General features: G+C 43.2%; 89 protein-coding genes (1 of these 89 only partly in view). 62 read left to right on the top strand and 27 right to left on the bottom strand.

Annotated elements, in window-relative coordinates; translation table 11 throughout:
• Nucleotides 1-307 carry the end of a Gfo/Idh/MocA family protein gene (locus I8J31_RS11630; RefSeq protein ID WP_199468734.1) on the top strand. It extends 737 nt beyond the left edge of the window, so the window shows 307 of its 1,044 coding nt (coding positions 738-1,044); its start codon lies beyond the left edge, outside the window; the stop codon is at nt 305-307.
• A 131-nt stretch (nt 308-438) separates the two neighbouring features.
• Here I8J31_RS11630 and I8J31_RS11635 read toward each other — a convergent pair whose 3' ends face one another.
• Nucleotides 439-1,233 carry an inositol monophosphatase family protein gene (locus tag I8J31_RS11635; RefSeq protein ID WP_199468735.1) on the bottom strand — a complete coding sequence of 265 codons (795 nt, stop codon included), beginning with the start codon at nt 1,231-1,233 and terminating at the stop codon, nt 439-441.
• A 308-nt stretch (nt 1,234-1,541) separates the two neighbouring features.
• Between I8J31_RS11635 and I8J31_RS11640 the strand changes: the two genes are divergently transcribed.
• The gene (locus tag I8J31_RS11640) at nt 1,542-2,264 is read left to right on the top strand and encodes an RNA methyltransferase (protein ID WP_199468736.1); all 723 of its coding nucleotides are present in this window, start codon (nt 1,542-1,544) and stop codon (nt 2,262-2,264) included.
• 94 nt (nt 2,265-2,358) lie between these two features.
• Here the strand turns inward: I8J31_RS11640 and gnd are convergent, their stop codons facing one another.
• Entirely contained in the window at nt 2,359-3,882 is a 1,524-nt protein-coding gene (gnd, locus tag I8J31_RS11645; protein WP_199468737.1) for an NADP-dependent phosphogluconate dehydrogenase, read from the bottom strand.
• 499 nt (nt 3,883-4,381) lie between these two features.
• On the opposite strand from gnd, the gene I8J31_RS11650 reads away from it, so the two are divergent.
• The 4 genes from I8J31_RS11650 (at nt 4,382) to I8J31_RS11665 (ending at nt 8,152) form a co-directional block, all read left to right on the top strand.
• Nucleotides 4,382-5,938 carry a phosphoenolpyruvate carboxykinase gene (locus tag I8J31_RS11650; RefSeq protein WP_199468738.1) on the top strand — a complete coding sequence of 519 codons (1,557 nt, stop codon included), beginning with the start codon at nt 4,382-4,384 and terminating at the stop codon, nt 5,936-5,938.
• A gap of 108 nt (nt 5,939-6,046) precedes the next feature.
• Nucleotides 6,047-6,826, top strand: coding sequence for a TatD family hydrolase (locus I8J31_RS11655; protein WP_199468739.1), 780 nt, complete (start codon nt 6,047-6,049; stop codon nt 6,824-6,826).
• Nucleotides 6,823-7,704, top strand: coding sequence for a sugar nucleotide-binding protein (locus I8J31_RS11660; RefSeq protein WP_199468740.1), 882 nt, complete (start codon nt 6,823-6,825; stop codon nt 7,702-7,704). The genes I8J31_RS11655 and I8J31_RS11660 overlap by 4 nt, the downstream gene beginning before the upstream one ends.
• A gap of 34 nt (nt 7,705-7,738) precedes the next feature.
• Complete coding sequence (locus I8J31_RS11665) at nt 7,739-8,152, top strand: hypothetical protein (RefSeq protein WP_199468741.1); 414 nt, start codon at nt 7,739-7,741, stop codon at nt 8,150-8,152.
• Here the strand turns inward: I8J31_RS11665 and I8J31_RS11670 are convergent.
• Entirely contained in the window at nt 8,146-9,024 is an 879-nt protein-coding gene (locus tag I8J31_RS11670) for a hypothetical protein (RefSeq protein ID WP_199468742.1), read from the bottom strand. The genes I8J31_RS11665 and I8J31_RS11670 overlap by 7 nt on opposite strands.
• A 19-nt stretch (nt 9,025-9,043) precedes the next feature.
• The gene (locus tag I8J31_RS11675) at nt 9,044-9,583 is read right to left on the bottom strand and encodes a YceI family protein (RefSeq protein ID WP_199468743.1); all 540 of its coding nucleotides are present in this window, start codon (nt 9,581-9,583) and stop codon (nt 9,044-9,046) included.
• A 128-nt stretch (nt 9,584-9,711) separates the two neighbouring features.
• On the opposite strand from I8J31_RS11675, the gene I8J31_RS11680 reads away from it, so the two are divergent.
• The 5 genes from I8J31_RS11680 (at nt 9,712) to I8J31_RS11700 (ending at nt 14,474) form a co-directional block, all read left to right on the top strand.
• Nucleotides 9,712-10,620 carry a LysR family transcriptional regulator gene (locus I8J31_RS11680; protein WP_325101202.1) on the top strand — a complete coding sequence of 303 codons (909 nt, stop codon included), beginning with the start codon at nt 9,712-9,714 and terminating at the stop codon, nt 10,618-10,620.
• A 253-nt stretch (nt 10,621-10,873) separates the two neighbouring features.
• Nucleotides 10,874-11,740: a siderophore ABC transporter substrate-binding protein gene (locus tag I8J31_RS11685; RefSeq protein ID WP_199468744.1), complete on the top strand. Its 867-nt coding sequence runs from the start codon at nt 10,874-10,876 to the stop codon at nt 11,738-11,740.
• A 40-nt stretch (nt 11,741-11,780) separates the two neighbouring features.
• A complete protein-coding gene (locus I8J31_RS11690; RefSeq protein ID WP_199468745.1) occupies nt 11,781-12,743 on the top strand; it encodes an ABC transporter permease in 963 nt (320 codons plus the stop codon).
• Complete coding sequence (locus I8J31_RS11695) at nt 12,736-13,719, top strand: iron chelate uptake ABC transporter family permease subunit (RefSeq protein ID WP_199468746.1); 984 nt, start codon at nt 12,736-12,738, stop codon at nt 13,717-13,719. Before I8J31_RS11690 ends, I8J31_RS11695 begins: the two co-directional genes overlap by 8 nt.
• A complete protein-coding gene (locus I8J31_RS11700) occupies nt 13,716-14,474 on the top strand; it encodes an iron ABC transporter ATP-binding protein (RefSeq protein ID WP_199468747.1) in 759 nt (252 codons plus the stop codon). Before I8J31_RS11695 ends, I8J31_RS11700 begins: the two co-directional genes overlap by 4 nt.
• Before the next feature lie 67 nt (nt 14,475-14,541).
• Here I8J31_RS11700 and I8J31_RS11705 read toward each other — a convergent pair whose 3' ends face one another.
• The 3 genes from I8J31_RS11705 to I8J31_RS11715 all read right to left on the bottom strand — a co-directional run bounded on the left by I8J31_RS11705 (nt 14,542) and on the right by I8J31_RS11715 (nt 18,642).
• Complete coding sequence (locus I8J31_RS11705; protein ID WP_199468748.1) at nt 14,542-16,458, bottom strand: beta-ketoacyl synthase; 1,917 nt, start codon at nt 16,456-16,458, stop codon at nt 14,542-14,544.
• Between the two features lie 174 nt (nt 16,459-16,632).
• On the bottom strand, nt 16,633-17,493 hold the full coding sequence (locus I8J31_RS11710; RefSeq protein ID WP_199468749.1) for a glucosaminidase domain-containing protein: 861 nt from the start codon (nt 17,491-17,493) through the stop codon (nt 16,633-16,635).
• A gap of 177 nt (nt 17,494-17,670) precedes the next feature.
• Nucleotides 17,671-18,642, bottom strand: a complete 972-nt coding sequence (locus I8J31_RS11715; RefSeq protein WP_199468750.1) for a glutathione S-transferase family protein — start codon at nt 18,640-18,642, stop codon at nt 17,671-17,673.
• Nucleotides 18,643-18,752: 110 nt separating this feature from the next.
• On the opposite strand from I8J31_RS11715, the gene I8J31_RS11720 reads away from it, so the two are divergent.
• From I8J31_RS11720 to I8J31_RS11730, 3 genes are all read left to right on the top strand, one after another.
• A complete protein-coding gene (locus I8J31_RS11720; protein WP_199468751.1) occupies nt 18,753-19,901 on the top strand; it encodes a GGDEF domain-containing protein in 1,149 nt (382 codons plus the stop codon).
• 416 nt (nt 19,902-20,317) lie between these two features.
• Nucleotides 20,318-20,962, top strand: a complete 645-nt coding sequence (locus I8J31_RS11725; protein ID WP_199468752.1) for a TetR/AcrR family transcriptional regulator — start codon at nt 20,318-20,320, stop codon at nt 20,960-20,962.
• 3 nt (nt 20,963-20,965) lie between these two features.
• On the top strand, nt 20,966-21,586 hold the full coding sequence (locus I8J31_RS11730) for a LysE family translocator (RefSeq protein ID WP_199468753.1): 621 nt from the start codon (nt 20,966-20,968) through the stop codon (nt 21,584-21,586).
• Between the two features lie 60 nt (nt 21,587-21,646).
• On the opposite strand, the gene upp is transcribed toward I8J31_RS11730, so the two are convergent.
• On the bottom strand, nt 21,647-22,303 hold the full coding sequence (gene upp, locus I8J31_RS11735; protein ID WP_199468754.1) for a uracil phosphoribosyltransferase: 657 nt from the start codon (nt 22,301-22,303) through the stop codon (nt 21,647-21,649).
• Between the two features lie 182 nt (nt 22,304-22,485).
• Here upp and lon point away from each other — a divergent pair, with 182 nt between their 5' ends.
• A complete protein-coding gene (lon, locus tag I8J31_RS11740; protein WP_199468755.1) occupies nt 22,486-24,927 on the top strand; it encodes an endopeptidase La in 2,442 nt (813 codons plus the stop codon).
• Between the two features lie 153 nt (nt 24,928-25,080).
• Entirely contained in the window at nt 25,081-26,460 is a 1,380-nt protein-coding gene (locus I8J31_RS11745) for an MATE family efflux transporter (RefSeq protein ID WP_199468756.1), read from the top strand.
• Here the strand turns inward: I8J31_RS11745 and I8J31_RS11750 are convergent.
• Nucleotides 26,453-27,217, bottom strand: a complete 765-nt coding sequence (locus I8J31_RS11750; protein WP_199468757.1) for a TlyA family RNA methyltransferase — start codon at nt 27,215-27,217, stop codon at nt 26,453-26,455. The two genes, I8J31_RS11745 and I8J31_RS11750, sit on opposite strands and share 8 nt — an antisense overlap.
• A gap of 126 nt (nt 27,218-27,343) precedes the next feature.
• On the opposite strand from I8J31_RS11750, the gene I8J31_RS21110 reads away from it, so the two are divergent.
• Nucleotides 27,344-28,183, top strand: a complete 840-nt coding sequence (locus I8J31_RS21110) for a sulfurtransferase (protein ID WP_199468758.1) — start codon at nt 27,344-27,346, stop codon at nt 28,181-28,183.
• Nucleotides 28,184-28,249: 66 nt separating this feature from the next.
• On the opposite strand, the gene I8J31_RS11760 is transcribed toward I8J31_RS21110, so the two are convergent.
• Nucleotides 28,250-28,567: a hypothetical protein gene (locus I8J31_RS11760; protein ID WP_199468759.1), complete on the bottom strand. Its 318-nt coding sequence runs from the start codon at nt 28,565-28,567 to the stop codon at nt 28,250-28,252.
• 171 nt (nt 28,568-28,738) lie between these two features.
• On the opposite strand from I8J31_RS11760, the gene I8J31_RS11765 reads away from it, so the two are divergent.
• Nucleotides 28,739-29,908 carry a nucleotide sugar dehydrogenase gene (locus tag I8J31_RS11765; RefSeq protein WP_199468760.1) on the top strand — a complete coding sequence of 390 codons (1,170 nt, stop codon included), beginning with the start codon at nt 28,739-28,741 and terminating at the stop codon, nt 29,906-29,908.
• A gap of 60 nt (nt 29,909-29,968) precedes the next feature.
• Entirely contained in the window at nt 29,969-31,804 is a 1,836-nt protein-coding gene (locus I8J31_RS11770) for a DUF3413 domain-containing protein (RefSeq protein WP_199468761.1), read from the top strand.
• Between the two features lie 146 nt (nt 31,805-31,950).
• Here I8J31_RS11770 and I8J31_RS11775 read toward each other — a convergent pair whose 3' ends face one another.
• A complete protein-coding gene (locus tag I8J31_RS11775) occupies nt 31,951-32,985 on the bottom strand; it encodes a GGDEF domain-containing protein (protein WP_199468762.1) in 1,035 nt (344 codons plus the stop codon).
• Nucleotides 32,986-33,312: 327 nt separating this feature from the next.
• Complete coding sequence (locus I8J31_RS11780; protein ID WP_199468763.1) at nt 33,313-34,191, bottom strand: carboxylate/amino acid/amine transporter; 879 nt, start codon at nt 34,189-34,191, stop codon at nt 33,313-33,315.
• A gap of 304 nt (nt 34,192-34,495) precedes the next feature.
• Between I8J31_RS11780 and I8J31_RS11785 the strand changes: the two genes are divergently transcribed.
• On the top strand, nt 34,496-35,110 hold the full coding sequence (locus I8J31_RS11785; RefSeq protein WP_199468764.1) for an OmpW family outer membrane protein: 615 nt from the start codon (nt 34,496-34,498) through the stop codon (nt 35,108-35,110).
• Nucleotides 35,111-35,244: 134 nt separating this feature from the next.
• Nucleotides 35,245-35,883, top strand: a complete 639-nt coding sequence (locus I8J31_RS11790; RefSeq protein ID WP_199468765.1) for an HD domain-containing protein — start codon at nt 35,245-35,247, stop codon at nt 35,881-35,883.
• A gap of 20 nt (nt 35,884-35,903) precedes the next feature.
• Here I8J31_RS11790 and modC read toward each other — a convergent pair whose 3' ends face one another.
• Genes modC through I8J31_RS11810 form a run of 4 tightly spaced genes read right to left on the bottom strand, consistent with a single transcriptional unit; the run spans nt 35,904 to nt 38,860 of the window.
• Nucleotides 35,904-37,007, bottom strand: coding sequence for a molybdenum ABC transporter ATP-binding protein (gene modC / locus I8J31_RS11795; RefSeq protein ID WP_199468766.1), 1,104 nt, complete (start codon nt 37,005-37,007; stop codon nt 35,904-35,906).
• The gene (gene modB, locus I8J31_RS11800) at nt 37,007-37,699 is read right to left on the bottom strand and encodes a molybdate ABC transporter permease subunit (RefSeq protein WP_199468767.1); all 693 of its coding nucleotides are present in this window, start codon (nt 37,697-37,699) and stop codon (nt 37,007-37,009) included. The genes modC and modB overlap by 1 nt, the downstream gene beginning before the upstream one ends.
• 8 nt (nt 37,700-37,707) lie before the next feature.
• Nucleotides 37,708-38,496 (bottom strand): molybdate ABC transporter substrate-binding protein, encoded by a 789-nt coding sequence (gene modA / locus I8J31_RS11805; protein WP_199468768.1) that lies wholly within the window; start codon nt 38,494-38,496, stop codon nt 37,708-37,710.
• A 34-nt stretch (nt 38,497-38,530) separates the two neighbouring features.
• Complete coding sequence (locus tag I8J31_RS11810) at nt 38,531-38,860, bottom strand: Rieske (2Fe-2S) protein (RefSeq protein ID WP_199468769.1); 330 nt, start codon at nt 38,858-38,860, stop codon at nt 38,531-38,533.
• Nucleotides 38,861-39,124: 264 nt separating this feature from the next.
• On the opposite strand from I8J31_RS11810, the gene I8J31_RS11815 reads away from it, so the two are divergent.
• Nucleotides 39,125-41,440 (top strand): transglycosylase domain-containing protein, encoded by a 2,316-nt coding sequence (locus tag I8J31_RS11815; RefSeq protein ID WP_199468770.1) that lies wholly within the window; start codon nt 39,125-39,127, stop codon nt 41,438-41,440.
• A 12-nt stretch (nt 41,441-41,452) separates the two neighbouring features.
• Here the strand turns inward: I8J31_RS11815 and glgA are convergent, their stop codons facing one another.
• Nucleotides 41,453-42,889, bottom strand: coding sequence for a glycogen synthase GlgA (gene glgA / locus I8J31_RS11820; RefSeq protein ID WP_233402734.1), 1,437 nt, complete (start codon nt 42,887-42,889; stop codon nt 41,453-41,455).
• A gap of 98 nt (nt 42,890-42,987) precedes the next feature.
• Here glgA and glgC point away from each other — a divergent pair, with 98 nt between their 5' ends.
• From glgC to acpS, 8 genes are all read left to right on the top strand, one after another.
• On the top strand, nt 42,988-44,238 hold the full coding sequence (gene glgC, locus I8J31_RS11825) for a glucose-1-phosphate adenylyltransferase (RefSeq protein WP_199468771.1): 1,251 nt from the start codon (nt 42,988-42,990) through the stop codon (nt 44,236-44,238).
• Nucleotides 44,239-44,556: 318 nt separating this feature from the next.
• Nucleotides 44,557-45,180, top strand: a complete 624-nt coding sequence (locus I8J31_RS11830; RefSeq protein ID WP_199468772.1) for a riboflavin synthase subunit alpha — start codon at nt 44,557-44,559, stop codon at nt 45,178-45,180.
• Between the two features lie 250 nt (nt 45,181-45,430).
• Nucleotides 45,431-47,236 (top strand): translation elongation factor 4, encoded by a 1,806-nt coding sequence (lepA, locus tag I8J31_RS11835; protein ID WP_199468773.1) that lies wholly within the window; start codon nt 45,431-45,433, stop codon nt 47,234-47,236.
• Between the two features lie 50 nt (nt 47,237-47,286).
• Nucleotides 47,287-48,111: a signal peptidase I gene (gene lepB, locus I8J31_RS11840; protein WP_199468774.1), complete on the top strand. Its 825-nt coding sequence runs from the start codon at nt 47,287-47,289 to the stop codon at nt 48,109-48,111.
• Between the two features lie 13 nt (nt 48,112-48,124).
• Nucleotides 48,125-48,808, top strand: coding sequence for a ribonuclease III (gene rnc, locus I8J31_RS11845; protein WP_199468775.1), 684 nt, complete (start codon nt 48,125-48,127; stop codon nt 48,806-48,808).
• Nucleotides 48,801-49,703, top strand: a complete 903-nt coding sequence (gene era, locus I8J31_RS11850; protein ID WP_199468817.1) for a GTPase Era — start codon at nt 48,801-48,803, stop codon at nt 49,701-49,703. Before rnc ends, era begins: the two co-directional genes overlap by 8 nt.
• Before the next feature lie 5 nt (nt 49,704-49,708).
• Nucleotides 49,709-50,446 (top strand): DNA repair protein RecO, encoded by a 738-nt coding sequence (recO, locus tag I8J31_RS11855; RefSeq protein WP_199468776.1) that lies wholly within the window; start codon nt 49,709-49,711, stop codon nt 50,444-50,446.
• A 21-nt stretch (nt 50,447-50,467) separates the two neighbouring features.
• Nucleotides 50,468-50,854: a holo-ACP synthase gene (gene acpS / locus I8J31_RS11860; RefSeq protein WP_199468777.1), complete on the top strand. Its 387-nt coding sequence runs from the start codon at nt 50,468-50,470 to the stop codon at nt 50,852-50,854.
• Here the strand turns inward: acpS and I8J31_RS11865 are convergent.
• Nucleotides 50,821-53,628, bottom strand: coding sequence for a response regulator (locus I8J31_RS11865; RefSeq protein ID WP_199468778.1), 2,808 nt, complete (start codon nt 53,626-53,628; stop codon nt 50,821-50,823). The genes acpS and I8J31_RS11865 overlap by 34 nt on opposite strands.
• Before the next feature lie 401 nt (nt 53,629-54,029).
• Between I8J31_RS11865 and cysM the strand changes: the two genes are divergently transcribed.
• From cysM to I8J31_RS11915, 10 genes are all read left to right on the top strand, one after another.
• Complete coding sequence (gene cysM / locus I8J31_RS11870) at nt 54,030-54,920, top strand: cysteine synthase CysM (protein WP_199468779.1); 891 nt, start codon at nt 54,030-54,032, stop codon at nt 54,918-54,920.
• Between the two features lie 128 nt (nt 54,921-55,048).
• Complete coding sequence (gene rlmD / locus I8J31_RS11875; RefSeq protein ID WP_233402736.1) at nt 55,049-56,368, top strand: 23S rRNA (uracil(1939)-C(5))-methyltransferase RlmD; 1,320 nt, start codon at nt 55,049-55,051, stop codon at nt 56,366-56,368.
• Between the two features lie 17 nt (nt 56,369-56,385).
• Nucleotides 56,386-58,635, top strand: coding sequence for a GTP diphosphokinase (relA, locus tag I8J31_RS11880; RefSeq protein ID WP_199468780.1), 2,250 nt, complete (start codon nt 56,386-56,388; stop codon nt 58,633-58,635).
• Entirely contained in the window at nt 58,632-59,450 is an 819-nt protein-coding gene (mazG, locus tag I8J31_RS11885; protein WP_199468781.1) for a nucleoside triphosphate pyrophosphohydrolase, read from the top strand. The genes relA and mazG overlap by 4 nt, the downstream gene beginning before the upstream one ends.
• A gap of 76 nt (nt 59,451-59,526) precedes the next feature.
• Entirely contained in the window at nt 59,527-62,157 is a 2,631-nt protein-coding gene (gene ppc, locus I8J31_RS11890) for a phosphoenolpyruvate carboxylase (protein ID WP_199468782.1), read from the top strand.
• Nucleotides 62,158-62,382: 225 nt separating this feature from the next.
• The gene (gene adk, locus I8J31_RS11895) at nt 62,383-63,039 is read left to right on the top strand and encodes an adenylate kinase (RefSeq protein WP_199468783.1); all 657 of its coding nucleotides are present in this window, start codon (nt 62,383-62,385) and stop codon (nt 63,037-63,039) included.
• Nucleotides 63,040-63,046: 7 nt separating this feature from the next.
• The gene (gene tsaB / locus I8J31_RS11900; RefSeq protein ID WP_199468784.1) at nt 63,047-63,754 is read left to right on the top strand and encodes a tRNA (adenosine(37)-N6)-threonylcarbamoyltransferase complex dimerization subunit type 1 TsaB; all 708 of its coding nucleotides are present in this window, start codon (nt 63,047-63,049) and stop codon (nt 63,752-63,754) included.
• Nucleotides 63,755-63,758: 4 nt separating this feature from the next.
• A complete protein-coding gene (locus tag I8J31_RS11905; RefSeq protein ID WP_199468785.1) occupies nt 63,759-64,559 on the top strand; it encodes an undecaprenyl-diphosphate phosphatase in 801 nt (266 codons plus the stop codon).
• Nucleotides 64,560-64,606: 47 nt separating this feature from the next.
• Nucleotides 64,607-64,888 (top strand): hypothetical protein, encoded by a 282-nt coding sequence (locus I8J31_RS11910; RefSeq protein ID WP_199468786.1) that lies wholly within the window; start codon nt 64,607-64,609, stop codon nt 64,886-64,888.
• Nucleotides 64,881-65,675 carry a class I SAM-dependent methyltransferase gene (locus I8J31_RS11915; RefSeq protein ID WP_199468787.1) on the top strand — a complete coding sequence of 265 codons (795 nt, stop codon included), beginning with the start codon at nt 64,881-64,883 and terminating at the stop codon, nt 65,673-65,675. Before I8J31_RS11910 ends, I8J31_RS11915 begins: the two co-directional genes overlap by 8 nt.
• A 4-nt stretch (nt 65,676-65,679) precedes the next feature.
• Here I8J31_RS11915 and I8J31_RS11920 read toward each other — a convergent pair whose 3' ends face one another.
• Nucleotides 65,680-65,892: a SlyX family protein gene (locus tag I8J31_RS11920; RefSeq protein ID WP_199468788.1), complete on the bottom strand. Its 213-nt coding sequence runs from the start codon at nt 65,890-65,892 to the stop codon at nt 65,680-65,682.
• 290 nt (nt 65,893-66,182) lie between these two features.
• On the opposite strand from I8J31_RS11920, the gene I8J31_RS21115 reads away from it, so the two are divergent.
• A complete protein-coding gene (locus tag I8J31_RS21115; protein ID WP_325101199.1) occupies nt 66,183-66,653 on the top strand; it encodes a cold-shock protein in 471 nt (156 codons plus the stop codon).
• 31 nt (nt 66,654-66,684) lie between these two features.
• Complete coding sequence (tpx, locus tag I8J31_RS11930; protein WP_199468789.1) at nt 66,685-67,182, top strand: thiol peroxidase; 498 nt, start codon at nt 66,685-66,687, stop codon at nt 67,180-67,182.
• A gap of 120 nt (nt 67,183-67,302) precedes the next feature.
• Here the strand turns inward: tpx and panD are convergent, their stop codons facing one another.
• From panD to dapE, 3 genes are all read right to left on the bottom strand, one after another.
• A complete protein-coding gene (gene panD, locus I8J31_RS11935; RefSeq protein WP_199468790.1) occupies nt 67,303-67,683 on the bottom strand; it encodes an aspartate 1-decarboxylase in 381 nt (126 codons plus the stop codon).
• Between the two features lie 58 nt (nt 67,684-67,741).
• Entirely contained in the window at nt 67,742-68,113 is a 372-nt protein-coding gene (locus I8J31_RS11940; protein ID WP_199468791.1) for a hypothetical protein, read from the bottom strand.
• Nucleotides 68,114-68,392: 279 nt separating this feature from the next.
• Nucleotides 68,393-69,538, bottom strand: a complete 1,146-nt coding sequence (dapE, locus tag I8J31_RS11945) for a succinyl-diaminopimelate desuccinylase (RefSeq protein WP_199468792.1) — start codon at nt 69,536-69,538, stop codon at nt 68,393-68,395.
• Nucleotides 69,539-69,617: 79 nt separating this feature from the next.
• Here dapE and I8J31_RS11950 point away from each other — a divergent pair, with 79 nt between their 5' ends.
• Nucleotides 69,618-69,824: a hypothetical protein gene (locus I8J31_RS11950; protein ID WP_199468793.1), complete on the top strand. Its 207-nt coding sequence runs from the start codon at nt 69,618-69,620 to the stop codon at nt 69,822-69,824.
• Nucleotides 69,825-69,833: 9 nt separating this feature from the next.
• Here I8J31_RS11950 and I8J31_RS11955 read toward each other — a convergent pair whose 3' ends face one another.
• The 5 genes from I8J31_RS11955 to map all read right to left on the bottom strand — a co-directional run bounded on the left by I8J31_RS11955 (nt 69,834) and on the right by map (nt 76,173).
• A complete protein-coding gene (locus I8J31_RS11955) occupies nt 69,834-70,178 on the bottom strand; it encodes an ArsC family reductase (RefSeq protein ID WP_199468794.1) in 345 nt (114 codons plus the stop codon).
• Nucleotides 70,179-70,244: 66 nt separating this feature from the next.
• On the bottom strand, nt 70,245-71,282 hold the full coding sequence (gene dapD, locus I8J31_RS11960; RefSeq protein WP_199468795.1) for a 2,3,4,5-tetrahydropyridine-2,6-dicarboxylate N-succinyltransferase: 1,038 nt from the start codon (nt 71,280-71,282) through the stop codon (nt 70,245-70,247).
• A gap of 41 nt (nt 71,283-71,323) precedes the next feature.
• Nucleotides 71,324-72,520, bottom strand: coding sequence for a succinyldiaminopimelate transaminase (dapC, locus tag I8J31_RS11965; RefSeq protein WP_199468796.1), 1,197 nt, complete (start codon nt 72,518-72,520; stop codon nt 71,324-71,326).
• Between the two features lie 7 nt (nt 72,521-72,527).
• Complete coding sequence (gene glnD, locus I8J31_RS11970; protein WP_233402737.1) at nt 72,528-75,365, bottom strand: [protein-PII] uridylyltransferase; 2,838 nt, start codon at nt 75,363-75,365, stop codon at nt 72,528-72,530.
• On the bottom strand, nt 75,316-76,173 hold the full coding sequence (map, locus tag I8J31_RS11975) for a type I methionyl aminopeptidase (RefSeq protein WP_199468797.1): 858 nt from the start codon (nt 76,171-76,173) through the stop codon (nt 75,316-75,318). The genes glnD and map overlap by 50 nt, the downstream gene beginning before the upstream one ends.
• Nucleotides 76,174-76,494: 321 nt before the next feature.
• On the opposite strand from map, the gene rpsB reads away from it, so the two are divergent.
• The 19 genes from rpsB to I8J31_RS12070 all read left to right on the top strand — a co-directional run.
• Nucleotides 76,495-77,244: a 30S ribosomal protein S2 gene (gene rpsB / locus I8J31_RS11980; RefSeq protein ID WP_199468798.1), complete on the top strand. Its 750-nt coding sequence runs from the start codon at nt 76,495-76,497 to the stop codon at nt 77,242-77,244.
• Nucleotides 77,245-77,327: 83 nt separating this feature from the next.
• Nucleotides 77,328-78,188, top strand: coding sequence for a translation elongation factor Ts (tsf, locus tag I8J31_RS11985; RefSeq protein WP_199468799.1), 861 nt, complete (start codon nt 77,328-77,330; stop codon nt 78,186-78,188).
• A 128-nt stretch (nt 78,189-78,316) separates the two neighbouring features.
• Entirely contained in the window at nt 78,317-79,039 is a 723-nt protein-coding gene (gene pyrH, locus I8J31_RS11990; RefSeq protein WP_199468800.1) for a UMP kinase, read from the top strand.
• A gap of 7 nt (nt 79,040-79,046) precedes the next feature.
• Nucleotides 79,047-79,604, top strand: a complete 558-nt coding sequence (gene frr, locus I8J31_RS11995; RefSeq protein ID WP_199468801.1) for a ribosome recycling factor — start codon at nt 79,047-79,049, stop codon at nt 79,602-79,604.
• Between the two features lie 51 nt (nt 79,605-79,655).
• Entirely contained in the window at nt 79,656-80,381 is a 726-nt protein-coding gene (gene uppS, locus I8J31_RS12000; protein ID WP_199468802.1) for an undecaprenyl pyrophosphate synthase, read from the top strand.
• A 3-nt stretch (nt 80,382-80,384) separates the two neighbouring features.
• Nucleotides 80,385-81,188 (top strand): phosphatidate cytidylyltransferase, encoded by an 804-nt coding sequence (locus I8J31_RS12005; RefSeq protein ID WP_199468803.1) that lies wholly within the window; start codon nt 80,385-80,387, stop codon nt 81,186-81,188.
• Nucleotides 81,188-82,363 carry a 1-deoxy-D-xylulose-5-phosphate reductoisomerase gene (gene ispC / locus I8J31_RS12010; protein ID WP_199468804.1) on the top strand — a complete coding sequence of 392 codons (1,176 nt, stop codon included), beginning with the start codon at nt 81,188-81,190 and terminating at the stop codon, nt 82,361-82,363. Before I8J31_RS12005 ends, ispC begins: the two co-directional genes overlap by 1 nt.
• The gene (rseP, locus tag I8J31_RS12015; protein WP_199468805.1) at nt 82,360-83,706 is read left to right on the top strand and encodes an RIP metalloprotease RseP; all 1,347 of its coding nucleotides are present in this window, start codon (nt 82,360-82,362) and stop codon (nt 83,704-83,706) included. Before ispC ends, rseP begins: the two co-directional genes overlap by 4 nt.
• A gap of 10 nt (nt 83,707-83,716) precedes the next feature.
• Nucleotides 83,717-86,032, top strand: coding sequence for an outer membrane protein assembly factor BamA (gene bamA / locus I8J31_RS12020; RefSeq protein WP_325101200.1), 2,316 nt, complete (start codon nt 83,717-83,719; stop codon nt 86,030-86,032).
• Nucleotides 86,033-86,073: 41 nt separating this feature from the next.
• Nucleotides 86,074-86,568: an OmpH/Skp family outer membrane protein gene (locus tag I8J31_RS12025; RefSeq protein ID WP_199468807.1), complete on the top strand. Its 495-nt coding sequence runs from the start codon at nt 86,074-86,076 to the stop codon at nt 86,566-86,568.
• A gap of 5 nt (nt 86,569-86,573) precedes the next feature.
• Nucleotides 86,574-87,605 (top strand): UDP-3-O-(3-hydroxymyristoyl)glucosamine N-acyltransferase, encoded by a 1,032-nt coding sequence (lpxD, locus tag I8J31_RS12030; protein WP_199468808.1) that lies wholly within the window; start codon nt 86,574-86,576, stop codon nt 87,603-87,605.
• Nucleotides 87,606-87,612: 7 nt separating this feature from the next.
• A complete protein-coding gene (gene fabZ / locus I8J31_RS12035; RefSeq protein ID WP_199468809.1) occupies nt 87,613-88,050 on the top strand; it encodes a 3-hydroxyacyl-ACP dehydratase FabZ in 438 nt (145 codons plus the stop codon).
• A gap of 5 nt (nt 88,051-88,055) precedes the next feature.
• Nucleotides 88,056-88,832 (top strand): acyl-ACP--UDP-N-acetylglucosamine O-acyltransferase, encoded by a 777-nt coding sequence (gene lpxA / locus I8J31_RS12040; protein WP_199468810.1) that lies wholly within the window; start codon nt 88,056-88,058, stop codon nt 88,830-88,832.
• 81 nt (nt 88,833-88,913) lie between these two features.
• Nucleotides 88,914-90,086 (top strand): lipid-A-disaccharide synthase, encoded by a 1,173-nt coding sequence (gene lpxB / locus I8J31_RS12045; protein WP_199468811.1) that lies wholly within the window; start codon nt 88,914-88,916, stop codon nt 90,084-90,086.
• A complete protein-coding gene (gene rnhB / locus I8J31_RS12050) occupies nt 90,086-90,685 on the top strand; it encodes a ribonuclease HII (RefSeq protein WP_199468821.1) in 600 nt (199 codons plus the stop codon). Before lpxB ends, rnhB begins: the two co-directional genes overlap by 1 nt.
• A 4-nt stretch (nt 90,686-90,689) precedes the next feature.
• Nucleotides 90,690-94,166, top strand: a complete 3,477-nt coding sequence (gene dnaE / locus I8J31_RS12055) for a DNA polymerase III subunit alpha (protein WP_199468812.1) — start codon at nt 90,690-90,692, stop codon at nt 94,164-94,166.
• Between the two features lie 126 nt (nt 94,167-94,292).
• The gene (gene accA, locus I8J31_RS12060; RefSeq protein ID WP_199468813.1) at nt 94,293-95,240 is read left to right on the top strand and encodes an acetyl-CoA carboxylase carboxyl transferase subunit alpha; all 948 of its coding nucleotides are present in this window, start codon (nt 94,293-94,295) and stop codon (nt 95,238-95,240) included.
• Between the two features lie 42 nt (nt 95,241-95,282).
• Nucleotides 95,283-96,596, top strand: coding sequence for a tRNA lysidine(34) synthetase TilS (gene tilS / locus I8J31_RS12065; RefSeq protein WP_233402738.1), 1,314 nt, complete (start codon nt 95,283-95,285; stop codon nt 96,594-96,596).
• Between the two features lie 609 nt (nt 96,597-97,205).
• Nucleotides 97,206-98,782: SpvB/TcaC N-terminal domain-containing protein (locus tag I8J31_RS12070; RefSeq protein WP_325101201.1), on the top strand; the 1,577-nt coding region annotated here is incomplete at its 3' end.

Genomic DNA, 98,782 nt, shown 5'->3' on the forward strand with positions numbered 1-98,782 from the left:
TGAAATTGACTCGGAATGGTTTCAAGCTAGGTCGTGCCGGATTGTTGGCGAGAATGAAACAGAACGTGCTGTTGAGTTTGATTTTCCTGGTGCGGGTTATCAGTTTGAAGTGGACGAGGTGAATCGTTGTATTGAAGAAGGGTTAGTGCAAAGCCCAAATTATAGCTGGCAGGACAGTCTTGAACTGATCGCGACCTTGGATGAAATTCGCCAAGATATCGGTTTGTCTTATCCGGGTGAGGCTGTTCAGCACCATGAAGAAGAACTTCATGAACACCATCATGAGCACCACCATCATAAGCACTAATTTCGGGTTCGATGAGCGAGAGTTTAAGCAAAAACGAAATAGCCCCTATTCAGATAGGTTTTAAAACTTATCTGAATAGGGGCTATTTTATTATCGATTATGTCATCAAAGCCCTAATAAAAAAGTGCTGATTAGCCTAGATCTAAGTGTTTCTTTAGAAGAGGTAAGAGAACTTTAAATAGGCGTGGATTCGCACAAAGTACGTTGCCGCTTTCAACATTGGTTGAACCATTGAATGCACCAAATAGGCAGCCTGCTTCTTGAGCGATGAAGAAAGGCGCTTGCATTTCCCATGCTTGTAATGTGATACCCCAAGCTGCATCAAGTCGGCCTGCCGCAACGTTAGCTAGCATAAGAGCTGGAGCGTCTTGCATTACGGCGCGAGCGCCGTGCTCAGCGATGCTCGCTAATACAGCCAGTTGACCTTCTAAATAGGGCTTAGTACGTTCAGTCGCAGGGAACTGGGCGGCTAGGGTTGCGTTCTCTAGGCCACGAGCAGTACCGGTACGAATTCTTGAATTGTTTAGATAAGCGCCACGCCCTTTGCTGGCGAAAAACTCATCTTTGGTATGAGGGTTGAGCACGATGGCATGCTCCACTTTACCGGCAACTAGGTAGCTCATCGTGATTACGTGGCCAGTTAGACCGCGAGAAAACAAATGCTGTCCTTGAATCGCATCAATAATCCATTCGCCTTCAGTACCGTTTTGTACAGAGCCTTGTAGGCGAGTCGTAATAGTGTCGCCAGGGTAGGCTTTTTCTAGGTGGTAAACGATGCTACGTTCTGCGCCAGAGCAAACGGTTTGATAAACCTGATCTGCTGATTGACCTTGCTCTTTATCAAAAAGTAATTTTTCTTGAGAATGAACAATGTATTCTGCCGCGGAGCGCGCTGCTTTTAGTGCGATATTAATTCTAGGTTGCATAATTTACCGTCAATAATGTCGTAATTAAGGTGCTTATATTGTCGATGAGACAATAAGTTGCCATATAAAGTGTTAAAGAGCGGACGCCAGTTCAATCTTTTAGAGCTATTAAAGCAATCTAAAAGTGAGCCTTTTTGGAAAGGCTAGGATTTCAACTGGTCGTCTAAAATATGAGCGCGGATTCTAGCCTAATGAGCTCTGTTTGGCTAGTGAAGTTTTGGTGAAAAATTGATCGGAATAAGGCTTTAGTATAAAAATCTGTTAAGATGCGCGGATTCGTCTGATGGCTATTATTGGTACCTCGTAAAATGCAAAATAAAGTAAGAATTGTCCTTGTTAATACTTCACACCCCGGCAACATAGGAGGTGCTGCCCGTGCGATGAAAAATATGGGGTTGGCGGACCTTTATTTAGTTGCTCCTAAGCTTTACCCCAGTGATGAAGCGGTAAGCCGTTCTTCTGGCGCCATTGATATACTGGACAATGCGGTTGTGGTTGAGACTTTGGAAGAAGCCATTGCGGACTGCCAGTTAGTAATAGGTACCAGTGCACGTGAGCGTAATATTCCTTGGCCTTTAGTTGACCCAAGGCAGGCTGCGGATTTGGTGTATGAAGAAGATTTAGAAACCGCATTTGTTTTTGGTCGTGAAGATCGGGGGCTGACCAATGAAGAGTTGCAGCGTTGTAATTATCATGTACATATTCCTTCCGTAGAAACTTTCAGCTCTTTAAATCTAGGTGCGGCAGTGCAAGTGATTGCTTACGAATTACGCATGAAATCTCTGCTGATGAAAGATGCACCAGTGGTTGCAAGTAAGTGGGATATGCCAGCCGCGACCGTAGAGCAAATGGATTATTTGTTGGAGCACCTTGAGAAAGTGTTAGTGCAAACCGAGTTTCTTGACCCTGAAATGCCAATGCAGGTCATGCCGCGTTTTCGTCGTTTGTTTCAGCGTTCACGATTAGATCAGCAGGAGCTAGGTATGCTGCGTGGTATGTTGACATCGATGGAAAAGAAGATGAAAGAGTAGTTTCCACTTTTTGTCATGTCGATATAAAAGCTTGAGCATAAAAAAACCGCTGGCCTATTAAATGGTACAGCGGTTTTTTGTTGTTTTTTTAACGCTAGGCTTTACGCTCAGGTCGACCTTCTTCTTGCCAATAGGTGTGAAATTTTTGGCCTGGTTCAGCATCAACGCGTTCATAAGTATGAGCGCCGAAGTAATCCCGTTGTGCTTGCAGAAGGTTAGCTGGTAATACTTCAGAGCGGTAACCATCAAAGTAAGCTAGGGCAGAAAAGAAAGACGGTGTAGGAATACCAGATTGGGCGGCTAAAACAACCGACTTACGTAACCCGCCTTGTTTGTTGGCCATGGCATCAGCAAAGTAGTCGCTTAGCAATAGGTTTTCCAGTTCTGGGTTAGTGGTGAAAGCATCGGCAATTTTTTGTAGGAAAGAGGCTCGGATGATGCAGCCTCCGCGCCAAATTTTGGCGATATCACTAAAATTGAGCGTCCAATCATATTCTTTTTGGGCCGCACGCATTAGCTGGAAGCCTTGCGCGTAGGCGCAAATTTTCGCACAGTAAAGCGCTTCCTCAATGGCTTTTTCTACTTCTTCTGCCACTATGTCACCGCTTTCTATGTCTGCGGTTAAAATCCCCGCCGCATGTTCACGCTCCGCGGTTAATGTGCTTAAGGCACGGGCATAAACCGATTCGCTGATGATGCCGGCTGGGACTCCCATCTGGGTTGCACTAATTGAAGTCCAGCGACCTGTGCCTTTCTGACCAGCACTGTCTAGAATCATATCGACAAGGGGCGCGCCTGTTTTTTCATCGTATTGTTGAAGAATGTCAGCGCTGATTTCCACTAGGTAACTGTTTAGTACACCTTGGTTCCATTTCTCAAATAATTTACCAATTTCTTCTGGTTCATAGCCAAGCAGAGAGCGAAGTAGGTGGTAGGCTTCACAAATCAGCTGCATATCGGCGTATTCAATACCATTGTGAACCATTTTGACATAATGGCCCGCGCCATTGGGCCCAAGATAGGCAGTACATGGCTCACCTTCGGTAACAGGTTTTCCCGGTGTGTTGCTAACGATAGGTTTGCCATTCTTGTCTACTTTGGCCGCAACAGCTTCCCACATAGGTTGTAGGTATTTCCAAGAATCGGCATCTCCTCCTGGCATCAGTGAAGGGCCGAAGCGAGCGCCGACTTCACCACCTGAAACGGCGGTGCCAAAGAATTTGAATTTTTCTTTGTATTCAGATTCGCGTCGTATGGTGTCTGTCCATTGGCTGTTGCCGCAGTCTACGACAATGTCGTCAGCTTCTAGACCAGCCTTGATCAAGTTATCACAAACCGTATCAACAGGTTTGCCAGCAGGTACTAAAACGACAATGACGCGAGGCTTTACCAAGCTATTAAGCATCTCTTCTAAGGTATTGCAGCCGATGATTCTGGCTTCCGTTGTCGATTCAAGGCGCTCACTTTGCTCTGTCTCTAGGATGTCTTGTATTTTGTTGGTATCAAGATCAAAACCAGCAACTCGGTAGCCATGGTCAGCTAAATTTAAGGCTAGGTTTTTGCCCATTACGCCTAAGCCTACAAATCCAATATTGCAGTTCTGATTCGTTTTTAACATAAATATCAATCAACCTTTTTAAAGAGGGAAAATTCAGGGGCCAATCTTATCATGAAGGTTTGTGATTCAGGATCTAGTAACGCGATAAAAACTCACATTTTTATGAAAATTTATCTATTTTTTTATAAAAACCTTACTTTTATCGTGGTTTATGCTCATAAAAGAGACTTTTCTGATCAATTTATCATGGCTTGGAATAGCGAAGGTATTGGTTGTTTTTTAATAAATACTACAAAAAAGAAAGAAAACTACAGGAATTTAGGGGTGTAGCATGTAAGGAAGCTTGTTAAGGGCAATTTGTCGAATTAATATTTTAATTTTTCTTTTAAAAACAAATGGTTATTTCATGTTGCAAGGTTTCATATTAGTAACAAAATAACATATGGGTATAACAATATTTTTTTTTAGATTGTTTTGTTACTATTGGCGAAATATTTAAAAAATCATCACATAATAATAAAAATGACCAGACAATTTTAGTTCAGAGGGTGTTATTAACATGAGTTCCGTATCAGACGTAACGACAATTCGTTTAAACCTAACTACACCACAGTTAGTTGAAAAAGCTTTGCAAAATGGTGAAGGTATTCTGGCCGATAATGGCGCACTTGTCGTAGAGACCGGGGCTCGTACAGGCCGCTCTCCTATGGATCGGTTTATCGTAGAAGAAGCATCGAGTAAAGACAGTATTCATTGGGGGCCTGTTAATCGCCCGTTCCCAGAAGGAAAGTTCGCACCATTATGGAATCGTGTAGAAGCTTATTTAGATGCTAAAGAATCTTTTGTTTCTAATATTCATGTTGGCGCTGGGGATGAGTATTATCTGCCAGTTATCATGCGAACGGAAACCGCTTGGCATCATTTGTTTGGCCGTAACTTGTTTATTCGTCCAGATGTTTACAATCCAAATGATAAGGGGGAATGGCAAGTTCTAAATGCTCCTGAGTTTGTTTGTCAGCCAGAGCGTGATGGTACTAACTCTGATGGTTGTGTGATCCTGAATTTTGCCGAGCGGAAGGTGCTGATTGCTGGTATGCGCTATGCAGGTGAAATGAAAAAGGCAATGTTTTCAGTCCAGAACTATCTACTTCCAGCCTATGATGTATTGCCAATGCATTGTGCTGCTAATGTGGGCTCAGACGAAGATGTGACTTTATTCTTTGGTTTGTCAGGCACAGGTAAAACAACCTTATCTGCGGATCCTGAGCGTTTCTTGATTGGTGATGATGAACATGGATGGGGTAAAGATACTGTTTTCAATATAGAAGGCGGTTGCTATGCCAAGACTATCGACTTGTCGCAAAAGAATGAGCCTATCATTTGGGATGCTATTAAGTTTGGTACCATTGTTGAGAACGTTGTTTTAGATGCGGAAACACGCGTTGCTGATTACGCAGATACCTCTTTAACTCAAAATGGCCGTGCGGGTTATCCTCGTGAGCATATTGAGAAACGCGCTGCTGGTAACCGTGCAGGCGAGCCTAATGCGATTATCTTTTTGACTTGTGATTTAACAGGGGTTTTACCTCCGGTATCTATCCTTAGTAAAGAAGCAGCGGCTTATCATTTCTTGAGCGGTTATACCGCTTTGGTTGGTTCGACAGAAATGGGAGCTGGCACTGGGATCAAGTCGACGTTTTCTACTTGTTTTGGTGCACCCTTCTTCCCTCGTTCTGCAGACGTTTATGCGGATCTTTTGATTAAGCGTATTGAAGAGTTTGGCAGCAAGGTTTACTTGGTTAACACTGGGTGGACGGGTGGTGCCCACGGTCAAGGTGGTAAGCGCTTTAGTATTCCAACGACCCGTGCGGTTATTTCTGCAATTCAGTCTGGTGTATTAGCTGATGCTGAAACAGAGCACTTAGCAGACGTTAATTTAGATGTGCCTAAGCAGGTTCCTGGTGTCGACAGTGCGTTGTTAAACCCACGTAATACTTGGTCTGATCAAGGGGCTTATGAGGCTCAGGCGAAGAACTTGATTTCTCAATTCGTTGAGAACTTTAAGAAATTTGAAACAGTATCAGATAGTATTATAAAGGCAGGTCCTGCTTTATAGTCATGTTCTGAGTCTGTATTTGATTGAAAAGCCGTACTCGTGAGTGCGGCTTTTTTGTTTTTTGCGATCTGTTAATTGTATTATTTTACATAATGTAAATTTTTGTATATGTTTATCGATAGCCATTGCCATTTTGATTTTGAATTGTTTGATGATCAACGAGATAGCTTGATGTCTCGTTGCCTTGCCGCTGGAGTGGCGGGCTTTTTAGTGCCTGCCACGACTAGAAATCGTTGGCAAAAACTACAGAACCTAACATCTGAATATTCACATTGGCGTGCCGCCTATGGTTTGCACCCGTATTTTTTGAGTGGGTCCTATTTAAGCGATATTGAATTGCTTGGTGATCAGTGTGAGAAAGCTCATGCCATTGGAGTGGGTGAGATTGGCTTGGATAATTGGCCTGGTGCGGTTGATATGGAGCTTCAAATGGCGTTTTTTACTCGTCAGTTATATGTGGCAAAAGCGTTGGAGTTGCCCGTTATCTTGCATGCGAGAAAAAGCTATGATTTGGTATTGAAGTGTTTACGTGAGACTGGTTTTTTTCATGGGGGAACTGTCCATGCCTTTAATGGTAGCTTGGAGCAAGCGCAGCGTTTTTTAGATTTTGGCTTTGTGTTGGGGATTGGTGGAACCATTACTTATCCTAGGGCTAAAAAAGCTCATCGAGTTTTAAAGGCGTTGGGTGATGCGGATTTTGTACTTGAAACGGATTCACCAGATATGCCATTGCATGCTTATCAGGGGCAAGTAAACACCCCGCTTTCTATTCTTATTATTGCTCAACATATAGCAACAATAAGAGAAGACAATATCGAGAAGATTCGTGCTTTGACCTATGCTAATCTACTTAGAATTTTTCCTAAGTGGTATGAGGACTCTCTTTGAATACGAAACAAAATATTAATGCTCCAATACGTATCCTTCTTCTTGGTTGTGAGAGTGAAATTGGCTCGTCTTTGTTGCATTTTTCGAAAGAAAAAGAGGGCTTTCAATGGTTATGTCCAGCAGAACATATTTTATTGGATGAAGCTGGTCGAACTGAATTAGAGGCAATGCAGTTTGATGTGGTTATTGATGCCTTGAGTTTACGTTATGCTTTGCAAGATGATTATTCTAGGTTTCAAGAAACCCTACGTTATTTAAGTGACAATGCGGCCGTCCCCTTAATTATGATTAGCAGCTCTAGGGTTTTTTCTGGCGATAACAATGTTCCTTATGGTGAAGATGATGTTCCAGATGGTGTGGATTCTTTTGCACAGGCGCTTATTGCTTCTGAATCTATTGTTTTAAATAACTCTAACAACATTGTGCTGAGAACCGGGTGGCTGTTTAGTGGTCAGGGTGATGACTTTGTTTGTCGAACTTTAGACCTAATTCAAGATGGCGTTAATCTTGCTTATAAAGACAATTTAGTAGGAAGCCCTACACCGGTTTCTGATCTTGTTCGGGTGATTTTATCTGTTGTCAGTCAGCGTCATTATGGGGCGAAAAATCAAGGCGTTTACCATTATTGTTGTGCGGAAGAGATTAGTTGGGTAGGTTTGGTTGAGGCGATTGTAGCAACAGCGGGTCAATTCGACCCCAAAGCTCAAGTGGAAGTTGAGGCGCTTAGTGAGTCTTTTCCTGAGGTTGCTACGGACGGTGTTTCTTATAAAAGACAGTCTTTATCTTGCCGGAAAATATTTAATCATTTTGGTGTGAAGCAGCGTCCATGGCGTTCAAAGTTGCGTAGCTTGGTGAAAGTGTTATATCAATCAGGGTAATTTTAGTTGGTTTAAATAGGGGGTAGGTACTGACGTGTATAAAATAAATCATAAAGCCATTATGTTTGTTTTTTTATTACAGCTGCTAGCTGGCGCGGTTTGGTACTATTTGGCCCCTACTTTTCTAGTGGGTGCTACCATCTTCACACTTGATAAGTCGCATATGATGATGGCACTTTTATTTGCTTTTTCAGCGCTGGTTTATTTGTACTTTATTGCTTGGTTGCTAGTGCGTATTAAATGGTTTTCTAGTTTTGGTATGATCATGCTGGTGATTGGTATCTGGCTATTTGCTGTTTTGCCTAATTATGCTTTTATTAGTCTTCATTTTAATCTTAGTGGGGCTGATTCTATATATCTTTTATCTTACAGCGCAGTTAATACTGCCATAGCGGCTTTAATTTTGCCCCTATGGCGTTCTTCAAGATCAATTTTTAAGACTCAATAAAGGCTGCTTTCAGGCCAAACAAGCCATAGACCTAGCCCACTTATCACGCTGCTGATAATGATTTGGCTTATGATGACGATTGCATTCCGTCTGCTTTCTTTTGCTTTGCTACTTAATATTGAGACGATAGGGGTGACAAAGCAGCTGGCAGTGAGCAGCAGCATAATACTTATAGGAGTGTCTGCTAATACGTGGCTTTGTGTAATGAGCCCACCAAGTAGCAAAAGTGCTGGGATGCTGTTGTAGCTTTGTACGTTTTTGGTTAGGAAGGCAATAATGACATAGCCGAACACAGCCGCACCAAAAGCACCGAGCAATTGTCCAATCAGTAAACTACCTCCAATTGAAATAACGGGCGCTGCACTGCCAGCAACAATCATTAGTCCAATGGGAAAGAGAAGTGCAGACAGCCCTTGTTTCTGTTTAATTTGAATTTGGGCTGAGGTTTGTGCTTTTTCTGACAGTAGGCTGTAACCTAACAAAATAAGGGCGCAAACAATTGACCAGCTTAGAGTTGTGATTAATCCTGAATGTTTTAGCACTGGATTTAGTAAGAGGTAAAACGACAGACCGAATAGAATAAAACTGATTCCACTTCGTATTGTTTGGTTTGCAATCAAAGATAAGGTTAGTAATGAAGCAATACCTATTAGTGCAGTCACAGTGTAATAATCTATTGCTTGTTTTGGTGGGAAACTTAAGCCTGAATGGATCAGGCTAAGTCCAACAAGAAAGCCACCAAGATAACCAAGGTAAGACGAAGTACGTAATAGTTTGCCAGCAATAAAGCTGATTATTAGAGCGACAAGTAAAGGGTAAATTGCCGTATGTAATAGCATAATGAGATTAGAATTGCTGGCGTCTTCGTACATTGTTGTTTTCCTTAATTAATTACTTGCGAATACCTTCAACGAATACTTCAATTTTTGTTGCATCTGTTACTCCTGGGATGAAGTAGGTGATGCCAAAATCGCTACGTTGGATCGTTGTGCTTGCTTCAAAACCGGCGCGGTAACCACCCCAAGGGTCTTTACCTTCTCCCACTTTTTTAACATCAAAGCTAACAGGTTTAGTTACGCCGTGTAGTGTTAAATCACCAGTCAGTGTTTTGCCATCAAATTTTGTACTGTTGAAGCTTAGAGTAGGGAACTGTTTTACATTTAAAAAGTCAGGGCTACGAAGATGCTTATCACGTGCTTCGTGATTGGTATCAATGCTACTGGTTTTAACCGTTAGGCTTGCCTTGCCGGATTTTGCATCGTCAGGGAACGAAAATTCACCTTCGAATTTATTAAAGCGGCCAACGGTTGTGCTGACACCTAGATGTCCAATTTTAAAAGTGACAGCTGAATGAGCTGGGTCGATGCTGTAATCAGCTGCCATGGTTAGGCTAGAGGCTAGAATAAGTGTGCTTATTGCAATAGCTTTCATTGGAGGCTCCTTATAAATTATTAGAAAACGCCATCAGTATAGCGGTTTTTTTAAAATACATAATACCAACTAAAACAATTCACTATTTACTAAAAAGAAATAATAATAGGGGAACTTTTTTGTTTTTAGTGAGTGGTATGGATAAGTTACAGGCAATGAAAGTGTTCTGTCGAGTATATGAGGCGGAGAGTTTTAAGCTAGCGAGTGACTCTTTAGATATTTCTCGCCCTATGGTTACTCGTCATATTAACAGCATTGAAGATGAGCTGGGAATTAAGCTTTTCCAACGCAATACTCGTAACATTAGTGTGACGCATGCAGGAATGCAATATTATCGCCACTGCATTGCTATCTTAGATGCGATAGAGGAAGCAGAAAGTGAGATTAGCGAGCTAACCTTAATGCCTAAGGGGCGATTGAAAATAAGTGTCCCGATGGACTTCGGTTTGTCTCATATTGTTCCCCTGTTAGATCGCTTTAACCGCTTGTATCCACAGATTGAGTTAGACATCGACTTTAGTGATAAGCGGGTCGATATGACGGAATCCGGTTTTGATCTGGCTATTCGCGGTGGAAATTTAGGGGGGGATCAGTTTATTGCTCGGCCGCTATGTACTCAAAGGAACTTTATTTGTGCATCACCAGAGTATCTTGCTCGATATGGTGAGCCTGAGGTTCCAGAGGACCTCACTGCTCATAAGTGTTTGATTTACAGTAACGCGTCGAGCTCTGATCGTTGGCCTTTGGTCGATGACCTAGGGGAAGTGCAGATGGTTTCTGTTTCTGGCATGTTTCGTATGAATAATGGTAGTGCCTTGACTCATATGGCATTGGCGGGCCTAGGGGTGATTTATCAACCGGGATTTCTTGTCTCCCAATATATTGATTCTGGAAAGTTGGTGAATTTACTGCCTAACTATAGGGGCTATGAGTTTACCTTTCATGTCATCTACCCACAGAGAAAATTGATGTCGAGGAAGACGCGCTTATTACTGGATTTTTTGCAGCAGAACCTAGTTGATAAAGTTTTGTCGTAGCTCGATGAAACCAGCAAAGTCTGATTTCTATGACGTATCAGGCCTTATTCAGTTTTGATAACTCAAAACGGCTGATAGTAATGTGAATTTTATCGTTTGTAAGTTGTTGTCATTATAGGGGTTATTGAGGTGGGTAAACTAGCATTGACAGCACTAGCTCAATCAATAGAATAGTTTCGATAATTATTTTCATTTAGATTGGTGGTTTCTCATGTTAGGTGTTTTTATATCTCGATTCACTCGGATGTGCTGGGTGTTTGCTTTGATTTCTATCGCTCATGCTGATGTTGTTATAAAGCATACACAGGGAGAGACCTTAGTTCCAAGTCTTTTGATGACGGTACTGACCTATGACTTGGCAACATTAGATACCTTGGACACACTGGGTATTGAGGTGGCAGGTTTACCAAAGGCAACCTTGCCCGAAAGGTTTAAAAAATATCGTTCGGATGAATATGTCAATGTTGGTTCTTTGTTTCAGCCTGATTACGAAATAGTCGCTTCCTTACAGCCCGATCTCATTGTCGTCGCCAATCGTTCTTCAACCTCATACAAAGATCTTAGCCAACTTGCCCCGACCATTGACTTAACTGTTTGGGGTGATGGGTTTATGGATCAATTTAAGTTTGCGACTCGCACTTTAGGTAAACTGTTTGATAAGTCGGAAGAGGTAGAGCAGCGCTTGACTCGTCTTGAGCAGAGTATTGAGGAGACTCAAACGCTGGCTAAAAAATCAGGTAAGAGTCTTATTATTATGACCAGTGGTGGCAAATTAACGGCTTATGGTGAAGGCTCTCGTTTTGGCTGGTTGCATACCGAGTTAGGTTTTGAACCAGCAGTTAAAGATCTGAATAAAGGCACCCATGGTGACCCTGTTTCATTTGAGTATTTGCTAGAGGTCGACCCAGATGTAATTTTTGTGCTTGATCGTGATGGCGCGATTGATATTTCTAATAGTGCCGCACGAGCGACGCTAGATAATGATTTAGTAAAACGTACACAAGCTTATAAAAACAACCGTATTATTTACCTAGATTCGGCTAATTGGTACGTGATTGTGTCAGGTCTCAGTACCGTGGAAAAAATGGTGACGGAAGTCGCTCAGGGCGTATCTAACTGAGTCTGATTATGGGCGAAGTTTTTAATCTGAAGAGAAATGAATGATATCAACTTGGTATTCATGGCCATTGGCGTTAGGCACATTGCTGTTGTTAATGGCGGGAAGTCTGCTAGTTGGAGTGGCTGACTTTACCTGGATGGCAGGCTCAGAACATGATCAACAAATCTTATTTATTAGTCGTTTACCACGAACTCTGGCGTTAGTGCTGACTGGCATGTCTTTGGCCGTTGCGGGCTTGCTGATGCAGATGTTGGTGCGTAATCGTTTCGTCGATCCGGGTACAACAGGTACATTAGAATCAGCCATGCTTGGGCTGTTATTGGTGGCTTTATTTGCACCTGGATTAAGTGTTTTTTCTAAAATGCTAGTGGCGGCAACTTTTGCTATGGTCGGTAGCTTTGCTTTCATGGGATTGTTGCGGACTATCCCTTTGCGCTCTCCTGTGATGGTACCGTTAGTTGGTATTATGTTTGGCGGCGTGATTGGCTCCATCACGTTGTTTTTAGCCTATCGTTATAATCTTATGCAAACACTATCTAATTGGACGAATGGCGATTTTTCTGCTGTATTGCGCGGTCGCTATGAGTTGTTGTGGCTAGGGGCTGGATTGACTGTGTTGGGCTATATGGCTGCAAATCGCTTTACTTTATTGGGCATGGGGCGATCGCAGGCGATCAATTTGGGGCTAAATTATCGGGCTATTTTGACATTGGGGTTGGTGATTGTGTCTTTAATGTCTGCGGTAACCATTGTTACGGCGGGGGTGATTCCTTTTCTTGGTTTGATTGTACCTAATGTCGTGAGTATGTTGCTTGGAGATAACTTGCGTCGTAGCTTGCCTTGGGTTGCTTGGCTTGGTGCCACCTTGGTGTTGGCTTGCGATATTCTAGGACGCTTAATTCGTTATCCTTATGAGATTCCTATTGGCACTGTCATGGGGGTGTTGGGAAGTATGTTATTCATTTATCTGCTGCTGAAACGCACGCAGGCCTCCCATGAATAGCGTCAGGGCTGTGGTTGCTAGGAGCCTTAGTAATCCAGTATATCGTTTAATGATGGCTGGTGTTTTTGCCGCGTTAGCCATTGTTGCCTTTTTGACGTTGAATGTGCGTGCGAGTTGGGCCTTTACTTTACCCTTTAGAGGGGAAAAAGTGATTGCCATTATGTTGGTTGGCGTGGCGATTGCTTTTTCTACTGTGCTTTTTCAGACCCTGACACACAATCGTATTTTAACACCGGGCATTATGGGTTTTGATTCGCTTTATGCGTTACTACAGTCCTTTATGTTACTGCTTTTGGGGCGTATAGCATTTGTGCAGCTTAACCCGCAGCTGAAGTGGTTGATTGAGGTCATGGTGATGGCGGGGGCATTATGTGGTCTATATTATTGGCTGTTTTTGCGGCAAAAGCGTGATTTACCTGTATTGATTCTTGTTGGTATCGTATTAGGGTTGCTTTTTCGAAGTCTCAATAGCCTGATTGGTCGTATGATGGACCCTGTTGAGTTTGATGTCTTACAAGACCTTATGTTTGCCAACTTTAATCGAATTGACGGTTCTTTATTAGCGGTTGCTGGTTTTTTGATGTTGTTGGTGTCTGCTTGGCTGTGGCGACAGCGCTATGTATTAGATGTACTGCAACTTGGTGATGCTATTGCGGTAAACCTTGGATTAAATCAAAGGGCTTTAACGTTAAAGTTGATTGTTGCGATTGCCTTTTTGGTGTCAATCTCAACGGCTCTGGTTGGTCCTGTGACATTTTTCGGAATTTTAGTAGCCAATATTGCTTATGCTGTTAGTGGCAGTTATCAACACCGATTTGTTATTCCTATGGCGTCGTTTTTAGCCATTATTGCCTTGGTTGGTGGGCAAGCCATTTTAGAGTATGTACTTAAGTTTGGCTCCAGTTTAAGCATTGTTGTTGAGTTTATTGGCGGGGTGTTTTTTCTTGGGTTAGTGATGCGACAAGGAAGAAGATGATTGAAGTTCAGTCCTTAAATAAAAAATACGGTACGACCCCGGTTCTTAAAGAGATTAATTTGACGCTACCGGACCAAGGGGTCACTGCGCTGATCGGTCCAAATGGTGCGGGGAAATCGACTTTGCTAGGCGTGATGAGCCGACTGCAGGCTGCGGATGCTGGTCGAGTGATGATAGATGGTTTGGATGTTCATCAGACAAGTAATGCCGTTTTATCCAAAAAAATGGCCATATTGCGCCAAGACAATACCATTAGCTTGCGCTTGAAAGTTTATGACTTTGTGGCATTCGGACGCTTTCCATATAGTCAGGGTAAGCTAACTCAGGAGGATATGGAGCATGTAGATAGGGCTCTCGACTACTTAAATTTAAATGATTTAAGGCATCGATATCTCGATGAGTTGTCTGGCGGGCAGCGTCAGCGTGCTTGCATTGCTATGGTGTTGTGTCAAAACACAAAATACTTGTTGCTGGATGAGCCGCTTAATAATTTAGATATGAAACATGCCGTGGATATTATGAAGCTTATTCGGCGTGCCGCAGATGACCTGCAAAAACAGGTTGTGGTGGTGTTGCATGATATTAACTTTGCTTCTTGTTATGCGGATAGAATCATAGCGATGAAATTAGGTGGAGTCGTTTATGATCACCCTCCAGAACTACTTATGACAACCGATATTATGCGTGATTTATATGGAATAGAAATGACAATACATAGTATTCAAGATCGACCTATCGGCTTCTACCATCTATAGAATCTCGCGTCATAAAAATATCCCCTACTTGGTAAAAGGTAGGGGATATTTTATCTAACAAGTTTCATTATTTTAGGTCAGAAAACTCATTCTCGATGTTTAAAGAAACAGGCATATCATAGCCAGGCAGACGAATCTCTTGGTCTGTAATGCTTAGCTCTTCTCCACCTAGCACATTAAAACCAAATTTATAAATAGGTTGGCTTTCGCCTCTAATAGTAGCTTGGTTATACGCTTCTGCGCTGGCCACGACTTGGGCATTTCTTTTTTTGTAGCTGGCCAGTTGTTCTTCGCTATAGCGTTTGCTGAGCATTTTCATTACTTGGTGCGGAGCAAGTAAAACGGTTGTGGCGTTATTGCCACCAAAGCCTTTCGAGTTTAGTAGGGCCGCATCAAAGTGCTCTTTTCCATACGCCTCGTGCTTCAGTTGGAATTTCAAACCCTCTTGATACACGTCATCCGCTAGTGCATAGGAGGTAGTGATGCCGGGTAAAATGCCATCTTTCCAAACGCCTAGGGACAAGTGAAGCTGATCTCCTCCCGCAGTGCCTTGTGAATGTCCTAAAAAGGCTTTCATGGCGACAACGGGAATGTCTGTTGCTCCGAAGCTAGTGGCTGCTTTACTTAGTACATGCGATTCAGTCACTCGGTTTTGAGGAGTGCTAGTGCCGTGAGCTTGAATAAAGGTGCGTTGCGTTAACCCTTCTTTACCTATGATATTTTGTAGGTAAGCCATGGCTTTGCTCATTGTTAGGTAGTTACCAATACCTGGAGCTGAAATGGATTTTTTATGGCCATCAGCGTGGGAAAATACCGCAGGGACAGCGCCAAAAATTTCGGCGCCTAACTCAATGGCCAGTTCATCGTCCATTAATAATGTCCATTGGCTGGATTCGCCGATGGTAAAGCCACAGTTTTGAGCGAATGGGCGACAGCTTCGAGTATGGTCGGGTTCGTTCTGGTTGTTGATTTGATCAAGGGCCAGTAGCGCCGTATCTTCTGCTAGGGCTCCCATGGTACGGAAGCCTTCTATGATTTCTGGTGTAATGGGAGCATCACTGCCACCGACCATGGCGACACGGAATTTACCGCACTTTATGCCATCAATGGCTTTTTCCAAATTGAAAAAATACGTTGCACAGGCACCAATCGAGGTGCCAACGCTACCAACGCTACCCAGAATGTAAGCGTTCACAAAGTCTGCAGGCATTTGTGCATAACCTAGTGGCAAATGTTTGGAAGTGGTGCGTTTCCCCATCAAGGCCGATTTCAGCATGCCGCCAAACCCCAAATCATCCATTTGTCCAATGGAGTTGGCTGCATAGACAGCCATTTGATCAGGCGCGACTTTACTGCGAATCGTTTCCCAATCAATACCACTGCTTTGAATGGCGTCGGAAGCCCCATAGACAGTCATCTGTAAGCCGCGTGGGTGGTTACGGCTTTGATAAAGCTTAGATGGGTCAAATCCTGTGGGCAGCTGTCCAGCGGCTTTTACGCTAAGAGGTTTAGTGTCCTTGATGAAGGTCTCTAGGTTGCCATCAACAACCACTTTGCAATGGGTATCGGAAAGTTCGGTGACTTGCCAGTTGGTCGGTCGGTCGTTAGGTAATGAGCGTGTTTTTATGGTGAAACTAAGCTTTTCCTCAGCATCACTGGCACTTAATACGGAGGACTTATGTAGAGCAACGTGGTCTACGTCAAAGAGGCTTGGATGGATACGACGAATTAGGGTGCGAGCGAGTAAAGATTCGCCAATGCTGTCAATGAGAGAGGCGGCATCAAGTGCTTCGCCACTGTCTGTGTGCCACAAACCATTTTTATGTTCGGCAGAATTAGTCAGTGTAGCAAGATCAAGAAGGACATCCTGCTGGGTTGAACTTGGAAGAAGATCTAAGACAATTCGACGATATGCTTGATGTGAAGATGTACGTCCAGCCGAATTGATTCCGCCAAAGCCAACAATAACAGGTAAACGGGCCAATTGAATATCCTCGCTTGGTAGGTGGAAAAAATATTAAGGTATTGTAATCAAGGGGGTGGTGCATAGCCACCCCAGGAAAAAATAATTTCCTATTAGAATAGGAGGTTGCATTATATTTACAGATTTAACGTTTATAGTCAGAAAGATTTTGCTCATTACATGGCTATTTATCCGTTATTTATTGAATCGCCACAAATTGTTGTATTCAATAAGTCCTTTTATTTCATCTACATAAGCTTGTCCGCGCTGCGAATAATGTATTAAGCCACTGGCGAGATCTAAACCAGTAATGTCTTTACCCTCTTTTCTAAGAGTGAGACGGGTGGCTCTTAGTTTTTTGTAGGCATTATTGGTATTTAAATTATCAACATAGGCGAACACAGATTCGCGGGCATCGTGGAATTTTCGTACTTCATGGTCTGCGTCGCTGTCTCTAGACTCTGGTACTAGACCACACCCCTTGCGGAAGCACCATTGACCGAAGAAGTTGTTGCCTTTGAGGGCAAAGCGAGAGGTGCCCCAAGCAGATTCATTTGCCGATTGAGCAAGCACTAGAGAGGCTGGAATAATATCCAATCGGTTAAGCAGTTCTTGAATGCTGTCTTTGCTGTGTTCTTTGACGGCTTTTAATCTGTAGTTTTTTCGTTGTGATGCAAGCCAGTTCTTATCTTTAGATGACATTGAGGCTTCGTTATCTAAGATAGATTGGATGCGTTTACGATCATTAAGAATTAAGTTGTTTTTTTCATGGACGAAGGGCACAAGGTAGTTAAAAAAGGTACTTTTGCGTTCTTTTACGTCGGTTATCGCAGCAAAGTCTGGAGCCTTTTCTTTTATCGGGTGAGATTTAAAGTAATTAACTTCATCGCGGGTTGCTTCCCCTAGCGCTTCCGTTGTACCTACTGAGTCGCCTGTCTCTGCTTCAGATAGTTGCGGTTGAGGCTTTTTTTCTTGAGGCTTCTTAATTGGTTCGATTTTTAGCCACATGACAAAAATCAGAGCAAAGGATATAAGCCAGAGTATTTTTCTTTCCATAAAAAACCACAAATCTCAAACAAGCGTAAGCGTATCAGGATTTAAAATGTAACAAGTGATCTATGCATCACTTTAAACCCAGCATACAAGTAAACAGAACGCCTATTATCCCTAAAAAAAGGTAACTTTAATAGGCTTTCGCATTTGCTTCTTGTGCTTGCCATAGTTTTGATCCTATTAGGCGAAAAATGAGTTGGGGCCGACAGGCACAATTCTGCTTGGATTTATGGTGTCGTGGCTGTAGTAATAATGTCGTTTGATATGCTGTAAGTTAACGGTATCAGGGATGTTGGGGGTGTTATATAGGCGTTTTAAATAGCCGATTAAATTTGGGTAATCGACAATGCGTTTAAGATTGCATTTGAAATGTCCAAAATAGACTGCATCAAAGCGAATGAGGGTGGTGAATAGCCGCCAATCTGCTTCAGTTTGCTCTTCTCCAAATAAATAAGGGCTGTTTTCAAGCCTGTTTTCTAGAAAGTCTAATGTATCGAAGAGGGGAATAAGTGCTTCTTCGTAGGCTTCTTGTGTTGAAGCAAAGCCACATTTATAAACGCCATTGTTGACTGTGTTATAAATTCGATTATTAAGAGTGTCAATGGCTTCCACTTTGTCATCTGGGTAAAAATCAAGGTGGTTTCCTGTGATGTCATTAAAGGCTCGATTAAAGATTCTAATAATATCGGCGGATTCGTTTGACACTATGGTGTGTGTTTCTTTGTCCCAAAGAATCGGAACAGTGACACGCCCTGTGTATCCTTCATCCGCTTTGCTATAAAGCTGGTGGGCAAAGCTAAATCCATATAAAGGGTCGCCTGCGGCGATGTTTGCATCAGCAAAGGTTTCGTCTGATTTAAATTCCCAACCGTTTGAAAGCATATCAGGGTGTACACAGCTGATACTAATAAGATTATCTAGTTGTTTAAGCTTAATGAAAATAAGAGCGCGATGTGCCCAAGGGCAGGCTAAGGAAATATACAGGTGATAGCGGCCTGCGACAGCAGGGAAGTGAGTCGGTTCGTTAGCTTGATATTGGCTTTGAGGATAGATCCAATTTCTAAATTGTGATTCGCTACGGACAAACTTACCGTTAGTTGCTTTTGTGTCATACCATTGGTCAACCCATTTACCTTCGATTAATAGCCCCATCTTTTTCTCCTACAATAATAATTCTGCTTATTATTAATGAAAATGAAGTGTTTTAGGGGCAATATATCGATTGTTTTTAATCGAATGGTTCGATGGGTTTAGTTTTCTTTATGTCTGAGCGTTTAAGTTCCCTGTTAATTCCCTGTTTAATTTTGCTTGCGAGTGTTTATGCAAGTTCGTATGTTGGCCTTCTATCACCCGTATGGATTGAGCTTCTCCCCCTGTTACCTTTAGTTTTAGCCTTTGTCGCTGTTTTACTTGCTTGGCACTTTAATAAAGGCCGAGTATTGATTCTTGTTTTGCTCTTGCTCATTCCTAAGTTGTATGGCGTTTCTGATCAGGATGCTTCAGTAACGGCGTATTTGGTTGTCTCCTGCTTTTGCATTGCTTTATTAGGGTTTGTACCTGAAAGGGGCTTTTTAAATCGCTTTGCGGTGAACCGTATTTTATTTGTACTCATGTTGCTGTGTTGGTGTTATTCGATTGAACGTGGTTGGGTGTCTTTTGCGTTTTTAAATCAAGCTTTTTTAAGCACAGCTATTAGTTGGTCCTCTGTTATGTTGTGGGCTGTGCTATTAGTGAGTGTGGCTGTAACTGCTTTTGCTTGGTGGCTGGGTGGGGATGCCTTTCGAGCAAGTGGCTTAATAAGTATTGTTAGCCTGATTGTGATGAGTCACTTTTCTATTTCGGCGATGCAATTTGATGCTCTGTTATCGTCTCAGTTTCTGCTATGGCTGTGGTTTTTGTTAATGGAAAGCCATCGCATGGCCTATTTAGATGATATGACCAAACTGCCTGGCCGACGGGCCCTGAATGAGACATTGGTTGGGCTGCCTAAGCAGTATGCGATTGCTATGGTCGATGTGGATCATTTTAAAAAATTTAATGACGCTTACGGTCATGATATGGGGGATAAGGTATTAAAAAATGTTGCGTTGCAACTAAAGCAGTATTCTGGTTTAGGGCGTGCGTTTCGTTATGGTGGAGAAGAGTTCACTATGGTGTTTCGTGGTAAGCATCTTGTCGATGTAGAAGATGTTTTGGAGCAAGTTCGGGAAAGCGTTGAGCAGGCTTTTGTTACAGTTTTTGACCCTAAAAAGAAGCAAGAAGTAGAAGTGAATGTTACCGTTAGCCTTGGCGTGGCTTTTTCTACTTTGGGAGAGTCTCCTGATGAGGTGTTGAAAAGAGCAGATGGTGCGCTTTATCAAGCGAAGAAAGGCGGCCGAAACCGCATATCTATTTCATCAAAGCCTAAGTAATCTTATTTTTAAAACAATTAGTTGGAAAAATCCTGTACGACTGGTCAATTTTATCCCTCAAACTCTTGCACTGAAAAGAGAGCTGTTTATAATCGATGGCATATTGATATTTTGCAGTGTCTCGCATTATATAAGTGGTTTTACCTAGTGGTTTAAAGAATATCAGATATAACAAAATACAGATTTTGTTATCGATAACCGAGCCAACGTGGTGTAGCAGTTAGCGCTAATAATGAATGCCTATCGTTATTAGCGTCTCTGTTACGAGGGGAAATAGGGAGCTTCGGCTCCCTTTTTTTATGCTAAAGACCTTAGTGCAACCCCGTGACAAAGAATGTTATGGTGAGGTTTCTCTTGCCTAGAACAATAAGGTAATACTTTTCCCTTTAGTGAATGTCTACCCGCGGGGCTTAATTTTGACTGAAGTAAAGCGACCTAAAGATCAGCTTAAAGCACATATTCGAGCGCAGAATCAAACTCTGATTTTAGAAACCGCAGAACGTGTGTTTGCTCGTCAAGGTCTAGCAAAAACAACGACGCAGATGATTGCTGATGAAGCTGGCTTGCCTAAAGCCAATATTCATTATTACTATCGTTCGAAAAAAGATCTATTGGAAGCTGTGTTAGAGCGTATTCTTCGCCTTTGGCTGGACTCTGTCAGTCAATTTAATTTAGAGGATGGGCCAAAAATAAATCTGACTCGGTATATCAGTGAAAAGATTGATCAGTCTCGATCAAATGGCAATGCTTCAAAAGTTTTTGCTATGGCACTGATTGGTGAAGAAAGCTTTGTTTTAGATTATCTTCGAGATTATTTTGTGATCGAGCTAAATCGAGAAAAAGAAACGATTCAAACATGGATTGATAAAGGCCTGATGGCGCGAATTTCTACTGAGCATTTATTTATCAGTTTATGGGCGATGACACAAACCTATGCAGATTTTGATGCTCAGGTAAAAGTGGTGTTACAAAAGGACCCGTTAGATGCTACTGACTATGAAGAGGCGAAACAGTTTATTACGCGTATGGTATTAGCCGGCTGTGGTGTGGTTGAGGATTAAGTTATGACGTTAGAAAGCGCGATTACCTTTTTTATTGCTATTTTTATTTTTAGCGTTACGCCAGGGCCTGGAGTGTTCGCCATTATTGCACGCAGCATTTCTACTGGTGCCAAGTCGAGCATTGCTCTCTGTGTGGGGATGGCATTGAGCGACATCGTTTACTTGGTAATGGCTTGTTATGGATTGGCGGCGATTGCCGCGGCATGGGAAGAGGTATTTTTAGTTATTCGCTATGTTGGTGCGGCTTATCTTGTTTATCTTGGTTGGAGAATGTGGACTACGCCCATTGCCGAGGCGATGAATCTAGATGACAAAGAAGCGACTCAACAAGGTATAGCAAGTTTTGTTCAAGGTTTTATGATTTCTGCTTCTAACCCTAAAGTGATTTTATTCTATATTGCTTTTTTACCGACCTTCATGGATTTAACTGTGCTGCATGGTTGGGATATCTTGTTGGTTTCGGTGCTTGCCTTTAGTGCTTTGTTATTAGGGTTGACAGTGATTGCGATCAGCGCTTCTCAAGCGAGACGCTTTATGAAATCTAAAAGTTCAATGAAGAAGTTGAATAAGACTGCAGGTGGCATTATGGCCAGTGCTGGAGCTTATCTTGCTTTGAAGGGGTAAGGTTTGTTTTTGAATGTAGGTGATTAGGCCCTCTTGATAGATCAAGAGGGCTTTTTATAATTAGCGAGTACCGTAAATACGGTCGCCAGCATCACCAACGCCCGGACGAATGTAAGCGTGGTCATCCAGTTCACGATCAACAGAACCAATGTACATCGCCACATCAGGATGAGCTTCTTTAAAGGCTTGTATGCCTTCAGGAGCGGCAAAAAGACAAATAAAGCGAATATCGGATGCGCCCATTTCTTTCATCTTGTCGATTGCCATAATGGCGGAGTTACCCGTTGCTAGCATTGGGTCGACTACAATAATGGTGCGCTCGCTTACTGAGTGAGGCATTTTTAGAAAATATTCAACAGGCTGTTTTGTTTCAGGGTCTCGGTATAAACCAACATGACCGACCCGTGCCGAAGGGGACAGTTTCAATACGCCTTCAGCCAGCCCATTTCCAGCTCTCATAATGGTGACAATACAAAGCTTTTTGCCTTTAAGAACGGGACACATAGCTTTTTCTAGGGGTGTTTCTACTTCGACATTAACGGTTTCTAAGTCACGTGTTGCTTCATATCCGATTAAGGTACCAAGCTCTTCGACCAGCATGCGGAATTCACGAGTGGTGGTGTTTTTATCCCGTAAACTGGTGAGCTTATGTTTGACGAAAGGATGCTCTATAACAAATATATCCTTGTAGTTGCTGAGAACTGCGTCGCGTGTCATTAGCATTGTTTCCTTATAATAAATGGGGCGGATATTTAGATGATAGCATAACTTCTAATCAGCAAAATAATGTACTGTGTCTTTTAGCTCGGTTACTTAAAACTACGAATTTGGGGATTGTTTTTATGGAGATTGGCATTACATAAAGACTCAAATAATGCTGATTCATTGAGATTTTTATTATGAGCAATGACGAACAATACATAGAAGAGCAAGACGAGCAGTCGGTTTTATCAGAAGACGATAATGTGGTTATTAGTGACCCAAAAGCCTTAGCTTTACCCGATGATATCTTACCTGACATTTTATTTGTTTTGCCTATTTCCAGTCGTCCGTTTTTTCCTGCACAAGTCCAGCCAGTCATGGTGGATGCAGATCCATGGGAAGATACTTTAGAGCGTATCGCAGAGCATCCTCAGGCTGCGGTTGGTTTGGTATATGCTGATAAGTCTGCAGAAAAAGAGATTCCGACGGTAGATTCTTTTCGTTCTATTGGTTGTGTTGCACGAGTCCATAAGGCAGAAAAGCAAAACGAAAAACTGACCTTTTTAGCACAAGGGGTGAAACGTTTTGAAGTGGTGGAGTGGTTGAGTGAAACGGCACCTTATCGAGCTCGTGTTCGTTATATTAATGATTCGAAGAAAAATGATGACGAGTCTAAAGCCTATGCCATTGCGATTCTTGATGCGATTAAAGAGTTAATTCGTCTAAATCCATTATTTAGTGAAGATTTGCGCCAGTACTTAGGGCGTTTTTCTTTTAATGAGCCGGGGTTGTTGTCTGATTTTGCTGCATCGATTACGTCTGCGGAGGCGGATGAATTGTATGAGGTGCTTGAAACTGCATCAGTGAAAACGCGTATGCATCTGGCGTTAACATTGCTAAAAAAAGAGTTAGAAATTGCCCGCTTACAGAATGAAATTAGCGCGGAAGTGAATGATAAGATCAGCCAGCACCAGCGAGAATTTTTTCTCAAAGAACAGTTAAAGGTGATTCAGAAAGAGCTGGGGATTTCGAAAGATGATAGAACCTCAGATGTTGAAACGTTTGAAGCTCGTCTGAAGGGGAAAACAGTACCTGAAGCTGTGATGGACAAGGTTCAAGAAGAACTGCATAAGTTAAGCATTCTTGAAACCGGATCTCCTGAATATGGTGTGACCCGTAATTACCTTGATTGGGCGACTTCTTTACCTTGGGGTGTACATTCTGAGGACAATTTAGATATTACATTAGCGCGGGAAGTACTTGAGTCTCATCATGCTGGTCTTGGTGATATCAAAGATCGCATTATCGAATTTTTAGCGTTAGGTGCACATCGCGGTGAAATGGGGGGATCCATTTTGCTCTTAGTGGGGCCCCCGGGAGTGGGCAAAACGTCGATTGGTAAGTCCATTGCGGAATCATTAAATCGCAAGTTCTACCGATTTAGTTTAGGTGGGATGCGTGATGAGGCTGAAATTAAAGGCCATCGCCGTACCTATGTTGGGGCTTTGCCGGGTAAGTTTGTCCAAGCCTTAAAGGACGTTGAAGTGGAAAACCCTGTCATTATGTTGGATGAAGTGGATAAAATCGGTTCCTCTTTCCATGGTGATCCTGCTTCTTCTTTATTGGAAGCATTAGATCCAGAGCAAAATAGTGAATTCTTAGATCATTATTTGGATATGCGAGTAGATTTATCCAAGGCTTTGTTTGTGTGCACGGCCAACCAGTTGGATACCATTCCTGGGCCATTATTAGATCGAATGGATGTGATTCGCCTATCAGGATATATCGGCGATGAAAAACTGGCGATTGCTAAGCAGCACCTTTGGCCTAAATTATTAAAGAAAAACAAGCTACTTAAAAAGCAGTTAAATATTACAGATGCTGCACTTCGTCACATTATTGAGCATTATGCCCGTGAAGCGGGCGTTCGTGGACTCGATAAGTTGTTACAAAAAATACTTAGGAAATCTGTTGTTGAACTGCTTACGGGACAAAAAGAACAGATCAATGTGGGCATTAGAGATGTTGAAACCCTATTGGGAATGCCTTATTTCCGACCAGAAAAAACCTTGCAAGGTGTTGGCGTAGTGACCGGCTTGGCTTGGACTTCCATGGGAGGCGCGACCTTACCGATTGAAGCAAATAGAGTACATGAGCTCACTCGTGGTTTGAAGTTAACCGGTAAGCTGGGGGATGTGATGAAAGAGTCGGCTGAAATAGCTTATTCTTATGTGTTTTCTCATACCAAGAGCTATCAGAAAACACCGGAGTTCTTTGATAAATGTTTAGTGCATTTACATGTTCCAGAAGGGGCGACTCCTAAGGATGGGCCTAGTGCAGGTGTGACCATGGCAACGGCTTTGATGTCTTTAGCAAGAGGGGAGCCTGTTCGTAAGGGCCTAGCAATGACAGGGGAGCTAACTTTAACAGGGCAGGTATTGGCTGTTGGAGGAATTCGAGAGAAGATCATCGCCGCGAAGCGCAGCAAAATTAGCGAGGTGATTTTGCCTGAACCGAATCGGCGAGACTTTGAAGAGCTTCCTGACTCTGTCAAAGAAGGCATGACAGTGCATTTTGCCGAGCGCTTTACTGATGTGGAGAAGGTGGTGTTTAACCGGGGGGGTAATGATCTACATTAGACATCTTAATAAAGTAGGCATTCTCTCAGCGGCTGATCCATGAGAAAATAACTAGCTGGGCAAGTAAAACAACTTGTCCGGCTTTTTATTATCAGTAAGGGTAGGCCTAAAGTTGCTGTATCCTAGGTTGCTGCATCATTTTAGGGGAAACCAATGCCTACTCAGGCAAAACTTACGCAAGGTTCAACGTTTAGACATGTGGTGACCATGTCTTTCACCGGTGCACTAGGTTTGATGTGCATGTTTTTGGTGGATTTGGTTGATATGTTGTTTTTGTCCATGTTGGGCGAAAAGGAAGCGGTGGCTGCTGTGGGTTTTGCTAGCAGTATTTTGTTTTTTACGGTTTCTCTTAGCATTGCCATTTCTATTGCCGCAACGGCCTTGGTTTCAAGAGCCATTGGTGCTGGTGATGTTGCGTTAGCTAAACGTCGTGCTGTCAATGTCTTGGCCTTTGGTATTTTATTTTCTTCTCTGATCGTTTGGCTGCTTTGGCCGAATATTCCTCATATACTTTTATTCATTGGTGCTGAAGGTCGAACATTAGATTTAGCAACTGGGTATTTACAGATCTTGGTGCTTGGCATGCCAGCGGTGATGGTTGGCATGATAGGGTCAGGCATTATGCGCGCATTGGGTGATGCCCGACGCGCTATGTATACCACCTTGGTTGGTGGGTTAGTGAACGCGGTACTTGACCCTATTTTCATTTTTGCATTCGGTTTGGGTGTGCAAGGTGCGGCAATTGCTTCTTTGCTAGCGCGTTTTTCTATGGTAGCGGTGTCCTATTATGGGGTGGTGCATATCCATAAAATGCTGGGCGAATTCGATCTGATGGACTTTTTAAAGGACCTACCGTCCATTTCTGTGATTGCTATTCCTGCTATGTTAACCAACTTGTCCTCACCGTTAGCGAATGCCATTGTCATGGAACACACCTCGACTTTTGGGGACGATGCCGTCGCCGCAGTGGCGATCATTGGGCGTATTATTCCTGTGGTATTTGGTGGTCTGTTTGCTTTATCTGGTGCGGTGGGTCCTATCCTTGGACAAAACTATGGGGCGGGGCGCTTTGATCGTATGCATGGGGCCATCAGTAGTGCGGTGACTTATTCCTTCATTTATTGTCTGGTGTTATGCATTGGGCTTTATCAACTGCAAGATTGCTTGGTGTCTGTGTTTAATGCCACAGAAGAAACGGCAGACTTGATTCGTTTTTTTGCGACTTATGTGTCTTTTAGCTTTTTCTTTCAGAGTTTGTTGTTTATCGCCATTGCGGTATTTAACAACTTGGGCAAGCCGCTGAACAGTACCTTGTTGAATTTTGGTCGTGCTACCTTGGGTACCTTGCCTTTGATTAGTTTATTTGCACTTTTTATGGGGGCAGAGGGGATACTTTTTGGGCAAGCTATTGGTTCCATCATTTTTGGTTGCTTGGGCTTCTATATGGCCCGAAACTATATTGCTGGGCTAGAACAAAAGGCAGCGGAAGAGATTATTCCGCTTGATGGCATTCGCTTCGATGAAGTTATTTAGCGTCGCGTATTGCCCATAATAAAAATTCTTGGTTGCCATCTCCGCCTTTGATTGGGCTTTCAATGTAGCATTGGGTTTTGAAACCGAGCTTCTGCACAAAGTCTTGCATTTCTTGGGCTAGTTGCGTTATTCGCTGTACGTCTTTGACGATCCCACCTTTGCCAATAAAGTCTTTGCCTACTTCAAACTGGGGTTTTACTAGGGTAATCAGGTGTCCTTGCTTAGCTAATAGTGCTGGTAATTGGGGTAATATCTTAGTTTGCGAAATAAAAGAAACGTCCATTACGACAAGGTCAAAACCTTGTTCTGGAAAGTGATCATTTAGATCTGCTATGGTGAGATTTCTTGCATTTATTCCTTCAAGGCAAGTGACATTAGGGTGTTTGCGTAATCTGCTATCTAGCTGATCGTGGCCTACTTCAATACCAATGACATTGGCTGCACCATGTTGCAAAGCACAATCGGTAAAGCCGCCTGTCGATTGACCGACATCGAGTACTTGAAAGCCAGTAATATCGAGTTTAGTGTGCTGTAGGGCGCCTTCTAGCTTTAATGCACCGCGGGATACATATTTATCTGCCTCGGTTTTTTCTATTTTCAGCTCGCAATTAGAATCGATTTTTAGGCTCGGCTTTTTGGCATTTAGCCATTTCTGATCTTGTTTATAACTTACTCGTCCTTCATTAATAAAGCTCTGTGCCTGAGCTCGAGATTTGGCAAGGCCTTGTTCCGTTAGAATAATATCGATACGAATCATGGAAAACTCAACTAAGCTATAAGAATAATCGCATCATATTAGCAAAAATCTATGTTGCTAAGTAGGTTTGGCAAGATGGTGAAACGATTATCTTTGTAACGATAGAATCATGGTTGAGGAATATTTGTGTTATTAAAAACTCTCATTAGTGCAAATGAATTAAATACCTTACTCGAACAGTCTAATGTGGTTGTATTAGATTGTCGGTTTTATTTAACAGATCACAGCAAGGGTCAGTCAGAATACGACAAGGGACATATACCAAGTGCTATATTTGTCGATGTTCATCGTCAGTTGGCGAGTGAAGAAACAGAGTTGAGTGGGCGTCATCCTTTACCAGATGAGTTGATATTTTCTCAGCAGCTACAAAATTGGGGTATCACTTCATCGACTCAAGTTGTGGTCTATGACGATATGGGTGGCGCTATTGCCGCTCGTGCATGGTGGATGCTTATACAGCAAGACATTGATGTTCGTGTCTTGGATGGTGGTTTTCCTGCTTGGGTAAGAGAGGGTTTTACTGTTTCAACACAAGTGAATACCGTGACTCCGGCTGAGCAGCAACTGACAGTCTCTTTTCCTTGGGAAGTGAGCGAGCAAATGGTGGTTGAAAACTTTGAAACAAATCAGTTTCAATTGGTGGATTCCAGACCTTTAGACAGATTCAATGGCGAAAACGAAACCATCGACCCTGTCGCTGGACATATTCCCGGAGCCATTAGTCGACCCTTTATTGCAAATTTAGACCCAGAAGGGTGTTTTAAGCCTTCAGAGCAGTTGCATGTGGAATGGCTGGATTGGTTAATTGATAGTCATGCTTTTGTTTATTACTGTGGTTCCGGTGTGACGGCCTGTCACAATGTATTGGCGCTTAATCATGCCGGTATAGAAGCCAAACGCGTCTATGTGGGCTCTTGGAGCCAATGGGCGAAGCGCATGTTACGAGCAGCAAAGGATGAGGTATAAATTAAACACATATAATACGCCCCTTCTTTATATGGAAAAGTAAGGGGCTAGATCGCTAAACGAACTTCATTTTGGTGTAACGCCGGCCATAAAAATTTGAACTTGCTGGTGGTTATCTCCCCAGATATGAGATTTGATCGACAGAAGGAGCTTTTCTGCCTCCTTTAAAGTAACAATACCGTCTTTTAATTTGATACCTATGCCTTCTTGCGTGAAGAAAAAGTGCCATGTGTGTCCATCAATTAACGCCTCACCTTCGCCATTGTGGTAGCTGACCTGTTTAAACGAATAGTCACTAGGGATAAAGCTGGCTAGCTCTTGTCCTGCATCACCATAATTTAGATCCGGAATATAGCCTTGTCGATCAACGAGTTCAAACTTCATATAGAGCTCCTTTTTTATTTAGATTAGCTCGTATGTAGACGCTTTGCCTACTTTTTCATTGATACCACAAAAAAGCGGCTTAGACTGTCTTTTATTCTATTACTCGCTGTAAAATAGCAAGGATAAAACAGACCTAAAGGTTTGTTTTCACTTTTAAGTAAAGGAATAAAAATGAAAATAGCTGTGGCAGGTACTGGGTATGTGGGGATTTCTAATGCTCTTCTATTGGCAAAGTACAATCAAGTCGTTGCTTTAGACATTATCTCTGAGAAAGTTGAGATGTTGAATAACAAACAGTCGCCAATTGAAGATGTTGATATAGAGCGCTATTTGGCAGAAGAAACACTGAACTTTACTGCAACACTCGATAAAGAAGAAGCTTATCTCGGTGCTGATTATGTTATTATCGCGACTCCAACGGACTATGACCCAAGTACGAATTACTTTAATACTCGCCATGTCGAGTCTGTCATTGAGGATGTCATTCGTATTAACCCCAATGCAGTGATGGTCGTAAAGTCGACGGTTCCTGTTGGCTTTACTCGATCCGCCAGTGAACGCTTTCAAACTAATAACCTTTTGTTTTCTCCCGAGTTTCTTCGTGAAGGAAAAGCGTTACATGATAATTTATACCCTTCTCGTATTATTGTTGGCGAACAGTCAGAGCGAGCGGAAATATTTGCAAACTTGTTGAGGCAGGGGGCTCAAAAAGAAGATATCGAGGTATTGTTTACTGGCGCAACTGAGGCTGAAGCTATTAAGCTGTTTGCGAATACTTACTTGGCAATGCGTGTTGCATTCTTTAATGAATTGGATAGTTATGCTGAATCTCATCGTTTAGATAGTAAGCAGATTATCAATGGCGTTAGTCTTGATCCTCGTATTGGCAGTCATTATAACAACCCGTCTTTTGGGTATGGGGGGTATTGCTTGCCAAAAGACACTAAACAGTTACTCGCTAATTACGATAAGGTCCCTAATAATTTGGTTCGAGCGATTGTTGATGCTAATGCGACACGTAAGGACTTTGTTGCCGATGCAATCTTAAAGCGTAGCCCTAAAGTGGTTGGTATTTATCGATTAGTTATGAAAGTTGGTTCGGATAATTTTCGGGCTTCGGCCATTCAAGGCGTAATGAAAAGAATTAAAGCAAAGGGCATTGAAGTGGTCGTTTATGAACCCGCTCTTGAGCAGGCTGACTTTTTTAATTCTAGGGTCATTAAAGACTTAAATGAGTTTAAAACTATTTCAGATGTGATTGTTGCTAACCGAGTGACAAATGATATATCAGATATGGGCGAAAAAGTGTATACGCGAGACCTATTTGGAGAAGACTCTTAGTATATATTTTAATGGGATGACAAAAAAATCAGATTTCAGATTTAAGGCTTAAGTAGAATTATGACAATTAAAGGAAGGCTGTTTACCTACAGTTGGTTTTTATTAATAAATATTATCATTGTTACATTAATAGGCTTACGTTATTTTTATTTCCTTCCGGATACACCGTTTGAGTTCCTAGAGGTATCTTTCATTGCACTAAGCCTATTTTCACAAATGGCGCTTTTGTCGTTTATTATATATTTTTGTACTTTGCCTATTATTATTTTTCCAAATTACTTATTTCGTGTTCTTGTCGCTCTTGTTGCAACCATATCAATTACAGTTTTGGTTGTTGATACTTTTGTTTTTTCTCAATATAGGTTTCATTTAAATCAAGTTGTGTTGAAATTGGTATTGTCTGGTGATGTTGTTGACTTTACCTTTAGTTCATACGTGATGTTATTTGCGTTTTTGGCTGCCGTATTTTTTTTCCAACACTATCTACTTTTAGTTTTAGAGCATCGGCCATGGTTTGTCAGGAAGAAGATAGGTCGTAAGTTTTTAGCTTTAGCTATATGTTCTTTCTTTCTAAGTAATTTTCTTCATATATGGGCTGCTGCTAATGTCTATCAGCCTATTATGCTAGTTAAATCATATTTGCCTTTATTTCAACCAGCTACAGCTAATCGGTTTATGGCTAAGCATGGCTTGATTGATGAAGAGGCATTAGCAAGACAAAAAACCTTATCAACTAAAAATAAAAGTAATTTAAATTATCCTTTAAAGCAACTGGAAGTGAACAATCAAATAAAACCCATCAATATATTATTTTTAGTTGTAGACTCATGGCGATATGACGCTTTTAACCCTGAGAATACTCCCAATCTGTGGGACTATGCGCAGAAGGGGAAAGTTTATGGAAATCATATCTCTACGGGAAACGCGACAAGAACCGGTATTTTTGGCCTTTTTTATGGCTTGCCCGGTACTTATTGGCAGAGCGTTTTTTTGAATCGTAGATCACCTGTTTTCATGGATCGTCTTCAAGAGCTAAATTATCAGATAGGTACTTTTACTTCGGCAAGCCTCACCAACCCTGAATTTAATCAGACAATATTTTCAAAAGTACCTAATATTAGGTTGAGGTCTCAAGGTGATTCTCCAGCGCAAAGGGATGCAAATCTCACGGAAGATTGGGTTAAGTGGTATAGAGCTAGAGATCTAAGCCAACCTAGCTTTTCATTTTTATTTTATGATGCGCCCCATGGCTATGATTTTCCAGAAGGGTACAGTAAAAAGTACGAACCCATGCTTGAAACGCTTAATTATCTGACACTCAATAATGATACTAACCCTGTTCCTTTTATGAATCGCTATAAAACTAGTGTGCGTTATGTTGATGATTTGGCTAAGAAAGTTTTTGATGAAATTAAATTGGCTGGAGATGAAAATAATACTTTAATTGTTATAACTGGTGATCATGCTCAAGAAATTAATGACAATAAGCTTAATTATTGGGGGCATAATAGTAATTTTACAGCGGCACAGGTTCATGTCCCGTTTGCTTTGGTTGGGCCAAAAATAACACCTAATTTATTAGGTGAGAAAACTAAATTTACGAGTCATGAAGATGTGGTACCAACGATAATGAAAAACTATCTTGGTGTTTCAACTGGTATTGAGCAATATTCAACAGGGGTAGATTTACTTTCAACAGTTAAGGAAGACAGGGATTGGGTGATGTCCTCTAGTTATTCAGCTTACTCTATGATTACAAAAGAGAGTATTTTAGAGGTCAAACCTAGTGGGCAATATCAACTAATGGATTTAACCAATAGAAGTATTGATGGGAAAGAGCCAAATTTCTCATATCTAAAAGATGTTTTAGAGAGAATTAGCCGATTTAATCAATAATATATGAAGGTACTAGGGAAGGTAAGAATAAGTCTACTAAGCCTTGAATGCCTATATGGATGTAGGCCATGAGGGCAATGTAGGAGTAATTTCCGGAGTCCAGAGGACTTGTTTGCACCTTTCTAAAGAACGATAAAAATGTTTTATTACGCTAGTTCCACTCGATTACGCCCCTTCTCTTTGCCTCGGTACAAGGCTTTATCTGCCGTTTTAATGATTTTAAGTTGAGAGGTATTTTGCTCGCTGTAATTCGCCACACCCAAGGTAATGGTAAGGGGAAGGTTGAAGTCGCTGTAAGTTCGTTGGAATATCACGCTTCTTAATTTTTCAGCAATGTTAGCCGCTTCATTTAATTTTGTTTCAGGGAGAACAAGGATGAATTCTTCACCGCCAAATCTAGCAAGTATGTCGCTTTTTCTGATGTTCGATGCAAGCGTATCGGCGACTTCAATGAGGCACACATCTCCAACATCATGCCCATATTTGTCATTCACTTTTTTAAAAAAATCGATATCGATTAAGACTAAACTGAGAGGGCTATTTGTAAGAAGAGATTGATTAAGATTTCGATTGAAGTGGAAGTTAAAACCCCGTCGGTTAAATAAATGAGTGAGAGGGTCGTGTATGTTTTCTTCTTTTAATTGTTCGGTAAGCTTGTTGTATCTTTTAAGGAAAAAGCGGCCAAATAAGGTGCTTGTGATCAAGGTGATGGTAAGCCAAAAACCGCGAGTATAAGATTTTTCTTCGATATAGATATCACCAGTTAGGTCTGCGACCTGATGCCCAAAAAATGAGAAAACTATAATGCCAAAGACCAATATTATCCCAACACATAATGACTCCCATTTTCCGCCAAGAAGTGCTGCTATGATGGGATACAGGGGTAAAATATGAGTGAATTGGCTATTTACGCCACCAGAGATAAGCAATAAAGGCGTAATTGTAATAATGCCTGAAGATAGCAGAATGGCGACTTCCCACTGGGGTAATCGATTGGAGCGAATAATAAAATACACTGATAAGACAAGTAAAAAATCTAAAATAGCGATCCAGGTAAAATAGGATGGCAGTGAAACTATTAATGGCCTAAATATAATGGCAAAGAGGATAGCGATGAGTGAAATGGAAGCTACCCGTAATGTCAGCTTGTGATTGAGTTGGTGGTTAAAGTCGTCAGCCATATAAAGTGAGTCTAATTGCTTATAGTTTTGTTGTAATAATCTGAAATATGACTATTGAATAGGCGTAAAATTGTAACATTAGATTACCTTGTTGATTAGCCTTTTAAGTGATTATTATTCTCTGTCTCATATACAACTTGTCTTTCAAATCCCACTAGGTGATACAAGTCCATATCAGTGTGAGCTAGTTATCATAGCCTTGAGGCTAAAAGTGCTTGATTAATTCTAAGCGTAGGTGTGGTCAGTGAAGTTTTTCAATTTTGCTTTTAGTAGCAATTGTTTTTCTTTCTAAACGCCCAGCCAGTGCAGGGCGTTTTGGTATTGTTGTTAGACGGGAGCTTGTTGTACTTTTGTGATTTTTTGGTTGAACTTATCATTTACCCAAAGGGCTAATAAAATAATTCCGCCACCTATCGCTAAACGAACAATATCGGCATCTCGATTCCAGAACAAAACATTGACTAAAATACCTGCTGGGATGAGTAGGTTATTTGCCACCGCAAGTGTTCCTACGTTAACCATAGTCGCTCCTTTATTCCACGCAAAGTAACCTAGGCCAGAAGCAATAATGCCAAGGTAGGTCAATATAGACCATTGTAATGTGGTGCTTGGAAGTTTGTCAGGATTCCCTAATGCTAGATAGCAAGGAATCACTACCGTGAGAGCGCCGATAAAAAACCACCCAAAGACAGTACGTTGCGCTAGGTCTGGACGTTCTTTAGCAATCACACGTTTATAACCTACTTGCCCAGCGGCAAAGCATATATTTGCACCTTGAACGATGAGTAAGCCTTTGATAAAGCCTTCGTCGATTCCCTGATAACGAATAGCGACAGCGCCAAGGATGGCAAGTAGGGCACTAATGATAAAGCCGACATTTATTCGGCGGTCTAGTAAGTCATTAATGAGTGTGACATAGAGCGGTGTCATTACAGTAAAGAGTAAGACTTCCGGAACGGACAAATATAAGAATGATTGGTAGTAAAAACCGTACATTATGCCAAGTTGTAAAGCACCACAGACCATCAATTGAAGGGCTATCTTGGGTTCTATTTGACGTAGTTTTAGGAAGGGAAGAAAAACGATTGTTGCTAGTGAAACGCGCATTAAAACAGAGAACCAAGCATCAACTTGTCCTGCTAGGTAAACCCCTATTAGGCTAAAAGAAAACGCCCATAGAAGGGTGACGGCGATAAGTATTGGCATGAGACTGGGTTCCAAATGAATATTTCGGCTAAGTTTACCTATTTTCCTGTCAGGGATAAAACAGTTTACCTACTAAATTTTATAGGTTTACTAGTGTCTTTAAATCAATCTCTTTTGCTGCTTATCAATTACATGATAAAAGTGACTTTATTGTGATTTTTGATGTTTTTTTGACGAAACCACTTTGTTGCTTTTATCGTCTTTTAAGCCTTTTTAAAACCTTGATCTAGATTAATAATTTTATTTTCAACCCTGTTACTTTTTTGTTCACAGACATGTTGTTTGATCAAAAAAGGAATCTATTATGAAAGCGTTACTTCCTGTTGCTCTTGTTTCTGTTCTTTGCTCTTCTCTTGCATTTGCTCATGATGCTGGTGATATTTTTGTGCGTGGTGGTCTGGCGACAGTTATGCCAAATGAAAGCAGTGATGATGTCGCTGGCTCTGGTGAATTGGAGATAGCTAATGACACTCAGATTGGTTTGACTCTGACTTATATGTTGACTGATCAGTTTGGTGTCGAGGTATTAGCAGCGACGCCTTTTACCCATAAAGTGTCGACTGCAGGCTTGGGAGAAGTGGCTGAAGTGTCTCATTTGCCGCCTTCTTTTATGGCGCAATATTACTTTGGTCAGGCAGGCAGCCAAATTCGACCTTATGTTGGTGCAGGTTTGAATTACACCGTTTTTTTTGATGAAAAGGGCAAAGGTTCTACCTTAGGTGGAACGGATGTGAACCTTGATAATTCCTTTGGCTTGGCGGCCCAAGTGGGTGTTGATGTGAACTTTGCCGAAGGCTGGTTTGCGAATGCCTCTGTTTGGTATATGGATATTAATACCGATGTACATACCGTTGCTGGAACCTTTGACACAGATATTGATCCTATTACTGTGATGGCTAGTGTGGGTTATACCTTTTAATATTAACTAAGCTGGCGGTACTATATAAAAGGTTTTGATTTTTGAATCAAAACCTTTTTTTGTCTGCTAAGTTATGTTGATGGTCTATTTTGGGGTCGGCTGATGTTTTATTTTGATCGTGAACGGAGAGTGTGATGAAGCCTGAACTCCTTGCTGAATATGAAGTTCAGTGCCAAGCTTTTTTAGCGGCAGAGGAAGGTGTCGATGTGGCGCATGACTTAAGTCATATTTTCCGTGTTGTGAAAGTAGCAAAGCAACTAGCGAATGAAGAAAAAGCCAACCTAGCAGTAATAGTGCCATCTGCTTGGCTGCATGGTTGTGTTTCTTTCGCTAAAAATCACCCAGAGAGAAGTAAGGCCTCAACACTTGCCGCTGATAAGGCTGTCGCTTTTTTGACGTCGATTGACTATCCCGAAGTGTATTTAGACGCGATACATCATGCTATTCAAACCCATAGTTTTAGCGCGAATATTGCGCCTGAAAGCTTAGAAGCAAAAATCGTCCAAGACGCAGATCGATTAGATGCATTAGGTGCGATTGGGGTGGCTCGCTGTATGCAAGTGAGTGGGGCTTTAAACCGAGCTTTGTATGCATCAGAAGATCCGTTTTGTGTAGCACGTACGCCCGATGATACGCTTTATTCCATTGATCATTTCTATAAGAAGTTATTTTGTATCGCTAAGAGCTTAAACACAGCTTCTGCCCGATTGGAAGGACGTCGGCGTGAAAAAGTGATGCGGACTTTTTTAACTCAGTTAGCAGTAGAAATTTAGGCGAAGAATCGACGATTTTTTTAAGATAAAACCGCGACAGATTTGATTTGGGCTATGAGGCTTTGGCCTTTTTTTAGCTTCAAATTATGGGCGGATAAGCTGGTGATTCTCGCTAGAATGGGGGTGCTTTCTGCTAAGACACGGACCATCACCATGCTAGGGTCTTGCTGGTCTTCTTCCATATCATCAACAACAACTGATAACTTGTTGAGAATACTGGAATCATTATGTTTGCTAAGGGATAGGCTGACATCTTTAGATTGCACTCTTAGTCGCACAGTGTCGCCTAGTTGTTCATTCCCTTGTTTAAAGACAATGTGTTGGCTTCCAAAATTCATCCATGACAATGTCCACTGTGATTCCTGTTTTTCTACTGTACCTGATATTAAAACGCTGGCATCTTGGTATTTAGAAAAAGAGGTGCCCAGTGTGCCAAGTAGGTTTTGTGTTTCTCCCTGTTCAACCACCTTGCCTTTATTGAGCACGACCATGTAATCCGCGAGTCGTATGACCTCATCTAATGAGTGGCTGACATAGAGAATAGGGATGCGGCATCGGCGACATAGTTGTTCTAAATAGGGCAGGATTTCTTGTTTGAGAACGTCATCTAGGCCTGCTAATGGTTCATCCATGAGTAGCAGTTGCGGTTGGATAAGTAGCGCTCTGGCAATAGCAACCCGTTGGCGTTCTCCTCCAGATAACTGTTGAGGATATTGAGACAATATAGGCTCAATATTCATCAGTGCAATGACTTCATCATAAGTGATGATGGCGTGACTTTTATTCGCTCTTTTGATGGCAAATTGTAAGTTTTCATCAGCCGTCAGGTGCGGGAATAAGCTGGCTTCTTGAAATACATAGCCAATTGGGCGTTGGTGAGTGGGAAGCCAGAAATCACGACTTTGCCAAATTTCATTATTGAGATTTATTGTGCCCTGTGGGCTTCTTTCTAGTCCTGCCACACAGCGAAGAAATGTGGTTTTTCCTGAGCCTGAAGGGCCAAATAAAGCGGTTACCCCGGTGTGAGCAATGTGTAAATCTACATCGAGTGAGAAGCCCGATTGCTCTGAATACTGTTTAGTAAGTTTGACTTCTAGTCTATTGGTACTTTGCCTGTTTACCATCACAAACTACCTATTAAGGATGTGCTCTTGCTACGTTTTTGCAAACTATAGAGTAGCGCAAGGGCAATGAAGGCAAAGGCGATCATGAGCAATGAAAGGGTGTGGGCTTGTCCGTATTCTAAGGCTTCTACATGGTCATAGATTTGTATGGAAATGACTCGTGTTTCATTGGATATATTGCCACCTATCATGAGCACGACGCCAAACTCACCAACCGTATGGGCAAAGCCTAATACTGCGGCGCTGATGTAACCGGGTTTAGCGAGAGGAAGCGCAATATGAATAAAGCTATCCCAAGGTGATGACCTAAGTGTGGCTGCCGCTTCTAGAGGCCTTTCTCCCATAGCAGCAAAGGCATTTTGAATGGGCTGAACGACAAAAGGTAAGGAATACACCATAGAGGCGATGACTAGGCCTTCAAAGCTAAAGGGAAGAGAGATTCCTATATTGCCTAGCCATTTTCCTAGGCTGCCCTGAGGGCCTAAAAATAGTAGCAAGTAAAAGCCTAAGACCGTTGGCGGCAGAATAAGAGGCATGGCGACAATGGCATTAATCGGACCTTTTAGCCAAGACTGAGTGCGAGCTAACCACCATGCGATGGGGGTGCTTACTATGATAAGCAAACAGGTCACTAGGCTGGCTAGTTTTAATGTGAGCCATATCGCTGTCACATCATCTGAACTTAATAGCATATTTAGCGTCACCTAGCTTTGTTTTCTGAGTAGCCAAACTGGCGGATTTTTTCTTGTACATCAGGTCGCATTAAATACGCCATAAAGGCTTTCGCGAGTACTTTTTTTTGTGATCCTGAGAGAATCACTGCGGCTTGTTCAATGTCACGGTGAAGCTTATCTGATATGTCTTGGGTATGCCCCTGTACCTTACCAGATAATACTTGGGATAAGGCGATTAGACCCAAGTCTGCATTCTGGGAATAAACAAATTGGTAGGCTTGCGCAATATTTTCCCCCTGAACCAACTTGCCTTTTACATTAGGCCAAATCGCTAGGTTCCGTAAGCTTTCTACAGCAGCTTTTCCATAAGGGGCTAGTTTAGGGTTGGCGATGGCAATTCGTTTAGCCGCTAGTAAAGAGTCTTTGAGCAGTGAAGATGGCATCGGATTAATTGACCAGAGCACTAATTTTCCTTGGGCATAAATAATTAAGCTGTCAGGCAAGGCGAGTTGTTGTTTTACAAGAGTACTTGGTTTGATGTTATCCGCCGATAGAAAAACATCAAAGGGGGCGCCATGTTGAATTTGTGCGAACAGTTTTCCTGATGAAGCAAATGAGAGTTGTAGTTGGTTGTTTGTTTCCTGCTCAAATTGTGTGGCTAGCTGTTTTATTGGCGCAATAAAATTAGACGCGACGGCAATATGTAAGGTGTCCGCCAGGGTGTTGGTAGAGAGGGCGAAAAGGATAGAGGTAAGAGTAACTCTGGCGAGTATCCATACTCGCAGAAGTTGATTGAGAGAGACTTGTTTTATCACCTTAATGCTCCCCTTAAGATAAGATGAGTGCCCTCTAAGCGAGTAGTAGGTAGCAATTGCCTTCAACGATCCCTATGGTGGCGCGTTTTAGGGAGCTCCCTTGGCATGGGCCAGTAATACAAGAGCCATCTTTAGGTGAAAAAAGAGCACCATGGTGATGACACTTCAAATAGTCGCCTTCTTCATCCAGAGCACACTCTTTTTGACAACTTAGAGGCTTGTTTTGATGAGGGCAGAGGTTTTCATATGCAAAAATTTGTCCTTGTTGTTTAGTAATCAAAAAGTCGTTCTGTTCTACAGTGATGCTTAGTGCTTGACCTTCTGGAAGGCTTTGCGCATCAGGTATTAAATGTTGATTAAACACGTGATAATCGCACTCTTATTATAATAATCTGTATTAATTCCAACTATATTGGGGCGTTGTGTCTGTCTGTTAATTCTCAGTGACTTTGGGATATTTTAATCTCACCGTAAATTTGATTTTGCCAAATGAAGGGCGATGTCAGCTAAATAAAGTGTTTGTAAGTATCGACTCTAAAGTGCCTACGGGTGAGAGTCAATATGCATCTATAGTGTAAGTTTTTGTTACTACGTTGCTTGCTTGCAATAAGCTCCTTATACTCCCTTCATGGCTAATAAACCCTCGGTAAAATCTTCGCGCAAGTCCTCGACTTCTAAAAGAAAAAAGTCTTCTTCCCGCCAATCTCGACCGTCTTGGTTTGGGCGTATTTTACGTCGTCTTTTTAAGTGGGGGTTAGTGTTTTCTTTGCTTGCCAGCATTCCTTTTTCTGCTTGGGTATGGTGGCTTAATAGTCAAGTAGTGACTCGTTTTGAAGGGCAGAAATGGCAGGTGCCCTCAGAGGTATACAGTGCCCCTATTATTTTAAAAAGTGGCTCCCCTTGGAAGAAGCAGGATCTGGAAAGCCTGTTGCAAGAAACTGGCTATCGATTTGGCCGCAATAGTCAAAAAGTTGGTTGGGCTGCTCGTAGTCGAACAAAAGTCAGTGCACACCTACGTTCTTATGTTGACCATCTTGGTTTTCATACAAGTGAACGGCGAATTTTTTCCTTTAAAAATGGCTTGTTAGATATTAGAGCGTTGAATAACCAATCAATTGAAGAAGCTAGAATCGAACCTCAACGTATTGGCTTTTTATATGGCGGTAATACAGAAAACCGCGAAATATTAGCCTATGAGGATATTCCAAAGCCCTTGATTGATATCCTTATTGCAGTAGAAGATCGGGACTTTTATCAACATTGGGGTATTTCTTTGACGGGGATTGTTCGTGCCATTGTGGTAAATGTGACGAATGGGGCTCGTCGTCAAGGTGGCTCTACTTTGACTCAGCAACTGATTAAAAATATGTATTTGAGCTCGGAACGAACTTATACCCGTAAGCTGACTGAAGTGGTGATGAGTTTGTTGCTTGAATATCATTATTCAAAAGAAGCCATAATTACCGCTTATATGAATGAGGTATATCTGGCTCAGCTAGGCAGTAGTGCGTTACATGGCTTTGCCGCGGCGAGTCAGCACTTTTTTGGTCGGCCCTTAGGTGAACTTAATGTTGATGAGTTTGCCTTACTCGTGGGCATGGTGAAAGGTCCTTCCTTGTATAACCCTGAACGTTCTCCTAAACGGGCAAAAGAGAGGCGTGATACTGTTTTAGCGGTATTGAAAGCTCAACAGCGGCTGTCGACCGAAGATTATAAAACCTTGATTAACCAGCCTATTCGTTTAGCTGATAAGAAAAAACAGCGGTCCGTTTATGGGGATTATTTAGATCTCGTAGCGATGCAATTGTCTCGAGATTTTGATGAAACGACATTAGCGACGCAAAACCTACGCATCTACACTGGGCTTGATATTCGCGCACAGCGAGCGGCGAAAAAAGCGGTACAGCGACAAGTTGCCCTGTTGGAACGACAAGACCCTAAATTGAAAGGGTTGCAGGGTGCCATGGTGGTAACGGATCGTATCACTGGGCAGGTTCGAGCTGTGATTGGCTCAAGTGGTCAACACTATACTGGTTTCAACCGCGTGCTTGGTGCAGTAAGGCCGATTGGCTCATTGGTTAAGCCTCCATTGTATTTATCTGCTTTGGCTAGCGGTCGCTACAGCTGGTGGTCAAAAATTGAAGATAAGCCTTTACGGTTCAATGTAGGGGGGCAAATATGGCAACCAGAGAATTATGATCACAAAAGTCATGGGGTAGTGCATTTGTATCAGGCCATGGCGAAGTCTTATAACCTAGCTACTCTAAATCTTGCTAATCAAATTGGCTTTGATCGTGTGGGTGATACGCTGCGTCAACTGGGGGTGAAAAGGCCTTTTACCATGCATCCTGCTATGGCTTTAGGCGCCTTAGAGTTGTCTCCCTTTGAAGTATCGCGTTTATATCAACCTATTGCTTCTCAAGGTCAAAGCAGTGAGTTAGGCGTGGTATTGGCGGTGATGGATCAAAAAGACCAGCTGATTAAGCGATTTGATAAAACAGGCAGTGTGCCATTTACTGATGCGTTGCTGGCTGTGACTTTGGATGGCATGACAAAAACACCTAAGATAGGGACGGCGCGAGCAGCACAAGGTGTTTTCCCCAAGCTAAATTTTGCCGCGAAAACAGGCACCACGAATCAGCAAAAGGACAGTTGGTTTGTTGGGATTACTGGAGATTACTCTAGCATTGTATGGTTAGGGGATGATGATAATGTTCCGTTAAGTATTACTGGTAGTAGCGGAGCACAAAAAGTATGGATAGATTTTACTCAAAACATGAACCCAAGATCTTTACCCGACTCTTTGCCTAATGGGGCGGTTCGTTATGATGTGTTGGATGATAAGTTTGAAATTGCAGCCCCACGTTGTGATGATAAAACGTCGTTGGCCTTTATTGTAGGAACCGAGCCAAAAGACACCAGTTCCTGTCTTTGGCCCTTTTAAATAGAAGATATGCTATTTATGTATTAGCGATTCATATAGCTCAACCCACTGCCCCGTGACCGCCTCCCAACTATAATCATATGCCATGGCATTTCTTTGTTTTTCTTGCCACGAATGCGAGTTATAGAAACTTTCCATACAACGTTCTAGCGCAGCTTTTAGTGAGGCAACATCGGCGTCTGTAAACACAAAACCGTTGGCTCTATCCCCCCATTCAAATACGGTATCGGCAAGACCGCCTGTCTGCCTTACGACAGGCAGTGTGCCATATTTTAAGGCGTACAGTTGAGTTAAGCCGCAGGGTTCAAATCTGGATGGAATAAGCAGGGCGTCAATGCCAGCTTGAATTCGATGAGAGTAGTCTTCAAAGTAACCAATGCGAACAGAGACTTGTTCTGGGTAGAGGCTTTGCAGTTCTAAATAACCTGCTTCCAGATGTTTATCTCCAGCGCCAAGTACAATCAAACGAGCGCCACGATCAAGTAGATGTGGTATGGCTTCTAATACAAGATCCAGTCCCTTTTGTTCTGTTAGACGGCTGACGACACCAAATATAGGTTGGCTGGTATCCTCTGAAAGCCCGTTTTCTTGAAGCAAAGCGAGTTTGTTTTCATACTTTTTCGTTAGGCTTTCTGGGCCATAATTTTGTGCAATAAATTGGTCTTTTTCCGGTGACCACTGCTCATAATCAACACCATTTAGTATGCCGGTGAGCTTGTGTTGTAGGGATTTGAGCGTGCCGTCTAAGCCATCACCATATTCACTGGTTAAAATTTCTTGTGCGTAAGTTGGGCTGACTGTGGTAATCGCATCGGCATAGACTAACCCTGCTTTTAAACCTGAAAAATTACCGTAAAACTCCATGCCATGTAGGTCAAGTAGTTCTGTAGATAGGCGCATATCGGCAAATTTACTCATTTCGAAGCTACCGTTGTAGCGTAAATTATGAACTGTGGTCACGACAGGGATATGGTCGGCTTTCCAGCTTTTTAAATAGGCTGCCGCAAAGCCTGTTTGCCAATCGTTCAGGTGTAAAACATCAGCTTGCCAGCCAATGAGGTGGCCGTGAAGAGCAAGTGTGGCTGCCGCCCAAGATAATGCTGCAAAACGCAAATGGTTGTCTTGGAAATCAGCGCCCTTACTGTCTAAATAGGGGCCAGCCTCGCGTTCGTATAAGGCTTGGCATTGCAGTAGCCAGATAGGTGTATCGCTCTCAGGAATACTGGTTTCAAGTAAAATTAAATCACCTACCCCAAATGGGTTTCCGAGGTTGATACTCTTCTGAATAGGAGCTACCTTCTTTAAGAGGTCATTGTAAGCGGGCATAATCAGCCGGACATCATGACCTTGTTTTCTTAGTGCGACGGGGAGGGCGCCGGCAACATCTGCAAGCCCTCCAGTTTTAATCAAGGGATAGATTTCGGAGGCGGCAAAGAGAGTTTTTATCATGGTGGTATCTTGTTGATTCAATGTGATGATAAGAGTATACCTAAATACAACTTGGAGTAGAGTGCAACAAAATAAAAACGGTATTTTAAAGGTGGTATATGGATTTAAATACAGCGTGCATGCAAACACTGTCCATTATTTTAGCTGGTGGGCGCGGCTCAAGATTAAAGCAATTAACCGATAACCGTTCTAAGCCTGCGGTGCCTATTGCAGGTAAATATAAAATTATTGATTTTCCTCTTTCTAACTGTGTGAATTCAGGGATGCGTCGTATTGCTGTATTGACTCAATATCGATCTCATACGCTGAATCAACATGTGCAACGTGGCTGGAATTTCTTGCGCTCGGACTTTAATGAATTCATTGAGCTTTGGCCTGCCCAGCAGCAAACTGGTGGGGATTGGTACCGAGGTACTGCGGATGCCGTCTTTCAAAATTTGAGCATGATTGACAGTCTGGACAGTGAGTATGTTTTGATTTTGGCTGGAGACCATGTGTACAAACAAGATTATAGCATCATGTTGAAAGAGCATATGGAGAGTGGTGCTGACGTATCCGTGGCCTGTATTGAAGTGCCACTAGGGGAAGCGGATCAGTTTGGTATCATGCATGTGGATGAAGAAGACAATATTATTGCCTTTGAGGAAAAACCTACCAACCCTCCTACGATGCCGGGTAAACCAGAAGTTTCTTTGGCCAGTATGGGGATTTATATTTTCAATACGAAATTCTTGTCAGAAAATCTCAGGTCAGATGCCTCAGACGATGATTCTAGTCATGACTTTGGTAAAGACTTAATTCCTTTCTTTGTGGGGCGTTGCAAGATTAAAGCCCACCATTTTTCTCATAGTGTGGTGAAAAATGAGAGCTATCCTGATCAAGCTTACTGGCGTGACGTGGGGACTTTGAGTGCCTATTGGGAATCCAATATGGATTTAACCCGCTTGGTCCCTGAGTTGGATTTGTATGATGAAGCTTGGCCTATTCGTACCGCGCAATATCAGCGTCCAGCAGCCAAGTTTAATTATAATTACGAAGAACGTATAGGCACGGCATTAAATTCCGTGGTGTCTGCTGGGTGTATCGTATCCGGTTCAACCGTGGAAAAGTCCATCTTGTTTAACAATGTGCGAGTGAACTCTTATTCCCGGGTGAGCCATTCAGTTATTTTACCTCGATGTGATATTGGCCGGCATTGTCGCCTGAGTAAGGTCGTGGTGGATTCTGATTGTCACATTCCTGAAGGCACGATAATTGGCGAAGACTCAGTTGCCGATGCGGCACGCTTTTATCGTAATTCTGATGGTGTGACTCTGGTTACTCAGGAGATGATAGAAGCTTTAAACTAGTCACCTGATCCCTATAAGTTTAACTAAAGCCGCTTAATTTAGCGGCTTTTCTTTTTTTGCGGAATAGTATTTATATTGGGCATTGTACTTTTGACCTTGAAAACGCTGAAAGTGGGCGCATTAGAAAGGTTCTACTGTTTTCTAGGGTTATCCCCGCATGTTGTGGATAACCCTATTAGTGAATTAATGATAACTTGCGCTAGGTCAGTCAGAGTATGGTTTTGGTGTTTGCTGTTCAATTCTTCTTCACTCATTAGAGAGTTGTTCATAATTTGATTGATTTGCTTCGTATCCTGTATTTATCAATGAGGAAATTTCATGTTTACCGGAATTGTTCAAGGCATAGCAAGTGTTCAATCTTGCCAGTCGATTGGGCGTAATAAACGTCTCGAAATCTTGTTTCCTGCGGGAAGTATGTTAGGGCAACAATTAGGGGCAAGTGTCGCTATTAATGGTGTTTGTTTGACCGTCGCTGATATCGCTTCTGATGTACTGACTTTTGATGTTATTGATACCACGCTTGCGTTAACAAATATTGGTCTTCTTCAGGTTGAAGATAGTGTCAATTTTGAACGGGCAGCGAAAATGGGGGATGAGGTCGGCGGTCATGTAATGTCTGGTCATATTATGACAAGCGTTGCTGTATCTAAAGTTGAAACGATTGCTGAGAGTGTTCACATTCGTTTTAAAACAGATCGTCAGAACGAAGTGGATGCCAGACGTTATTTGTTTGATAAGGGCTATGTTGGGTTGAATGGGGCAAGTTTGACCATTAGTGATATTGGTGATGATTGGCTGGAAGTGTCTTTAATTCCTGAGACATTAAGATTAACGACTTTTGGTCTGCTATCGGTAGGAAGTCGAGTGAATTTAGAAATCGATGCTCATACGCAAGCAACGGTTGATACGGTTGAGAGGGTTTTAAAGCAAAGAGGCATTTAAAATATCGGTCAGTACTTTCTTCTACGCAGTGCTCTCTATCTTGTAGATGCTGAAATAAATGGAGTCCTGATGTTATTTTCGGTAGAATGCTCGCCAATTTCTATCCTGAGAACCTGTTAATAAGTTTGTGACGTTGGGCTATTTTGGTATTTGCTCAAATTTATACGTGGTTTATTGCAAAAAACGTGTATATCTCATTGATTTATTAACAGGGCTCGATCAAATATCGCTTTTTAAGTGTGAGTAAACAGTGTCTTCTAATAATCTCAAGCACATACGAAACTTTTCAATTATTGCCCATATTGACCATGGTAAATCGACTTTGGCTGATCGCTTTATTCAAACCTGCGAAGGTTTAAGTGAACGTGAAATGTCCGCTCAGGTTCTTGATTCAATGGACATTGAACGGGAACGTGGCATCACCATCAAGGCTCAGAGCGTGACCTTGGATTACCATGCCAAAGATGGACAAACCTACCAGCTGAATTTTATCGATACCCCAGGACACGTGGACTTTTCTTATGAAGTGTCCCGCTCTCTTGCTGCCTGTGAAGGAGCCTTGTTAGTGGTTGATGCCGCACAAGGCGTAGAAGCTCAGTCTGTAGCTAACTGCTATACGGCTATAGAGCAGGGCCTTGAAGTGATGCCTGTACTGAATAAAATCGATTTGCCTCAAGCCGAGCCAGAACGGGTTTGTGAGGAAATTGAAGAAATCATTGGTATTGACGCGATGGACGCCGTTACTTGCTCCGCGAAAACGGGAATGGGAGTGGATGATGTTCTTGAGCGATTAGTTGCCACTGTCCCAGCACCGGAAGGGGATGTTGATGCCCCTCTGCAAGCGCTAATTATCGATTCTTGGTTTGATAATTATCTTGGCGTGGTTTCCTTGGTACGTATCAAGCAAGGCACATTGCGTAAAAAAGACAAGATCTTCATTAAATCTACTAAGCAGGCTCACCCTGTTGATATGGCCGGTATTTTTACACCAAAACGTAAAGAGACCGGAGTGTTAAGAGCGGGTGAGGTGGGCTATGTCGTTGCGGGTATTAAAGACATTCACGGTGCGCCAGTGGGTGATACCATTACCCACGCTACGACCCCAAATGTTGAACAACTAGCGGGTTTTCAAAAGGTGAAACCTCAGGTTTACGCTGGTGTTTTTCCAGTTAGCTCTGATGATTACGAAGACTTCCGTGTTGCTCTGAGTAAATTAACACTTAATGATGCGTCGCTTTTCTTTGAGCCAGAAAGTTCGGATGCACTTGGTTTTGGTTTCCGTTGTGGTTTCTTGGGGATGCTGCATATGGAAATCATTCAGGAGCGACTAGAGCGTGAGTATAACCTAGATCTTATTACCACAGCACCAACGGTGGTGTTTGAAATTGAGCTGAATAATGGCTCTGTGGTAAGTGTGGATAGCCCTTCTAAAATGCCCGATCCGGCCACCATTAAAGAAATGCGCGAACCGATTGTGGTTGCCAATATTCTAGTTCCTCAAGAATATCTAGGAAACGTGATTACCTTGTGTATCGAAAAACGTGGCATTCAAAAAGACATGTTGTACGTAGGTAAGCAGGTTCAATTGAGCTACGAACTGCCAATGAATGAAGTGGTGATGGATTTCTTTGATAAGTTGAAATCTTGTAGTCGCGGTTTTGCTTCACTGGATTACAGTTTTTCTCACTTTAGCCCAGCGCCATTGTGTCGCTTGGATATTTTGATTAACGGTGAGCGGGTGGATGCCTTAGCGCTCATTATGCACAAAGATAATGTGCAGTATAAAGGCCGTGCTCTTTGTGAAAAAATGAAAGAGCTGATCCCACGTCAAATGTTTGATGTGGCGATTCAGGGTGCGGTGGGTGCGAAGGTGATTTCTCGTACCACGGTAAAAGCCTTACGTAAAAACGTTATCGCGAAATGTTATGGCGGCGATGTGAGCCGTAAGAAGAAACTGCTACAGAAGCAAAAAGACGGTAAAAAACGCATGAAACAGGTTGGTAATGTGGAAGTGCCACAATCGGCCTTTCTTGCCGCGTTACAACTTGATAGTTAGTCCTAGCAGTATAATAGACATGATGCTTCATGTCTTAATGGAGAGGTAGTATGGGTTTTGATTTCGAATTAATACTGGCGATTGCGTTTTTTGTTACCGGAGCTTTTTGGTTTTACGATCGTATTGTGTACTTACCAAAGCGCAAAGCTGTATTAGCGGATATGGCTCCTGAAGCCAAACAAGCGATTAGTAAAGAAGCGCAGCAGCGACTAGCTGAGACGCCAAGGCTGGTGGTGGAAGTAAAATCCTACTTCATGATTATTGCTATCATTTTTGGCTTGCGTTCTTTTGTTGTGGAGCCCTTCCAGATTCCATCTGGCTCTATGTTACCGACGTTAAAGATTGGCGACTTTATTTTAGTGAACAAGTTTGATTATGGGCTGCGTTTACCTGTATTGAATACCACTATTATTCCAACGACTGAACCTAAACGTGGTGATGTCGTGGTATTTAAATACCCTAGGGATCCTAGTTTAAACTATATTAAACGTTTGGTAGGCCTTCCAGGAGACACAATCAGCTACCATAATAAAACCTTGAAAGTGAATGGCAAGTTGGTTGAGACGGATTTATTGGCAGAATTATCGTCGTCTTTGAATGTTAACCGTGAGCCGGTTCGTGTGTTGCATGAAAACTTAGGTGGTGTTGATCACGAAATTTATAATAGCTTCCGACACAACCCATTGGAAGGTGACTGGGTGGTGCCTAAAGGCTCTTACTTTGTTATGGGCGATAACCGTGATAACAGTTCCGATAGCCGTGTATGGGGCTTTGTACCAGAAGCGAATATGAAAGGGCGCGCATTTTATGTGTGGCTTCATTGGGATGAGTTATTTAGTATCCCAAGTTTTAAGTATAATGGATTGATTAAGTAATTTTGGAGAAATTTTGAGTTCACAGTATCAAAAATTGAGTCGGCGAATAGGTTATTTTTTTGCTGACCTTGGATTGCTTGAGCTGGCGCTAACGCACCGCAGTTTTGGTGGAAAAAATAATGAACGCCTCGAGTTCTTGGGCGATTCCATTCTTAATTACGTGATTGCGGAAGGTCTTTTTCATCGTTTCCCGAAAGCAAAGGAAGGCGAGCTAAGTCGTTTACGGGCTTCTCTGGTAAAAGGCGATACCTTGGCGGAATTGGCGAGAGAATTTGAGCTAGGGGATTTTTTAAAGCTTGGTGCCGGTGAGCTAAAGAGCGGTGGTTTTCGTCGAGATTCGATTTTGGCAGATACGGTGGAAGGTATTATTGGTGCCATCTATTTAGACGCTGGAATGGATGTTTGCCGTCAGCATATTTTAGAGTGGTACAAAGAGCGCTTAGAAGCGACTTCCTTGAAGATAGTCACGAAAGACTCTAAAACGCTGTTGCAAGAATATTTACAAGCACGTAAGCATGCTTTGCCACAATATGAAGTCGTGCAGATTGTCGGTGAGCCCCACGACCAAACTTTTTATGTGCACTGTCAGATAGAGTTGTTTGATGAGGCGATTGAAGGCAAGGGTAATAGCCGAAGAATTGCAGAGCAAAATGCGGCAGCAAAAGCCTTGAAAAAAGTGGATCAAAATGATGTCTGAGACTGAAATTACCCATTGTGGTTACGTGGCGATTGTTGGTCGTCCCAATGTCGGCAAATCCACTCTACTGAATCACATTTTAGGGCAAAAACTTTCTATAACGTCAAGAAAGCCCCAGACCACCCGAGATCAGATTCTTGGTGTTAAAACAGAAGGTCATGTTCAGACCATCTATGTCGATACACCAGGGCTTCATCTAGGCGAGACGAAAGCCATAAACCGTATTATGAACAAAACCGCATCATCGGCTCTTAAAGATGTTGATCTGGTATTGTTTGTGATTGATGCGGATCGCTGGACCGAAGAAGACGAGTCCGTTTTGCAAAAGGTGAAGCATTCTCGTAGTCCGGTGATTTTGGTGGTAAATAAGGTCGATCAACTGGATCAAAAAGAAGATCTTCTGCCTCGTTTGGCAAACTTATCTGAACGTATGGAGTTTGCTCAAGTAGTGCCTATTTCTGCCTTGCGTAATAATAATTTGGACCGTCTCGAAAGACTGGTAGAAAGCTATATTCCGGCGGGGATGGCGTTTTATCCAGAAGACCAAATTACCAATCGTAGTTCGCGTTTTTTAGCAGCAGAAATTGTGCGTGAAAAAATCACCCGTCAATTAGGCCAAGAAGTGCCTTATGAAGTGGCGGTTCAGATTGAAGAATTTGTTTACGAAGAATCAGCCATACATATTAGTGCTTTGATTCTCGTTGAGCGTAATGGACAGAAGCGCATTATTATTGGTGAACGTGGCGATAAGATTAAACTTATTGGCAAAGAAGCGCGTATTGATATGGAGAATTTATTTCAGCATAAAGTCATGCTGAATCTCTGGATTAAGGTTCGTTCAGGTTGGTCTGATGACGAGCGAGCACTTGCCAGCTTAGGTTATCAGGAAGAATAGTCCGTATGCGCGCCGCAGCGTATGTGATTCACACTCGTCCTTTTCAGGACAGTAAGATCCTGCTGGATGTCTTAACTCTTGAACAAGGTTTGATTCGTGGGGTGTGGCGACTACCAAAAAAAGAGGCTCGGGTCATTCCTGGGTCTTTTTTGTGTTATGAAATGGAATATGTAGGCCGTAGTGAATTAAAAACCGTGCAGAGTTTAGAAGCGAACAAAGCGGCTTTTTCCTTGGAGGGGTTGCCTTTATATGCTGCGCTTTATGCCCATGAATTGCTTGAGCGCCTATTACCCCTTAATTTGCCTCTTCCTGATGTGTTTTATCTTTACCAGTGGTTAATTGAAAGCTTTTGCTCTGGGGTGCCTATCGCACCGTTATTGCGACGTTTCGAAGTGGGGCTATTCACTGAGTTGGGGGTGGGGATTAACATGGTCTCCACGGGGCGTGGGGAGTTGATTCAGCCCGATCAAGTGTATCAATTTCATCAAAAGTTTGGTTTGCGTCCTTATTATGGCGAGACGCTTAAACAGATACCGATTTTGTTTGTTGAAGGGCGTGTCGCTTTGGATTATCACGCTGGCAACTGGACAGATAAACAGGTGCTTAGTTTGGCAAAAGAGCTACATCGAAGCTGGTTAGATGGTCTGTTGAATGGTAAACCCGTTGTCGCTAGGGGCTTGCTGCCAAAGCAGATTTTTCAAGGGGAACGGCATTTAGGCGTGCCTATCTTCCGTGCATTGTAAGAATCCCTAGAGGGGTGTTTTTTGATTATTGGTATTGGCACAGATTTGGTCGAAATTGTCCGTATTGCTCAATCTGTTGAGCGCATTGGGGGGCGTTTTATTGATCGTATCTTGACGGCGGATGAAAAAAAAATCTGGGCAGAAATAGAAAACTTAGATCGAGCAAACGCTTATGTAGCGAAGCGTTTTGCAGCCAAAGAAGCGGCAGTTAAAGCGCTAGGAACGGGCATTGGTCGAGGTGTGAGCTTTCAGCATTTCAATGTGACTAATTTACCGTCGGGTCAGCCTGTACTGAAGGTTGATGAAAGCATTGAAGCTCGTTATGAGTCGCCTATTGTTTGGCATCTAAGTCTGACAGATGAAAGAGACTACGCTCAAGCCTTTGTTGTGCTTGAATCTAAAGGGTGAGGCCAAGAAATAAGTTGGCGGTTATTAAGTAGCTCTTCTATCGCTTCAATAAAGTCTTCTGCAACGCCTTCGACTTCCTCCATTCCTAACTCCTTTAGGTGGGTTTCTAGAAAACCAGCATGGCGCGCAACATTGATGGTGCCTGTGTATTTCGAGGCACCGTGAATTCTGTGAACAACCTGTATTAACTTTTCGGTGTCTTGGTTTTCTAGGTGGTGTCGGATGAGCTTTTTTTCGGCATCCAGTGAATCGGCTAACAATTCAAACATTTCTTTGGCGATAGCAACTTTACCATCCACTATATCCAGCGCCTTTGTCATATCAAAGATATCAGAGAGCTTTTTATCCACCTGATCAAGGTAGTTTTCTGATGCTGAGCAATAGGTTTCAATCGTGTTTAGCAGTATGGATTCATCGACCGGTTTGGTGAGGTAATCATTCATCCCACTGGCAAGAATTTGCTTCTGCTCTGATCCCAAGGCATGTGCTGTTAAAGCAATGATGGGGATGTTTTTATAGGTGTCTAATTTACGTAATTGGCGGGTGGTTTCCATGCCGTCCATTTCGGGCATTTGAATATCCATGAAAATAAGGTCGAATTGTTTTTCTTTTGCTAATTCGATGGCCTGCATGCCGCTGTATGCGAGTGTGACCTCGAGATCATTTGGGGTTAGCCAGTGCCCAAGTAGTTGTAAGTTGACTGGTGTATCATCTACAGCGAGAATTTTTAAACCTGCTAGCGCTGTTTTGGTTTTTTGTTCCGTCGTACGTTTGTTGTCATTGGCTTCCTGTTTGATTGGCTCTTCTAGGTTTTTAAGCGCATTGTAAAGGCGTTCATGACTGATGGGTTTCAGTAAGACCTCGTGGCACAGATCTTTTAGATCTGGATATTGGGCAATTTGTCCAGGTGGCTGAACCATTAAAATACAAGGTACATTGAATTCTTGCTTGGCATAGACAATCAACTCTTGAGCTTCTGAAACACTCTCTTCATTAGGACTGATATTGAGTAAAAGGGCATCGATTGTTTGGTGTTTTTGATTGAGCTGAACAATTAACTGCTCTAGGTCTGGGCAAGAAAGGCATTCAACATCAATTTCTTTGAAATAGTTGTTGAGATAGTTTTTATAGTTCTGGCTAGGTTCTAGCATGATGATATTGCGTTTCAATGGTGCTTTTGCTTCGGTGATCTTGTTGGAAGGTTGAAGGCTGATAGTGAAGCGAAAAGTTGAACCTATGGCAGGATCGCTATGTGCTTCAATTTTCCCTTTCATTTGTTCGACCAGTTTCTTCGTAATGACCAGTCCAAGCCCTGTACCGCCAAATTGTCTGGTGGTGCTGGTGTCAACCTGTGAAAAAGGTTTAAACAGGTGACTCATTTTATCTTCTGGAATGCCTATGCCGGTATCTATGATCTGAAAAGCCAGTTTAATTTCTTTTCTGTCTTGGTTAACAATACTGACTTTAGTTCGAACGGAACCTTGATAGGTAAATTTAATGGCGTTGCCGATTAGGTTGGTGAGAATTTGGCGAACCCGAATGCTGTCGCCAATAAACCATTCGGGGAAGTTTTTACTGAATTCAGGAACCAAGTCGATTTGTTTTTCTTTGGTCAGTAAGTTGATGCTTAGGGTTTGATAAACATCGTCGATAAGTTTTTTTAAATTAAAATGATTATTTTCAAGGCTTAGTTTGTCGGCTTCTATTTTTGAAAAATCAAGAATGTCACCAATTATAGCGAGTAGGCTGTTAGTGGACTGCTCTATGGTATCGATATAGAGCTTTTGCTGTTTATCTTTTAGATCTTTTTGCAGGATTTTGGTATAGCCAAGAATAGCATTAAGTGGTGTTCGTACCTCATGACTGATGTTGGCGAGAAACTGAGATTTGAGCCGATTTGATTCCATGGCTTCTTTATTCGCGATATGCAGTTGAGCGCTTTTTTCTTCCATACTGTCCATGCTGCGCCGAATATCTTCAGTGGACTGCTCTATGCCTGCAATGAGTTCTTCATTGTGGTGTTCCAGTCTTTCTGTTAGATCAAGTAGGTTTTTTTGTATGTCACTGTATTCAGGAGGGAGGGTCATTAGCTTGACGCTTGAAAACTGTCCTTTCACTAGCCTGTTTAATGACGTTGATAGTTTATTAAGTGGTCGAGTTAAGGCTTTTGTCGCTTTCCATGCACCGATGGCTGCAAGTAAGTTGAATAGGCTGAGGGTGAAAATAACTAGGCTAGCATAGCGGTATTTCTCGACTTGTATTTCTGCAGTATTGGCTTCGATTTTTGCCCAGCCTATTAGGTTTTTTTGGTGGGGTGAGCTAAATAGTTCGGTTTGTTGGCCTAAAGCACTATTAGGTGAGTGGCCAGAGTAATAAATAGGGCTGATGGACACTAAGAAATCATCGTATACCCAAGTGCGTAGTGTTTCTGGAAAGAGAGAATGGTTTGTTGAAGGTACTTTTCCCAACGAAAGTAGAACTTCTTTATTGCTGTCAAACAGTTGTACGCTGCTTATGCCTTTGTGGCTAAGTGCATCCTGTAGCATTTTAGACATCATTTTTTGATCGGAGAAGAGAATAGGATACTCGCTAGTCGTCGCTATTTGTTCGCTCATGTGTTCCGAGTGTTCGAAAAGGTTACGATCTAGGTCAGTAAAGCGAGTTGATATTAGGAAGCTGGAGCCTAATATACTGACAATGAAGACAGGAGAAAATAAAATCCAAAAAAGTTTACTATAAGTGCTAAGGGAAATGTTAAGGCCAAGATGCCTCATAATATAATGAGTCCTTTTAGTGATTTGATAGCAAGGGGTGGTCTAGTAGCAGACAAAATCCCCTTTCTTCTTTCGACGATCACACTCTCTATCATAGTTTTGACAGGCTAAAGCCTTCGTACGGGAAGGATTGCTAATATATTTACACTCTCGCCATTTTTTTCTCAGCTCGTCACTTGGGATTTTAGCAGAAGGACCTTCAAATAGGTCGCAACTACTAAGTGCCAGGATAGCTAAGAGAGGTGTTAGGCTCCTTAATAGACGCATGTTGTTTGCTCCAAAATGCGAAATCTAAACTAAGTTTATAACGCTTTCTTATTGTACTGTAGTGGCTAAGTGTTCTTAAATACACATCAGTGTTAATTTTTATTCCCTATGTGATCAATGTCAATGAAGTTTTTATGATTCAATATTCTACAATAGAGTCCTTAATTGGGCAGACTCCCTTGATTCGTTTACAGCGTCTCAACCCCAACTCAACCAATACTATTTTGCTAAAGCTAGAGGGACAAAATCCCGCGGGTTCAGTAAAAGACCGCCCAGCGCTGAACATGATCGTGCAGGCCGAGTTACGTGGTGATATTCAACCCGGTGATAGTTTGATCGAAGCAACAAGTGGTAATACGGGCATTGCTTTGGCGATGGCGGCGGCGATAAAAGGCTACCAAATGCATTTGATCATGCCTGATAATATGAGTCAGGAACGTAAGTCTGCTATGACAGCTTACGGTGCGATTCTGCATTTGGTGAGTAAAGAAGAAGGCATGGAAAGAGCTCGAGATCTTGCTCAAGAAATGCAGCAACAAGGTGTTGGTATTGTGCTTAATCAGTTCGCCAACCAAGATAACCCCAATGCTCATTATATGACCACGGGACCTGAAATTTGGCAGCAGACACAAGGCACAATCACCCATTTCGTCAGCTCAATGGGAACCACAGGAACGATTATGGGGGTTTCTCATTATTTAAAAGAGCAAAATAACGAGATTCAAATTATTGGTCTACAGCCTCAGGAAGGGTCGAGTATTCCTGGCATTCGCCGTTGGCCAAAGGCCTATTTGCCGTCAATATTTGATGAGACTCGAGTGGATACCGTGATGGACGTCTCTCAGCAAAATGCAGAAGTGACCATGCGACGCTTGGCAAAAGAAGAAGGTATCTTTTGTGGTGTTTCATCCGGCGGCTCTGTCGCCGCTGCATTAGCCTTATCTAATACCTTAGAAAATGCGACTATTGTGGCAATTATTTGTGATCGTGGAGATCGCTATTTATCAACGGGTGTTTTTAATTAAGTAATAATAGCAAATTAAAGCGTCGCTCTATTATGGATAGATGGCCAGATGGTCTAAAATGATGCGGGGAGATGTGAAAGCGTCTTCCCAAAACCATTTGTTTTAGATCCAGTAAAAAGAGAGCCCTTTTGATAAGAAGAAATTCGGCACGTCGCCAATCTAAAAAAATACCGCCTATGGGGCCTGTGCAGTCCTTTGGGGTGGATGGGCTAACTCACGATGCCAAAGGTGTGGCACGTTTACAGGGAAAAGTGACCTTTATTGCGGGAGCGTTACCGGGAGAAGTTGTTGAGGCTCGGGTGACTAAATCTGGGCGCCGTTTTGATGAAGCAATATTAACGAATATCTTACAAGCAAGCGATTATCGAGTGACTCCTGTTTGCTTGCATTTCGACCAGTGTGGCGGCTGTAGCTTCCAGCATTTAGCGCAACCGCAACAAATAGAAGCTAAGGTTAATTGGCTGCAAGGTCAGTTACGCAATCTTTCTTTGACTGAACCATTCGATATTTTATCCGATTCGACAACCCAATATCGTCGTCGAGCACGTATCGCTGTGCAAGTAAAAAACAATCAATTATTACTGGGATTTCGTAGCAAAGCGTCAAAGGATATTGTTTCTATTGATACTTGTATTGTGCTGACTGAGGCATTGCAAAAAGTATTTTCTTCATTAAGACAGGTGCTATTAGGCAGTGAGTTGGCGAATAAGTTAGGTCATATTGAATTGCTTGAAGACACTAAAGGTGTATCGGTTCTATTTCGTTTAACTTCTCCTATAAAAGAAACCCTTGAAGAAGAGTGGATTAGATGGGCGCAAGGGGAAAATATAGCGCTGTATTGGCAAGCACCAAAAGCGAGCAAGGCATCGGTTTTAGCAGAAGATATGCGTTATTATGATCTCGATGGTCAGAGATTAGCTTATCACCCTCAAGACTTTATTCAGGTCAATGAGGTGATGAATGAGAAAATGGTGACGCAAGCGCTAGAGTGGTTAAAGCCAGATAATGAGGATGTGGTTCTGGATCTATTCTGTGGCGTTGGTAATTTTTCTATTCCGTTAGCGAAAAGAGCCCAGCAAGTTATTGGTGTGGAAGTACAAGATAGCATGGTCGAAGCGGCGGCATTAAACGCCCAACATAATAATTTAAGTAATTTATCCTTTTTAGCTGCGGATTTAACCAAGCCAATTGCGGCGACTTTTGTTAAAAAGAAAATAACAAAAGTCTTACTTGATCCCCCTAGAGCTGGAGCGTTTGAGTTTCTAGATACCCTAATTAAAATTAAACCTAAGCAAATATTGTATGTTTCTTGCAACGCTTCTACCTTAGCAAGGGATGCTGAATATTTAGTCGCAAAGGGATATCAGGTGTCTCGTGTTGGTTTGATGGATATGTTTCCTCAAACGTCACATGTAGAGACCATGATGTTGCTACAAAAAAAGAAGTAATTTCGAAGGGTTAGTCGATGGTAACAGTAAGAAAAGATCATCCTATTTCTGATGATGGTAGCGTCAATATTGATGCATGGATGTCTCAGTTCGCAGATAAAGTGGATGATAATACTCGAGTTCCTTTACGAATGGCTTGTGAGCTTGCTCGTCAAGCAGAGCTTAAGTCTCCGCGACCTTCCTATTGGGGACCTCAGGCGAGCACTTTTCGAGCCGGTCTAGAAATGGTTGAAATATTGGCGGACTTTCGCGCGGATCAAGACTCTTTGGTCGCCGCTGCCTTATATCGTGTCGTGCGCGAAGATCAATTGCCTATTACGCGTGTCGTCGATATGTTTGGCCGAAAAGTCGCTTCTCTCATTGAGGGCGTGATTCGCATGGGTGAGGTGTCCAAGAATCTGACCGCGGATTCGGCTGCTGAAGTGCTTGGTAGCAGTGAGAATCAGCTGGAATCGCTACGGAAAATGTTGGTTTCCATTATTGATGATGTGCGGGTGGTACTGATTAAATTGGCAGAACGTGCCTGTGCGATTAAAGAGGCTAAGCATCAAGGTGAGGAGCGTCGTGTGGCTGTCGCTCTTGAAGTGCAAAGTGTCTATGCTCCTTTGGCCCATCGTTTAGGCATAGGTTATATCAAGTGGGAATTAGAAGACCTATCTTTCCGTTATCTTTTCCCTTCTGAATACAAGCGAATTGCCAAGTGGCTGGATGAAAAACGTCTCGACCGTCAGCGTTATATTGATGATGTTATTGGCCTATTAGAAGAGCGCTTGGAGAACATTAACATCCATGCAGACTTAATGGGGCGTGCAAAGCACATTTACAGTATTTGGCGCAAAATGAAGCGTAAAAATATTGGCTTTGATGAAGTCTATGATGTTCGAGCTGTGCGTATTTTGGTGAATGAGCCAATGGAGTGTTATACCGTTTTAGGAGTAGTTCATAACTTGTGGAAGCCGATTCCTCAAGAATTTGATGATTATATTAGTAACCCTAAAAGCAATGGCTATCAATCTTTGCATACGGCAGTTGTTGGCCCTCAAGGCCGAGTTTTTGAAATCCAAATACGTACGAAAAAGATGCATGAAGATGCTGAATTAGGTGTTTGTGCTCATTGGAAATACAAGGGCACAGATTTAAGCTCGAACAGCACCAGTTACGAAGAAAAGCTTCAATGGCTTAGAACGATTTTGGACTTCCATGAAGTGCAAAGTGATCTGGAGTCGCTTTCAGAACAAGTGCGCAGTGATATCGAGCAAGACCGTATCTATGTGTTTACTCCAGACGGGCATGTGGTGGATTTGCCGATGAATGCCACGGCGGTGGATTTTGCCTACCGTGTGCATACAGAAATTGGTCATCGCTGCCGTGGCGCTAAGGTGAATGGCAAAATCATTTCCCTTGTTACACATCTGAAAACCGGCGATAAAGTAGAGATTCTAACCACCAAAGAAGGCAGACCAAGTCGCGACTGGTTACATCCTACGTTAGGTTATGTGCAAACTAACCGAGCACGAGCTAAGATCCAAAACTGGTTTCGAAAAGAAGATAGGGAAAAGAATGCCGAGGCTGGTAAGTTGTTGTTAGATAAGCAACTTAAGCGTTTAGGGATTGAAGATAACCGCATTGATATGCAAAAAGTTTCTTCTCGCTTTAATTTCTCCTATGCGGATGAGGTTTATGTGGCACTGGGAGCGGGTGATATCCAGCTGGCTAAAGTGCTTCGAGTGATTGATGACATGTATAGCTTGGATGGTGATGTCGCTCCTTTACGCCCCATTCGAGTTAAAAAGAGCCGTCATAAGTCATCCGATAATGACATTCATATTCTTGGGGTCGGTAAATTGCTGACTCAGATGGCCAAGTGTTGTACGCCGATACCGGGGGATGACATTGTCGGTTATATCACCCAAGGCCGGGGTGTCTCTGTCCATAAACAAGACTGCATTAATATGGCTCAGTTAAGTTTAGATGAGCCAGAACGGGTGGTTGATGTCAGCTGGGGAGAAGAGCTAGATAACTTATACCCAGTCAATATCCAAGTGCAGGCTTATGACAGAACGGGCTTGTTAAATGATATTACCGGTTTGTTAGCCAATGAAAAGGTTAACCTGTTGTCGATGAATACCTTATCGGCAAAAGAAGACCATACTGCTTCTATCCGTTTTACGATTGAAGTGGGTGAATTGGGGGCGCTTAGTAAGCTGTTACATCGAATAAATCAATTACCTAACGTGCTGAGTGTATTTAGGGAAAAAGACTTTTGAGTGATTCGATTCAACACTTGTTAACCCTTATGAGGTGCTTGAGGGATGAGCAACATGGGTGCCCTTGGGACAAAAAACAAACGTATAAAACCATCGCCCCTTATACCCTTGAAGAAACCTATGAAGTATTGGATGCCATCGAACGAGAAGATTTTGACCACCTGAAGGAAGAGCTAGGCGACTTGCTTTTCCAGGTGGTTTTTTATGGGCAAATGGCCAGCGAGGAGCATCGCTTTGACTTTAATGATATTGCCGCAGGCCTTGTTGAAAAGATGCTGCGCCGCCATCCTCATGTCTTCCCTAGTGGTGAATTGGATAGCTTTAGTGAACCTGTTGGCTTATCGGAAGATGAATTAAAAGGTCAATGGGAGCGAATTAAAGCTCAAGAAAAAGCCAATAAAAAGATGCCTGCTCAGGGGGCTAGCCTATTGGATGAGGTGCCTGTTTCAATGCCTGCCATGATGCAAGCGGTTAAGATACAGAGCAAAGTTGCCAAGGTCGGCTTTGATTGGCATGATGTGACCCCTGTCTTTGCTAAGATAAGAGAAGAATTAGATGAGTTGGAAGAGGCGATTAAAGATCAACAACAGCCTCATATAGAAGAAGAAATGGGCGACGTATTGTTTGCGATGACTAACCTAGCTCGTCACCTCAAAGTGTCTCCAGATGTGGCATTAAATAAAACGAATGTTAAGTTTCGTCGTCGCTTTAGTCGAATCGAGGCGTTAGTATCGGCACAGGGTAAAACATTAGCTGGCTCTTCTTTAGAGGAATTAGACAGTTATTGGGAACAAGCTAAACGAGAAGGTTTATAGGGTTAGTTATCAGCTAATCGACAAGAAGTTCGTGCTTATTTAGAGAGCTTCGTTAGGCGATATTAGGAGGGTTAAGGTGAGTGATCGTCAGGCGTCATTACGAGAAAATGTGAGATTGCTAGGGGATTGCCTTGGTGAAAGCATGAGCAATCATTTGGGCGAAGACTTTTTGGATACGGTTGAAAATATCCGTCAGCTTTCTAAAGATGGTCGCCAATCTGGTGACTCAGCAGCATTGATTGAAGCGCTAGAGGCATTAGACGAAGAAGACATTGTTCCTGTTGCCCGAGCCTTTAACCAATTTTTAAACTTATCGAATATTGCTGAGCAGTATCATCGAGTGCATCGTCGTCGTACCAACGAAAGCTTGGGCGTTTATCATAATCCCATTGGTGATTTATTAGAGCGTCTTACCCAGCAAAACTTCACCGCAGATCAAATGCTTGAGTCGTTAAAATCACAATCGATTGAATTGGTGTTAACCGCTCATCCGACCGAAGTGGTACGTCGTTCTTTGATTCGAAAATACGATAACATTTCGAGTGAACTGGAAGCACTAGATAAAGACAATATTCTCCCCCTAGAAGAAACCAAGCATATTAGACGCTTGAAAGAAATTATTACCCAAGCTTGGCATACCGATGAAATTCGTGAAGATCGTCCAACACCTGTTGATGAAGCCAAATGGGGCTTTGCTGTTATTGAACAATCTTTGTGGCAGGCCGTGCCACGCTTTTTTCGTCAGTTGGACGAGCAATTTAGCAAGTTTTCTCAGGATGAGCATTTACCGCTCGATTTAGCCCCAATTAACTTTGCTACCTGGATGGGTGGGGATCGAGATGGAAACCCGAACGTTACCCATAAAGTGACGAGGGAAGTTACTTTGTTGGCCCGTTGGATGGCGGCGGATTTATATATTAAAGATTTAAATTTGCTGCGTTCTGAGTTTTCTATGACGCAATGCAATAGTGCGTTACGTGACCGAGTAGGTGACAGCGCTCAGCCTTACCGCGAAGTGTTAAGGCATCTAGAAAATAAAATGATTGCCACCAAAAACTGGGCTAAGTCTTGCTTGGATGGCGAGCCAGTTGCTAATGAGGATATTTTCCTTGATAGCCAAGAGTTGTTTGATGATTTGGTGTTATGTTATCAATCCCTATTAGACAGTGGCATGAAGGTCATTGCTAATGGCTCTTTATTGGATTTGATCCGTTGTACCGCTACTTTTGGTGTTACCTTGGTGCGTTTGGATGTGCGTCAAGATGCTTCCCGCCATATTGATGCCTTGTCGGCGATTACGCGTTTTTATGGTCTTGGCGATTATGCTGAATGGGATGAAGCTTCCCGCCAAGCCTTCTTGTTGACTGAGTTGAATTCGAAGCGTCCCTTGTTGCCGATGGAATGGTCGCCAACCGATGAGGTTAAAGAAGTATTAGATACCTTCGCGATGATAGCGAAAGGGCAGGCTAATTCCTTTGGCTCTTATGTTATTTCTATGGCGAGCGCACCTTCAGATGTTTTGGCGGTTGCCCTGATGTTAAAAGAGTCTGGCGTTAGCTTTCCAATGCGCATTGTACCATTGTTTGAAACGTTAGCGGATTTAGATAATGCAGAGCCCATCATTGAGCAATTGTTCTCCTTACCTTGGTACAAAGCCTATATTAATGGTCGTCAGGAGGTCATGATTGGCTATTCTGATTCAGCGAAGGATGCAGGTCAGATTGCGGCAACTTGGGGGCAATATCGTGCGCAGGAAGCGCTCACTCGGTTGTGTAAAAAACACGATATTCATCTGACACTTTTTCATGGTCGTGGCGGTACTGTTGGTCGTGGTGGCGGTCCGGCTCATGTCGCCATTCTTTCCCAGCCACCCGGTTCTGTTAATGGTGCAATTCGTGTGACTGAACAGGGCGAAATGATTCGTTTTAAATTTGGTATTCCTGATATCGCTGTTCGCTCCTTAGAGTTGTATTGTTCTGCGGTGATGGAGGCTTCATTAATACCAGCGCAAGCACCAAAAGAAGAGTGGCGTGCCATTATGGATGAAATGGCCGAAGTGGGGATGAACCAATATCGTTCCATTGTACGTGGTCATGAAGACTTTGTGCCGTATTTTAGGGCGACAACGCCTGAACAGGAGTTGGCTAAGTTGCCTTTAGGTTCTCGGCCTGCTCGTCGTCGTTCTGATGGTGGTGTTGAAAGCTTAAGGGCGATTCCTTGGATCTTTGCTTGGATGCAAATTCGCTTAATGCTGCCTGCTTGGTTAGGCGCTGAGAGTGCATTACAGCAAGCTATTGATTCTGGTAATTTAGAAAAGCTGCGAGAAATGCATAGTAAATGGCCTTTTTTTGGTGCTTATCTTGATATGTTGGATATGGTATTGGCTAAGGCCGAGCCAGAAATCGCAGAGTATTACGAAAAGCGCCTAGTGAATGAGAACTTGCAGGGGTTAGGACGCTTATTAAGAAGTAAGTTAAGTCAAGTCAGTGAATTGGTCAAAGAGCTTAAACAGCAGGAAAGGCTGATTGAAGACAACAAAACCATACGTCAGTCTATTGATGTGAGGAACCCTTATATTGACCCATTGCATTACCTACAGGCTGAGTTATTAAACCGTAGTCGTAAAGATGAAGATAACGCAGAAGTAAACAAAGCCTTGATGATTACTATGGCTGGCATTGCTAGCGGTATGCAAAATACGGGCTAATGCAACAATATGTATAAGAAATACTCACAATAGGCATGAGAATGTAGAAAATACGTCAGTATATTTGCATCTGTAAGCCTTGCTTCGGTATGCTTGGCGGCCATTAAATTTTTTAGTATGCAAGTGGTCTGCCTGTACGCTGTGTTTTCGCGCCTTTAGTGTGTTTACGTTTATTTTGGCAGTCATCCTTGCTAATCCGTTTTAGCTGACTTTGGAGACTTTTTTATGCGAGTAATTCTATTAGGTGCGCCAGGCGCTGGCAAAGGTACTCAGGCCCAGTTCATTACCGAAGAGTTTGGTATTCCACAAATCTCTACTGGAGATATGTTGCGTGCTGCGGTAAAAGCAGGCAGCGAAATGGGCTTAAAAGCCAAAGCGGTAATGGATGCCGGAGAGCTTGTATCTGATGATATTATTATTGGCTTGGTCAAAGAGCGTTTGACACAAGATGATTGTGTTAATGGCGCTTTGTTTGATGGCTTTCCTCGTACTATCCCGCAAGCGGATGCGTTGAAAGAAGCCGGTGTTGAGATCGACTATGTAGTTGAAATTGATGTGGCCGATGAAGAAATTGTTAAACGTATGAGTGGTCGTCGAGTTCATGAAGGGTCTGGCCGTATTTATCATGTTGTTTATAACCCACCAAAAGTGGCTGGTAAAGACGATGATACGGGTGAAGAGCTCATTCAACGTGCGGATGATACAGAAGAGACTGTTCGTAAACGTCTTGGTGTTTATCATGATCAAACGGCACCGCTTATTGGTTATTACCAAGATTGGTTGCAAGCCGATGCAGCGAATGCCCCTAAGTTTGTGAAAGTGAACGGTGTTGGTGATTTGAATGACATTAAGCAAGGTTTACTGGCATCACTAAAGGCTTAATTTTTCAATGACTGCTATTTTAGCTTTAGATACTTCAACGCCAGCCTGTTCCGTGGCGTTGAATATTGATGGCGTGGTGCTGGAAGATTTCCGTATGGCACCACGTATGCATAATGATTTGATTCTGCCCATGGTAGATCAAATTTTAAGTCAGGCAGGGCTTGTTTTAACTGACCTTGATGCAATTGCATTTGGGCGTGGTCCTGGTTCTTTTACCGGCTTACGTATCAGTGCTGGCATTGTGCAAGGGCTTTCCTACGGTGCTGACTTACCTGTTATTCCTGTTTCTACCTTGGCGGCCTTGTCTTTAGAAGGGTTTCAAAAGACTGGCGCGAATTATTGGTTATCCGCGTTAGACGCTCGAATGGGAGAAGTCTATTTGGGCGGTTTTCGTGTTAATAAAGCCAATGGTCAATATGACATTGATGTACTGATAGAAGAGTGTGTGATTAAGCCTGATTCTTTGTCTGGGTTTACTCAAAGTTTCCAAGGGGTTGGGTCTGGCTGGTGTTACGAAAAGCTATTAACCCCGTTACTTCCCGAATCTCCTGAGCATGTTTTAGTGGATTTAGCACCTCGTGCTGCCTGTATTGCTGAATTGGCTTTATTGCAATTTAATAAGGGAGAGGTGGTGTCTTGTTATGATGCCATGCCTATCTATTTACGTGATGAAATTAGCTGGGAAAAACAGGCTCCTCGAATAGGAAAGCGTTAATAATATGCTCTGGTATCACATTGTTTTTCTGGCTCTAATTCAAGGCCTTACTGAGTTTTTGCCAGTATCAAGCTCCGCGCACCTTATCCTTCCTGCACAGTTGTTTAATTGGCCGGATCAAGGGCTAGCGTTCGATGTGGCTGTTCATCTGGGTACTTTAATTGCCATCGTAGGCTATTTTCGAAAAGACATTATTCAGATTGTTGTGGCTTGGGCGGTGTCTCTAAAAGATAAAAAATCGACTGCAGACAGTCGGCTTGCCTGGTGGATTTGCTTAGCAACGATTCCTGCTTGTATTGCTGGCTTTGTGTTTAATGACTTTATTAGCACTAACTTGCGCTCTATTGAAGTCATTGCGTATGCGACTATAGGTTTTGGTGTTTTACTTTGGTTATCTGATCGCTATGGCTTGGCTTATAAAACAGAGCAAAATTTGGGTTTTAAAAGTGTTCTTTATATTGGCCTTGCTCAAGCACTGGCTTTGATTCCTGGCACATCGCGCTCTGGTATTACCATGACTGCAGCTCGTTTCTTGGGTTTTAATCGCGTAAGCTCTGCACGTTTTTCATTCCTTTTATCCATTCCGCTTATTTTTGCTGCCGGCAGTTTAAAGCTTCTTGAGCTTTTGTCTTCGAATATACCGGTTGATTGGTTGAGTATCTCGATCGGCGTGGTGTTATCCACAATCAGTGCTTATCTTTGTATTTATTTGTTTTTAAAATGGCTGAATGTGATTGGCTTTTTACCATTTCTTATTTATCGGTTAATTTTGGGAGCAGTGCTTCTTGTGATTGCTTATACTTAAGATAAGCATGGCTAATAAATGAATACGTTGCTCAGGGGTTAATGTAAATGCAAATCGGTGCTCAATTTCCTGTTGTACCAAATGCTTCCGGCTCGAGAAGTGCATTTCCTGTTCAGGTTCAAGGGGCGAAGACAAGTGTTGCTCCTTATTCTCAACCTAGCCCTGGGGCACAGTTTGAAGGGGTTTCTGCACAAACGGAATCTCGTTTTAGTCGCTATGGTGACTTTGGCGCTAATACTAGAGCGGCGTTAGAAACTTATCAAGCGACTGAATCCTTGGCGAGTAATAATCCCAGACATGCTTTAACTGGGGTGGATGTTTTTGCTTAACTCTCTTGCGGTAGCAACCACGGATGTCTCTCTTAACTCTGAATCCCGTCTATTAGCTGAGTCTTTATCTCTTCCATTTATCCTCCTTAAAAGTTCTATTAAGTTTGTTGTGGATTATGACTACTTACTTCTTAATACCTTAGAGGGTATTGCCATTGCCAAAACCGGAAAGGGCGCTCCTAAACCTGTTTATGTGGACTTTACTTCGGGGGCTGTAGATCATCGCCGCCGCTTTGGTGGAGGAAAGGGACAAGATATTGCGAAAGCGGTGGGGTTGAATAAAAGAGCGGATTTAACCGTCTTGGACGCAACGGCGGGTTTAGGTCGAGATGCCTTTGTCTTAGCGTGTTTGGGGTGTGAGTTATCTTTATGTGAGCGAGTGGGTTTTGTTCGGACCATGCTGAAAGATGGCCTTTATCGCGGTTCTTTGCATTATGAAGTGGCAGAGATTGTTAGCAAAATGACTTTGTTAGAAGGTGATATTAGGCAAATAGGTTCAGAGCAAAAGTTTGATGTGGTGTATTTGGATCCCATGTATCCCCATACAGAAAAATCTTCCGCCGCCGCGAAAAAAGAAATGGCTTTTTTCCGCGACTTGATCGGTAAGGATGCTGATGCAGATGATTTACTGCCCGATGCCATCGCATTAGCTGAATACCGAGTTGTGGTGAAGCGTCCTAAAGGGGCGCCTTTTTTGAATGCAATGGAACCCACCTATCAATTAGAAGGAAAGTCCGGACGCTTCGATATTTATGTCCTGAAGTCCTTAGACTTGCCTGTTACCTAGTGTACTAGTAATGGGGTGGGCGTTCGCCCTCATGAATCGTTTGTTGTTGGCGATAAGTGTCTAATTGTTTACCTAAGGCGGCGAGTTTTTCTTTCACCAATAGCATGTCCTTTTGTTGGGTCACGAGAGCTTGATTCAAGCTCTCGATCACATCTTCTTGATATTGCAGCTTAAACTCTAATTCATCTATGCGTTGGTTGGTTTCTGAGGTGTTCATGGATACCTTCTGTGTGTTAATCTTATTGAGCTAAGCTCTTATTTTTTGAGCCTTTCTATACGATTTATGATGCAAGTACTGATCATGGGCAGTGGAAGAGTGGCTTGGAAATTGCTCTTTGAAAGAAGTTAGTTATTTTACTACTATCTTCTTTAGCTTCACATGGCGATTTTGAAAAGAGCATGGTGAAAATATCTATTTATTCACTTTTTGTACTAATAACGGGGCCCATTCTCTATTTAGAAGGGCCTTGCTTCACAATAATATTTAATTTTATAAGAGATACAGTTATGAATGATCATCAGGAAAATGTTACACGTAATAATGGATCTTCTGTTGGTTCAAGTTTGTTTTCGTTACGTGCTTTTATTGTCAGCCTAATTATCGCTTTAATCTTACCTTTGCTAATGGCTGGGGTTTTGAAAGAGGAAATAGCGACAAATTACCTAGTATATTTTGCTTTTCTTTTGGTATCTGTTTATGTCGGTACCATGGTAAGTCAGATTAAGTCTTCTGGTTATGATGCAGATTCTGAGGAAGATGAAGACGATGACCGTGAGCAAGGAATGGTTAAATGGTTTAACTCGTCAAAAGGCTTTGGCTTTTTAACAATGGAGAATGGTGATGATGTCTTTGTTCATTACCGGGCTATCCGTGGCCGTGGCCGTCGTTTTCTAGTAGAAGGTCAATTGGTGCGTTTTTATGTCACTGAAGGTGAAAAAGGCAAACAAGCTGAGAACGTTTCAATTGTTCGTGGCTAATTTTTAACATTGAATTTTTGAGGCTTTTATTATGGCAACGGTAACATTAAAAGGTAATCCTTTTGAGACAATTGGTTCGCTTCCTGCTGTAGGTACGGCGGCTCCTGCATTTGAGTTGGTAAAAACCGATTTGTCTGTTGCGACTTTGGCGGATTTCCAAGGTGCTAAATTAGTATTAAATATTTTTCCATCGGTAGATACGCCTACCTGTGCAACATCTGTTCGTAAATTCAATGAATCTGCTGCGGCCTTAAAAGGGGTTAATGTGGTTTGTGTTTCTGCAGACTTACCTTTTGCGGCGGCGCGTTTTTGCGGTGCTGAAGGCATTGATAATGTTGATGCTGTATCAAGCTTCCGTTCGACTTTTGGTGACGATTATGGCCTTGCTTTTACTACTGGGCCATTAACGGGGCTTTTGTCTCGTGCTGTTGTGGTGCTGGATGAAAGCGGTAAAGTCATCTACACAGAGCAAGTGGCTGAAACAGCCGATGAGCCTAATTACGAAGCGGCGCTAGCTGTTCTAGCTTAAGCTTTAGGCAGGTATTAAAAAGCCCGTTTTCTATAAATAGAAAACGGGCTTTTGTATTCTAGTGTGATTTAGATACCTTTTCACGAAGTCGCGCGCACAACAGTCGTGCAAAGGTTCCAATTAGTTTTTTTGCATGGGTATTGTATTGGTCGAGCGTTCAACACTATTATCTTGATTGAGATAAACCAACTTAGGTTTGAAACTATCGGCTTCAGCTTCACCCATTTGTCCGTAGGCGGCAATGATGACTCTGTCACCAACTTGAACTCTTCTCGCTGCTGCGCCATTCATGGATATCGTCCTTGAGCCTGCTTCTGCAAGAATGACATAGGTGTGGAAACGTTCACCGTTATCAACGTTATAGATATCAATTTTTTCAAATTCTCTAAGGCCAGCTAGCTCGACTAGGTCTTTGTCTATGGCGCAGGATCCATCGTACCAAAGCTCCGCTTGAGTAACGCTCGCCATGTGGAGTTTGCCTTTAAGTAGTGTTATTTGCATTTATGTAGTCTCTGTTCTTGTGTCTAAAATGGGATATTTTTGATGAAGTGCTGGAAGGTCAATTCCAAATAAAAGGGCCTTCACCATAGCTATTAATTTGCCACCATTGGTCTGGGTCCTGTTCGCTTTCTTCTTCCCACCCTTGAAAGTTACAGCGTACTTCACAGTTAAGAACCTCAAATGCGCGCTTTGCACAGCTAATGTCATCTTCCCAAGGGGTTTTGTCTGAATCAAACCAAATAGAAGTGAAGCGCTTACCCGCTGCCTGTTCTAAGATGGTGACTTCAATGTCATCATCGTTTGAGCGAATGATTACTTTTGAACAGGGCGATGATATGCCTTTACTGATAAGAGTGAATTCCTCTTCAAGCCAGGCAATGATTTTATCGGTTGGACAGGATAATACATATATTTCTATGTCGGGTTGCATCTTGCTAGTCCTTCTTTTTAATCATGTTGTAAATCCTGAAGACGCTCATAGATAAGTAGCCGACCACAGTCCATAGTACTCCGCATGCAGCAATAGCTAGACCAATGAGGGCGATGATTTCTTGGGATGTGGAGGTAATTAATACTTGGTCGGAGACCATTACCATTAAAACGCCGAAGGCAAAAAGTAACCCGCCTTGTATCATTCTGGCTAGCGCAAGCCTTGGGTTGTTACCCAATTTCATAAAGAAATGATGCAAGGCATTTTTAATGTTCATGATCAGGATTTATTAGCGAATAGGTTAACAAGTATGCGCTGATAAATTGTTGATAGCTGGTTTAAGCTGTCGGCATCGACGCATTCATTTATTTGGTGGATAGTATCGTTTATTGGACCAAGTTCAACCACTTGAGTGCCCATTTTTGCGATAAATCGACCATCAGATGTGCCGCCCGAAGTGGAGAGCTCGGGGGTGATGTTGACGGTCTTTTGTACAGCGTCAACGATAGCATCAACCAATTCACCTGGGCGAGTTAGGAAGGGGAGTCCATTATAGGTCCACTCAACATCATAGCTAAGTTGATGTTTGTCTAAAATATCAATGACACGAGATTTTAAAGTGTCAAAGTCAAGCTCTGATGAGAAGCGAAAATTGAATAAGGCGTTTAGTGTGCCTGGTACGACATTGGTTGCCCCAGTGCCTGAATTCAGATTCGAAACTTGAAAGCTGGTTGGGGGGAAGAAGTCATTGCCATCATCCCAATGGGTGGTCGATAGCTCAACAATGGCTGGAGCGGCTAGGTGAATTGGGTTCTGTGCTAGATGTGGATAAGCAACATGACCCTGTTTCCCATAAATGGTGAGATCGCCACTAAATGAACCGCGCCGGCCATTCTTGATAATATCGCCAAGGGTATGGGTGCTAGAGGGCTCACCGACAATGCACCAATCTACGGTTTCGTTTCTAGCCATCAAGGCATCTACAACACGAGTTGTGCCATCAACAAAAGGACCTTCTTCATCACTGGTAATTAAGAAAGAGATTTGCCCTTCATGATCTGGGTGCTGTTGAATAAAGCTTTCAACCGCCGTTACCATGGCCGCTAGGCTACCTTTCATATCGGCTGCGCCACGACCATATAACATGCCATCAATAATTTTTGGCTCAAAAGGTGAGACTTTCCAGTCTTTTTCTGGGCCAGTTGGGACCACGTCGGTATGGCCTGCAAAACACAGATTAGGGCCAGTGGTACCGCGTTTGGCATAGAAGTTTTTCACCTCACCAAATGGCATGTATTCAATGTTAAAGCCAATGCGCTTTAGACGTTCGATCATGACGTCCTGACAGCCCGCATCTTCTGGTGTCACTGAAGGGCGAGAGATAAGGTCAATGGCAAGTTCTAGGGTCGGTGACAAGTCGGTCATTCTTTACCTTTGTGTTTGTTTTCGCTACCTTATGAGAGATTCTGCTACTATAGCAGGAGTGTCTACAAAAGGTGGGGTTATGAAATTTGCTGTCGTTTTTCTTCTTGGTTTGATTTCTACGGGTTGTTCTTTATTTTTACCGCCTCCGCCAATGGTGCAGGAGTCTTATTTTGTTCCTGTCATCCGCTCTGATTCTTCTTCTGCTGGTTACACACCAACGGTGACTCCAATGCAGCAAAGAAAAGAACCTCCAGCACCGCGCATTTATACACCGGTTTTGCGTTGAAATGGATTGTCAGATAAGGTGTTTACTGTAGTCTTCCGTATTAAAGCCTAATATGAGCTGATCGCTGACTTCTATTAATGGCCGCTTGATCATGGAAGTCTGGTTAACAATAGTGGCTACTGCCTTTTCATTGTCCATGCTGATTTTTACGTCATCTTCTAGTTTTCGCCAAGTCGTGCCGCGCTTATTGATAACAGTTTCCCAGCCAAGTTGCTCAATCCAAGCTTTCGCTTTGCTTTCGTCAAGGCCGTCTTTTTTGTAGTCATGGAAGACGTATTCAATCTTATTGTCATCTAACCAGCGAAACGCTTTTTTCATCGTGTCACAGTTTTTGATGCCGTAAATTTTAATCATTTTTCTCTCTTAAGAAGCTTGTTAAAAGTGCCATTCCAACTCGCTAGAATGGCACTTAACAGTTAATTAGTTATGAGCGTGTAGGGCTTCATTTAGTGCAATAGCCGTTTTGTTGGTTTTGCATTCAATTGTGCCGGTTTCGGAGTTTCTGCGGAACAATAGGTCGGATTGACCAGATAGTTCGCGAGCTTTCACGGTTGAAACTAGCTTGTTGTCTTCATCTAGCAAGGCCACTTTAGAGCCCGCGGTGATGTATAGGCCTGATTCGACAATACAGCGATCACCCAAGCCGATACCAATACCAGCATTGGCGCCAATTAGGCATTGTTCGCCAACGCCAATCACAATGTTACCGCCGCCTGACAGGGTGCCCATAGTTGAACAGCCACCACCTAAATCAGAGCCGTTACCAACCACGACGCCTGCAGAAATACGGCCTTCAATCATACCTGTGCCTAGTGTGCCTGCATTAAAGTTGACGAAGCCTTCGTGCATTACGGTTGTGCCTTCACCCAGGTGAGCGCCTAGACGAATGCGCGCTCCGTCACCAACGCGAATACCAGTAGGAACAACAAAGTTGAGCATTTTAGGGAATTTGTCGACACTGAATACTTCAATCGTTCGGCCTTCCATGCGGGCGCCAAGTTGACGATCTGCTAGTTCGCGAACATCGATAGGTCCTTCACTGGTCCAGGCGGTGTTAATGAGTAGGCCAAACATACCATCTAGAACGGTATTGTGAGGTTGCACTAAACGATGAGAAATAAGCTGTAGTTTTAAATAAACTTCTGCTGGATTGCTAGGGGCTTCATCCGTTGCTAATACGCATAAAACGATAGGTTGAGTCGAAGCTTTTAGGCGTGAAGCCAATTCAGCTTGTTCAATGTTACCGACTTTTAAAAGGTTTAGATGTAGGCGATTTAAGTCACCTTCATCGAGAACTAATGTGCTATTGCCGCCTTTGTAGTTGGTGCTTTCTAAGATCGTATCTAGAACCGCTTTTTCGGCAGCAAGGCTAGGGGATGGATAGAATACTTCTAGCCAGTCATCCTGTTGATTTTTTGTGCCTATGCCAAGGCCAAACGCGAAGATTGTATTACTCATGTATTTTTCTCCAATTAAACTTTGAATTTCAAGGGGTATTTTTATTTGAGGCGATTGCGGTTAAGAAAGGCGTGAATTCTTTTTGCCGCCTCAACACATTCTGTTTCTTCTGCTACTAATGCCATACGGACATGTTTGCTACCCGGGTTTAGGTTATCTACGTCACGGCCTAAATAACTGCCTGGTAAGACTAATACCGATTCTTCTTGGTAGAGTGCAGTGCAAAAATCTTCATCTTCCATTTCTAATTCAGGCCATAAATAGAAGCCTGCTTCGGGTTTGCAGACCTTCATGACAGGAGCAAGTATTTCTAATACGTGATTAAACTTTCTCGTGTAGATTTCGCGATTTTTTATCACGTGTTCTTCATCATTCCAAGCCGTGATAGAGGCTTCTTGATGATGAATAGGCATGGCGCAACCTTGATAGGTTCTATATAGCAAAAATGGCTTAAGTAGACTCGCGTCTCCAGCAACGAAGCCTGAGCGAAGGCCGGGGAGGTTTGATCGCTTTGAAAGTGACTGGAAAATCAGGCAGTGTTTATAATCTAGATTGCCCAGTTGCTGGCAGGCTTCTAGTAGTCCTATTGGGGCGTCGTCAGCAAAATATATTTCTGAGTAGCATTCGTCTGCCGCGATAGTGAAATTAAAGGCCTTCGCTTTTTCGATTAGATAGGCGTAGTCCTCTAGTGTCGTAATGGTGCCGCTAGGGTTGTTTGGTGAGCAGACAAACAAGACTTCACAGTCTCGCCATATGTCGTCGCTAATGCTTTGGTAATCAATTTTATAGTTGGTTTCAGGGCCGCAGGGTAAAAAGTGTAGTTTTGCTCCAGCAAGAATGCCGGCTCCTTCATAAATTTGATAGAAGGGGTTTGGGCTAACAACGAGGCCTTGGTCTTTTTCGCCCACTAGGGTTTGGGTGATGGCAAATAAAGCTTCTCTGGTGCCTGTAACGGGTAAAACTTGGGTGTCTGGGTTGAGTTGATCAAGTTTGAAACGGCGTTTAGTCCATTCAGCAATGGCGCTCCTTAAAGGAAGTTCGCCTTTGGTGCTTGGGTATTTGCTTACACCGGATAGGCTGTTTGCTAATGTTTCCAGAACAATGGCGGGCGCTTCGTGTTGGGGTTCGCCAATGGTCAGTTTAATGAGCGGCTTGTCTGGGTTCGGAGATAGTCCTTCTAGAAGCTCTGCAAGCTTTTGGAACGGATATGGGTGCAAAGAATGTATAAAGGGGTTCATCGTTATTTTAGTCCATGGCTTGAGAAAAACGGTCTATTTTCTCTTTTAAAAGTGTGCAAATCTGGTTCATTTTTTGAGTGTCGGTGATCAGTTCGCCGTTTTCGTCTGTGATATAGAAAGTATCTTCTACTCTTTCACCTAGTGTGGCAATTTTAGCCTTGTGTAGCATGAGATTGTTATTCATGAAGAACTGCCCCACAAGGGCCAGTAGGCCAGGACGATCTGGTGCGGTTATTTCAAGGGTTGACCATACTTCTTCTGGTTGACTAACAAAGTGCGCTGTTGCCGGTGAATTGAATATTTTTAGGATTCTTGGCGTGTGTCGCTGTACCAAGCTTTCATAAAGAGAAGGGCTGTCCAATTGTTCTATTAGTGTTTCACGGATGGATTCTATGCGATTTTTATCTAAATAAAGGTTTGTCTCGTTGTCATTGCTGTCCATCACCACAAAAGTATCTAACGTGTAATGATCAGAGGTGTGGCTCATTTTTGCGTCTAGGATAGTAAAACCTAGTTGTTCGAAAATGGCTGTGGTAACGGCAAATAGATGTTTACTGATGGGGGTATAAATAAAAACTTTGCTGGCACCGGAAAAGTTTCGGCCACCTAGAGGGGTGATTGCAATAAGAGGTTTTTCACTGGGTCTGTGTTGTAAAATAGCTTCTGTATTCCAAGCGATTTCTTCGCCGTTGGAGCGAATAAAGTACTCATCTTCTATGGCGGCCCAAAGGTTTTCGGCTTCAGTAATATCGACATTTCGTTCGATAATAATCTCCAATGCTCTTTGCTTATGCTCGTCGATGAGCATTTCTGCCTCAATAGGCGAGTCGAGACCACGACGTAGGGCGCGCTTGGTTTCTAAATAAAGTTGACGCATTAAAGAAGCGCGCCAGCTATTCCACATGGTTGGGTTGGTGGCATTGATATCTGCAACGGTAAGGATGAATAAGTAGTCAAGGTGCTCTTGATCTTTCACATAGCTGGCAAATTCCCAAATCACATCAGGGTCTGAGATGTCTTTACGCTGGGCTGTAACAGACATGAAAAGGTGGTTTCTGACCAGCCAAACCACCAATGCAGTATCTTGCTTTGATAAGCCATGTCTTTCGCAAAAGGCTTGGGCATCCACGCAGCCCAGTTCCGAATGGTCACCACCTCGGCCCTTGGCGATGTCATGGTAAAGACCGGCAATATATAAAAGCTCCACTTTTGGTACGTGGCGGATGGCTTGGGAAGAAATGGGGAATTTTTGTTTAAATTCTGGTTTCCATAGGCGTCGTAGGTTTTCTACTAATTGCAAGGTATGGGCATCGACTGTATAGATGTGAAAAAGGTCGTGTTGCATCTGGCCGATAATGGCACCAAACTCTGGTAGATAGCGGCCTAGTAGCCCTAAGTGTTTCATTGATCTTAAGAGGCTGGATAGGTGATGGCGGCTGGAGATAATATCTAAAAATAAATCTTTATTTTCAGCATTGTTCCTGAACTCGTCATCAACAAGGTCTAGGTTGTCGCGTAATTGTCGCATGGTGTTTGCACGCATGCCGCGAATATGTTCATGACTGCCCTGTAGTGCATAAACCTCCAACATGCTGGATGGGATATCTTGAAATAGGCTCGGAGAGCGAGCTTCAATTTGACCATTGGTTGTTTGGAAGCGTTCGTTGATGATTGCTATGTTGTCTATGTCATCCTTGCTTAAAAAGGACTCTTCAAAGTGTTGAAGTAAAAGGTCATTGAGTTGTTGAATCGCAGCAACACTTTGGTAGTAGCCCTGCATGAAACGTTCGACATTACGCTTGAGGTCGTCATCGTCAAAACCAAACAGTTTTGCTAAGGTTCGTTGGTGGTCAAAGAGCAGCCTGTCTTCTTTACGTCCCGACTCCATGTGAAGTGCCCAGCGAATGCGCCATAAATGGCCGACGGCACCTTTAATTTGCATGTATTCATCTTCCGATAGGAAAGACTTGTCAATCAGTGCACTGAGTCTGTGGGTGTGTAGGTGTCGCTTTGCCACCCAATCTATGACTTGCATATCGCGCAAGCCACCAGGGCATTCTTTTAGGTTTGGTTCAAGGTTGTAGGCTGTATTTTGGTATTTGGCATGGCGCTTTTTTTGTTCTTCAACTTTGGCTTGGTAAAAGGTATGGCCATCCCACATTTGTGATGTATCTGTGTGTAGGTTTAATGTTGCTAATAGGTCAGCAGGCCCACATAAGATTCTGGATTCAATTAGGTTGGTGATGACCGTTATGTCACTGGCGGCCATGTCTGTGCATTCACTAATGGTTCTTACGCTGTGGCCAACATCGAGATTCATATCCCACAGGAAGGTAATAAAGGCTTCAATCTTGGTCTTTGGTGCAGAGGCTTTATCGTCGATTAGGATGAGTAGGTCTATGTCTGATTTAGGGTGTAACTCACCACGCCCATAACCGCCGACGGCGATTAAGCTGATACTTTTTTCCGTATCAAGTTGTTTCGCTGTCCAAGCCGCTTGCAGTGCTTCGTCATAGACAGAAGATAGGCCTTTAACGAGTTTTTCTATTGGGTATAAAGAATGAAATAGATCGTTATAGGCGGTTGTTTTGTCTTCAAGAATGGCTTTATAGCGTGCCACCGAGCAAGTGGTGGCCGCTAACTCTTGTTTTTCTTCCTGAGTCAGTAGTGGCGGAGCGTCTGGAAAAGCAGGGAAGTCCATACAAGAGCCTCGAAGATTAGGTGGTTTTATATTATAGGTTGAGTTGTTAAGCCTGTTTTTATTGCTAATGACAATAAGTTTGCTTGGGTGCGCTTCAAGAGAAGCGCGTTTCTTCTTCTCGGCGGGTAAGTACTTCAACGCCATCAGAGGTTACCAATAAGGTGTGTTCATATTGGGCGGATAAACGGCCATCTTTGGTTTTTGCAATCCAATTATCCAGACCTGTATGCTTAACCTGTTTTTTGCCAGCATTAATCATGGGTTCTATAGTGAGTGTCATGCCTTCTTCTAAGGTAACGCCTGTGCCGGGAGTGCCGTAGTGGGCCACCTGAGGTTCGCCATGGAAGGTGGTCCCTACGCCGTGGCCGCAATATTCTTCTACAACCGAGTAATGATGTTTGTGGGCATACGCAGAGATAGCCGCGCCAATATCACCTAGTCGGGCTCCAGGCTTTACCATATCAATGGCGAGGTAAAGCGCCTCTTGGGTTACTTTGGCAAGTCTTTCAGCATGGGGCAGAGCTGGACCAGCAAAAAACATTTTGCTGGTGTCGCCATAGTAGCCATCTTTAATAATAGTAATGTCGATATTAATGGCATCGCCTTTTTTTAAGGCCTTATCGTTTGGTATGCCATGGCAAATGACATCATTGACGGAGGTGCAGCAAGATTTAGGAAAACCATGGTAGTTTAGCGGTGCAGGAATAGCACCTTGTTGTCCCACAATGTAGTTGTGCGCGATGATGTCTATTTGTTCTGTAGAAATGCCAGGAATCACGAATTCTTCCAGCATGACGAGTACATCTGAAGCCAATTTCCCAGCCACTCGCATGCCTTCAATATCACTAATGTCAGTGAACCTGGTGGCGGCTGGGCGAGGTGTCCAGCTCGGTACCTCTAGGCGTCCATTTTTAGTGAGTTGTTCAACTTTTTGTAGGATTTCATTGCTCATAATTAACGTGTCTTAACTGCTTGCTATCTAGATGCCGGCTATTCTACATGACTTATAGGACAGAATCCCCCTATCTAGGGTAAAAAAGTCACCTGTTTATATGTGTAAAAAGTATAAGCAAGACTTTTGGTTTTGGGCTGAATATGGTATAAAACGCCCGCTTATCGGACTTAGGTTCAGAATAAGTGGAGAAAAACTTAAAACTAACGATCTTGCCGCAATAAATAAGAGTGTCTGGGGTGTCATTGGTTGCCTTAAACCTTGTTTGACTGATGCTTTTAGCTGGTAAGCATAAATAACCCAAATATAAAGGATAGTAAAATGCCTACAGTATCTATGCGCGACCTATTACAGGTTGGTTCACACTTTGGTCACCAAACTCGTTACTGGAACCCAAAAATGAAGCCTTTCATTTTCGGTGCTCGTAACAAGATCCATATCATTAACCTTGAGCACACTGTTCCTGCTCTTAACGAAGCGCTTGAGTTAGTTAAGAAAATGGCTGAGAACAAAAACAAGGTTTTGTTTGTTGGTACTAAGCGCGCTGCATCGAAAACGATCAAAGAGCAAGCTGCTCGTTCTGGTATGCCATACGTAAACCACCGTTGGTTGGGTGGTATGTTGACTAACTACAAAACAATTCGTGCCTCTATCAAGCGCCTTCGTGAGCTTGAAAATCAGATGTCCGATGGTACTTTCGAAAAGCTGACTAAAAAAGAAGCTTTGATGCGTACTCGTGAGCTTGAAAAACTTGAGCTTTCTATGGGTGGTATTAAAGATATGGGCGGCCTTCCTGATGTATTGTTTGTTGTTGATGTTGATCACGAACGTATCGCTATCAAAGAAGCAAACAAATTAGGTATTCCTGTTATCGGTATCGTTGATACTAACAGTGATCCAGATGGTATTGATTACATCATTCCTGCAAACGACGATGCTATTCGTGCGGTTCAGTTGTACGTTGGTGCTTTTGCGGATGCGGTTCTAGAAGGTCGCTCTGTAACAGCTGGTAACGCTGATGAGTTCGTTGAAGTAAGCGAAGCCGCAGCTGAAACAAAAACTGAAGCGTAAGCAAACTTTCTAGTTTGTTCTGGTTTCTAAAAGGAGGCCTTTGCCTCCTTTTTTAAATTTGAATTAGTAAAAGAGGATTTAACATGGCCGCAGTATCTGCAGCATTGGTAAAAGAGCTACGTGAACGTACAGGCCTAGGCATGATGGAGTGTAAAAAAGCACTTGTCGCTGCTAATGCTGATGTTGAAGTAGCAATTGAAGAGTTACGTAAATCAAGTGGTATGAAAGCGGCTAAAAAAGCCGGTCGTACTGCCGCTGAAGGAACGCTTATTCTGCGCGTTGCTGATGATGCGTCTTACGGTGTTTTGGTTGAAATTAACTCTGAAACCGACTTCGCGTCTCGTGATGAAGGCTTTATTTCTTTCGCCAATAAAGTGGCTGATGTTGTTTTTGCAACGAAAGAAACGGATATGGCTGTCTTGCTTGCTGGTGAAATTGGTCAAGCTCGTGAAGCTTTGGTACAGAAAATCGGTGAAAACATTACACCTCGTCGCGCTGTATTGATTGAAGGCGGTTTGGTTGGTGGTTATCTTCACGGCAACGGCCAGATTGCGGTATTGACTCAGCTGGAAGGCGGTGACGTTGAATTAGCTAAAGACGTTTCTATGCACGTTGCAGCAGTATCTCCTCGTGTTGTAAAAGGCGATGATATGCCTGCTGATGTTTTGGCTAAAGAAGAAGAAATTATTCGTGCTCAGCCGGATATGGCCGGTAAGCCAGCTGAAATCGTTGATAAAATGATTGTTGGTCGCATGAAGAAATTCTTAGCCGAAAATAGCTTGGTTGAGCAGCCTTTTGTTAAGAATCCAGAAGTGAAAGTGGGTCAGCTTGTTAAAGATGCTGGCGCCTCTGTTACTTCATTTATCCGCCTTGAAGTGGGTGAAGGTATTGAAGTGGCTGAAGTTGACTTCGCAGCAGAAGTGGCAGCACAACTTAAAGGTTAACTCCTAGTTGTAATGTCTTGCATAAAAGGGGCAGTCTAACTGCCCCTTTTTATGAGAAATGAATACTATGGGGCTGCGTATTTGTCTTATATATATTCCAATAGTTAACAAGATTGCTGGAGGTTGCTATGCCAAAAGAAAAAAACTCAAATTACAAACGGATTTTGCTTAAGCTAAGTGGCGAAGCCTTGATGGGCGATGAGGCCTTTGGCATCGACCCTAAAGTATTAAACCGTATAGCGCTTGAAGTCGGTCAACTACGCGGTATTGGTGTCGAGGTTGGTATTGTGATTGGTGGTGGTAACTTGTTCCGTGGGGAGACCTTGAGTCAAGCTGGAATGGATCGTGTTACTGGCGACCACATGGGGATGCTAGCGACGGTAATGAATGCTTTGGCGATGCGTGATGCTTTAGAACGTGCCAATATTGCAACCCGTGTCATGTCCGCGATTACAATGACAGGTATTGTTGAACCTTATGATCGTCGTCGAGCAATGCGCTTGATGAAAGAAGGAGATGTGCTGATTTTCTCTGCTGGTACGGGTAACCCTTTCTTTACCACAGACTCTGCTGCTTGTTTACGCGGTATTGAGATTGATGCTGACGTGGTATTGAAAGCGACAAAAGTTGATGGGGTGTATTCTGCCGACCCAATGAAAGATCCTGAAGCCGTGAAATATGATACATTAGGCTACGATGAAGTTCTTGAAAAACAATTAGGTGTCATGGACTTAACCGCTATTTGCTTGACCCGTGATCACGGCATGCCAGTACGCGTATTTAACATGAACAAGCCAGGTGCCTTGGTTAATATCATGGTAGGTGGCAGTGAAGGTACACTGATTAAGTGAGGAAGTTATGATTAACGAAATTTTAAAAGACGCGGAAGAGCGTATGGGTAAGGCGGTTTCTTCGGTTGAATCTGCGTTCAAAAAAATCCGTACAGGTCGCGCGCATCCCAGCTTGCTAGATTCTATTAAAGTGAACTATTACGGTACAGATACGCCGTTGAATCAAGTTGCCAACGTAACCGTTGAAGATGCGCGTACGCTAGGTATCTCCCCTTGGGAAAGTAACTTGGTACCAGAAATAGAAAAAGCGATTTTAAAGTCGGATCTAGGTTTTAATCCATCAACGAATGGCAGCTTGATTCGTATTCCAATGCCGGCTTTGACAGAAGAAACGCGCCGTAATTATTTTAAACAGGCAAAAAGTGAAGCAGAGAATGGTCGTATTTCCATTCGTAACATCCGCCGCGATGCCAATGGTGGTTTGAAAGATTTAGTGAAAGAAAAAGAGATCTCTGAAGATGACGAACGTCGTGGTCAGGATCAAGTGCAAAAGCTTACGGATAAGTATGTTGCCTTAGTTGAAGAGCGTCTTGCAGCAAAAGAAAAAGACTTGATGGAAATCTAATTTAAATGGTGGGCTTTATAGTCCGCCATTTTTATTGACTAAGGTAAAGATATGTCTGAATCGGCTGAGGCCTCGTTAGCAATGCTTCCTTCTCACATTGCTATCATTATGGATGGTAATAACCGTTGGGCCAAGAAGAAACATTTGCCCAGTATTGCTGGCCATACAGCGGGTGCTGCTGCTGTGCGTCGCACTGTGGAGTGCGCCGCAAGGGCGGGAATTAAAGTGCTGACCTTGTTTGCTTTTTCTAGTGAAAACTGGAAACGCCCGAAACTCGAAGTGGATGGCTTGATGTCGCTTTTTATGCGTTCCTTAAAAAAGGAGCAAAAGCGTCTTATGCAAAATAATATCCAACTTCGAGTGATGGGGGATGTGTCAGGCTTTAGTGATGGCTTGCAGAAGCAAATTGCCAGTGTTGAAGCCTTTACGGCAAACAATGATGGTATGGTGTTAGTGGTCGCAGCGAATTACGGTGGCCGTTGGGACATTGTTCAGGCCGCTAAAGCATTGGCTGAAAAAGTCGCCGCTGGGGATTTGTCTGTTGATGACATTGATGAAGAACGATTCGATGCGAATATTCAGCTAGCCGATTTACCACCTCCTGATTTGCTCATAAGAACGTCAGGAGAAGAGCGCATTAGTAATTTTCTACTATGGCAAACAGCCTATTCTGAGTTTGTCTTCCTCCCGGTTTTATGGCCGGACTTTGATCAACAACATTTTGATGAATCTTTGCAGATTTATCAAAATCGTCAACGTCGTTACGGTGGTCGATAAACCATGCTACTTCCTCGTATTCTCAGCGCCATTGTCATGGCCGTGTTATTTATCCTTGCCGTTTTTGTATTGCCAGCCTCAAGTTTCATATTGGCCATGGCTGGAGTTGTATTATTGGCAGGTTGGGAGTGGGCGCGTTTATCTGGTGTGACTCATCAGGTAGGGCGTTTGTTGTTTGCTCTCTTGGTGGGGGGGATCTGTTTTACTGTATTACAGGCTCATTACCAATATCGAGTGTTGTATGTTAGCCCTATTTTATGGGGCCTAGCTTTATATTGGGTAATTCGTTATCCAGATGAATTAGTTTGGCGACATACACTGAGTCGCTTGTTATTTGGTTGCTGTGTTTTGGTGACGACTTGGTCTGCCTTGGTGGTTTTAAAGCAGTCTGATGGTTTTGTTGTCTGGGTGTTGCTCTTGATGGGCTTAATCTGGGGCGCTGACACAGGGGCTTATTTTGCTGGTAGGGCGTTTGGTAAGCGAAAGCTTGCCCGCTTTGTTAGTCCCGGAAAATCTTGGGAAGGTGTGGTTGGTGGTTTATTGCTAACCCAGTTAGGGGTGGTTGTTTTTTCAATATTTAGTGATTTCACTGTGATGCAATGGCTTGTTTTAGCTGTTGTTGCCCTTATTACTTCTTCTGTTTCCGTGCTGGGGGATTTGACGGAAAGTCTATTTAAACGCCATGAGGCGCTAAAAGATTCTAGTCATCTTATTCCTGGTCATGGGGGCGTGATGGATCGGCTTGATAGTTTGGTCGCTGCGGCACCGATTTATGTGTTGATGTTAAGCTTGAGCGGATGGTTGTAATGCAGAAAATTTGTTTACTGGGTGCGACAGGTTCTATTGGTCAAAGCACGCTTGATATTATTGCTCAGCACCCGAACAAATTTTCTTTAGAATGCGCTTCAGCTCACTCTAGTGTGGAAAAAATGGCGGATATTTGCCGTCGTTTTACACCTCGACGAGTGGTGATGGGGTCTGAAAAGACTCGTGATCAATTGGCTGTGCTGTGTTCTGATCTGGCTATTTCCTTCGAATGGGGAGAGGCGGCACTAGAGAGTATAGCAGCGGACTCTAATGTGGATCAGGTGATGGCAGCCATCATGGGGTTTGCAGGCTTAAAACCTACCCTAGCGGGTATCAGGGCGCAAAAGCGCATATTACTAGCTAACAAAGAGTCGCTCGTTACTGCCGGTAAGTTATTTATGGATGAGGTGGCCAAATACAATGTCACTTTATTGCCGATTGACAGTGAGCATAATGCGATTTTTCAGAGTTTGCCGCAGAATTTAGATGGTGCTCATACGCAAGATGTTCGCAAACTCTTGCTAACAGCGTCTGGTGGCCCTTTTCGCACCTGGTCTGTGGGTGATATGCAAAATGTGACACCAGAGCAGGCCTGTAAACACCCCAACTGGTCTATGGGGCAAAAGATCTCCATTGATTCTGCTACCTTGATGAACAAAGGGCTTGAGTTGATCGAAGCTTGTTGGTTGTTCAATATGAGCCCGGCAGATGTCAGTGTGGTGGTTCATCCAGAAAGTATTATTCATTCTATGGTGGCCTATTGTGATGGCTCGGTCATTTCTCAAATGGGCAACCCTGATATGAAGATTCCCATCGCTTATGGCTTGACTTGGCCTGAGCGTATTTCGACTCAGGTAGCGGATTTAAACTTATTTGAGATTGCTCAATTGAATTTTGAACAGCCTGATTTACAACGTTTCCCTAATTTACGACTCGCATCGGATGCGTGGTACATGGGCGGTACGGCTATGGCGGTATTAAATGCGGCTAATGAAGTAGCCGTTGCCGCTTTTTTGAATAAACAGATTGGTTTTCTTGATATTGCGCAGGTGAATGAAAAAGTACTAACCAGTGCTGAGGTTGTCGCTGTTGATTCTTTAGAGACAGTATTTGATGCTGATCTTTATTCCCGAAATTTAGCTCGAGATGTTATCTCTCATGGTCATTTTTTATGATACAGAATATTTTAGCCATTGTGGTTTCGCTTGGTGTGCTGATCACCTTTCATGAGTTTGGTCATTTTTATATTGCTCGTCTGTGTGGTGTTAAAGTATTACGTTTTTCAGTCGGCTTTGGTAAGCCAATTTATCGCTTTATAGGGAAAACGGGCACCGAATTTACCTTGGCGATGATTCCACTTGGTGGCTATGTTCGCATGCTGGATGAGCGTGAAGGAAATGTGCCTGCCGAGTTAAGGTCGCAAGCTTTTAATAGTAAAAATGTGTGGCAACGCATTTCGATAGTAGCGGCTGGCCCGATAGCCAATTTCATTTTAGCCATTGCTATTTACGCTCTAGTCGCTTTAATGGGCATTCAATCTTTAGCACCCAAGGTGGGTGAGATTGAAGCGAATACCCCCATTGCCCAGACAGAATTACGTGCTGGAGACGAACTTATCGCTATTGATGGGGTCTCGGTTAGTTCATGGGAAGATGTGAATCTCGTCTTGGCAGACCTGATTGGGAAAAGTGGAAGCATTAGTGTTCGTTACCAAATTGATGGTGTGAGTTCCCCGCAAGAAGATGAGGTCAAACTAACTCGATGGTTGGTGGATGAAAAGCCAACTAATCTGATCCGCTCTTTTGGGTTGCAGCCTTGGCAGCCTGAAGTAACGCCAGTGATCGCTCAAGTGGTTGAAGGTGGAGCCGCCGCTCAAGCTGGGTTTCTAGTCGGGGATTTGATTTTACAGATCGATGCTCAAGTTATTACTAATTGGCAGCAGGTCGTCGCACTTGTGCAAGCCAACCCAAATGATTCGTTAAGGGTAAAAGTTAAGCGTCAGGATAGTGTAAATGAGCTTGTTTTATTTCCTAACTCGATAGAACGTGATGGGGCTTATTTAGGTTATGCAGGGCTTGCTGTTGTGCCACCTAAATGGGATGAAAGTCTGGTAAGAGAGCGTCATTATGGACCACTTGAGTCTTTGTCGTATGGCATGGCTCAAACATGGAGGATGGTCTCTTTAACGGTTTCATCGATTGGTAAAATGTTGCAGGGACTGATTTCTTTAGATAACTTGTCTGGCCCTATTACCATTGCCAAAGTAGCGAGTGCATCGGCAGATTCTGGATTGCAGTCGTTTTTAAAGTTTATGGCCTACCTAAGCGTTAGTTTAGGAGTGCTTAATTTATTGCCTATTCCAATGTTGGATGGTGGGCACTTATTATTTTTCGGCATTGAAGCGATTCGTCGTAAGCCAGTTTCTGAGAAAATTCAGGGCTTAGCTTATCGACTGGGCGCTTCTCTATTGTTTGCTCTAATGGCTGTTGCCATTTTTAATGATTTTGCCCGCTTGTAGAGAGGTATATGTGAAGGTCGTTTCCGCAGTATTGTTGGCGTTAATAAGCGTGCAGAGCGTTGCTAAAAATATAGAAGATGTACGGATCGATGGTTTGGTTCAAATGCCATCAGATAGGGCTTTCGACGTTATTGGCTTTGATCAAAATGAAGCCTATGACTCAGGTAAAGTTTATCAAGCGATCAACTCACTTTTTAACACGGGTTACTTTAGCGACATAGATGTTTATGAAGAAAACGATGTGTTGATTTTCGATGTAGCAGAGCGTCCTTCTATTGGTAATTTAACCATAGAGGGAAATAACCTAATTAAAACGGAAGATTTGCAGCGCGGCTTAACCTTATCGGGTCTAGAAATTGGCGAAATTTATGAGCCCGAAACACTTAATCAAATAGTACAAGAATTACAGCGCCAATATTATGCATTGGGGCGTTATAGTGCCAAGGTGGATATCCTTGTTGATGAAATGCCGCGTAACCGTGTTGCTATTGCGATCAATATCGACGAAGGCGATACGGCTAAAATTGTTCACATCAATATAGTGGGCAATGAGGCTTATGATGAAGAAACGCTCACTAAGGATTTCGAATCCCGCGAAACGGGTTATTGGAACCCCTTCAGCTCTGCTGATGAATACGGAAAAGCGAAAATTCAAGGCGACATCAACAAACTGAAAAGCTATTACCTTGATAATGGTTATTTAGACTTTGATGTGGTTTCCAGTCAGGTCAGTCTGTCGGCGGATAAAAAAGATGTCTACATAGTCATCAATGTCAACGAAGGTAAGTCTTACAGTGTTAACCAAGTGGCTCTAAGTGGCAGCTTGCCTATTCCTGAAGACAGAATCTGGAAACATATTGATCAGCAAGAAGGCGACGTCTTTTCTCGTAGTCAGGTTACCAAGATTATAGAGGATATATCTACTGAATTGGGCGATGATGGCTACTTATTCACTAATGTGAATGTGATCCCAGAAAAGCTTGATGACCATACTGTTAACCTTAGTTACCAAATTGCCCCTGGTCCAAAAGTTTACGTACGCCGAATTGTTTTCAGCGGCAATAGTGAAACTCAGGATGAAGTACTGCGTCGTGAAATGACTCAGTTTGAGGGGGCTTTGGCGACCCATTCAAAAATACAATCTTCCAAGCGTCGTATTGAGCGTCTTGGCTTCTTTGGCAGTGTTGATTTAAAAACACGTCCTGTGCCTGGAACAACAGATCAGGTTGATCTGGATGTGGTGGTATTAGAGCAGCCATCAGGAAGCATCCAAGCGAGTATTGGTTACTCTGAAGCTGATGGCACTGTGCTTGGTTTTGGTATTTCTAAGCGTAACTTTATGGGGACGGGTAACAAGCTTTCTTTTAATGCCTCACGTACTAACCAAAGACAGGACTATACACTCTCCTACGATAACCCTTATTTTACTGTTGACGGTGTAAGTCGTGGCTTTCAGTTATTTTATCAAACCAGTGATCATGCCGATGATGACGTGGAAGACTACGATCTTGATAAAATTGGTGTCGGCGTAAATTACGGTTATCCAATTTCAGACACCCAGCGCTTAAACTTTGGCATAACGATCAAAGAAACGAGCGTTAAGTTGGGTTATGATCCATCGAATGAAACCAATGATTATGTCACGACTTATGGTGACAATTATGATGATATCATTGCGAGCTTGACTTGGAGTGATAGTGATCTGATTGGTGGCGTGTTGCCGACCAATGGTTATTCCACTAGAGCGACATTAGAAGTTGCTACTCCAGCAGGCGACCAAGAATACGCTAAGCTTGGCCTGACCTCTCAGAGATACTGGAATATGGGGGGCTCTAACCTGTGGTTGTTCCGATTGAAAGGTCGTTTAGGATACGGTGCAGGTTATGGCGATACAGAGAATTTTCCTTTCTTTGAAAACTACTTTGCTGGTGGTGCCTACTCTGTTCGAGGCTATAAAGCGTCGTCATTAGGGCCTAAGAACTCATACCCGAGCACCTCCAGTAATACTAGCTCGGCGTTGGGAGGAAATATCTTAGTGACGGGAACCGCGGAGTTTATTTTCCCTCTGCCTATGGTTGAAGACCATAAATCAGTAAGAACCGCTTTCTTTGTTGATGGCGGCAGTGTGTTTACCGATAGCTGTTTTGCTGGTAATACCGAATGTAATGAAGGCATCGACTTTGCTGAAATTCGTTATACGGCTGGCTTGAGCTGGACCTGGATTACACCTATTGCGCCTTTATCATTTAATCTTTCTAGACCACTAAATTCGAAAGAGGGCGATAAAACAGACTTCTTCCAATTTCAGTTGGGTACCACTTTTTAATCAGTAACTTTTAACCAGTAATATTGTGAAAGGTATAGAAAATGAAAAAAATAATAGCGACGCTTTTTGCTTTATGCGTAATGAGCAGTGTGCAAGCAACAGAAATGGCGGTTGTTGATTTCAGAGCTGCCCTATTACAAAGTGATGCGGGTCAAGAAGCGGCGAAAGAGCCCAAGCAGCAAATTGCTGCTATGGATGCGCGTCTGAAAAAAGAGCAAGAAGCGCTTAATCAAATGGCTCAAGACCTTAAGCGCGATGAGTTAACCCTATCACCTGATGAGTTTCAAAAGCGTCGTCAAGCATTGGCCGAAAACGATAACAAAGTACGTAGCATGGCCGCTGCTATGCAACGTCAAGCAAAAGAACTTGAGCAAAACCTGATTCAATCTTTAACACCTAAAGGTGAGGCCGCATTAAAATCCTTAATTGAAGAACGTAAATTAGATCTAGTATTAAATCGTCAGCTAAGCTTATATGCTAATGAAAAGTCCGATTTAACCAATGAATTGGTAGCACGTATTAATAAGGATAAATAATAAGGATGAGCTATACATTAGCTGAGTTAGCAGACAAGGTTCAGGGTACCGTTAAAGGCAACGCTGAACTTATGATAGATGGCATAGGGACGCTTGAAAAAGCAGATGTTCACGCATTAAGTTTTTTGGCGAACCCTAAATACCAAAATCAGTTGGAGTCGACGTCTGCTGGTGCTGTTATTGTAAAAAATGATGAGCTGGCACAGCTGGTTGACAATGCCATTGTGGTGTCTAACCCTTATTTAGCCTTTGCACAATTATCCCACCTATTTGTTCCCTTGACTGAGTCTTGGTCTGGGGTGCATCAAAGTGCCGTTATTTCCTCTAATGCTCAACTTGGTGATGATGTTCTTGTTGGTCCAAATGTTGTGATTGATGATGATGTTGTTATTGCGGAGGGCTGTGTGATTGGCGCTGGGTGTGTGATAGGGCGAGGCGCTCAAATAGCTCAAGGTAGTCGTTTGTATGCTAATGTCACTCTTTATCATGATGTGATTATTGGTGAAAAATGTATTTTTCATAGCGGTGTTGTTATCGGTGCGGATGGTTTTGGTTTTGCACCTGCCTCTTATGGTTGGGAAAAAATTGATCAGCTCGGTTCTGTCGTGATAGGTAACAATGTTGAAGTGGGTGCTAATACAACCATTGACCGTGGTGCCATAGAAAACACCTGCATTGGGCATGGTGTTAAAATAGATAACCAAGTTCAAATTGCCCATAACGTGGTAATTGGTGATAATACCGCGATTGCCGCATGTACCGCGATTGCAGGAAGCGTATCGATTGGTTCTGCATGTACTATCTCTGGTGGTGTTGGCATCGCAGGGCATATAGAAATAGTGGATCATGTGCATGTCACGGCAATGAGTATGATCAGCAAATCTATTTTGCGGGCAGGGTCATATTCTTCAGGTTCGGGAATGGAGTCTACATCTAAGTGGCGACGTTCAGTGGCAAGAATTAGACAGCTCGATAATATGGCAAAGAAAATCTCCAAATTGGAAAAAATACTTAATAAGTTTTCAGAAAAAGGTTAATACTTACATGATGGACGTAAATGAAATTCGTCGTTATCTACCTCACAGATACCCGTTTTTATTAGTAGATCGCGTTGTTGAACTGAATTTAGGCGATTCTATTGTTGCCTACAAAAATGTCACAATCAATGAACCATTTTTTAATGGGCATTTTCCTCATCATCCAGTGATGCCCGGAGTGCTAATTATTGAAGCGATGGCACAAGCGGCTGGTGTGCTAGGCTTTAAAACCATGGATAAGACCCCTGAAGACGGTTCTATCTATTATTTTGTTGGTACAGATAAAGCACGCTTTAAGCGTCCTGTGGTGCCTGGCGATCGTTTGCAATTAGAAGCAAAAATTGTCACTGAGAAACGTGGTATTTGGAAGTTTGAATGTAAGGCAACGGTTGACGGCGAACTGGCTTGTTCAGCAACCATTATGTGTGCAGATAGGAAGGTATAATTATAGTGGCGATACACCCAACAGCGTTAGTTGATTCCAAAGCGCAAATTGATGCCAGTGTAGAAATTGGCCCTTTTAGCGTAATTGGACCAGATGTGATTATTGGCGCAGGTAGCGTGATTAAATCCCATGTGGTGATTAATGGTCACACAAAGATAGGATGTCGTAATGAAATTTATCAATTTGCTTCTGTTGGGGAAGCAAATCAGGATAAAAAATACAAAGGCGAGCCGACTAGACTCATTATTGGCGATGACAATGTGATCCGTGAAAATGCCACGATTCATCGCGGTACGATTCAAGATAAAGAAGTGACTCAAATTGGCAATCATAATCTATTCATGGCCAGTACCCATGTAGGGCATGATTGCATTGTGGGTGATCACAATATATTCGCCAATTATGTCGCCTTGGCTGGCCACGTTATTGTAGGCGATCATGCTATTCTCGGCGGCTATACTGGCGTTCATCAGTTTTGTCAGGTGAACTCTTATAGCATGTGCGGCATGGGCTCCATGGTATCTAAAGATATCCCTAGGTTCGTCATGGTTTCTGGCTACCCAGCTAAAGCCCATGGCATGAACTTTGAAGGTATGCGCCGTCGAGGTGTGCCTAGCGATATTATTAAAAGCCTTAGAAAAGCCTATAAAATTGTTTACCTGAAAGGACTCACACTGGAATTAGCGCTGCAAGAACTTGAGCAAGATGATATTTTCCATATTCCAGAAGTGGTTGAGTTTGTCTTATCAATTCGGCGTTCCGAGCGCGGTATTGTTCGTTAGACGACATATTTTATAAAGAAAACCCCGGATATGTTCGGGGTTTTCTTTTTTATCAAAGATTACGTATTAGAGACGGAATAAATGGAAGCAAGGTCGGTGACACGGTATGTTTTAGTAGCTGGTGAGGCCTCGGGTGATATTTTAGGTGCCAACCTAATTGCCCATTTAAAAAAGCTTCAACCAGAAGCCATATTTGAAGGTATTGGTGGTCCGTTAATGGAAGCGCAAGGTTTCCGCAGTATGGTTCCTATGGACAGATTATCTGTGATGGGCTTGGTTGAAGTATTGGGGCGCCTGCGTGAACTGCTGGGTATTCGAAAACGTTTATATCAAGCTTGCTTAGATAACCCTCCAACCGCTTTTATTGGAATCGACTCTCCAGATTTTAATGTCCCCCTCGAAAGAAAACTGAAACAAGCGGGCATTCCTACTGTTCATTACGTCAGTCCTTCTGTTTGGGCGTGGCGTCAAAAGCGTATTTTTAATATCAAGAAATCGGTTGATCTGATGTTGGCGCTGTTTCCGTTTGAACTGCCTATTTACCATCAGCATGATATTCCTATTGTTTGTGTTGGTCATACCCTTGCTGATGAAATCCCCTTAGAAAGTGACGCTGAAGAAGCTCGTCAAACACTTAATTTAGGCCCAGTGAATGGCCCTGTTTTTGGTATTTTACCCGGTTCTAGAGGCGGCGAAGTAAGTCGTTTAGCACCGCTTTTCATTGAAGCGATGAAACTTATTAAACAGCAAGAGCCAAATGCCATCTTTTTGATGCCGGCAGCAAATGCCGAGCGTAAGGCACAAATTGAGGCCGCGCTACATGAAGCCAATGCTGAAGCGATTCTGATCGATGGTCAATCTCGTACTGTCATGGCCGCATCCGATGCCATTTTATTAGCGTCAGGGACGGCAGCGTTAGAGGCCATGTTAGTAAAACGCCCCATGGTCGTATCTTATCGAGTGAATAAAGTAACCCATGCCATCATGAAAAGAATGGTAAAGGTTCCCCACCTTTCGCTACCTAATTTACTCGCCAATGAAGAGCTTGTTCCTGAATTGATACAGGATGAGGCCACGCCAGACAATTTAGCTAGGCGTTTTTTACAGACTTGGCAGTCTTTTGTCGGGGATAAAAGCATTCAGAAAAAGTACATCGATTTGCATGAGATGCTGCGTAAAAATGCAGGACAGCAAGCTGCTCAAGCCATTGTTTCCATGCTCGAGAATAAAAACACGAAAGAGAAAGCAGAATGATGACGCCTTTTGTTAGCGAACATTATTTTGGCGACCTACTTGCTGGTGTTGATGAAGCGGGTAGAGGGCCATTGGCGGGTGAAGTGGTGGCTGCTGCGGTTATTTTAGACCCTAAGCGACCTATTGCAGGTCTTGCAGACTCCAAAAAGCTCAGTGAAAAGAAACGTGAATTACTGTTTGATGAAATAAAAGAAAAAGCACTAGCCTATGGCATTGCCAGTGCAAGCATTGAAGAAATTGATCAAATAAACATTCTTCATGCCAGCATGTTAGCCATGTCTAGAGCGGTTGAGTTATTGCCGATTAAGCCTGAACATGTGTTGATTGATGGTAATCGTCTGCCACCCAATCTTCCTTGTCCTGCAGAGGCTGTGGTGAAAGGAGATGCTCGGCAAGCAGCGATTTCTGCTGCGTCTATTTTGGCCAAGGTGACTCGTGATAGAGACATTATAAAGAGCGCAGAAATATACCCAGAATATGGCTTTGAAAAGCACAAAGGTTACCCAACGGCCGCCCATCTAGAGGCGATCCGCCTTTATGGGATTACGCCCATTCATCGGCGTAGCTTTGGTCCAGTTAAAAAGATTGTAGAAGGATAATACCTTGTCCACACCGTTTGTACATTTACGTGTTCATACCGAATTCTCTTTGGTTGACGGCATAGTAAAGATTAAAGGCTTACTTGGTACGACCGAGCTCATGTCCATGCCTGCTGTTGCCATAACGGACGAAAATAACCTATGTGGTTTCGTGCGTTTTTATAAAGGCGCGATGGATAAAGGCATCAAGCCTATTTGTGGTGCGGATGTGGTGGTTGCGGAAGATGAGGAAACAGAATCTCGCTATCGTCTGACCTTGCTTGCCATGTCCAATCAAGGCTACAAAAACATCATAGAAGTCATTTCCAGAGGCTATCAACTTGGTCAGGTGGAAGGTCGTCCGATTGTGCAGCGTGAATGGATAGAAGACTGTAGCCAAGACGTGATTGCCTTATCGGGTGCCCAGTATGGCGACGTGGGGGTTCTATTAGCAAAGAACAAAACAGCAGAAGCCCGTCAGCGTTTATCCCATTGGATGTCGGTATTTCCTAATCGTTTTTATGTGGAATTGCAAAGAACCAGCCGTCCAGGAGAGGAAGACTTTATTCACGGGGTGGTGCCGCTTGCGACAGAACTCGCTTGTCCTGTTGTGGCGACCAATGATGTACGTTTTTTAAAACGTGAAAACTTTGAAGCCCATGAAGCGCGAGTATGCATCCACGATGGTGTGACGCTAGACGATCCTAGGCGCCAGCGGCGCTATTCTGAAGAGCAGTATTTCAAGACGCCAGAAGAAATGGCTGCACTGTTTGAAGACATTCCAGAAGCCCTTGAGAACACAGTAGAAATCGCCAAGCGTTGTAATGTCGATGTATTGCTTGGCGAATACTTCCTACCAGATTATCCGGTACCAGAGGGTATGACGATGGAAGAATTTTTCAGCAAACTCTCCTTTGATGGATTGAAAGAGCGTTTTGATTTTCTCACCAAAAAATATGGCGAGCGCATAGAAAAACGCCGCCAAGAATATTGGGACCGTTTGGATTTTGAATTAACCATTATTAACCAAATGGGTTTCCCCGGTTACTTTTTAATCGTCATGGACTTTATCCAATGGGCCAAAGACAACGGCATACCTGTTGGCCCTGGACGAGGCTCGGGTGCCGGCTCTCTTGTGGCCTATGCACTTAAAATCACCGACCTTGACCCACTGGAATACGACCTTCTGTTTGAGCGATTCTTGAATCCAGAGCGGGTTTCCATGCCAGATTTTGACATTGATTTCTGTATGGATAATCGTGACCGAGTGATTGATTACGTATCACGAACCTATGGCCGCGATGCGGTTTCTCAGATCATTACCTTTGGTGCCATGGCGGCAAAAGCCGTGGTGCGAGACGTTGCTCGGGTACAGGGTAAACCCTATAGTTTAGGTGATAAGTTATCCAAACTGATTCCCTTTGAAATCGGCATGACCCTGAAAAAAGCATTGGAAGAAGAGCCTGCCTTGCCTGAATTTTTGGCTGGCGATGAAGATGCGGCAGAAGTCATGGAAATGGCGATTTCACTAGAAGGCGTGGTGCGTAACTTTGGTAAACACGCCGGTGGTGTGGTTATCGCGCCGACTAAGCTAACGGATTTCGCGCCGCTGTATTGTGAAGAAGACGGTTCGGGTCTGGTGACCCAATACGATAAAAACGATGTGGAAGAAGCCGGCCTAGTAAAGTTTGACTTCCTTGGTCTAAAAACGCTTACCGTGGTTGATTGGGCGGTCAAAAACATTGATACCATCAATGCCCTAGAGGGGAAGCCGCCCCTAGATATTTCGCTCATTGATCTGGAAGACAAATCTACCTACGACCTACTAAAACGTGCAGAGACCACAGCGGTATTCCAGCTGGAATCCCGTGGTATGAAAGAGTTAATTAAAAAACTCTTGCCCTCCCGTTTTGAAGATATCATCGCCTTGGTGGCCTTATACCGCCCGGGGCCGCTTGGTTCCGGCATGGTGGACGACTTTATCAACCGTAAGCATGGCCGTGCAGAATTGGCCTTTCCCCATACCGACTATCAACACAATGACCTAATTCCCGTTTTAGAACCGACTTACGGCATCATCCTGTACCAAGAGCAAGTTATGCAGATTGCTCAGGTACTGGCTAAATTTTCTCTTGGTGGTGCTGACTTATTACGTCGAGCCATGGGTAAGAAGAAAGCCGAAGTCATGGCCGAACAGCGCCTAATCTTCATGGAGGGTGCGTTAAAGAATAATATCGATGGTGAGTTATCGGGTAATATTTTTGACCTGATGGAGAAGTTTGCTGGCTATGGTTTTAACAAATCCCACTCTGCGGCCTACGCCTTGGTGTCTTATCAAACGGCTTGGTTGAAGAACCATTATCCTGCACCTTTCATGGCCGCGGTGTTATCTGCCGATATGCAGAATACCGATAAGATAGTGATCTTCATTGAAGAATGTCGTTCGATGAAACTGGCGTTAGAACTGCCGAACGTGAATGAGTCGGTGTTCAAATTTACCGTGAACCGTGACGGTGCCATTGTGTATGGCTTAGGTGCCATCAAGGGCGTTGGTGAAGGCCCGATTGAAGCCATTGTGGAAGCGCGTAAAGATGGGCCCTTTGAACACATCTTTGACTTCTGTCAGCGTGTTGGTCGCAAGGTAAACAAGCGTGTCATGGAAGCCTTGGTGCGTTCTGGTGCGTTCGATACCATAGGACCAAATCGAGCCACCTTGTTTGCTTGCATTGATGATGCTCTGAAACGGGCGGCTCAGGATGCCAAAAGCCAAGATGCTGGCATGATGGATTTGTTCGGCATCACGGTAGAAGAAAGTACAGAAGACGCTTATAAAGAAGTGGGGGTTCAACATGAATGGCCGCCTCGTCAGCGTCTAGATGGCGAGAAAGATACCCTAGGCCTGTATGTAACAGGCCACCCGATTGACGAATACGAAAAAGAAATTCGTCGTTTTGTGCGTTCTAAAATCGTCGATCTGCAACCCAAGCGTGGTGACACTCAGGTGATGGCTGGTCTGATCGTTGACCTACGCATTACCAAGAGCAAGAGAGGCGGCAACATTGCCTTCGTTACCTTGGATGATCGCTCGGCGCGTATTGAAGTAACGGTTTTCCCAGATAGTTACGAAGACTTCAAAAACGTCATTGTGAAAGATGAAGTAGTGGTGGTTGAAGGTGAAATCACGGTAGATGAATTCCGTGGTGGGCAAAAAGTCATTGCACGTAATATCTTGGACATTGCCCAAGCTCGCATTCGCTATGTGGAAGCCTTGCGCATTACATGGACATCAGAGTCGGTAACGCCAACGGAAATTCAAACCCTTGCGAATCATATGGAGGCCTACCGAGGCGATGGCTGTGATGTGGTGATTGGTTTTGATACACCACAAGCCCATGGGGATATTCGCTTAGGAACAGGGTGGAAAATTCGCCCAGATGACGAATTAATTCACCAACTTCAGAAACATTACGGTAAACAAAATGTTCAGTTAGTGTATACTTAGCCTCATTTAACGATTTCGTACAATGCGTACAATGGAATGTGGCGTAGCAATGCGCCAATAGAGCATAAGGCGGATAGCCTTTGGCTTTTGTATTTGATGACAACCAAAACAGCAGTGTAATTAAACATGAATCTAGATTATCTACCTTTTGAGCAGCCGATTGCTGAGCTTGAACAAAAAATTGAAGAATTACGCCTAGTAGGCAACGACAATGAGTTGAATATCAGTGATGAGATCAGCCGACTTGAAGATAAAAAAGTCGCGCTTACCCAAAGCCTATTTAGCAATTTGGGAGCATGGGAAGTTTCCCAATTAGCCCGTCATCCAAAACGTCCTTATACCCTAGATTACATTCAACATATTTTTACTGATTTTGAAGAAATGCATGGTGACCGTCACTACGCTGATGATCGTGCCATTGTTGGTGGTATTGCGCGCTTAGATGGCCGCCCAGTGATGGTCATTGGTCATCAAAAAGGTCGCGAAGTAAAAGAAAAAGTCCTGCGCAACTTTGGTATGCCTCGTCCTGAAGGCTACCGTAAAGCCTTGCGTTTGATGGAAACTGCAGAACGTTTCAACATGCCAATCGTGACCCTTATCGACACTCCTGGGGCTTATCCTGGTATTGGTGCGGAAGAACGTGGTCAAAGTGAAGCGATCGCCTTTAATCTAGCGGCCATGTCACGCTTAAAAACGCCGATCATTTCTACCGTTATCGGTGAAGGGGGTTCTGGTGGTGCCTTAGCCATTGGCGTGTGTGACGAGCTAATGATGATGCAATACGGTACCTATTCCGTTATTTCTCCAGAAGGTTGTGCTTCGATCCTCTGGAAGAGCGCAGAAAAAGCGTCTGACGCGGCGAAAGCCATGGGCATTACTGCACAGCGTCTTAAAGAGCTTGGCCTAGTAGACACCATTATCCAAGAACCAATGGGTGGCGCGCATATTGCCCATGAGCAAGCGGCTCACAGCCTAAAAGAAAATGTTCTCGCGGCATTGGATCGTATGGAAGCTTTAACGACAGAAGAGCTAATGGCTCGTCGCTATAATCGTTTGATGTCTTACGGTTTATAATTTTTTTGCTACACTCAAAAGCCTCCTATTTAGGAGGCTTTTTTGTTTGAGACGACTATGCGCCATTTAACCCTAAAACCACTGATTTCCTTATCGCCACTCAGTTTTAACCCTGAGTGGCTGAGCCAAGTATTTACGCAGGTAAATACTGTGTGGGTCGGCTTTAGTGGCGGTGTTGATTCCCATGTTTTGCTGTATGCCTTAGTGCAACAGCTTTCCCCTGAGCAAAAGCAAAAACTCGCTGCGATTCATATCCACCATGGCCTAAGTGCCAACGCCGATGGCTGGCTAAAACACTGTGAAGCAACTTGTCAAAGCCTTGATGTGCGCTTCGTTGCCGAGCGAGTACAGCTAGAGTCCCAAGCCTCTGTAGAAGACGCTGCCCGTAATGCGCGCTATCAAGCTTTCCAAAATGCCATGGGAGATCAGGATGTGATATTGCTGGCTCATCACGCGGGTGATCAAGCGGAAACCGTCTTGTTTCGATTACTACGAGGCACGGGCGGGAAAGGACTGGCTGGCATGCCACAACAAAGGTTGTTAGGGGAGGATGGCGCTCGCTTGATTCGCCCCCTGTTGGACGTATCAAAACAGCAAATAGAGGATTACGCTCGTCAGCAACAGCTTGACTGGATACAAGACGAATCCAATAGTGACGAACGCTTTACCCGCAATTTTTTGCGCCAAAGTGTCGTACCGATACTCAAACCGCGTTTTCCTAAAATGGAGCAAAATATCGCTTCCAGCGCTCAGCGCATCGCCACTGACTACGCCATGTTATTTACATTTGCTAGTCAACAATTAGCGGAATGGACGAATGCATCGGGTGGTTTAGACTTGGCTTGTATCGCGGATAAAGCCTTGGATGAACGTCTTTTTTGGTTGCGATACTTTTTGCAAGGCAAAGGCATTTCATTACCCCATGTCCAGTTAGAAAGCATTGTAGAAATGTTTGCTGGTGGGGAAGACAGGCAACCCGAGTTCGTTTTTGCGACTGGGCGCATCATGCGTCACCAAAACGCCCTTTATCTATTGCCGGCAGAGCAAGCTGTTATCTTGGCTCCCTTGGTGTCAGGGGAAGTGCTAAAGCGATCCTTTGATGAAATTTGTCTTCATGGCAGTGATGACTGCGAACTCAAAGAGCGTCCCCAAGGCGCAACGCTACTTATGCCCAGCGGCAAGACTCGCAAGTTGAAGAAATGGCTTAACGATCAGCAAACTCCTAATTGGTGGCGAGAGCATTTACCTTATGTGTTTCTTGGGGATGAGTTGATTGCCATAGGGACGCTTTGGCGTCACCCAAACTACGAGCATCTTCAAATTGAATGGCGACCAAGCGCTGAGCTACCGATTTAAATAGAGACGTCTCGTTTAGGTAGGTAGAAGCTGTATGGCTCTATCAAACCAAGTGGCGTTTCCCTCGAAACTGCCGCCTACCTCGATGAAACGCCACTCGGTTTGAGTTTAGCTTAGCGCTTAATAGATTGGAGGGTAACGACAGTTCGCCGCTGAGCTGTCGAACCAAGTGGCGTTCTCCTCGAAACTACCGCCTACCTCAGTGAAACGTCACTCGGTTCTAATCTAGTTGGGTACTCAATAAGTCAGACAGTTAGCCGCAGGGTTGTCGAACCAAGTGACGTTTCCCTCGAAACTATCGCCTACCTCAGTGAAACGTCACTTAGTTCAGCGCTTAATAAGGTGTGTTGAGCTTGTCGAACCAAGTGGCCTTCCCCTCGAAACTATCGCCTACCTCGGTGAAACGCCACTCGGTTCGAGTCTGTCTCAGTGTTCAAAATGCCGTTCATAAAGTTCGCTGTAGATAAACGATGATTTTTTTGCACTTTTCTTCCAATTACACAGAATTTCGATTACTTTTCTTGACCTTGCTTTACATAATGCTGTGTCGCTGATCACCATTTTGCCTTTGAGAAATAATCCTGTAGAAAACTATAAAAGGAATTAGCTGTGTTTAAGACAATCCCGTTGTATGTCTTCGTTTGTTTGCTTGGTTTTATCAATGTCTCCCACGCCGAAACCTTGGTCGGTAGCCTTTCCGGCGAAGCGGGTGTGTCTTCCAGTGGCGCGGCGACCTATCAAATTCCCATCGACGTGCCACCGGGCATTAATGGTTTACAACCTAATCTAGCGCTGCGTTATAACAGTCAGCAAGGCAATGGTTTATTGGGCCTTGGCTGGCAACTGACGGGATTGTCCGAGATCACTCGCTGTGCAGCGAACCAAGCCCAAGACGGTTTTATAAAAGCGGTGGATTTTACTAACGATAGATTTTGTCTGGATGGCGAAAAGCTAAAAGTCGTTTCAGGCAGTTATGGTGCGGTTGGTGCGGAATACCGAACCGAAACCAATCCACAAGTAAAAATATTCACTTTTGACGGCGTTTCGGGCAATCCAGGTTCGTGGCAAGTTATTCAGCTTAATGGTCATGTTTTCACCTATGGGGATTCGAGCAACAGTAAGCTTTTAGCCAATGGCACTTATGCAGGCAAGACGGTGAAATGGGGCTTAGGCAGCATTCAAGATAGCTCGAACAACCAAGTCAATTATTCCTATATCAATGATCAGGCCAATGGTGGCTTAAGTGTCAGCAGCATTAGCTATAACGCTTATCGTGTGGACATGGCCTATGAAGGTCGCAGTGATGTTTCTACCAGTTATGAAGCGGGCTCTGTTTCTAAAATTACTCAGCGCTTAAGTAGTATTGCAATTAATACTACAAGTTATGATTTTGATTATCAGGATGACAACTTTACTAATACTTCTATGTTGTTGGGGATAACTTATTGCAGTGATACAGAGTGTTACCCAAAAACAGTATTTGATTATAATTCACAGGATTTGGCGGATGTTTCTGGTTTTACAAAAGCGAAAAGTGCTAATCATATCGGAGGGTGGGGAAACGGTAGACAATACCTGACCATGGATGTTAATGGTGATGGCCTAATGGACATTGCGGAAATTTATAATTATGCAAGTGGAATGGCAGGAACCACGACATGGATAAGTGATGGTGCCGGCGGTTTCGCAAAAGCGAAAAGTGCTAATCATATCGGAGGGTGGGGAAACGGTAGACAATACCTGACCATGGATGTTAATGGTGATGGCCTAATGGACATTACCGAAGTTTATAATAATGGTGGAAGTGCAGCTACAACTACATGGGTAAGTGATGGTGCCGGCGGTTTTGCAAAAGCGAAAAGTGCTAATCATATTGGAGGGTGGGGAAACGGCAGACAATACCTGACCATGGATGTTAATGGTGATGGCCTAATGGACATTGCGGAAATTTATAGTTATGCAAGTGGAATGGCAGGAACCACGACATGGATAAGTGATGGTGCCGGCGGTTTTGCAAAAGCGAAAAGTGCTAATCATATCGGAGGGTGGGGAAACGGTAGACAATACCTGACCATGGATGTTAATGGTGATGGCCTAATGGACATTACCGAAGTTTATAATAATGGTGGAAGTGCAGCTACAACTACATGGGTAAGTGATGGTGCCGGCGGTTTTGCAAAAGCGAA

Source organism: Marinomonas transparens (assembly GCF_016463975.1).
Taxonomy (GTDB): domain Bacteria; phylum Pseudomonadota; class Gammaproteobacteria; order Pseudomonadales; family Marinomonadaceae; genus Marinomonas; species Marinomonas transparens.

What these genes read in the sequence shown, in the direction of transcription:
- I8J31_RS11780 (WP_199468763.1), bottom strand. Translation starts at nt 34,191, where the DNA reads ATGCCAATACTTATCGCCGTCACCCTTCTATGGGCGTTTTCTTTTAGC.
- gnd (WP_199468737.1), bottom strand. Translation starts at nt 3,882, where the DNA reads ATGTTAAAAACGAATCAGAACTGCAATATTGGATTTGTAGGCTTAGGC.
- recO (WP_199468776.1), top strand. Translation starts at nt 49,709, where the DNA reads ATGCGCGCCGCAGCGTATGTGATTCACACTCGTCCTTTTCAGGACAGT.
- I8J31_RS11635 (WP_199468735.1), bottom strand. Translation starts at nt 1,233, where the DNA reads ATGCAACCTAGAATTAATATCGCACTAAAAGCAGCGCGCTCCGCGGCA.
- uppS (WP_199468802.1), top strand. Translation starts at nt 79,656, where the DNA reads ATGTCTGAATCGGCTGAGGCCTCGTTAGCAATGCTTCCTTCTCACATT.
- I8J31_RS11905 (WP_199468785.1), top strand. Translation starts at nt 63,759, where the DNA reads ATGCTCTGGTATCACATTGTTTTTCTGGCTCTAATTCAAGGCCTTACT.
- rnhB (WP_199468821.1), top strand. Translation starts at nt 90,086, where the DNA reads ATGACGCCTTTTGTTAGCGAACATTATTTTGGCGACCTACTTGCTGGT.
- pyrH (WP_199468800.1), top strand. Translation starts at nt 78,317, where the DNA reads ATGCCAAAAGAAAAAAACTCAAATTACAAACGGATTTTGCTTAAGCTA.
- era (WP_199468817.1), top strand. Translation starts at nt 48,801, where the DNA reads ATGTCTGAGACTGAAATTACCCATTGTGGTTACGTGGCGATTGTTGGT.
- I8J31_RS11700 (WP_199468747.1), top strand. Translation starts at nt 13,716, where the DNA reads ATGATTGAAGTTCAGTCCTTAAATAAAAAATACGGTACGACCCCGGTT.
- modB (WP_199468767.1), bottom strand. Translation starts at nt 37,699, where the DNA reads ATGCTATTAAGTTCAGATGATGTGACAGCGATATGGCTCACATTAAAA.
- I8J31_RS11695 (WP_199468746.1), top strand. Translation starts at nt 12,736, where the DNA reads ATGAATAGCGTCAGGGCTGTGGTTGCTAGGAGCCTTAGTAATCCAGTA.
- fabZ (WP_199468809.1), top strand. Translation starts at nt 87,613, where the DNA reads ATGATGGACGTAAATGAAATTCGTCGTTATCTACCTCACAGATACCCG.
- I8J31_RS11830 (WP_199468772.1), top strand. Translation starts at nt 44,557, where the DNA reads ATGTTTACCGGAATTGTTCAAGGCATAGCAAGTGTTCAATCTTGCCAG.
- I8J31_RS11785 (WP_199468764.1), top strand. Translation starts at nt 34,496, where the DNA reads ATGAAAGCGTTACTTCCTGTTGCTCTTGTTTCTGTTCTTTGCTCTTCT.
- I8J31_RS11940 (WP_199468791.1), bottom strand. Translation starts at nt 68,113, where the DNA reads ATGCAACCCGACATAGAAATATATGTATTATCCTGTCCAACCGATAAA.
- I8J31_RS11670 (WP_199468742.1), bottom strand. Translation starts at nt 9,024, where the DNA reads ATGTACGAAGACGCCAGCAATTCTAATCTCATTATGCTATTACATACG.
- glgC (WP_199468771.1), top strand. Translation starts at nt 42,988, where the DNA reads ATGGATTTAAATACAGCGTGCATGCAAACACTGTCCATTATTTTAGCT.
- lpxB (WP_199468811.1), top strand. Translation starts at nt 88,914, where the DNA reads ATGGAAGCAAGGTCGGTGACACGGTATGTTTTAGTAGCTGGTGAGGCC.
- lon (WP_199468755.1), top strand. Translation starts at nt 22,486, where the DNA reads ATGAGCAATGACGAACAATACATAGAAGAGCAAGACGAGCAGTCGGTT.
- cysM (WP_199468779.1), top strand. Translation starts at nt 54,030, where the DNA reads ATGATTCAATATTCTACAATAGAGTCCTTAATTGGGCAGACTCCCTTG.
- rseP (WP_199468805.1), top strand. Translation starts at nt 82,360, where the DNA reads ATGATACAGAATATTTTAGCCATTGTGGTTTCGCTTGGTGTGCTGATC.
- I8J31_RS11715 (WP_199468750.1), bottom strand. Translation starts at nt 18,642, where the DNA reads ATGGGGCTATTAATCGAAGGTAAATGGGTTGACCAATGGTATGACACA.
- upp (WP_199468754.1), bottom strand. Translation starts at nt 22,303, where the DNA reads ATGACACGCGACGCAGTTCTCAGCAACTACAAGGATATATTTGTTATA.
- I8J31_RS11815 (WP_199468770.1), top strand. Translation starts at nt 39,125, where the DNA reads ATGGCTAATAAACCCTCGGTAAAATCTTCGCGCAAGTCCTCGACTTCT.
- rpsB (WP_199468798.1), top strand. Translation starts at nt 76,495, where the DNA reads ATGCCTACAGTATCTATGCGCGACCTATTACAGGTTGGTTCACACTTT.
- dapD (WP_199468795.1), bottom strand. Translation starts at nt 71,282, where the DNA reads ATGAGTAATACAATCTTCGCGTTTGGCCTTGGCATAGGCACAAAAAAT.
- dapE (WP_199468792.1), bottom strand. Translation starts at nt 69,538, where the DNA reads ATGACCGACTTGTCACCGACCCTAGAACTTGCCATTGACCTTATCTCT.
- I8J31_RS11690 (WP_199468745.1), top strand. Translation starts at nt 11,781, where the DNA reads ATGATATCAACTTGGTATTCATGGCCATTGGCGTTAGGCACATTGCTG.
- I8J31_RS11730 (WP_199468753.1), top strand. Translation starts at nt 20,966, where the DNA reads ATGACGTTAGAAAGCGCGATTACCTTTTTTATTGCTATTTTTATTTTT.
- I8J31_RS12025 (WP_199468807.1), top strand. Translation starts at nt 86,074, where the DNA reads ATGAAAAAAATAATAGCGACGCTTTTTGCTTTATGCGTAATGAGCAGT.
- lepB (WP_199468774.1), top strand. Translation starts at nt 47,287, where the DNA reads ATGGGTTTTGATTTCGAATTAATACTGGCGATTGCGTTTTTTGTTACC.
- I8J31_RS11865 (WP_199468778.1), bottom strand. Translation starts at nt 53,628, where the DNA reads ATGAGGCATCTTGGCCTTAACATTTCCCTTAGCACTTATAGTAAACTT.
- I8J31_RS11640 (WP_199468736.1), top strand. Translation starts at nt 1,542, where the DNA reads ATGCAAAATAAAGTAAGAATTGTCCTTGTTAATACTTCACACCCCGGC.
- frr (WP_199468801.1), top strand. Translation starts at nt 79,047, where the DNA reads ATGATTAACGAAATTTTAAAAGACGCGGAAGAGCGTATGGGTAAGGCG.
- modC (WP_199468766.1), bottom strand. Translation starts at nt 37,007, where the DNA reads ATGGTAAACAGGCAAAGTACCAATAGACTAGAAGTCAAACTTACTAAA.
- tsaB (WP_199468784.1), top strand. Translation starts at nt 63,047, where the DNA reads ATGACTGCTATTTTAGCTTTAGATACTTCAACGCCAGCCTGTTCCGTG.
- relA (WP_199468780.1), top strand. Translation starts at nt 56,386, where the DNA reads ATGGTAACAGTAAGAAAAGATCATCCTATTTCTGATGATGGTAGCGTC.
- I8J31_RS11650 (WP_199468738.1), top strand. Translation starts at nt 4,382, where the DNA reads ATGAGTTCCGTATCAGACGTAACGACAATTCGTTTAAACCTAACTACA.
- I8J31_RS11710 (WP_199468749.1), bottom strand. Translation starts at nt 17,493, where the DNA reads ATGGAAAGAAAAATACTCTGGCTTATATCCTTTGCTCTGATTTTTGTC.
- map (WP_199468797.1), bottom strand. Translation starts at nt 76,173, where the DNA reads ATGAGCAATGAAATCCTACAAAAAGTTGAACAACTCACTAAAAATGGA.
- tsf (WP_199468799.1), top strand. Translation starts at nt 77,328, where the DNA reads ATGGCCGCAGTATCTGCAGCATTGGTAAAAGAGCTACGTGAACGTACA.
- dapC (WP_199468796.1), bottom strand. Translation starts at nt 72,520, where the DNA reads ATGAACCCCTTTATACATTCTTTGCACCCATATCCGTTCCAAAAGCTT.
- I8J31_RS21115 (WP_325101199.1), top strand. Translation starts at nt 66,183, where the DNA reads ATGAATGATCATCAGGAAAATGTTACACGTAATAATGGATCTTCTGTT.
- adk (WP_199468783.1), top strand. Translation starts at nt 62,383, where the DNA reads ATGCGAGTAATTCTATTAGGTGCGCCAGGCGCTGGCAAAGGTACTCAG.
- I8J31_RS11750 (WP_199468757.1), bottom strand. Translation starts at nt 27,217, where the DNA reads ATGATTCGTATCGATATTATTCTAACGGAACAAGGCCTTGCCAAATCT.
- lpxD (WP_199468808.1), top strand. Translation starts at nt 86,574, where the DNA reads ATGAGCTATACATTAGCTGAGTTAGCAGACAAGGTTCAGGGTACCGTT.
- I8J31_RS11770 (WP_199468761.1), top strand. Translation starts at nt 29,969, where the DNA reads ATGACAATTAAAGGAAGGCTGTTTACCTACAGTTGGTTTTTATTAATA.
- ispC (WP_199468804.1), top strand. Translation starts at nt 81,188, where the DNA reads ATGCAGAAAATTTGTTTACTGGGTGCGACAGGTTCTATTGGTCAAAGC.
- I8J31_RS11955 (WP_199468794.1), bottom strand. Translation starts at nt 70,178, where the DNA reads ATGATTAAAATTTACGGCATCAAAAACTGTGACACGATGAAAAAAGCG.
- I8J31_RS11765 (WP_199468760.1), top strand. Translation starts at nt 28,739, where the DNA reads ATGAAAATAGCTGTGGCAGGTACTGGGTATGTGGGGATTTCTAATGCT.
- I8J31_RS11790 (WP_199468765.1), top strand. Translation starts at nt 35,245, where the DNA reads ATGAAGCCTGAACTCCTTGCTGAATATGAAGTTCAGTGCCAAGCTTTT.
- I8J31_RS11675 (WP_199468743.1), bottom strand. Translation starts at nt 9,583, where the DNA reads ATGAAAGCTATTGCAATAAGCACACTTATTCTAGCCTCTAGCCTAACC.
- accA (WP_199468813.1), top strand. Translation starts at nt 94,293, where the DNA reads ATGAATCTAGATTATCTACCTTTTGAGCAGCCGATTGCTGAGCTTGAA.
- I8J31_RS11920 (WP_199468788.1), bottom strand. Translation starts at nt 65,892, where the DNA reads ATGAACACCTCAGAAACCAACCAACGCATAGATGAATTAGAGTTTAAG.
- tpx (WP_199468789.1), top strand. Translation starts at nt 66,685, where the DNA reads ATGGCAACGGTAACATTAAAAGGTAATCCTTTTGAGACAATTGGTTCG.
- panD (WP_199468790.1), bottom strand. Translation starts at nt 67,683, where the DNA reads ATGCAAATAACACTACTTAAAGGCAAACTCCACATGGCGAGCGTTACT.
- I8J31_RS11745 (WP_199468756.1), top strand. Translation starts at nt 25,081, where the DNA reads ATGCCTACTCAGGCAAAACTTACGCAAGGTTCAACGTTTAGACATGTG.
- I8J31_RS11775 (WP_199468762.1), bottom strand. Translation starts at nt 32,985, where the DNA reads ATGGCTGACGACTTTAACCACCAACTCAATCACAAGCTGACATTACGG.
- I8J31_RS11655 (WP_199468739.1), top strand. Translation starts at nt 6,047, where the DNA reads ATGTTTATCGATAGCCATTGCCATTTTGATTTTGAATTGTTTGATGAT.
- glgA (WP_233402734.1), bottom strand. Translation starts at nt 42,889, where the DNA reads ATGATAAAAACTCTCTTTGCCGCCTCCGAAATCTATCCCTTGATTAAA.
- I8J31_RS11950 (WP_199468793.1), top strand. Translation starts at nt 69,618, where the DNA reads ATGAAATTTGCTGTCGTTTTTCTTCTTGGTTTGATTTCTACGGGTTGT.
- I8J31_RS11910 (WP_199468786.1), top strand. Translation starts at nt 64,607, where the DNA reads ATGCAAATCGGTGCTCAATTTCCTGTTGTACCAAATGCTTCCGGCTCG.
- I8J31_RS11760 (WP_199468759.1), bottom strand. Translation starts at nt 28,567, where the DNA reads ATGAAGTTTGAACTCGTTGATCGACAAGGCTATATTCCGGATCTAAAT.
- glnD (WP_233402737.1), bottom strand. Translation starts at nt 75,365, where the DNA reads ATGGCGTTGAAGTACTTACCCGCCGAGAAGAAGAAACGCGCTTCTCTT.
- I8J31_RS12005 (WP_199468803.1), top strand. Translation starts at nt 80,385, where the DNA reads ATGCTACTTCCTCGTATTCTCAGCGCCATTGTCATGGCCGTGTTATTT.
- I8J31_RS11720 (WP_199468751.1), top strand. Translation starts at nt 18,753, where the DNA reads ATGTCTGAGCGTTTAAGTTCCCTGTTAATTCCCTGTTTAATTTTGCTT.